The sequence below is a fragment of the Pseudarthrobacter sp. C4D7 genome, assembly GCF_013359725.1.
Lineage (GTDB): Bacteria > Actinomycetota > Actinomycetes > Actinomycetales > Micrococcaceae > Arthrobacter.
Genome location: NZ_JABFMW010000006.1, coordinates 1 through 115,343 on the forward strand (window position 1 = coordinate 1; position 115,343 = coordinate 115,343).

Below are 115,343 nucleotides of genomic sequence, written 5' to 3' on the forward strand. Positions count from 1 at the left end.
CCAAATACGTGCCCCGCCGGCATCGCAACACCCCTTCATGGTTTCGTTGCAATGACCGTATGAATCCGCCGAGGTCATAACGACATTTACGCAGCAATCGATGAGCCAACGACGACGGGCGGTTACCTTCCCCGTGGAAGGTAACCGCCCGTCGTCGTACTTACAGCAGTGGGAACTTAGATGTTGAAGCCGAGGGCCCGCATCTGGTCCTTGCCGTCATCGGTGATCCGCTCGGGACCCCATGGCGGCATCCATACCCAGTTCAGGCGCCAGTCGTCCACGACGCCGTCCAGGGCCTGGCCCACCTGCTCCTCGAGTACATCCGTGAGCGGGCAGGCCGCGGTGGTCAGCGTCATGTCGATCAGGAGCGCACCGTCGTCGTCGGAGTACTTCAGGCCGTACAGCAGGCCCAGGTCCACGACGTTGACGCCAAGCTCGGGGTCGATGACGTCCTTGAGCGCCTCTTCGACGTCCTCCAGGGCCGTGCGGCCCGGCGTGATTTCGGTCATGACTGTGAGTCCTTACTAGGCCTGTGCTGCGGCAGGAGCCGCGACGGTGGCTGCGCCGGCGCCCTTGGCGTAACGGTCGTAGCCTTCTTCTTCGAGGCGGTCGGCCAGCTCGGGGCCGCCTTCCTCGACAACCTGGCCGTCAACGAAGACGTGGACGAAATCAGGCTTGATGTACCGCAGGATGCGGGTGTAGTGGGTGATGAGCAGCGTGCCCATGTTGCCCTCGGAGTGTGCGCGGTTGACACCCTCGGAGACGATCTTCAGCGCGTCGACGTCCAGGCCGGAGTCGGTCTCGTCCAAGACGGCGAACTTGGGCTTGAAGAGTTCCAGCTGAAGGATCTCCACGCGCTTCTTCTCGCCGCCGGAGAAGCCTTCGTTGACGTTGCGCTGGGCGAAGTCGGCGTCGATGCGCAGCTTCTCCATGGCATCCTTGACGTCCTTGGTCCAGGTGCGCAGCTTGGGTGCTTCGCCGTCAATTGCGGTCTTGGCGGTGCGCAGGAAGTTGGTCATGGTGACACCCGGCACCTCTACCGGGTACTGCATGGCCAGGAAGACGCCTGCCCGGGCGCGCTCGTCAACGCTCATGGCCAGCACGTCCTCGCCGTCCAGCGTGATGGTGCCGCTGGTGACGGTGTAGCGGGGGTGTCCGGCGATGGTGGAGGCCAGCGTGGACTTGCCGGAGCCGTTGGGGCCCATGATGGCGTGCGTTTCGCCGGTCCTGATGATCAGGCTGACGCCCTTCAGGATCTCCTTGGTGCCCTGCTCGGTCTCAATGCTGACGTGCAGGTCCTTGATCTCAAGAGTTGACATGCTCTTCTTTCTTTTCGCTCGTAATTCTGATGCTGCGGGCGCTCAGTAGTTGTTTACTGCTGCGCCGTTCAAAACATTGGTGACGTCTACGTAGACGTCGTCCCCGTCGAGTTCGACGGCGAACACCGGGACAGGATCGTAGGCGGGGAGCTGCAGTGGCTGGCCGCTGCGCAGGTCGAACTGGGAGCCATGGCCCCAGCACTCGATCGCGCAGCCTTCCACGTCGCCCTCGGACAGGGAAATGTCCGCGTGCGAGCAGGTGTCTCCGATTGCGTGGATCTCCCCCATGGAATCCCGCACCACGGCTACCGGGTAGCCGTCGATCAGGATCCGCAGCGCCTGCTTGACCTGGATGTCATTGGCGCTGCAAACCAGCTCGCCCTTGGGTGTGCCGCTCATACGTTCCTGCCCGCCCTTTAGTTCTCGGATGCCGCGAGTTCGCGTTCCACAGCCTCGGTCAGGCGCTCTTCGAGGGCCGGGACCTTGATCTGCTGGATGATTTCATTCAGGAAGCCGCGGACCACCAGGCGGCGGGCAACATCCTCGGGGATGCCGCGGGCCATCAGGTAGAACAGGTGCTCGTCATCAAAGCGGCCGGTGGCGCTGGCGTGGCCGGCACCCTCGATCAGGCCGGTCTCGATTTCGAGGTTGGGCACGGAGTCAGCGCGGCAACCGTCGGTGAGGACCAGGTTCTGGTTCTTTTCGTAGGAGTCGGTGCCCTCGGCCTGCTTCTGGATCAGGACGTCGCCGACCCAGACCGTGTGCGCGCCCTTGCCCTGCAGGGCGCCCTTGTACAGGACGTTGGACTTGCAGTTGCCCACGTTGTGGTCCACGAAGGAACGGTGCTCCAGGTGCTGGCCGGCATCCGCGTAGTACAGGCCCAGGAGTTCGGCCTCGGCGCCTTCACCGGCGAACCGGACGTTGGAGTTCAGCCGGACGATCCTGCCGCCGAGCGTTACGGCGATGTGCTTGTACACGGCGTCTTTGCCCACCTCGGCGTCGTGCTGGGCCAGGTGCTTGGCCTCGCCTTCCCACATCTGCACGGAAACCACCGTGAGGTGGGCGCCGTCACGGACCAGGACTTCAACGTTGCCGTTGTGGTCTGCGGTGCCGTCGTGCTCAATGATGACCACGCCGCGGCTGTTGGCGCCGGCCTCGATGACGAGGTGTGAATTGCTGCGGCGGCCTGCTCCGTTGCCGGTGAGGACCAGGCGCACGGGGGCGTCCAGTTCCGCATTGGCGGGGATGGAAATCAGCTGGGCGTCGGCGGTATTGGCGGACGCCACGACGGCGGCGCGATCGGCCGGGACCAGCGTGGCCCCGCGGGGGGCCTCGCCGGAGCGGAGGGTCCGCTGGATCACGGCTGCGGGGGCTTCGATGCTGACGCCCAGGGCACCCTCCTCGGACGGTGAGTCGGCGAGGAGGTTCGCCAGTTCGCGGACCGGGGTGAAGCGCCACTCCTCTTCCCGGCCGTTGGGCAAGGCGAAGTCGGCCACGTCGTGGCTGGTGAGCCGTTCGGCGCGGGATGCCATGACCTGGGTGCCGTGGCTGTGGTGGCGGTCAACCTTGGCGGCGACCAGGTGTTCGCCTTCCTCGGTGAAACCGGCGATCGACGGTGCGCCGATGCGCGCCTTTTCGGTAGTTGCTTCGGCAGTCATTAACCGACGGATCCTTCCATCTGGAGTTCGATGAGGCGGTTCAGCTCGAGGGCGTATTCCATGGGCAGTTCGCGGGCGATCGGCTCAATGAAGCCGCGCACGATCATGGCCATGGCCTCGTCCTCGGGCATGCCGCGGGACATGAGGTAGAAGAGCTGCTCCTCGCTGACGCGGGAAACGGTGGCCTCGTGTCCCAGCTGTACATCGTCCTCACGGATGTCGATGTACGGGTAGGTGTCCGAGCGGGAAATGGTGTCCACCAGGAGCGCGTCGCAACGCACGGTGTTGGCGGAGTGCTTGGCGCCTTCGCGGACCTGGACCAGGCCGCGGTAGGCAGCACGGCCGCCGCCGCGGGCCACCGACTTGGAGATGATGGAGCTCTTGGTGTTGGGCGCGATGTGGACCATCTTGGAGCCCGTGTCCTGGTGCTGGCCTTCGCCGGCGAAGGCAATGGACAGGGTTTCACCCTTGGCGTGCTCGCCCACCAGGTAGACGGCCGGGTACTTCATGGTGACCTTGGAACCGATGTTGCCGTCAACCCATTCCATGGTGGCGCCGGCTTCGCAGATTGCGCGCTTGGTCACCAGGTTGTAGACGTTGTTGGACCAGTTCTGGATGGTGGTGTAGCGGACGCGGGCGCCCTTCTTGACGATGATTTCCACCACGGCGGAGTGCAGGGAGTCCGAGGTGTAGATCGGTGCCGTGCAACCTTCGATGTAGTGGACGTAGGAGTCCTCGTCGGCGATGATCAGGGTCCGCTCGAACTGGCCCATGTTCTCGGTATTAATGCGGAAGTACGCCTGCAGCGGGATGTCCACGTGGACGCCCTTGGGCACGTACACGAAGGAGCCGCCGGACCACACTGAGGTGTTCAGCGACGCGAACTTGTTGTCGCCCACCGGGATCACGGTGCCGAAGTACTCCTGGAAGATCTCCGGGTGTTCCTTCAGCGCGGTGTCGGTGTCCAGGAAGATGACGCCCTGGGCCTCGAGGTCCTCACGGATCTGGTGGTAGACAACCTCGGACTCATACTGGGCGGCCACGCCGGAAACCAGGCGGCTGCGCTCGGCTTCCGGAATTCCCAGCTTCTCGTAGGTGTTGCGGATGTCCTCGGGGAGGTCTTCCCAGGTGGCAGCCTGCTTCTCGGTGGAGCGGACAAAGTACTTGATGTTGTCGAAGTCGATGCCGGAGAGGTCTGCACCCCAGGTGGGCATGGGCTTGCGGTCGAAGTACTTCAGGCCCTTGAGGCGGAGGTCGAGCATCCATTCGGGCTCGCTCTTCTTGGCCGAGATGTCCCGGACTACCTCTTCATCGAGACCACGCCGTGCATTGGCGCCGACGTCGTTCTTGTCGGCCCAGCCGTACTCGTAGTTGCCGATGCCGTGGAGCTCGGGATTCTTCTCCAGAATCTCCGAGATCACAGTGTTTTCGGCTACTGCTTTCTCTGATAGTTGGTCCGTCATCACGGCCTTTCTTGCTGATGGTTGGTTACTTCGTCCAGGCCGGCGGGGGCTGCCGCCGGCACCGTGGCCGGCTTGGCAGACAGCCTGCCTGTGGGAATGTGGGTGGTGCAGACGTGGCCACCACGGGCCAGGGTGGAGAGGCGGCGTACGTCCACTCCCACCAGCCTTGAGAAGACTTCGGTTTCAACGTCGCAGAACACCGGGAAGCGGGCGGCGAGCTGCTGGATGGGGCAGTGGCCCTGGCAGAGCTGCACGCTGGAAAGCGCCGCGGGCAGGGGCGCCTTGGCCTCGATGGAGGCGGCTGAGGCTACGAAATTATCGCGACTCAAGGCTGCCGACAGTGCGGTGGCACGGTCCTGGATGTCCGGTCCGGCTTTCTCCATTTCGGGTGCGTAGCGCCGTTCCATGTCCGCGAACCGCTCTTCGGCGAAAGCCCGCACAGCGTCAGGTCCGGCCACCTTCTGCAGCTGCTGCAACGCCAGGGCTGCAATGTCCAGGTAGTCGTTGCCCAGGCTGGACTGGCCCTGGGAGCTGAGGACGTAGCGCCTGGCCGGACGGCCGGCGCCTGCGCCAGGCTTGGCTACCCGCTTGACCTCGATGACACCGGCCCGGGACAGGTTGTCCAGGTGGCGCCTGACGGCGGCCGGCGTGAACCCCAGCATGTCTCCCAGTTCGGCCGCACTGACGGGCCCATGTTCCAGGACGGCGGCAAGGACGCGGTCCCGGGTGCGCTCGTCTGCGTCTGCCACAGGACCGGACGCGGCGGGGCCCGGCCCGGCCACAGGCACAGCGGTAGCGTTGGTCATGGAATACACAACACAATCATGTCGTAATTTAGTCCCGCGCTCCAGTAAGGGCAGGCTGACCTTGGCTCCGCACGGTTTGTGACCGCTGCGGCGGCCCTGCCGCCCCCGGACTGCAACCCGGCCGGGACGGCACTTAATACTACATCCCGTAGAATACTGTGGTGCGATCCCCCCAGTCCCCCGCCCTGTCCATCCATGGACTCATCAAGGACGTAGGCCCCCTTTCCAGCCTTGACGGAAAGATGCTCAGGGTTGTCAGCGGCGTATCCCTCACTGCGGAGCGCGGGCAGGTCACTGCTTTGCTGGGCGCAAACGGCGCCGGCAAGACAACCACCCTGGAATGCGCGCAGGGCCTTCAGAAACGCACCGGCGGCAGCATCTCCCTGCTGGGCCAGGACCCCGACACAGCCGGTGCCGGCCTTCGCTCCCGCGTCGGTGTGATGCTTCAGGACGGCGGGCTCCCGCCGTCGGCACGGCCCATCCCGTTGCTGCGGCACATCGCCGGACTCTACGCCCGCCCCTGGCCCCTGGAGGACCTGGTGGGCAGGCTGGGCATCGATACCTTCAGCCGGACCAGCGTCCGCCGGCTGTCCGGCGGCCAGAAGCAGCGCCTGGCACTCGCCGCGGCCTTGATCGGCAGGCCCGAAGTGCTCTTCCTGGACGAACCCAGCGCCGGCCTGGACCCCCAGTCCCGCCAGCTGGTGTTCGACCTCATCGCGGAGCTGCGCGACGGCGGCATGGGAATCATCCTGACCACGCACCTGATGGATGACGCCCAGCGGCTGGCGGACTATGTCTACATCATCGACGGCGGCCGCAACGTCGCCGAAGGGACCGTCCAGGAACTGCTGCAGCGCAGCCCGGTGACGGGCCAGGCCGGTGGGCACGTCCGGACCCTGCTGTTCGAGGCGCCTGCCGGACTGGACCTTGCCGCCGTGCTGCCGGACGGCGTCGACGTTTCCGAAGCCCGCGCCGGCAGCTACGCCGTGACCGGCGCGCTGACGCCCCGCCATCTCTCCGCGCTTGCCCAGTGGTGGGAAGCCAACGGCATCATGCCGGCGTCGATGAGCCTCGAGGCGCGTAGCCTTGAAGACGTCTTTCTGGACATCTCGGGAAAGGACATCCGATGAGTACCGCAGCGATCCCGGAGACGCAGCAGCCGGCGTCCCTGCTGCGCCGCGTCCTCCTGCAGGGCAAATACGAAGCCCTGACCATGCTGCGGAACGGCGAACAGCTGATCCTGGCCGTGGTGCTGCCCCTGCTGGCTCTGGTTGGCCTGACGGTGACGCCCTTCCTGGACGGCATGGGCTCCAGCCGCATCAATGTGGCCGTCCCGGGGATCCTCGCTTTGTGCGCCATGTCCACGGCGTTCACCGGCCAAGGCATCGCCACTGGATTCGACCGCCGCTACGGCGTGCTCCGGTTCCTGTCCACCACGCCCCTGGGGCGCGGCGGCCTGATCGCCGGCAAGGTCCTCTCCGTCCTGGTTGTCCTGTGCCTCCAGGTGGTGGTGGTGGGCCTTGTTGCCTTGGCATTGGGCTGGCAGCCGACGGCGGCCGGCTGGCTTCCGGGGCTGGCGCTGCTGGCGTTGGGCGCAGCGGCTTTCACTTCACTGGGCCTGCTGGTGGCCGGAACCGTCCGGCCCGAAGCCACGCTGGCGATCACCAACCTGCTGTGGATCCTCCTCGGCGCCATGGGCGGGATCGTCATCCCGGCCGAACGGCTGCCCGCCGCGGCACAGGCCGTGGTCCATTTCCTGCCGTCCGGCGCCCTCGGTGAATCGATGCGTGCCGCATTCCTGGGCGGGGCCGTCAACGGCGGCGCCGCCCTGATCCTGCTGCTCTGGACAGTCATTGCCGGTGCCGCAGCCATCCGTTGGTTCAAGTGGAATTGAGATAATCGTGACCACCGCTTCACGCCTTCCCCAGCTTGCCGGCCGCCTGGCGTCGCGGCTTCCCCGCACGGTGGACGTCCGCATCCGCCGGCTCGCCGTCGCCTCCCTGATTGGCCAGACGCTTCTCGTGGTTACGGGCGGCGCTGTCCGCCTCACCGCCTCAGGCCTTGGCTGCCCCACCTGGCCCCGCTGCACGTCGGATTCCCTGGTGAACACCCCGGAGATGGGCATCCACGGCTTCATCGAGTTCGGCAACCGGCTCCTGACCTTCGCCCTTGCCGCCGTGGCCGCGCTCATGCTGGTCTACCTGTGGAACCTGCGGAAGGAACGCAAGGATCTCTTCCTGCTGGCCCTCGGCCTGCTGGCAAGTATCCCCGCCCAGGCCGTCATCGGCGGCATCACGGTACTCACCAACCTCAATCCGTGGGTGGTGGGACTGCACTTCCTGGTGTCAATGGCCCTGGTGGTGTTCTCCACCCTGCTGGTGAACCGTGCCTTCGGCCGCACCGGCCGCTTCCTAACCGGACGGCCCGCGGAACTGCCGGCCGTGCTGCGCCCGGTGACTGCCGCCGTCGCCCTGTTCTCAGCAGTGGCCGTCATGCTGGGGGTCGTCGTTACGGGTGCCGGTCCGCACGCAGGTGACGCTGACGCCCCCCGCAACGACCTCGACTGGGACCTGTTCTCCCACATCCATGCGGTACCGGCCTACCTGGTGACGGCGGGCACCGTGGTGGCGCTGGTGCTGGTCCTCCGGCGGCGCATCACCGGCCCGTTCCGGACGGCCGTCCTGATGCTCCTGGGCGTGACCGTCCTGCAGGCCATCATCGGCTTCACCCAGTATTACAACGGCATTCCCGCGTTGCTGGTGGCGGCGCACATGCTCGGCGCGGCCCTGCTCATGGCAGCGTCCACGAACGCCTGGGACATCGCCCGTTACAGCAGGGCGAAATAACCGCCTGTTCCGCAGGTCCATGTCAGGACCGGGGCGCCTCCTGTTAAGCCCGCTGGCTAGCGGCCGGCTGCGGCGACGCTGCCCTGGCGGCCGGCGTCGAAGCCTGGATCCAGGTTCTCGATACCGTCGGCGGAGACCTGGAAGACCCGGGCCGTGGCAATGTCGTAGAAAAGTCCCGTGGCCTGGACCGTCCCGTCGGCCAGCGCGGGGCCTGCCACCGGGTGCTCCTGTAGTTTTGCCAGTTGCACGGCCACGTTGACCATCGAGAGCTGGTCAACGGTCCCGTAGCCCGCTGCGGCGGCTTGCCTGCCCACGGGGTGCCCTGCCAGCAGTGCCGCATAGCTGGGCCGGGCATGGTCCAGCCACTGGTTGAACGCCGGGCCTAGGGAACTCTTGTCTCCGCCGCCGGCTTCCGCAAGGAGCGCGTTCATGGCACCGCAGTTGGTGTGCCCGCAAATGACCACGGACTGCACCCGCAGGCCGTTGAGGGCAAAGGACAGGGCCGACTCAATCGAGGCGTCCCGCCCGTCGCTGCACACCACGTTGCCGATGTTCCGCAGCGTGAGCAGATCGCCGGGACCGCTGCTGGTGATCAGGTTCGGGTTGACTCGGGAATCGACGCAGGCCACGAACAGGCTGTCAGGGTTCTGGCCTTGCGTCAGGTCATGGACCAGCGGACGAAGGTGGTGGGCAAACCGGCGGTGGTACTTGTTGACCCCCACCAGCAGGGGTTCCTTCCGCGGCGGGAGCGGCAGTTCGGTGGCTTCCTCGCGCCTGGGTGCCTGGTGACCGGCATTTTGGAAAACGGTGTTGCCATGCTCCTCTATGCTCACGGTGCCGCCGGTGGCGTGGTGTTGCAGCTGCCAGGCGAGCAGGGCTTCACGGAATGCGTGGTCGACGTAGTCCGCGTTCAGCTCCACCACCACGTTCCTGCCGGCCGGTACAACCTGGAGGACGGGGTTGAGTTTTGGCAGCGCGAAACGCGAGGATCCAAACCCCATGCAGCACCGCGGACGTGCGCGTGGCCGCGCCCGCTTCCACGTTGGTGGCGCTGCGCACGATCACACCCGTCACCGGCAGGCCGCCCAGCGACCCGGAGAGGATGTTTGCCGTGCCCTGCCCAATGAGCTCCCGGTTGAGGTTTGTCCGCGGACCCGTTTGCATCTTGTCCACGGACACCGCGGACAGAAGGGACTCGATACTGGCGATCAGCGCCATGGTCATGACGGCAAACGCGAAGGCGCGCCAGTTTCCGTCAGGGAGCTGCGGCAAGGCGATGGCGTCGACGATGGACCCGTCCAGGGAGATGCGCTCAACACCGGGGGCAAAGGCCACGGCCAGTGCGGTTCCTGCCGCGACGGCGGCCAAGGGCCCGGGAATCCGCCGGATGGCGGCGGGCAGGAACTTCCAGCACAGCAGGATCGCCACGACGGCCAGCCCCAGCAGGGCCGCGTGCAGTTCGAGGTTGGTAATGGCCGCCGGGAGTCCGGCGAGGTTCTCCAGGGCGGATCCGGCAGGCCGGGACCCTAGAATCACGTGCAGTTGCTGCAGGATGATGGTGACGCCGATTCCGGCGAGCATGGCCTTGACCACTACGGGCGACACCGCCAGGGCGACCCTTCCCACCCGGCTGAAACCCAACAAAAGCTGGACGACGCCGGCGGCCGCGGTAATGGCGCAGGTCACCTGCCAGCCGAATTCCTGGACGAGGCCGGCCACGACGACGGTCAGTCCGGCCGCCGGTCCGCTCACCTGGAGGGGTGAGCCACCGAGGCTTCCGGCCACGATCCCCCCGATGGTGGCGGCGATAAGTCCCGCCATGATGGGCGCCCCGGAGGCCGCTGCAATCCCCAGCGAGAGCGGGAGTGCCACCAGGAACACCACCAGCGATGCCGGCACGTCGGCGCCAAGGTGGGCGATGAACGGAGGGCGGGACAGGAACCGCCGGCGGCCTCCGCCGCCTCCTCCGGGCGGGCTGTGGCTGGGGGCGGAGACGGCAGGGGGACGGGCTTCCATGGGGATTCCTTTGGTCGCGGGAAGGGTCCGCTCCACCGTAAGCATCCAGTCACCGGCATTGACAGTTAAAGTGATGGATATGACAGACATGTCATATCCGTCCTGTCGGCGGTTAAAACACAACGGCGGCTCCTGCCTGACGCAGGAGCCGCCGTCGCGGCAGGACCGGGGTGGCTACCCAGGCATCACAGCGCTTCCCACGAAGGGGTCCACCGCAAGGGCGATAAAGAGAAGCGTCAAGTAGCTGATGGAGCCGTGGAACACCTTCATGGCGCGCTTATCGGAAATATCCTCGCGGTGGGCACGGGAGTAGAGCGCATGGGATTCATAGAGGAACCAGGCGCCCGCGGCGACGGCCGTCACCGTGTATACCCAGCCCGCGCCGCCGGCCGGGATCATGAGCAGCGAGGAGGCCACCATGGCCCATGCGTACAGCACCACCTGGACAGAAACCACCTTGGCCCCGGCAATGGCCCCAAGCATGGGGACATTGGCATTGCGGTAGTCCTCGCCGTAACGCATGGACAGCGGCCAGTAGTGCGGGGGCGTCCACAGGAAGATCACCAGGAACAGGATGACGGCAGGCCATTCCACGGAGTTGGTGACGGCAGCCCATGCGATCAGCACGGGGAAGCAGCCGGCTGCACCGCCCCACACGATGTTCTGCGCCGTGCGGCGCTTGAGGATCATGGTGTAGATGACCACGTAGAAGAAAATGGCACCCAGTCCCAGCCACGCGGAGAGCGGATTGGCGCCGAACCAGAGAATGACGATGGCGGCGGCACCCAGCAGCCACGAGAAGACCAGTGCTTCACGGGGCGTGACTTCACCGGTGACGAGCGGCCTGTTCTCTGTCCGGTGCATCAGCTTGTCGATGTCCCGGTCGATGTAGCAGTTGAACGCGCCCGCGCTGCCGGCAGCGAAAGCGCCGCCCACCAGGGTGGCAAGGATCAGCCCGATGGACGGGAAGCCCCGCTCGGCGTAGATCATGGTGGGCAGCGTGCTCACCAGCAGCAGTTCAATCACGCGCGGCTTAGTGAGGGCGAGATACGCCTTGGCCTTACGGGCAAACCCGATGCCGGAGGCCCGGGATGCGTTCAGCGGCGTATCTGTTGTGCTCACGGTGGCAGTCACCCGTTCTGTGTGGCAGTTGAGGCTGGCAGGCAGCTCCGGTCGTGCGGCCCAGGACCCGGGCACGGCACTTAAGGAAGGAAACGCTTCACGTGCGTGCAACAGCCGGGACACCCCGGGCGGCAATAGCGCGCACACCCGGTGTTGGCCTCCAGATATCATACCGCGCCACAGGCCCTGCCCCCGCCCCGCCATATGCGCAATTGATTGGTCGCGGGCCCATTCGAGCAGATTAACTCACCAGTCCGGAATGGTTATTCACAAAAGGGGAAATTGCGTCCAAAACGTGAGATTTGGGCCGCCCGCACAATGGATAAGAGCTAAGCTGTCACCAGATCAGCACGCAGCAACAGAGCGGTGGAAAACGCATTCCCGCAGCTGTCCGTGACTGAATGCAAGGATCAACGTTTCGATGGTGAACGGCTGGTACACACCGCAGCGGGCGCCACACAGCGCGCCCTTGGCCGGACCGGTGTACAGCCGCAACCAGCACAGAGAGGGGCCCGGTTTTCGTGCCACATTTGGAAGAGCAAGAACTGTCATGGACCAGCTTGGACCAGCGCGCCGTGGACACCATCCGTGTCCTCGCCGCGGATGCAGTGGAGAAGGTGGGCAACGGCCACCCCGGAACTGCAATGAGCCTGGCTCCCGCCGCTTACCTTCTCTTCCAGAAGCTGATGCGCCATGACCCACGCGACCCGCAGTGGCTTGGCCGCGACCGGTTCGTCCTGTCCCCCGGCCACACATCCCTGACGCTTTACATCCAGCTTTTCCTCTCCGGCTACGGACTGGAACTGAAGGATCTTGAGGCGCTGCGCACGTGGGGCTCGCTCACCCCGGGCCACCCCGAATACAAGCACACCGCCGGTGTGGAGATCACCACCGGCCCGCTGGGCCAGGGCCTGGCATCCTCGGTGGGCTTCGCCTACTCCCAGCGCCGCCAGCGCGGCCTGTTTGACGCCGACGCCCCCGCCGGCGAGTCGCCGTTCGACCACACCATCTGGGTCATCGCTTCCGACGGCGACCTCCAGGAAGGCGTCACGGCCGAGGCTTCCTCGCTGGCCGGCCACCAGGAACTGGGCAACCTCGTTGTGATCTACGACGAGAACCACATCTCCATCGAGGACGACACGGACATCGCCTTCACCGAGGACGTCCTGAAGCGTTACGAGGCCTACGGCTGGCACACCCAGCGCGTGGACTGGACCCGGACCGGCGAATACAAGGAAGACGTCCAGGAGCTCTACAGCGCCCTGCTCGCCGCCAAGGCCGAAACGTCCAAGCCGTCCATCATCTCGTTGCGCACCATCATCGGCTACCCCGCCCCGAAGAAGCAGAACACCGGCAAGATCCACGGATCCGCGCTGGGCGCCGAAGAGGTGGCAGCACTCAAGGAGGTCCTGGGCTTCGACCCCGCCAAGTCCTTCGAGGTGGACCAGGAAGTCCTGGACCACGCCCGCGCAGTGGTTGAGCGCGGCGCCGCCGAACACAAGGCCTGGGAAGAGTCCTTCAACGCCTGGCGCGAAGCCAACCCCGAAGGCGCTGCACTCCTCCAGCGCATCGAGGCTCAGGAACTTCCCGACGACGTTGACGCAGCCCTTCCCGTTTTCCCGGCGGGCAAGGATGTCTCCACCCGCGCGGCCTCCGGCAAGGTCCTCAACGCCCTGGGCCCGGTCATGCCCGAACTGTGGGGCGGCTCCGCCGACCTGGCAGAGTCCAACAACACCACCATCGAAGGCTCCCCGTCCTTCGTGCCCGCGGGCAAGCAGACCGAGGCCTGGTCCGGCAACCCCTACGGCCGCGTCCTGCACTTCGGTATCCGCGAGCACGCGGCTGCGTCGATCGTGAACGGCATCAGCCTGGCAGGCAACACCCGCGCGTTCTCCGGAACGTTCCTGATCTTCAGCGACTACCAGCGTCCCGCCATCCGCCTTGGCGCCCTGATGGGTGTCCCTTCGCTGTACGTCTGGACGCATGACTCCATCGGCCTGGGCGAAGACGGCCCCACCCACCAGCCCGTGGAACAGCTCGCATCACTGCGGGCCATCGTGGGCCTGGACGTGGTCCGTCCCGGTGACGCGAACGAAGTGGCAGCAGCCTGGAAGACCATGCTGGAAAACCACGCCAACCCGGCAGGCATTGTCCTGACCCGCCAGAACATCCCCACCTGGGAGCGCGGCGAAGGCGACGCCGACGGCGACACCTTCGCTTCCACCGCAGGCGTGGCAAAGGGCGGCTACGTCCTGGCCGAGGCGTCGAAGGACGGCGCCACGGTTCCGGCTGACGTGATCCTGATCGCCACCGGCTCAGAGGTCCAGCTGGCCGTCCAGGCCCGCGAAGCCCTCCAGGCGGACGGCATCGCCGCCCGTGTGGTGTCCATGCCCTGCGTTGAGTGGTTCAAGAAGCAGGACGCCGCCTACCGCGAGTCCGTCCTGCCCGCAGCCGTCAAGGCCCGCGTCTCGGTCGAGGCCGGCCTGGCCCTGGGCTGGCGCGAGTTCGTCGGTGACGCCGGCCGCTCCATCAGCCTGGAGCACTACGGTGCCTCCGCGGACTACAAGCGCCTCTTCCAGGAGTTCGGCATCACGGCGGAAGCAGTAGCCGCCGCCGCCAAGGACTCCCTCTCCAGCCTCCAGGCCTGAAACTTCATCTTTTAGGAGATACAACAATGACTACTCCCACCCAGCAGCTCTCCGAAGCCGGCGTCTCCATCTGGCTCGACGACCTTTCCCGCGGACGCCTCGAAACCGGCACCCTCCGCAAGCTCATCGAGGAGAAGAACGTGGTTGGCGTGACCACCAACCCGTCCATCTTCCACGCCGCGATCACCTCCGGCACGGACTACGACCACGTCATCGCCGCAAAAGCAGCCGAAGGCGCCAGCGTCGAGGACACGATCTTTGAGATCACCACCACCGACGTCGCCGACGCCTGCGACCTGTTCGCCCCCGTTGCCGCAGCTACCCGGGGTATCGATGGACGCGTCTCCATCGAGGTCGACCCGCGCCTGGCCTGGGACACCGCAGGCACCATTGCCGAGGCCAAGCACCTCTACCAGCGCGTCAACAAGGACAACGTCCTCATCAAGATCCCGGCAACGCTCGAAGGCCTTGAAGCCATCACGGCCACCCTGGCCGAAGGCATCAGCGTCAACGTCACCCTCATCTTCTCCCTGGAGCGGTACCGCGCGGTCATCAACGCCTTCCAGTCCGGCCTGGAGAAGGCCAAGGAAAACGGCCACGACCTCTCCAAGATCCACTCCGTGGCGTCCTTCTTCGTCTCCCGCGTGGACACCGAGATCGACAAGCGGCTGGACAAGATTGGCACCGACGAGGCCAAGGCCCTCAAGGGCAAGGCCGGCCTGGCCAACGCCCGGCTTGCCTACCAGGTCTATGAGGAACTCTTCGCCACCGAACGCTGGGCCCTGCTGGCCGACGCCGGCGCACTCCCCCAGCGCCCCCTGTGGGCTTCCACGGGCGTGAAGGACCCGGCATACCCGGACACCCTGTACGTCACCGAACTCGTAGCTCCCGGCGTGGTCAACACGATGCCGGAAAAGACGCTGGACGCCACCTTCGACCACGGCGTGGTCACCGGCGACACCGTCTCCGGCACCTATGATGAGGCGAACGCAACCCTGGACGCCCTGGAGAAGCTCGGCGTCGCGTACAACGACGTCGTCGCACTCCTCGAAACCGAAGGCCTGGACAAGTTCGTGGCCAGCTGGAAGGAACTGCTGGCCGACGTCGACGGCGCCCTCGCCTCTGCACGAAAGGCTTCCTAACCCATATGAGCACTCTCAGCTACGACGCCACCGGCGCTGCCCAGCAGGCGCTTGAACAGCACCTGCCCGCCCTCGTCGAGGACCGGATCGCCACCCGGATCTTCGCGAAAGACCACACACTGTGGGGTCCGGACGCCGAGTCCGAGTCCGCGGTCCGCCTGGGATGGGTGGAAGCCGCAACGGTCTCCCAGCCCTTGGTCAAGGACATCCTGGAACTCCGCGACGCCCTTCGCTCCGAAGGCGTCACAAGGATCGTGCTCTGCGGCATGGGCGGATCCTCGCTGGCTCCCGAAGTCATCGCGGGCACGGCCGGCGTCGAGCTGACAGTGCTGGACAGCACGGACCCGGACCAGGTCCGTGCTGCCCTGGCGGACCGCCTCGCTGCCACCGCCATCGTGGTCTCGTCCAAGTCCGGTTCCACCCTGGAAACGGATTCCCAGCGGAGGATTTTCGAGCAGGCCTTTACCGAGGCCGGCCTGGACGCCAAGAGCCGCATCATCATCGTGACCGATCCCGGCTCGCCGCTGGACAAGGCTTCACGCGAAGCAGGCTACCGGGCCGTCTTCAACGCCGATCCCAACGTAGGCGGCCGTTACTCGGCCCTGACCGCGTTTGGCCTGGTCCCCTCGGGCCTGGCCGGAGTGGACATCCAGGCATTCCTGGATGAAGCCGAGGAAGCCGCCGAAATCCTCAACGAGGACGCGCCCGAAAACATCGGGCTCGCCCTGGGCGCCGCGCTCGGTGGGACCAACCCGCTGCGGAACAAGATTGTGATTGCCGAGGACGGATCCGGCATCGTTGGGTTCGCTGACTGGGCAGAACAGCTCATCGCCGAATCCACCGGCAAGCTGGGAACAGGCGTCCTGCCCGTTGTTGCCGGCCCGCAGTCTCCGGAGGTTACCTCCGGCGCCCCCGACGTCCTCGTGGTGCGGCTCGTCGCCGCGGACGCCGACGTCGAACTTGGCGGGAACCAGGTGGCCATCGCCGGCGGCCTTGCCACCCAGATGATGGTGTGGGAGTTTGCCACCGCTGTTGCCGGGCGCCTGCTGGGGATCAATCCGTTCGACCAGCCCGACGTCGAGGCCGCCAAGGTGGCTGCGCGTGGGCTGCTGGACGCACAGCCGGAACCCACCCCGGCAGCTTTCGTTGACGGTGCCATTGAGGTGCGCGGCGGCGAATGGCTCGGTGATGCTGACACCGCAGAAGGAGCCGTCAAGGCCCTGCTGGGCACTCTGGCCGCCGACAGCTACCTGAGCGTCCAGGCGTACTTCGACCGGTTGGCCTTCGCCGGACTTGAGGGCATCCGGGACGAACTCGCCTCCGCCACCGGACGCCCGGTGACGTTTGGCTGGGGCCCGCGCTTCCTGCACTCCACCGGGCAGTTCCATAAGGGCGGACCGGCCATCGGTGTGTTCCTCCAGGTCACCGCGGCTCCCGCGGAGGACCTGGGCATCCCGGACCGGCCGTTCACCTTCGGTGAGCTCATCACCGCGCAGGCTGCAGGCGACGCCCAGGTCCTCGGTGAGCATGGCCGTCCCGTGCTGCGCCTCCACCTCACCGACCGTGCCGCCGGCGTGGCCCAGCTGCAGGACGTCGTCGCTGCACTGTCCACCCGGGCATCCGCAACCGAAAGCTAAGGCGCAAAAGCAACCATGCCAGAAACTGAATACGGCAGGAAGGGCGCGGGCCGCGGGCGTAATCCGCTGCGTGACCCGCGCGACCGCCGTTTGAACCGGATCGCCGGACCCTCCTCGTTGGTCCTCTTCGGGGTGACGGGTGACCTTGCCCGCAAGAAGCTGATGCCTGCGGTGTACGACCTCGCCAACCGCGGGTTGTTGCCGCCGAGTTTCGCGTTGGTGGGTTTCGCCCGCCGGGAGTGGGACAAGGAGGATTTCGCCGCGGAGGTGAAGGCCTCCGTCCAGGCCCACGCCCGCACGCCGTTTGATGAGGCTGTGTGGAACCAGCTCTCCGAGGGCATCAGGTTTGTCCAGGGTGAGTTCGACGACGACGCAGCCTTCGAGCGACTCGGCGAAACCATCAAGGAACTCGACGACGTCCGCGGCACCCGGGGAAACCACGCGTTCTACCTTTCAATCCCACCGAAGGCCTTCGAGCAGGTCTGCCGCCAGCTCTCCAAACACGGCCTGGCACAGGCGGACGGCGACAAATGGCGGCGCGTGGTGATCGAGAAGCCGTTCGGACACGACCTCGAATCCGCCCGGCAGCTGAACGACATCGTGGAGTCGGTGTTCCCCCCGGACGCTGTCTTCAGGATTGACCACTACCTGGGCAAGGAAACGGTCCAGAACATCCTGGCGCTGCGCTTCGCGAACCAGTTGTTCGAGCCGCTGTGGAATGCCAACTACGTGGACCACGTCCAGATCACCATGGCGGAGGACATCGGTACCGGTGGCCGCGCCGGATACTACGACGGCGTGGGTGCGGCCCGCGACGTCATCCAGAACCACCTCCTGCAGCTGCTCGCCCTCACGGCGATGGAGGAGCCCATCTCCTTCAACGCCGACGACCTGCGGGCGGAAAAGGAGAAGGTGCTGGCCGCGGTCAAGCTGCCGGAAGACCTCTCAAGCCATTCGGCGCGGGGACAGTTCACGGGTGGCTGGCAGGGCGGCGAGCAGGTCCTGGGCTATCTGGAGGAAGAAGGCATTCCTGCCGATTCCACCACGGAAACCTACGCTGCGGTCCGGGTGGACATCCACACCCGCCGCTGGTCCGGCGTTCCGTTCTACCTCCGCGCCGGCAAGCGGCTGGGCCGCCGGGTGACGGAAATCGCGGTGGTGTTCAAGCGCGCACCGAACCTGTTGTTCCGCGACCATGGCGAGGACGACTTCGGCCAGAATGCCGTGGTGATCCGTGTCCAGCCCGACGAGGGCGTGACCATCCGGTTCGGATCCAAGGTCCCCGGCACCCAGATGGAAGTCCGGGACGTGACCATGGACTTCGGGTACGGGCACTCGTTCACCGAGTCCTCCCCGGAAGCCTACGAACGCCTCATCCTGGATGTGCTGCTGGGCGAGCCGCCACTGTTCCCCCGCCATGAGGAAGTGGAGCTGTCCTGGAAGATCCTTGACCCGTTCGAGGAATACTGGGCATCACTGTCCGAACAGCCCGAACCGTATGCCCCCGGTTCCTGGGGCCCGGCCAGCGCCGATGAACTGCTGGCCCGCGACGGACGAACCTGGAGAAGGCCATGATCGTAAACCTGCCCGACACCACCACCTCGAAGGTCTCCAAGAAGCTCATGTCCCTGCGCGAGCAGGGCGGGGTGATCGCGCTGGGCCGGGTGCTGACCCTTGTGGTGGTCACCAAGTCCGGGCTCGAGGAAGAAGCGATCGAGGCCGCAAACGACGCATCCCGTGAACACCCGTGCCGGATCATCGTGCTCGCCGATGCCGGGAAGGACCACGCGGACCGGCTCGACGCGCAGATCCGGGTTGGCGGGGACGCCGGCGCGTCTGAGGTCATCGTGCTGCGCGGCTACGGCGAACTGGCACGTGAATCGGAGTCCCTGGTGGCCGCGCTGCTGCTCCCGGACGCTCCGATCGTGGCCTGGTGGCCCCACGGCGCACCCGAGAACGCCTGCGAAACCTCCATCGGGGCGATCGCGCACCGGCGCATCACCGATTCCGCGAATGAACCCGACCCCCAGGCCGCCCTGGAGCGGATCCACCGGACCTACAAGGCTGGGGACACCGACCTCGCATGGACCCGTCTGACAAACTGGCGCATCCAGCTTGCAGCTGCCCTGGATGAGGTGGACTCGTCGCCCGTGACCGCCGTAGCGGTCGAGGGCGCCTCGGACTCGCCGTCGACCATCCTGCTGGCCGCCTGGCTGACCTTGACCCTGGACGCACCGGTGACCATCGTGGCGGACCCCGCCGGAACCGGCATCCGCCGGGTCCGGCTCAGCCGTCCCGGCGGGGACGTCCAGCTGTTCCGCCCAGGCCTGTCCATCGCCGAACTCACCCAGCCCGGCCAGCCGGCGCAGCGGATCTCCCTGCCGCGCCGGAGCCTGCGTGACTGCCTCGCCGAAGAACTCCGCCGCCTGGACCCCGACGAAGTGTTTGGTGAAGTGATTACTATTGGACTGCCACGAACCAACCTAAGGAGCGTCCGACCCAGTGAGCGGTGACCCACGCGTAAGCATCCATCCTGATTCGTCCGTCCTGATGGCAGCCATCGCGGCGCGCCTGATCACCAAGCTTGTTGATATCCAGGACAAGTACGGCGAAGCCACGGTGGTGCTCACCGGGGGGACCGTGGGAATCGGCACGTTGAAAGCTGTAGCGGACTCCCCTGCGGCGCCCGCCGTCGACTGGTCCAAGGTCAATTTCTGGTGGGGTGACGAACGCTTCGTTGGTTCTGCGGATCCGGAGCGGAACACCAAGCAGGCTTTTGACGCGTTGCTCTCGCACATCCCGGTGGACCCGCAGCGGATTCATTCGCCGGGCTCCGCCGATGATTTCGAGACGCCTGAGGAAGCTGCGGAAGACTACGCGCGCCAGTTGCGGGACGCAGCAGCAGCTGAACACGCTGCCGACATGTCCGATGACAGGCCCGAAGAGCCTTCCTCGCTGCCCCGCCTCGACGTGGTGCTGCTGGGTGTGGGTCCTGACGCGCACATCGCTTCGCTGTTCCCGGAGCAGGGTGGTGTCCGCGAAAAGGAACGGACCGTGGTTGGGGTGCGGAACTCCCCCAAGCCGCCGCCGCTGCGGGTCTCCTTGACCCTGCCTGCCATCAACACGGCTGCTGAGGTCTGGATGGTGGTGGCCGGTGAAGACAAGGCCGGCGCCGTGGGGCTTGCCCTGGCCGGGGCGAATCCGGTTCAGGTCCCTGCGTCGGGTCCCCGGGGAACGTCCCGCACCCTGTGGCTCATTGACGAAAACGCAGCCTCACGTGTCCCGGAGCAGCTGGTCCGGAAGGACGCCGCGGGCGCGTAGCTTTTCCAGCGCTCCGGCCAGGACGTCTTCGGCGTCCTGGCCGGAGCGCCGTTCTTTAACGTATTCCAGATGACTCTTGTAGCCGTCGTCAAAGGGGTCGTCAGGGGCTGCTGCCTGGCCGTCCCGGGAAGCAGTGGCGCCGCACCGGCGGCAGTCCCAGGTCCGCGGGATCTGGTCTTCGGGCATTTTCAGGAACACGGGCTGGGTCTCGTGGCCTTTGGCGCACCAGTAGGACACCCGGATGCGCGGAAGGGGCCGCGACGATGATTCGTTGGACTGGAGGGTTGATCCGGAGCCCGCGACAACTCCGGCACGGGTTCCGCGAAAGCCTGACGCTGGATGGATCATGAAAACTCCTGCCTCGAAGCGGACGCCGGAGCCCTGCAGCTTTAAAAACTGTGGCTGCCGGGTGAACCGACAGCCACAGTTTAAGTGCCCGGGACGGGCAGCGGGAGGGCCACAGGGCCCTATCCGGCGGATTCCTTAGGAGTCGCCGGCCCCGCTGAACCGCATGATCAGGCCGAGGGCAATAATCACGATGCCCCAGGTGACACCCAGGATGATGGTGAAGCGGTTGAGGTTGCGCTCTGCCACGCCTGAGGAGCTGAGGCCTGAGCTCATGCCGCCGCCGAACATATCGGACAGCCCGCCGCCGCGTCCTTTGTGCAGCAGGATCAGGAGCGTCAGCAGGAGGCTGGTGATGCCCAGGAGGATCTGCAGAATGACATGAAGAACGTCCACGACGGCCTTTCGAAAGTTGGGATTGCGGGAGCGTGTGCCGGTGCCGGACTAATCCGTAACCAGGTGGCTCTCGAACCTGACAATATTAGCAAACTCGGCCGGGTCCAGGCTGGCGCCACCCACCAGGACACCGTCGACGTCCCGTTCCTGCAGGATGGCGGCGGCGTTGTTGGCCTTGACCGAGCCACCGTACAGCAGGCGCGTCTTGCCGGCCACGTCGGCGCCGAACAGGTCCTGGAGCTCGGCCCTGATGGCGGCGCACATTTCCTGCGCATCCTCCGGTCCGGCCACTTCGCCGGTGCCGATGGCCCAGACGGGTTCGTAGGCAACCACCAGTTCGGCTGCCTGCTCGTTGGTGAGGCCTGCCACCCCGGCGCGGAGCTGCTGGAGCGTGTGCTCCACGTGGGTGCCGGCCTGGCGGATTTCCAGTCCTTCGCCCACGCAAAGGACAGGGGTAACGCCGTGCTTGAAGGCGGCCTTGACCTTGGCATTGAGGACGTCATCGGATTCGTTGTGGATGGTGCGGCGTTCACTGTGGCCCACCAGGACGTAGGCGCATCCGAGCTTGTTCAGGAACTGCCCGGAGATGTCACCGGTGTAGGCACCCGAATCGAACTGCGACAGGTCCTGGCCGCCGTAGGCGATCTGCAGGTCGTCACCCTGGACGAGGGTCTGCACCCCGCGGAGGTCGGTGAACGGCGGGAAGACAGCCACCTCGACGCGGCTGTAGTCGTGCTTTGCGTCGGACAGCGTCCACGCCAGCTTCTGCAGGAGCGTGATGCCTTGCACATGGTCCATGTTCATTTTCCAGTTGCCCGCGATGAAGGGCTTGCGGTCGAAAGCGCCGTTCGTTGACGTAGTCACGTAATCTCCAAAAAGTTCTTGATATGTGTTCGGCCGGCAGGCTGCGATGGCAACCTGCCGGCCGGAGGACTGCGAAGTCCGTTACTGCCGGACCGCAGCGGTGGGCATGCCCGCCCGCTTTACCGTCCTGGTCCTAGCGGTCCAGAACGCTGAGGCCGGGGAGCTCCTTGCCTTCGAGGTACTCCAGGCTGGCGCCGCCGCCGGTGGAAATGTGGCCGAACTGGTCGTCACTGAATCCCAGGGTGCGTACTGCCGCGGCGGAGTCGCCGCCGCCTACCACGGTGAACCCGCCGGTCTCCGTCAGCGCCTGCGCGATGGCACGGGTGCCTGCGGAGAATGCCTCAAACTCGAAGACACCCATGGGGCCGTTCCAGAAGACGGTCCGTGCGCCCTTGATGCGCTCGGAGAACGCGGCAGCGGTATCGGGCCCGATGTCCAGTCCGATGCCCTGGGCACCAAAGCTGCTGCCCTCGATGGCGTCGGCCGGCACTGTCTGGTGCGCGGCGTCGGCGGCAAACTTCTCCGCCACCACAACGTCCGTGGGGACCACGAATTCGGTTCCGGCATCCGCGGCACGCTTCAGGTAGTCCTGGACCACCGGGATCTGGTCCTGTTCAAGGAGGCTGGAGGCGACCTTGTGGCCCTGCGCTGCCAGGAACGTGAAAAGCATGCCGCCGCCCACCAGGATGGTGTCAGCCTTGCCGATCAGGTTGTTGATGACGGCGAGCTTGTCCGAAACCTTGGAACCGCCCAGAACAACCACGTAGGGCCGCTGGGTGTCCGTGGTCAGCTTCCGAAGGACCTCGACCTCGGTGTGCACCAGGTCGCCCAGGTACGACGGCAGCCGGGTGGCGACGTCGTAAACGCTGGCGTGTTTGCGGTGGACGGCGCCGAAGGCATCATCCACGTAGGCGCCGTTGCTGCCGGTGAGTGCCACCAGTTCGTCGGCGAACGCACCGCGCTCGGCGTCGTCCTTGCTGGTCTCCCGGCCGTCGAAGCGGACGTTCTCGAGGACGAGGGCTTCACCGTCCTGCAGGGATGCAGCGGCTGCCTTCGCGGCGCTGCCGACGGTGTCGGCGGCCAGGGTGACCTTGAAGTCCGCCAGTTCGGCGAGGCGGTCCACTGCAGGGCGCAGGGAGTACTTGTCCTCAGGAGCGCCCTTGGGGCGTCCGAGGTGGGCTGTTACCAGCACGCGGGCACCGGCGTCCGTGAGCTTTGCCAGCACTGGGAGCGAGGCCTTGATGCGGCCGTCGTCAGTGACTGTAGAGCCGTCGAGCGGCACATTCAGGTCACTTCGAACCAGAATGTACCGCCCGCGGACACCTTCAGCGATCAGTTCGTTGAGGGTGTGTGATGTCATGTGTCTAACCCTAGCCCAGCTTGGCTGCCACGAGCTCCGTGAGGTCGACGAGGCGGTTGGAGTAGCCCCATTCGTTGTCATACCAGGAAACGACCTTGACCTGGTTGCCGATGACCTTGGTCAGGCCGGCGTCGAAGATTGAGGATGCGGGATCGCCGACGATGTCCGAGGAAACGATGGGCTCTTCGGTGTAGGTCAGGAAGCCCTGCAGTTCATCGGACTCGGAAGCGCGCTTGAGTGCTGCGTTGACTTCCTCGACGGTGGTTTCGCGGGAGACGGTGACGGTCAGGTCCGTGGCGGAGCCGGTGGGGACGGGAACGCGGATGGCGTAGCCGTCCAGCTTGCCCTTGAGCTCCGGCAGGACCAGGCCGATGGCCTTGGCAGCACCGGTGGAGGTGGGAACCATGTTGATGGCGGCGGCGCGGGCACGGCGCAGGTCCTTGTGCGGGCCGTCCTGGAGGTTCTGGTCAGCCGTGTAGGCGTGCACGGTGGTCATGAGGCCGCGTTCGATGCCGAACTCGTCATTGACCACCTTGGCCAGCGGGCCCAGGCAGTTGGTGGTGCAGGAAGCGTTGGAAATGATGTTGTGCTTCGCGTTGTCGTAGAGGTTGTGGTTCACACCCATCACGATGGTGATGTCCTCATCGGACGCGGGAGCGGAGATCAGGACCTTCTTGGCGCCGGCATGGATGTGCTTCTGCGCGTCGGCTGCCTTGGTGAAGAAACCGGTGGACTCGATAACGATGTCAACACCCAGTTCGCCCCAGGGGAGGTTGGCGGGATCGCGCTCTGCCAGGACCTTCACCACGTTGCCGTTGACGACGATGTTGCCGTCCTTGACCTCGATGGTTTCCTTCAACCGGCCGCCGACGGAGTCGTACTTGAAGAGGTGGGCCAGCGCTTCGGGGCTGGTGAGGTCGTTGACGGCAACGATCTCCAGGTCTGCGCCCTGCGCAAGCGCTGCGCGGAAGTAGTTGCGGCCAATGCGGCCAAAGCCGTTGATACCAATACGGGTCGTCACTTTTACAGTCTCCTTGGTGCTTAGAAAAGCACTACTAGTTGAGCGGGCGTTCAAGCCAACTAACAGATCCCGCACGCCATTGGGCAGAGATGATTAACACGGAGGGCGACCAGCCTCATTGCTGAAGGCTAACCGCCTTCCGTGACCTATCTTACGTTTAACTTGGTCCGCCCCCGCAAGTGCGGGGACGGACCGTCCACATCGCGGCCGGTTTAAGTCCGAATGTGAAGTTTGTTACAGCCATGCATGGCGCAGCTCACTACGGCAGGGTGATGAGACCCGTGGCGTTGGTGCGTGCTGCCTCGAAGCGCTGGGCGACGTCGGCCCAGTTGACGATGTTCCAGAACGCCTTGACGTAGTCGGCCTTGACGTTGACGTAGTCCAGGTAGAAGGCGTGCTCCCACATGTCCAGCATCAGCAGCGGGGTGGTGCCCAGCGCGACGTTGCCCTGCTGGTCGTAAAGCTGCTCGATGACCAGGTTCCCGCCAATGGGTTCGTAGGCCAGGAAACCCCAGCCCGAGCCCTGCAGGCCGAGGGCCGCGGCGGAGAACTGGGCCCGGAATGCGTCGAAGGAGCCGAAGGCGTCATCGATCGCGGCGGCCAGTTCGCCCTCGGGCTTGTCGCCGCCGTCCGGGGAGAGGTTCTTCCAGAACACCGAGTGGTTGATGTGGCCGCCGGTGTGGAACGCAAGGTCCTTCGAGAGACGGTTGATGTTGGCGAAGTCGCCCTTTTCCCGTGCTTCGGCCAGCTGGGCCAGGGCATTGTTGGCCCCTGCCACGTAGGTGGCGTGGTGCTTGCTGTGGTGCAGCTCCATGATCCGCGCAGAAATGTGCGGTTCGAGGGCGGCGTAATCGTAGCTGAGTTCCGGCAATACGTACTCGGTCACAAAATCCTCCAATATCGTGGACCTGGAAGGCCCGGTTGGTAACTCTTGGATTGTGCATCCGGGCATCTGGTGCCCGGAATTATTTCTGATTCTATGGGGCGCCTATTCGTCCAGCATTTCAGGCGTCACATTGGCGTCCGTTCCAGGAATGCCCAGGTCAAGTGCGCGTTTGTCCGCCATGGCCAGCAGGCGGCGGATCCGGCCGGCAATCGCATCCTTGGTCATCACGGGGTCCGCAAGGCGGCCCAGCTCGTCAAGGCTGGCCTGTTTGTGCGCCACCCGCAGTTCGCCTGCGTATTTCAGGTGGTCCGGGACGTCGTCGCCCAGGATTTCCAGGGCGCGTTCCACGCGGGCGCCGGCCGCCACGGCTGCCTGGGCGGAGCGGCGCAGGTTGGCGTCGTCGAAGTTGGCGAGGCGGTTTGCGGTGGCCCTGACTTCCTTCCGCATCCGGCGCTCCTCCCACACCATCAGCGCGTCATGGGCGCCCATGCGCGTCAGGAGCGCGGCGATGGTGTCGCCGTCACGGATGACCACGCGGTCCACTCCCCTGACCTCGCGTGCCTTGGCCTGGATGTCCAGCCGGCGGGCAGCGCCCACCAGGGCCAGGGCCGATTCCGGTCCCGGGCAGGTGACTTCCAGGGAGGACGAGCGGCCGGGTTCGGTCAGCGAACCGTGCGCCAGGAACGCCCCGCGCCATACGGCTTCGGCGTCGGCGGCCGAACCATTGACGACGGCGGACGGCAGGCCGCGCACGGGGCGGCCACGTCCGTCCAGCAGGCCGGTTTGGCGGGCCAGGGCCTCGCCGTCGCGGACCACGCGGACCACATAGCGGCTGGCGCGCCGCAGCCCGCCGGCGGAAACCACGATGATTTCGCTCTGGTGTCCGTAGACCTCGGCGATGGCGGCGCGGAGCCGGCGCGCAGTGGACGCCAGGTCCACTTCCGCCTCGATGACGATCCTGCCGGAAATAATGTGCAGTCCCCCGGCGAACCGGAGCATTGCGGAGACTTCAGCCTTGCGCACTGATGACTTCTTGATGTCCAGACGGGACAGTTCTTCCTTGACCGATGCTGTCAGTGCCATGGCACCTTCCTAACTGTTCCCAAAAATGTCCTGGTACGCCGTGGCCAGCCGGAGCGGCTCATGGACGGGGCGGCGTCCCGACGCCCCTACTTTACCCAAGACCACCTCTGCCCCGATCATGCCGGCGGCCTTCTCGAACTCCTCGCGGTCCGGTACGGATGCGGGGTCCGCCAGGACCACGTCCACGCTGAAGTCCGGAGCGTAGCGCCGGAGGACGTGGAGATGGTCGGCCGCCGTCATGCCGCTGGTCTCCTTGGTGTCAGTGGCGAGGTTCATGGTCAGGCACCGTTTGGCGGGCGTGCTGCACAGCGCCTGCCGCATCTCGGGCAGCAGCAGGTGCGGCAGGACGGACGTGTACCAGGAGCCGGGGCCCAGGATGACCCAGTCGGCGAGTTCGATGGCGGTCAACGCTTCCGTGCAGGCGGGTGCCGACTCCGGGAGCAGGCGGACGTTCTCCAGAGATCCCGCCACGGCGCAGCGGGCCTGCCCGTGGACCGTCTGCAGCACCGATGTCCCATCCGGCGCCGTCACCCGGACGTCGCCTTCAATGGTCAGCGGGACCGTGGACATGGGCAGGACCTGGCCGCGGGCACCCAGCAGTGCACCGGCCCACTTGAGCCCTGCGACGGCGTCGCCCAGCAGCTCCCACAGCGTGACGATCAACAGATTGCCCATGGCATGTTCGTCCAGGGACCCGCCGGGGCCCTTTCCGGCCCGGAACCGGTGCTGCATGACGTCGCGCCACGTGCGTCCCCAGTCGGTGTCGTCGCAGAGCGCAGACAGCGCCATGCGGAGGTCCCCCGGCGGGAGGACGCCGTACTCCTCGCGCAGGCGCCCGGACGATCCGCCGTCGTCCGCCACCGTGACGACGGCGGTGAGTTCGGAGGTGAGCAGGCGCAGTGCGGACAGCGAGGCCGACAGGCCGTGGCCGCCGCCCAGGGCAACGACGTTGGGGCCCTTGTCCTGCTGGACCGAGCCCTTGCCAGCGGCCGGCGGCACCAGGGGCAGGGCTCCGGTGAAGAGCGCCATTACTCGCGGCCCAGGTCCCGGTGCGCGGTGGTCACCGTGACCCGCGGATACTGGGCCAGTTTCTTGGACAGTTCCACGGCCACGGCAACAGAGCGGTGCTTCCCGCCCGTGCAGCCCACGGCGATGGTGGCATAGTGCTTGTTCTCCCTGCGGTACCCCTCTAGGACCGGCTCCAAGGCAAGGACGTAGCGGTCCACGAAGGTCTTGACGCCCTCGGCCTCCAGCACGTAGTCGCTGACGTCCTTGTCCAGGCCGGTCTGCGGGCGCAACTGCGGCACCCAGTGCGGGTTGGGAATGAACCTGACATCGGCCACGTAGTTGGCATCGACGGGCAGCCCGTATTTGAAGCCGAAGCTCATGACGTTCAGCCGCAGTGCCACGGGACCGGTTTCGCTGAAGAGTTCAGTGATGGCGGTCGCCAGGCCATGGACGTTGTAGTTGGACGTGTCGAGGACGACGTCGGAGCTGTCGCGCAGCTCCTGCAGCAGCTCGCGTTCGGCGGCAATCCCGTTGAGGATGCGGCCACCGCCCTGCAGGGGGTGCGGGCGGCGGCCCTGCTCGAACCGCCGGACCAGAACGTTGTCGCTGGCGTCGAGGAACAGGACGCGGAAGGTCACGCCGCTGGCGGCGAGTGCCCCCAGGGCTGCGCGGATATCCGCGAAGAGGCCCTTGCTGCGGACGTCGATCACCACGGCCAGCCGGGGAATCGATTGCGGGGCGTGTGACACGAGTTCCGCGAGCGTGCCCAGCATCTGCGGCGGAAGGTTCTCCACGACATACCAGCCGTGGTCCTCCAGCGCGTCCGCGGCGGTGCTTCGTCCGGCGCCGGACATTCCGGTGACCACCAGCAGCTCCGCTTCGAGCGGCTTAACGGGTTCCAGCCCGTCGTGGCCTGCTCCGGATCCCGCCGTCGTGTCTGCCATGAAGCCTGCCCCGTTTCCTCGTCGTCCCACGGGCCGCCGCGCTGGCATTGCCCGTCCTTTACCCTAGCTAAGATTCAATAATTTCGCCGGTGGCCATGTTGATCGCCGGCACCGTGGCAGGCTCGGCTCCGTCCGCTGCGAAGTGGTTCACGATGGCGCCGGCCAGGGCCGGTCCGATGCCTTTTGCCTCCGCGAGCTCTTCCACCGTGGCGGCCTTGACCCCCTTGACGGAGCCAAAGTGCGCCAGCAGGGCTTTGCGCTTGGACGCACCCAGGCCGGGCACGGCGTCAAGTGCCGATACGGTCATGGCCTTGCCGCGCTTCTGGCGGTGGAAGGTGATGGCGAAGCGGTGGGCCTCGTCGCGGATCCGCTGAAGAAGGTACAGCCCCTGCGAGGTGCGGGGAAGGACCACCGGGAAGTCGCTGTCGGGAAGCCAGACTTCCTCCAGCCGTTTGGCCAGTCCCACCACGTAGACGTCGTCAATGCCCAGATCCTGGAGTGCGCGCGCGGCTGCATTCACCTGCGGCTGGCCACCGTCCACCACCACCAGGTTGGGCGGGTAGGCGAACTTGGCCTTCGGCGCCGGCGTGGTGGTATCCAGCGCGGCGTCTCCCGGGGCCGTGTCCGGTCCGCCGGGTTCCAGCACGGATTCGTCCACCTGCGCCGACTTGTCCTGGAGGTAGTGGCGGAACCGGCGCGTCAGGACGTCGTGCATGGCGGCGGTGTCATCTGCGGCTGCGGCGCCGGTGATGGAGAACTTGCGGTAGTCGGACTTCTTCGGCAGCCCGTCTTCCACCACCACCATGGAGGCCACCACGTTGGTGCCCTGGACGTGCGAGACGTCGAAGCACTCGATCCGCAGCAGCGGCACGGGGAGGTCCAGGGCTTCCTGCAGCTCCTGCAGGGCCTGGGACCTGACGGTGATATCCCCGGCCCGGCGCGTCTTGTGGAGCCTCAGTGCGTGTTCGGCGTTTTCACGCACGGTGGACATCAGTGCCGCTTTGTCCCCGCGCTGGGGTACGCGGATGTCCACCTTGGCGCCGCGGATCCCGCCCAGCCACTTGGCCAGGTCTTCGGTGTTGCTGGGCTCCACAGGTACCAGGACTTCCCTCGGCAGGCGGCCGTGCGTGTCGCCGTCCTCGCCGTAGACCTGCTGGAGCAGGTGCTCCACCAGGTCCGGGGTGGTGAAGTCCTCCACCTTTTCCACCACCCAGCCCCGCTGGCCGCGGATCCTGCCGCCCCGGACGTGGAACACCTGGACGGCCGCCTCCAGTTCATCCTCGTGCAGGGCGAAGACGTCAGCATCGGTGTCCTCGGCCAGCACCACGGCATTGCGTTCGAACACCTTCCGCAGCGCGGTGATGTCATCCCGCAGCCGGGCGGCGTGCTCGTAGTCGAGCTTTGCCACGGCATCGCCCATCTGCTTCTCCAGCTTGGTGATGAACCGTTTGGCTTCCCCGCCCATGAAGGCGCAGAAATCGTCAGCGAGGGCCTGGTGGTCTTCCGGCGAGATCCGTCCCACACAGGGCGCGGAACACTTGTCGATATATCCCAGCAGGCAGGGCCGGCCGCTGGCTTGGGCCCGTTTGAAGACGCCGGCGCTGCAGCTCCGTACGGGGAAGACCCGCAGCAGGGTGTCCATGGTTTCCCGGATGGCACCGGCCGTGTACGGTCCGAAGTAGCGGGTGCCTTTCCGCTTGTCCCCGCGCATGACCTGCACCCGGGGGTACTTCTCGCTCATGGTCACGGCAAGGTAGGGATACGTCTTGTCATCCCGGAACACCACGTTGAAGCGCGGCTTGAATTCCTTGATCCACGTGTATTCCAGCTGCAGCGACTCCAGTTCGCTGCCCACCACGGTCCACTCGACGCTGCTGGCGGCGTGGACCATCGCATAGGTTTTGGGCAGCAGCCCCGCAGGGTTGGCGAAGTAGGAGTTCAGCCGGGACCGGAGGCTTTTCGCTTTGCCTACGTAGATGACCCGGCCGTGCGGATCACGGAACCGGTAGACGCCAGGGTTGGTGGGGATTTCACCGGTTTTTGGCCGGTAACTTGCTGGATTTGCCACCTATCAAGTCTACTGAGTCGGGCCGGGCCTCCTTGCCATCCCGCGGTACCGGCCCGGCCGGACCCCCAAGGGGCCGCGGTGTGCGGCCTACTCGGCGGACTTGCTCTGGTTGTAGCTGGCGGAGCGTTCCTGGCCGCTGAGTCCGGCGATCGCGTCCATGATCCGGTCCGTCACCTCGCGGCGCGCCGGCAGCGAGTGGTCCGGCCCCGTCTTGTCGAAGTACAGCGGCTCCCCCACCTTCATGGTGAAGTGCTGCGGCCTGACCCCTTTTTCGCCGGCACGCTGAAGCTTTTCGGTCCCGATCAGGCCAACAGGAATCACGGGCGCACCCGTGGTGAGCGCCAGCCAGCCGACGCCGGTGCGGCCGCGGTAGAGAATGCCATCCCTGGAGCGGGTGCCCTCGGGGTAGATCCCGATGCCACGCCCGGCTTCGAGGATGTCCAGCAGGGTCTTCAGCGCCTGCACACTTGCGGCCTGCTCGCCCCGCTCCACCGGAATGGAGCCCACGGATTCGAAGAACGCCTTCATGACCTTGCCCTTGACGCCACCGGTGGTGAAGTACTCGGCCTTGGCGAAGAAGGCCACCGGCCGCGGCATCAGGGCCTGGACGATGACGCTGTCGAAGAAGGACAGGTGGTTGGGCGCCACGATGAAGGGGCCATCAGAGGGGACGTTTTCAAGTCCGACGACGGTAGGCCGGCAGGTGCCGGCGACCAGGTTGCGGGTGGTCCAGCGGACGGCATCAAACATTTCCATCGTTGCTCACCCCGCTCATGGCCGCGGCATGGACTGCCTGCAGCCGTTCGATGACTGCCACCAGTTCCTGGCCCGTGCTGACGACGGCCACGGATCCGGCCTCTTCCAGCTCCCCGTCCGGGGCAAATCCCCAGACGACGCCGATGCAGTCCAGTCCGTTGGCGATGGCCCCGGTCACGTCCTGGGCGCGGTCGCCCACCATGATGGCGTGCTGCGTATCGAGGTCCCGCAATGCGGCGGCGATGATCTCGGTTTTGCCCAGCGCAGCACCGTCCGTTTGGGTTTCGTCGTCCGCAGAGCCGTGGATGCCGTGGAAGAAGCCGTCGATGCCGTGGTGCGCCAGGACTTTGTGCGCCAGGCGCTGGGGCTTCTGGGTTGCCACCGCTACGGGCCTGCCGGCAGCTGCAAAGGATTCCAGGATGTCGCGGATCCCCGGGTACAGCCTGCTTTGGGCTATTCCCGTGGAGACGTAATGCTCACGGTAACGGTGGACCACCTCTTCGAGGCGCCCGGCCGGCACATTGGCCACGTTGAGCAGGGAATCGCTGAGCTTGGGCCCAATCATGGAATCGAGCAGGTCCTGGCCGGGAACCGGGAGCCCCAGCCCGCGGAGGGCTGAGGCGATCCCTTCAGTAATTCCACCTGCCGGATCGACAAGAGTGCCGTCCAGGTCAAAGATCACGGGCACTGTTGTTGAAGTCACCGGGTTAGTTTCTCACGACAGCAGTAATGCCTGAAACTCGCATTCCCGCGGGGGAATACTTCGGTGCGGTCCGGAGCGGTCAGCCGAGTATTTCGGCCAGGAACTTCCCGGTGTGGCTGGTGGCGGACTTGGCCACCTGCTCCGGCGTTCCGGCCGCGACGATCTGGCCGCCGCCGGAACCTCCGTCCGGCCCGAGGTCCACCAGCCAGTCTGCGCTCTTGATGACATCGAGGTTGTGTTCGATGGTGATGACCGTGTTGCCCTTGTCCACCAGCCCCTGCAGGACCATGAGCAGCTTCCGGATGTCTTCGAAGTGCAGACCCGTGGTGGGCTCGTCGAGGACGTAAATGCTGCGGCCGTTGGATCGCTTCTGCAGTTCCGCCGCGAGCTTGACGCGCTGTGCCTCGCCGCCCGAGAGGGTAGTGGCCGGCTGGCCCAGGCGGACATAGCCCAGTCCCACGTCCACCAGCGTGTTCAGGTGCCGTGCGATGGGTGAAAACGCTGCGAAGAACTCAGCGCCCTCCTCAATGGGCATGTTGAGGACGTCGGCAATGGTCTTGCCCTTGTAGTGGACTTCCAGGGTTTCCCGGTTGTAGCGGGCTCCGTGGCAGACCTCGCACGGAACGTAGACGTCCGGCAGGAAATTCATCTCGATCTTCAGCGTGCCGTCTCCGGAGCATGCTTCGCAGCGGCCGCCCTTGACGTTGAAGGAGAAACGGCCGGGAAGGTAGCCGCGTACCTTGGCCTCTGTGGTCTCGGCGAAGAGCTTGCGGATGTTGTCGAAGACGCCCGTGTAGGTGGCCGGGTTGGAGCGCGGGGTACGGCCGATGGGGCTTTGGTCCACGTGGACCACCTTGTCCAGGTGCTCCAGGCCCTGGACCGTCTTGTGCCGGCCCGCCACCTGCTTGGCACCATTGAGCTTGTTCGCCAGGACTTTGTAAAGAATCTCGTTGACCAGGGTGGACTTGCCCGAGCCGCTCACGCCCGTCACGGCGGTGAAGAGGCCCAGCGGGAAGGCGGCATCGACGTTAACCAGGTTGTTCTCCCGGGCGCCCACCACCTTGATTTCACGTTTTTTGTCGTACTTGCGGCGTTTCTTGGGCACCTCGATGGCCTTGCGGCCGGACAGGTAGTCACCGGTCAGCGACTCCGTGTTGTCCAGCAGGTCCTTGTAGGTGCCCGAATGCACCACCTGGCCGCCGTGCTCGCCGGCGCCGGGGCCAATGTCCACGATCCAGTCGGCCACGTGGATGGTGTCCTCGTCGTGCTCGACGACGATCAGGGTGTTTCCCATGTCGCGCAGCCGGGTGAGGGTCTCGATCAGTCGGCGGTTGTCCCGCTGGTGCAGGCCGATGGAGGGTTCGTCCAGGACGTAGAGCACGCCCACCAGGCCGGAACCGATCTGGGTGGCGAGCCGGATGCGCTGCGCTTCGCCGCCGGAAAGGGTGGCAGAGGGACGCTCGAGGTTGAGGTATTCCAGGCCGACGTCCAGGAGAAAGGTCAGGCGTGCCTGGATCTCTTTGAGGACCTGGTGGGCGATCTGTGCTTCGCGTCCGGTCAGCACCAGGTTGTTCAGGAAGTCCGCGCAGTTCCGCATGGGCAGCGCTGCGACTTCGGCGATGGACTTGCCGTTGATCAGCACAGACAGGGATGCCGGATTGAGGCGGGCACCGTTGCAGGCGGGGCAGGGAACCTGCCGCATGTACTCCTCATAGCGGTCGCGGGCCCAGTCGGAATCGGTTTCGCCGTGCTTGCGGTGGACGTACTGGATGGCACCTTCGAAGCCGGTGCTGTACTTGCGTTCCCGGCCAAAGCGGTTGCGGTACTGCACCACCACCTTGTGGTCCTTGCCGTGCAGGATGGTCTGGCGCACATCCTTGCCCAGCTTCTCCCACGGAGTGGCCATGGAGAAGCCGACTTCCTTGGCCAGGCCCTCAAGGAGGCGGTTCCAGTACTCCGTGGTGGCGGTTCCCAGCGACCACGGCGCAATGGCTCCCTCCGAGAGGGACAGTTCAGGGTTGGGGACGATGAGTTCCTCGTCCACTTCCAGCCGGGTGCCGATTCCACTGCAGGCAGCGCAGGCGCCAAACGGGTTGTTGAACGAGAAGGAGCGGGGCTCGATCTCATCGATGGCGAGGGGGTGCTCGTTGGGGCAGGCAAGGTTCTCGGAGAAGGCCCGGATCCGCCCGGGCGCGTCCTCCTCAAGGTCCACGAACTCAGCCAGGACCCGGCCCTCGGACAGTCCGAGGGCAGTCTCGATGGAGTCCGTGAGGCGCTGGCTGATGCCTTCCTTGACCACCAGGCGGTCAACCACCACCTCGATGGTGTGCTTGAACTGCTTGCCCAGCTTGGGAGGATCGCTCAGCTGGACCAGGTTGCCGTCCACCCGTGCCCGCGAGTATCCCTTTGCGGTCAGTTCCTTGAAGAGGTCAACGAACTCGCCCTTGCGTCCGCGGACCACCGGCGCCAGGACCTGGAAGCGGGTGCCTTCGTCAAGTTCCAGGAGCTGGTCCACGATCTGCTGCGGGGTCTGCTTGGACACCGGCTCACCGCAGACGGGGCAGTGCGGCCTGCCCACGCGAGCCCACAGCAGGCGCATGTAGTCGTAGATTTCGGTGATGGTGCCCACCGTGGAGCGCGGGTTCTTGCTGGTGGACTTCTGGTCAATGGAAACCGCCGGGGAGAGGCCCTCGATGAAATCGACGTCGGGCTTGTCCACCTGGCCCAGGAACTGGCGCGCATAGGCGGAGAGCGATTCCACGTACCGCCGCTGGCCTTCCGCGAAGATGGTGTCGAATGCCAGGGATGACTTGCCGGAACCGGAGAGCCCGGTGAAGACGATCATGGCATCGCGCGGCAGGTCCAGGTCCACGTTGCGCAGGTTGTGCTCCCGCGCGCCCTTCACCACGAGGCGGGAGAGGTCCGGCCGCTGCGGAGAAGCCGCGGAGGGGACGGCGGCGGACGTGGAGGGGGCAGGGGTTTCTTCAGCTAAGGCTTTAGGCACCCCATAATGCTAATCGAAAACTTTTTCGAACACTGACGGTTCCGCCCTCAGGGAACATCGTAGGCGGCGGCCAGGAGCTTTACGGCCTCAGCAAAGCTGGCGCCTTGGGATTTGGCGACGGCGGCGTATGCGGCGGCGGCTTCGGACAGGCCCCCCAGCCGTTCATCCCGGGGCGAGACGACTGTTCCATTGCGTCCACGGGTGGCAACAATGCCGGCCGCTTCGAGCTCCTTGTAAGCCCGGGCCACGGTGTGCGGTGCCACGTCAATTTTCTCCGCGAGTGCCCGCACAGCCGGGAGCCTGGTGCCGGGCGCCAGCGAGCCGTTGTCCGCCAAATGGATGACCTGGAGCCGCAATTGTTCGAAGAGCGCAACACTGCTGGCCGGGTTGGGCCGCCATGAGCCGGGGAATTCCCCCGCGGTGCTCACAGGCCGCCCTCCAGTACCTCGGCCCGGCCGTCCCGTTCGGCGAACTGGGCGTTGTACAGCTTGGCGTAGTAACTGTTGGCGGCAAGCAGGGTTTCGTGTGTTCCCTGCTCGACGATGCGTCCGTGGTCCATGACGAGAATTAGATCAGCGTTCCGGATAGTGGACAAACGGTGGGCGATCATGAAGCTGGTCCGGCCGTGGCGGAGCCGCTGCATGGCCTGGCGGATCAGCAGTTCCGTCCGGGAATCCACGGAGCTGGTGGCTTCGTCCAGGACCAGGATGGCCCGCCCGGCAAGCTGGGCCCTGGCAATGGTGAGCAGTTGGCGCTGGCCCTGGCTGAGTGGCTCGCCTCCGTTTTCCAGCAGGGTGGCGTACCCATGGGGCAGGGACCTGATGAAGCGGTCCGCGCAGGTGGCCTCCGCAGCAGCAACGATTGCCGCATCCGGCGCCCCCGGCAGGCCGTAGGCAATGTTTTCTCTGATGCTCCCGTCGAAAAGCCACGAATCCTGCAGGACGACACCGAACTGGGCCCGGAGCTTGTCGCGGGGAATTGCGGCGATGTCCTGGCCGCCCAGGGTGATATGGCCCGACGAGGGTTCCAGGAAGCGCATGAGGAGGTTCACCACCGTGCTCTTGCCCGCACCGGTATGGCCGACGATGGCCACCGCCTGCCCCGGCTCCACGGCAAAGGTCAGGTTGCGGACGGCGGGGACGGCACCCGGGTAGCCGAACGTGACGTCGTGAAAGCCGATCCGGCCGGCGGCCGGGGCGGGGATGTCCTGCCCGCCCGGCTCCGGCGGGTCCTCACCGGCGTCCAGGAGCGCGAAGACCCTTGCTGCGGACGCGGCGCAGGACTGCATGACATTTAACAGTCCGCCGATTTGCCCCACCGGCTGGGTGAACAGCCGGCTGAACTGGATGAAGGCCTGGACTCCGCCGATGGTCATGGCCCCGGCGATGACCTGCAGGGCTCCCACCACCGCAACGGCGATGTAGTTCAGGTTGGACATCAGCACCATGAGCGGCTGGACTACCCCGGCTGAATACTGCGCCCTGGCGGCCGCCCGGGCCAGGCGGACGTTGCTGCGGGTGAAGATTTCCGCCGCCTGTTCCTGCCGGCCAAAGGCCTTGATGACTTCGTGGCCACTGATGAATTCCTCCACGTGGCTGTTCAGTTCGCCGGTTTCCTTCCACTGCCGGTCGAAATGCTCCTGGGACCGCTTGGCAACCAGGACGGTGATCAGCGTGGAGACAGGGACGGTGGCAATGGCGATCGCTGCGAGCAGGGGAGAAATCCACAGCATCATGGCCAGCGAGCCGCACAGCATCAGGACGGACACGATGAGCTGGGTCAGGACCTGGTTCAGGGCCTGGGCGATGTTGTCGATGTCGTTGGTGGCCCGGCTCAGCACGTCGCCGCGGGAACGCTCGCGAAAATACGTGGATGGCAGGCGGTGCAGCTTGTCCTCCACCGATCCGCGCAGGCCAAACATGAGCCCCTGCACGGCGCGGGACGTCAACGCGCCCTGGATCCAGTTGAACAGGGAAGCGAACACGTACATCGTGGCCACCGCCGCCAGGAGCACTCCGAGGCGCTGGTCCAAGGTGCCGCGGAGCACGCCCTCCACCACCTCATCGGTGGCATCACCCAGGTACTTTGGGGCTGCCACGTTCAGGACGGCGAAGGCACAGGTGGATCCCACGGCGCCCAGCATCTGCAGGCGGAAGGGCCGCAGCAGGCCAAGGAGCCTGCCGGCCGTGGGCCAGAACCGGTAGGCCGGTTCCCCGCCGTCCTGCCCTGCCGTCACAGGGTGCCACCCAGCGCCAGCTGGGAGTCGGCAATTTCGCGGTACGTGGCGGACGTTTCCAGCAACTCCCGGTGCGTGCCCTGGGCGACGAGGCGGCCGCCGTCGAGCACCAAAATGAGGTCCGCGTCCTCCACGGCCGAGATGCGCTCAGCCACCATGACAACCGTCGAGTCCGCGAGCGCCTGCCCCAGGGCCTGCCGCAGCCTGGTGTCAGTGTCGTAGTCCAGGGCGGAGAAACTGTCGTCGAACAAGTAGAGCGGCGCTCTCCGTAAGAGGGCCCTGGCGATGCACAGCCGCTGCCGCTGTCCGCCAGACAGGCTGGCCCCGCCCTGCCCCACGGGCGTGTCAAGCCCCAACGGGAGGTCTGCCATGAACCGCATGGTCTGCGCTGTCTCAAGGGCAGACCACAGTGCGGAGTCTGCAGCCCCGGGCGCAGCCATGCGCAGGTTGTCCGCGATAGTGCCGGTGAACAGGTGTGACTGCTGGGGCACGAGCGCCATGGCGGCCCGCAGCTGGTCCAGGGGCAGGTTCCGGATGTCGTGGGCGGCCAGGGTGATGCGGCCTTCCGTGGGGTCAATGAACCGCGGGATCAGGTTCAGCAACGTGGTCTTACCGCTGCCGGTGGCTCCCACGATGGCCGTGGTGGTACCGGGCAAAGCGGTAAAACTGATGTCCTGCAGCACGGGGGCTTCAGCCCCCGGATAGGAGAAGCCCACGCTGTGGAAGGTGAGGGCTGCCGGACCAGACAGGTCCGCCTGGGTCTGTGTTTGCCGGACGTCGGTGCTGACGGACGGTTCGGTGTCCAGGACCGCCTGGATGCGTTCGGCGCAGACGGCGGCCCGCGGTGCCGTCATCAGGACGTACATGGACATCATGATGGCCAGCAGGATCTGCATGATGTAGGCAATAAAGGCCGTTAGCGCCCCGAGGTTCATGAGTCCGGCCTGGATGCGGTGGCCGCCGAACCACACCACGGCCACGGAGCTTGCGTTGACCACCAGCATGATCACGGGCAGCATGGCGGCCACTACCAGCGCCGACCGGAGATTGTTGGCAGTGAGCCGGGCGTTGACGGCCGCGAAACGCTGCGTTTCATGGCCCTGCCGGACAAAGGCGCGGATCACGTCCACCCCGATGATCTGTTCCCGCAGGATGCCGCCGGAGCGGTCCAGCAGTTCCTGGCCGTCCCGGTAGAGCGGAATGAGCCGGCGGACGATCACGTACATGATCAGCAGCAGCAGGGGCACGATGACAATCACCACGACGGACAGCGCCACATCCTGCTGCACGGCGAGCACTATTCCACCAACCCCCATGGCGGGGCCCGCGAAGAGCATGGTGAAAACCAGCAGCGCAAACGCCTGGATCTGCTGGACATCGTTGGTGGCGCGGGTGGTGAGGCTTTGGGTTCCGAAGAGGGCAACATCCTGGGAGGACAGCGTCTGGATCCGGCCGAAGACCTCCGCCCGCAGCCGGCGCCCGATACCCATGGCGACGACGGCGCCAAGGTATCCGGCCGCGATGGCGGACGCTGCCTGCACCACCGCGATGGCGGCCATGAGCAGGCCGAGCCGCGTAATCACCTGGGGCTCCCCCGCCACGATCCCGTCATCGATGATGGCCGCGTTCACGGTGGGCAGCAACAGGTTTGTCCCCGCCTGCACCAGCTGCAGGACAATGATCGCCCACAGTTGCGCCCGCTTGCCGGCGAGCTGCCGCTTGAGAAGTCCGACCAGCAAAATACCCCCTGCAGTTGCCTACGGCCGAAGAGGGGCCAGCGGCTTGACCCCCGAAGCACAGAGGCAATTGTAAGCCAGATCACTTTCAGGTGTTGTCACGTCCCGTGACTGGGCGGTTTACACGCGTGCTGCACCCGGTGAGTGCTCTTTCCGGCCGACAGCGAAGATCCGCCGGAACGGGAAGACGGTGCCGTGCGCCCCCTGTGGGTAGGCCTCGCGCAGCGCAGCTGCGTATTCCGCTTCGAACTCTTGCGCATCGTCCCCGCCAAGGACGGCCACGACCGGCCGCAGGGCCGTGCCGCGGACCCACTCCAGCACGGCGTCGGGCCCCTGCAGGACCTGCTGGTAGGTGGTCTCCCAGGCGTCCGCCAGATAACCGGCGTCGAGCAGGATGCCCAGGTAGTCCGCCGGCTCCCCCACCGATTCGCCGCCCCGCAGGACGCCGTCCAGCTTGCCGGCCCACCGGCTGGACGCCGCGAGTTCCCGCATGAGGGAATGCGAGGGGGCGTTGAAGTTTCCCGGCACCTGCATGGCATACCAGGATCCCGGGCGGAGGGCGTCCAGCCACCGGCGCATCAGGTCCTGGTGTCCGGGCACCCATTGCAGGGCGGCGTTGGTCACCACGACGTCCGTCTCCGGGGCGGGCATCCAGGCGGCAATATCGGCCTGTTCGAAGGACAGGCCCGGAAAATCCTTTGCCAGCGGGGCGGCGCGCGCCAACATGTCGGTGGACGAGTCCAGCCCGACCACCCGGGCTTCCGTCCACCGGCCGGCGAGCGACGCCGTCAGGTTCCCGGGCCCGCAGCCCAGGTCCACAACCAGCGCCGGGCGCTCGGCCTGGATCCGGCCGGTGAGGTCGAAGAACGGCCTGTTCCGGTGGTCATCGAATTTGATGTACTTTGCGGGGTCCCATTTCATGATTTTCTCCAGGTTGTGCAACGTGGGGCGGCAAGGCGAAGCCTAGCCCGGCCGGACCGCCCGACCGGTCCGCAACGTGGCACTAAGGTTTAAGTCAATGAAACTCGTTGACCAGCTGAGCGATCTGTCCGCCCCCACTGCCGCCGCCGTCGACCCCGACGCCCTGTACACCCGGTTCGTGGAGTGGACCGAAAGCCGGGGCCTGTCCCTGTACCCGGCCCAGGACGAGGCCATCATGGAGCTGGCCACGGGAGCGAACGTCATCCTGGCCACACCCACGGGGTCCGGGAAGTCGCTGGTGGCCATCGCAGCGCATTTCCAGGCCATGGCGCAGGGCCGCCGCAGTTACTACACTGCTCCGATCAAAGCCTTGGTGTCCGAAAAGTTCTTCGCGCTCTGCGACATTTTCGGCGCGGAGAACGTCGGCATGATCACCGGGGATTCCGGGGTCAACCAGGATGCGCCCATCATCTGCTGCACCGCGGAAATCCTGGCCAACATCGCCCTGCGGGAGGGCGCCGCCGCTGACCTCGGCGCAGTGATCATGGACGAGTTCCATTTCTACTCCGACCCGCAGCGGGGCTGGGCCTGGCAGGTCCCGCTCCTGGAGCTCCCGCAGACGCAGTTCCTGCTGATGTCCGCCACCCTGGGTGACGTCACCCGGTTCGAGGAGGGCCTCACGACCCTGACGGGCCGGGCCACCACCACGGTCAGTTCTGCGGAGCGGCCCATTCCGCTGCATTACTACTACCACCAGACCCCGGTCCACGAGACGCTGGAGGAACTGCTCTCCACGAAGCAGGTGCCGGTCTACGTGGTGCATTTCAGCCAGCTGGAGGCGATAGACCGCGCCCAGAACCTCATGAGCATTAACGTGTGCACCCGGGAGGAAAAGGACAAGATCGCGGAGTTGATCGCCAACTTCCGGTTTGCCGCAGGGTTCGGCAAGACGCTGAACCGGCTGGTGCGGCACGGGATCGGTGTCCACCACGCCGGAATGCTGCCCAAGTACCGGAGACTCGTGGAACAGCTCGCCCAGGCCGGACTCCTCAAGGTGATCTGCGGGACGGACACGCTGGGGGTGGGAATCAACGTCCCCATCCGCACCGTGCTGCTCACCGCGCTGAGCAAGTACGACGGCGTCCGCACCCGGCTGCTGAACTCACGCGAGTTCCACCAGATCGCGGGCCGGGCCGGCCGGGCGGGCTACGACACCGCAGGGACGGTGGTGGTGCAGGCACCCGAGCACGTGATCGAAAACGTCAAGGCGATGGCGAAGGCCACGGCCAAGTTTGGCGACGACCAGAAGAAGCTGCGCCAGGTGGTGAAGAAGAAGCCGCCCGAAGGTTTCGTTTCCTGGGGTGAGCCCACGTTCAAGCGGCTGGTGGAGTCCGTCCCGGACCCGCTCACCTCCAGTTTCACGGTGACCCACGCCATGCTGATGAACCTGATGGAACGGCCCGGCGATCCCTTCGCAGCGGCCCGGCGGCTGCTCACGGAAAACCACGAGCCGCGTGCCAGCCAACTGCGGCTCATGAAGAGGGCCCTGGGCATTTACCGGGAGCTCCTCGCCGCGGAAGTCATCGAGCGGATCCCGCCGGAAGAGCAGGGGCCCGATGGCCGCACCGTCCGGCTGACGGTGCACCTGCAGCCCAACTTCGCCCTGAACCAGCCGCTCTCCCCCTTCGCGCTCGCCGCCCTGGAACTCCTCGACCCGGAGTCGCCGTCGTACGCCCTGGACGTGGTGTCCGTGATCGAGGCGACGCTGGAGAAACCCCGGCAGATCCTGTCCGCGCAGCAGAAGAAGGCCCGCGGCGAAGCGGTGGCGGCCATGAAGGCCGACGGCATCGACTATGACCAGCGCATGGCCATGCTGGACGAGGTCACCTACCCCCAGCCGCTGGCGGAGATCCTGGGCGAAGCGTTTGAGGTGTACCGGAAGGCTGCCCCATGGGTGGGCGACTTCGAACTGGCACCCAAGTCCGTGGTCCGCGACATGTACGAGCGGGCCATGAACTTTGGCGAGTTTGTCCAGTTCTACGGCCTGGCACGGTCCGAAGGCATCGTGCTGCGGTACCTGGCCGACGCCTTCAAGGCGCTCCGGCAAACTGTGCCCCAGGACATGCTCCGGGAGGACCTCGAAGACCTCGTGGCGTGGCTGGGTGAACTGGTGCGGCAGGTGGACTCCAGCCTGCTGGACGAGTGGGAGGAGCTGACGTCCGGTGCGGCGCCCACGCCCCACGACGCGCCGCCGCCTCCCCCGCCGTCGCTCACCGCCAACATCCGCGCGTTCCGGGTGATGGTCCGCAACGAGATGTTCCGCCGCGTGGAATTGTTCGCCGACGAAGACGCCACCGCGCTGGGAGAGCTCGACGCCGGGTCCGGCTGGAGTGCCGAGCGTTGGGAAGACGCCCTGGATGACTTCTTCGACGAACACGACGACATCGGGACGGGCCCTGACGCCCGCGGTCCGGGCCTGCTGATCATTACCGAGGAACGCGGGACCTGGAAGGTCCGCCAGATCTTTGACGATCCGGCCGGCAACCACGACTGGGGCATTTCGGCGGAAGTGGACCTGGCCGGTTCGGATGCCACCGGGACCGCCGTGGTCAAGGTCACGGACGTCAACCGCCTCTAGCGACGGCCGGCCCTGTGCGTGGCCACCTGCTGCCCCGTGCCTCGCCTCCCGATGCTCCGGCGGGCCGGCGGTAAGCTCGAACAATGAGTGTAATCCGCCCCGCAACCCGGCACGATGTCCCCGCCATTCTCCGCATGATTCATGAACTGGCCCATTACGAGAAGGAACCCGACGCCGTCCGGAACACCCCGGACATGCTGGAGCAGGTCCTCTTCGGAGACAACCCGCGGGTGTTCGCCATCATGGCGGAAAATGCCTCAGGCGACGTGCAGGGGTTCGCGCTGTGGTTCCTGAACTACTCCACGTGGGAAGGCGTGCACGGGATCTACCTCGAGGACCTGTACGTCAGCCCGGAGGCACGCGGTGAGGGGCACGGCAAGGCGCTGCTGCAGCACCTTGCCGGGATCGCCGTGGAGAACGGCTACGCCCGCGTGGAATGGAGCGTGCTGGACTGGAACGAGCCCTCCATCAATTTCTACCGCCGCCTGGGCGCCCGCCCCATGGACGGGTGGTCCACCTTCCGGCTCACCGGCGAGGAGCTGGACCGGTTTGGCAGCTCCGGCGCCCTCGACTCCGTAACCACCCCGGCCCGTGGCTGAGGTGCACCGGAGAGTGCCCCGCGCTGCGGGACATGAGGTCAGGGCCACGCACGACTTCCGCGGCATGCGGACGGTGGAGCACTACTTCACCGTTCCGCTGGACCATTCGGCGCCGACTGGCGGGTCAGCGGAAACGATCACGGTTTTCGCCCGCGAGTACGTCTCTGCGGCGCACAGCGAAGAGGCTGCCGCCCACCTTCCGTGGCTCCTCTTCCTGCAGGGCGGCCCGGGCGGCCGCGGCAACCGGTGGGGCTCCCTGGGCGGCTGGAGCAAGGCTGCTGCGCAGGAGTTCCGCATCCTGATGCTGGATCAGCGCGGCACCGGCCTCTCGACGCCGGTGGACCGCAGGACATTGCCCCTCCGCGGATCGGCTGCGGACCAGGCAGCTTACCTGGAGCACTTCCGGGCCGATTCGATCGTGGCCGATGCCGAGCTGATCCGCCGGGCCCTGGGTTCTCCTCCCTGGACCATCTACGGCCAAAGCTATGGCGGTTTCTGCGCCCTGACGTACCTGTCCTTCGCCCCGGAAGGGCTGCGCGAAGCCCTGATCACGGGCGGCCTGGCCCCCCTCACCGGCAGCGCGGACGACGTCTACAGGGCCACCTACCAACGCGTGGCGGCACGGAACGAAGAATACTTTGGCTGGTATCCGGAAGACCGGGAGATGGTGGAACGGATCGCCGGCCACCTGCGCCGCACCCCGGAGTTCCTGCCCGATGGCAGCCCGCTCACCGTGGGCCGGTTCCAGATGGCAGGCGCCTTCCTGGGCGGCAACACCCGGGTGGACAGCCTGCACCACCTGCTGGAAGACGCCTTCACGGACACCGCCGGGGGCGCCGGGCTCTCGGACCCCTTCCTCGAACAGCTTCACAGTGTGGTCTCCCGCCGGTCCAACCCGCTGTACGCCCTGATGCATGAATCCATCTACGGCCAGGAGCAGGCCACCAACTGGTCAGCCTGGCGGATGCTCGGCGAAAACCCGTGGTTCAGGCCCGACGCCGAACCCCTGCTGCTCACCGGCGAAATGGTGTACCCGTGGTACTTCGAGCAGGACCCGGCCCTCCAGCCGCTGCAGGAAGTGGCCGGCCTGCTGGCTGCCAAGCAGGACTGGACGCCGCTCTACGATCCCGAGATGCTGGCCGCAAACACAGTTCCCGTGGCAGCGGCGGTCTATTCGGACGACATCTACGTTGACCGGGAGCTGTCACTGAAGACGGCGGCAGCCGTCCAGGGGCTGCAGGTCTGGGAGACAGCGGACTTCCATCACGACGGAATCGCCGACGACGGCGAGAGGATCTTCGCCCGGCTGCTGGGCATGGCCCGCTCAGGCGGCCGCTGAGCGCCGGCGTGAGGCGCGGGTAACGACGGCTGCAGCCAGGACGGCCGCCCCCACCGTGCCGCCCGCCAGGTTCAGGCCAAGGTAGCCGGTAAAGCCCAGGACCAGCCCGGAAACGGCACCGCCTGCAGCGCCCGCGGCTCCCATCAGCATGTCCGAAACGCCCTGGACGGCCACCCGGGCGTCCTGGTCCACGCTCTCGGCCAGCAGGGTGGACCCGGAAATAGTGGCAGCGGACCACCCGAGGCCAAGGAAGACGAGTCCCGCCGCCACGGCGCCGGTGGAGGACTGGCCGAAGCCGGCCACGGCTGCCGCGGCAATCAGCAGCACGAACCCGAGAATGACGGTCTCGATCCTGCCTGCCCTGTCGGTCAGCCAGCCCATCACCGGGGACAGCGCGAACATGCCCGCGATGTGCAGCGAAATGGTGAACCCGATGATCACCAGGACATCACCCTGCGCGATATGGCCCCCATGCTGGCCCGGGCCTTCCACCAGGTGTTGCAGGTGCAGCGGGGTCATGGACATGATCCCCACCATGACCGCGTGCGCTGCGACGACGGCGGTGACCGCCAGCAGCGCCGTCCGGGAGCCCCGGATGGCCCGCAGCCCGCGGCCCAGCGACCCCCGGGTGGCGGGCGCCGCCGGCGCTGTCCGGGGACCTGGTTCCGGTGCGGCGCTGGTGGCCGCAGCCAGGCGCCGCGCCAGCAGCAGCGGGTCCGGGCGAAGACCGGCAAAGAGAAGCACGGCGGCGATAAAGAGGCCTGCCCCGGAGATGACGAACGGGCCGGCGATGGGCGGAAGGCCCAGCGCCGTTCCCACTGCCGTTCCGGGCTGGATCAGGTTGGGCCCGGCCACGGCACCGACCGTGACGGCCCAGACCACGGTGGACAGTGCCCTTCCGCGGTGTTCGGGCGAGGCAAGGTCCACCGCGGCAAACCGTGCCTGCAGGCTCGCTGCCGTACCAACGCCGATGCCGGCGGAGCCCAGGATTAGCAGGATGAAAAGGCCGGTGGCAACTGCGCCCACCATGAGGACCGCGCCTGCCAGGGCTGCCGACAGGCCGGCAACCTGGCCGGCCCTCCGGCCCCGCCGTTCGGCCAGCGATGCCAGCGGAAGTGCAGCAGCCGCGGCGCCAAGGGTCATCATCGTGGACACGGAGCCTGCCCAGGCACTGGAACCGGAAAGCTCCACGGCCAGGATGGAACCGATGGACACCGTTGATCCTGTTCCGAGTCCACCAAATACCTGGGCCACGCTCAGGAGCAATACGGTACGCCGCTGCACCTGGCGGGCACCCTGATCCATGACAAGTGGGCGGGCCATGCTCCGAGCATAGTCCTGCACCGGCACAGCCTGCAGGGGGCGGAAACCCGTCCGTGCAGCGGCGGCTTAAAGCATCAATCCCGGCCGCTCAGGCGGCCGGGATTGATGCTGGCGATTGCCCGGCGGAAGTGCGCCGGCGTCCGCTTACTCTGCGTCGCTGTGGCTCTTCCTGGCGTCCTCTTCGAGGCGCGGATCCACCGTGGCAGCCTGCGCCTTGGAGCTGAGCAGGCTGGCGACGACGGCGACAATGATGGTGCCGACAATGACGGCAAGCGACACGAAGGTGGGGATCTCGGGCGCCCATTCGATGTGCCGGCCACCGTTGATGAACGGCAGCTCGTTGACGTGCATGGCGTGAAGGACAAGCTTGACGCCGATGAACGCCAGGATGAAGGACAGGGCGTGCTTGAGGTAGATGAGCCGGTTCATCAGGCCACCCAGCAGGAAGTACAGCTGCCGCAGGCCCATCAGGGCAAACAGGTTGGCGGTAAAGACGATGAAGGGGCTCTGGGTCAGGCCGAAGATCGCGGGGATGGAGTCCACCGCGAACAGCAGGTCCGTGAGGCCGATGGTGATGAAGACGATCACCATGGGGGTGAAGACCTTCTTGCCGTTGACCACAGTGCGCAGCTTGCCGCCGTCGAACTTCTCCGACATCGGGACCACCTTGCGGATCCTCGCAATCAGCGGGTTCTCCCGGTCCTCTTCCTCCTCGCCCTCATCCTGCGCCTGCTTCCAGGCAGTCCACAGCAGGAACGCGCCGAAGATGTAGAACACCCAGCTGAACTGCTCAATGACGATCGCGCCCAGCAGGATGAAGATGCCGCGAAGGATAAGCGCGATGATGATGCCCACCATCAACACTTCCTGCTGGTATTTCCGCGGTACCGAGAACCGGGCCATGATGATGATGAAGACGAAGAGGTTGTCGATGCTGAGGCTGTACTCGGTCACCCAGCCCGCCACGAACTGGCTGCCGAATTCGGGCCCGGTGAAGGCGAACATGGCGCCGGCGAAGGCCAGGGCCAGGGTGACATAGAAGGCCACCCACAGACCGGCTTCCTTCATGGACGGCTCGTGCGGACGCCGCACCACCAGGAGGAGATCGATCAGGAGAATCAGGCCGAGGACGGCGAACGAGCCGACCTCAAACCACACGGGCAAATCGAGCACAGTGAAGCCTTTCGCAGGGTACACAAAAATGGTGTAAGTCTCTCCGGCCTGCCTGTGCACTTTGTGCTGATGCGGCGGCCCGCTACGCCCGGCGGGGCAGCTGTGCCCTGCGTGTTGACGATCGTAGCGCTTTGGGATACTCCCCTACGTGCCTATAACTGTACCCCACAGGTATCCGCAGCGACGGCGGCCCGTCCGGTCCAAGGCCGCCGGATAACGGTTTCCAAATACCCATTGACCTCCGGACTGCGCGGTTGAAATAATCTCCTGCAGTGAGAAAACGATTTCTCGCTTCAATCTGAAGGCCCATTCAGAAAGTCAAGGTTGGTCAATGAAGACTCCTCTTCGCACCGGCAGGGTGGCCAAGGCCCTCGCCGCGGCTTCCGCAGTGGCCATGCTCGCCTCCGGCTGCTCGTCCCCCTCGTCCGGCGACAGCGGCGGCAACGTCACTGTCCGCTTCACCTGGTGGGGCAACGACCTGCGCAACAAGCAGACGCAGCAGGTCATCGATGCCTTCCAGGCGTCGCACCCCAATATCAGGATCCAGGCCGAACCCGGCGTGTGGAGCAGCTACTGGGACAAACTGGCCACCACGACGGCCGCCAACGACTCCCCCGACGTCATCCAGATGGATCAGGCCTACATCGCCGAGTACGGCGGGCGCGGGGCCCTGCTGGACCTTTCGAAGCAGCAGAATATCGATACCGCCAAGATCGACCAGGATGCGCTCAAGTCCGGCCAGGTGGACGGCAAGCAGTACGGGCTGAGCACCGGCCAGAATGCCAAGGCCGTCATGATCAACACCAAAATGTTCCAGGACTATGGGGTGCCCATCCCGGACGACAAGACCTGGACCTGGGAGGATTTCACCAAGACAGCAGCCCAGATCGCCGCAGCCGCAACCAAGGCCGGCCAGACCAACTACGGCAGTTCCTACTCACTGACTGACTCCGACCTCAACACGTGGGCCATGCAGCACGGCGAGTCGCTGTACTCGGCTGATGGTGGCCTCGGCTTCAAGGAGGACACAGCCACCTCCTTCTTCCAGAACATCCTGAACCTGCGCAACCAGGGAGCGGCCCCTCCGGCCAACATCGCCACCGAGGACATCAGCGCCCCGGTGGAGCAGACCCTGTTCGCCACCGGTAAGACCGCCATGTCCTGGTGGTGGACCAACCAGGTCAACGCCCTCCAGTCAGCCCTGAAGACCGAGGTGAAAATCCTGCGGGCCCCCAGTTCCACCGGCAGCGCCAAGGACAACGGCATGTCGTACAAGCCGTCCATGTTCTGGTCCGTCTCCTCCCGCAGCAAGCACCCGAAGGAAGCCGCGGAGGTAGTCAATTACATGCTCAACAACCTGGATTCAGCCAAGACGATCCTGACCGAGCGTGGCTTCCCGACCAACTCGGACGTCCAGACGGCCATCGACCCGCTGCTGACGCCGGCGGACAAAGCCGCCGCGGCATTCCTGAAGGACATCAGGCCGGACCTGAAGGGCGTCCCGCCCGTTCCTCCCACCGGTTCGTCCGGGGTCCAGGCGCTGATCCAGCGCTACAGCACTGATGTGCTGTTCGACCGCAAGTCACCTGCTGATGCTGCCAAGGGCCTGATGCAGGAAGCCAAGAGCATGATCGACTCAGCCAGGAAGTAGCACCACAGAACCGTATCAGGACCAGGCGGCGGACACCTCCCGGCAGGGGGATGTCCGCCGCTTTCCTGTTCCTGCCCCGGTCGGGGCCGTCACATCGGGAAGGGAGCGCCCTTAGGCGTGACCTGCCGCCTGCATCTGGCGCAGCTCCTTCTTCAGTTCGCTGACTTCGTCACGGATCCGTGCCGCCACCTCGAACTGGAGGTCGGCCGCCGCGCCATGCATCTGTTCGGTAAGCTGTGCGATCAGGCCCACCAGGTCCTCGGCCGGAGCTGCCGCCAGGCCGTCCGATCGGACCTGCGCCGCGCCCTTCTTGGCGCCGGCCTTGTTGGACCCGGTGATGCCGCGCTTGCCCTTGCCGTAATCGAAGCTGCCCAGCAGCGCATCGGTATCGGCATCTTCCTTGGCCAGCTGGTCCGTGATGTCGGCGATCTTCTTCCGCAGCGGCTGCGGATCGACGCCGTGTTCCTTGTTGTAGGCCACCTGGATGGCGCGGCGGCGGTTGGTTTCGTCAATGGCGTTGGCCATGGAGTCGGTGATCCGGTCCGCGTACATGTGCACCTGGCCGGAGACGTTGCGGGCGGCACGTCCAATGGTCTGGATGAGCGAGGTGGACGAGCGCAGGAATCCTTCCTTGTCCGCATCCAGGATGCTGACCAGGGACACCTCAGGGAGGTCCAGGCCCTCACGGAGAAGGTTGATGCCCACCAGGACATCGAACGATCCCAACCGCAGTTCACGCAGGAGCTCCACCCGGCGCAGCGTGTCCACGTCCGAGTGCAGGTATTCCACTTTGACGCCGTGGCCCAGCAGATAGTCGGTGAGGTCCTCCGCCATCCGCTTGGTCAGCGTAGTCACCAGGACGCGCTCGTTCTTTTCCACGCGCGTCTTGATCTCGCCGAGGAGGTCATCGATCTGTCCCTTGGTGGGCTTGACCACCACCTCGGGATCCACCAGGCCGGTGGGACGGATGATCTGCTGGACGTACCCGTCTGCCTTGCCCAGCTCATACTTGCCGGGGGTGGCCGAGAGGTAGACGGTCTGGCCCACGCGTTCAAGGAACTCGTCCCATTTCAGCGGCCGGTTGTCCATGGCGGACGGCAGCCGGAAGCCGAAGTCCACCAGGTTCCTCTTGCGGGACATGTCACCTTCGTACATGGCGCCGATCTGGGGAATGGTCACGTGGGACTCGTCCACCACCAGCAGGAAGTCGTCCGGGAAGTAGTCCAGGAGGCAGTGGGGTGCAGTACCCGGCTCACGCCCGTCAATGTGCGCCGAGTAGTTCTCGATGCCGTTGCAGAAACCCATCTGCTGCATCATCTCGAGGTCGTAGGTGGTGCGCATCCGCAGCCGTTGGGCCTCGACGAGCTTGTTCTGGCCCTCCAGTACCTTCAGCCGGTCCGCCAGCTCATCCTCGATCCGCTTGATGGCCCGCGCCATCCGTTCCGGACCGGCTACATAGTGCGAGGCCGGGAAGACGTACATCTCTTCCTCGTCGCGGATAACTTCGCCGGTGAGCGGGTGGAGGGTTTGGATGCTCTCGATCTCATCACCGAAGAACTCGATCCTGATGGCCAGTTCCTCGTACATCGGAATGATTTCCACGGTGTCCCCGCGCACCCGGAAGGTGCCGCGGTGAAAGTCCATGTCGTTGCGCGCGTACTGCATGAAGACGAACTTGCGGAGGAGGTCGTCCCGGTTCATCTCGGCGCCGCGGCGGAGGGTCACCATGCCGGAAATGTATTCCTCGGGGGTTCCCAGGCCGTAGATGCAGGACACCGTGGCCACCACGATCACATCGCGGCGGGTCAGCAGCGCGTTGGTGGCGGAGTGGCGGAGCCGTTCCACTTCCTCGTTAATGGAGGAATCCTTCTCGATGAAGGTGTCCGTCTGGGCCACGTACGCTTCGGGCTGGTAGTAGTCGTAGTAGGAAACGAAATATTCCACCGCGTTGTTGGGCAGCAGTTCGCGGAACTCGTTGGCCAGCTGGGCGGCAAGGGTCTTGTTCTGCACCATCACCAGGGTGGGGCGCTGCACCTGTTCAATAAGCCAGGCGGTGGTGGCACTCTTACCGGTACCGGTGGCGCCAAGCAGCACCACATCCTTCTCGCCGTTGTTGATCCGCTCCGTCAGCTCCGCGATGGCGGCCGGCTGGTCTCCGGCAGGTTTGAACTCGCTGATGACTTCGAAGGGCGCTACAACACGGTTGATCTCCTGCGCAAGGCTCATGAATCTAATTTACAGCCGGGCACCGACACTGGACGGCCCCGTCCGTTACCGGCGAACATCCACCACGGCCCGGAACGGATTCAGGACGCGTACGACGGCGGCTCCCACCCGTGTGCGTCCGCCCATGCGGCCATGAGGGGCCACGCGACGTCCGTGAACCACGGCTCCTTCGCCTCCGCGTAGGAGCCGGTGGTCCCTGAGCCAGCGTGCCGGGCAGCGAGGCCGGCCTTGTGTGCCGCGTACAGCCGGAGCGCGGAAGGGTCGTCCCGAAGCCAGTCCCGGAACATCAGGGCGTACCGCCAGCCGGCCGAACCGGCCACCCGGACATGGATGTTGACGGCCCTGCACGGGTCCGCATTGGCGTGGAACCGCTTCAGCCAGGCCGCCGGATCCGGGGCGTTGGGCTTTGGGGTATCGGCCTCCATATCCCGTATCGCGGGGAATCCGGCGGCGGCCAGGAGGGGCGCCGCCTCCGCGGCAGTTTCGAGGTCCGGCACCGTCACCTGCAGGTCGATGACGTCCTTGGCCGGCAGGCCGGGAACTGCCGTGGACCCGACGTGGTCCACGGCCAGGATGAGGCCGGGGGCGGCGGCAGCCAGCCTTGCCGCTATCCTGGCCGCCTGCTGCGCCCAATCCGCCCGGTGCTGTACCAGGACCGGTCCGCCAGGGCGTGGTGCGCGTTTCCCCGCTGCCAGGTTGCGGGCGAACGGCACCAGGCGGTCATCCCAGAGCCGGTCCACCTGGTCCAGGAGATCCGCCACCGTACCTGCGTTGTCGAGGACGGCGTCCGCAGCGGCCAGGCGTTCCGCACGCGTGGCCTGTGCATCCATCCGGGCCTGCGCTGCTTCCACAGTCATGCCACGGTGTTCAACCATGCGCTGCAAGCGGATATCGTCGGGCGCATCCACCACCACGACCAGGTGGAACGCGGCGCCCTGGCCGGTCTCCACCAGCAGGGGGATGTCCTGGACCACCACGTCGTCATCGGATGCTGCCGCCGTGATGGCGGCGGCACGGGCGCGCACCAGGGGGTGGACGATGGCGTTCAGCGCAGCGAGCCGCTCCGGGTGCCCGAACACCGCAGCGGCGAGGCGCACACGGTCAAGCCGGCCGCCGTCGTCGAGCATTCCGTCGCCAAACTCCGCCACGATGTGTTCCAGGCCGTCGGTGCCGGGCTCCACCACCTCCCTGGCCAGCGCATCCGCATCCACCAGCACGGCGCCGCGTTCCTTCAGCCGCGCGGCCACCACCGATTTCCCTGAGGCGATCCCGCCCGTCAACCCGATCTTCAGCACACCCCCACCCTACTGAACCGGCCTGGCCTGCTGAACCAGCCGGAGCGGCACCACCTGGCGGCACTAGACTGGGCCGGATGCAAGAGCAAGAAAGCCGGGCCACCTCCTACACCACGCTGGCAGCGGGCGGGGACTTCCGGCATGAACTTGAGATCAAGCGCTCCAGGTTCATCACGGTACTCAGGAGGGCGGGCACCGAGGACGCGGCCCGCGACCTGGTGGCCGGCCTTCGCCGCGAGTTCCACGATGCCCGCCACCACTGCTCAGCGTTTGTCATCGGGCCGGACCGGACCGTCCAGCGTTCCAGCGACGACGGCGAACCCGCCGGGACCGCCGGCATCCCCATGCTCGAAGCCCTGCTGAAAAGGGAAACCGCGCCGGGGGTGACCGACCTCAGCGACGTCAGCGCCGTCGTCGTCCGCTATTTCGGCGGCATCCTGCTCGGCGCGGGAGGCCTGGTCCGCGCATATTCGGAATCAGTCTCGGCGGCCCTTGACCTGGCACCCCTGTCCCGGCGCGCCAGGCGGCGGATCTGTTCCACGGCAGTACCGCACGCCGCGGCGGGACGGCTGGAGAATGACCTGCGGTCCGCGGGTCTGGTGATGGCAGGCACCGAGTACCAGGACCGGCACACGGTGCTGCGGATTGCGGTGGCGGACAATGCGGAAACCATCGCCGCAGCGTCCGAACGCCTGTTGCAGCTGACAGCAGGATCCGCCGGGCTCACCCCTGATGGAACGGAATGGATCGATGAGCCGCTCGCCTGAGGTGACCCTGGCAGACGTGGATCAGGCCATGGCTGACCGGCTGCTCCAGCTGGCCAAGCGTGACGCCTCCCCCGATGAAGTGGCCCCACCGCTGGGCGGTCCCGGCTGGAACCTTGAGCGCACGGCATGGTTCTACGGCTACCACAGCGCTGCAGCCGCGGGGCTGGACGGGCCCGCGGCCGAAAAATCCTGGGCCGTGTTCAGGGGCCCCGAGATCGCCGGATCGGTCCGGCTCAAACGCACCCCCGGGACCGGGATCCCTTCTGCGGAGACGGGCATCTGGCTTGGCCGGAGCTTCCGCTCCCAAGGGATCGGCGGCGCCGCCCTGGACCTGGTCCTGGCGGAGGCACGGCGGGCAGGCCTGTTGCGCATCACGGCACGTACGCTGGCCGGAAACCTGGGCGCCCAGCGGCTGCTCACCTCCGCCGGTGCGGCACTGACGCACGACGACGACGGGACGGTCCTCGCCGTCGTCGAGCTCTAGCCCCGTCAACAGGGAGGTCCGGCCACCAGGCGGGTCCCGTACGGCCTGGAGCCTGCCGGTTAAAGCACAACGGGCCCCCGCTTGCGCGGAGGCCCGTTGCGTCAGCCCGGGAAACCCGGGGCCGGGGGCAATTAGTTGCCGGTCAGCTTCTCACGGAGGGCAGCAAGTGCCTCATCCGAAGCCAGGGTGCCGGCACCGGAATCGGTGGCAGCAGGCTCGGAGGAGTAGCTGGTGGTGCCGGAATCGCTGTCACCGGACGTTGCAGCTGCAGCGTCGTCGGCAGCGTGCTGGGCAACCTGCTTCTTGTGTGCTTCCCAACGGGTCTGGGCGTCAGCGTACTGCTGCTCCCAGGCTGCACGCTGGTTCTCGTAGCCCTCGAGCCATTCGTTGGACTCGGGGTCGAAGCCCTCGGGGTACTTGTAGTTGCCCTCTTCGTCGTACTCTGCGGCCATGCCGTACAGAGCCGGATCGAATTCGGTGCTGTCGGCGTCGACGCCCTCGTTGGCCTGCTTGAGGGACAGCGAGATGCGGCGGCGTTCCAGGTCAATGTCGATGACCTTGACGAACAGTTCGTCGCCAACGGAGACAACCTGCTCAGCCAGCTCAACGTGGCGCACGGCGAGCTCGGAGATGTGGACCAGGCCTTCGATGCCGTCTTCGACGCGAACGAACGCACCGAACGGAACCAGCTTGGTGACCTTGCCCGGAACAACCTGGCCCAGGGCGTGGGTGCGGGCGAAGGTCTGCCACGGATCTTCCTGCGTAGCCTTGAGCGACAGGGAGACGCGCTCGCGGTCCAGGTCGACCTCGAGAACCTCGACGGTGACTTCCTGGCCAACTTCGACAACCTCGGACGGGTGGTCGATGTGCTTCCAGGACAGCTCGGAAACGTGAACCAGGCCGTCTACGCCGCCCAGGTCCACGAAGGCACCGAAGTTGACGATGGAGGAAACGACGCCGGGGCGGACCTGGCCCTTTTCCAGCTTGTTGAGGAACGTGGAGCGGACCTCGGACTGGGTCTGCTCGAGCCATGCACGGCGGGACAGGACCACGTTGTTGCGGTTCTTGTCGAGCTCGATGATCTTGGCTTCGATCTGCTGGCCGATGTACGGAGCAAGGTCGCGCACACGGCGCATCTCGACGAGGGATGCGGGCAGGAAGCCGCGCAGGCCGATGTCGAGGATAAGACCACCCTTGACAACCTCGATGACGGTACCGGTGACGACACCGTCTTCTTCCTTGACCTTCTCGATGTCGCCCCAGGCACGCTCGTACTGAGCACGCTTCTTGGAGAGGATCAGACGGCCTTCTTTGTCTTCCTTGGTGAGCACCAGGGCTTCGACCTGATCGCCAACGGAGACAACGTCCCCGGGATCAACGTCGTGCTTGATGGACAGCTCGCGGGAGGGGATGACACCTTCGGTCTTGTAACCGATGTCGAGCAGGACTTCATCGCGGTCGACCTTGACGACGGTACCTTCGACGAGGTCTCCGTCGTTGAAGTACTTGATGGTGGCGTCGACAGCTGCGAGGAAGTCCTCAGCGGTACCGATGTCGTTAATGGCGACTACGGGGGTACCGGGCTTCTCGGTGGAGGTGATGGTCATGTAGTAGGGGCTCCGTTGTGGATAGTTAGTCGGTCAGGCAAACCGGCGCGCCCGCGTTATGGAACGCAGGCGCGATTTTCGGGAAATCCGCTGGATTCCCCGGGTCATCCTGATTTGTGGATTGCTTTTCAATGCAGCCCTTTGCAGGTCTGCGGGCGCGTGCACGTAATACACGCCCGTTTAGTCTAGTCGCTGCCGGCAATGGGGGTCAAAGCGGCGGGGCACGGGGACGTGCAGCACCGGCCTGCAGGCGGCCGGGCCTAGAAGTGGGTGAGGCAGTGGGTGGCCCGTTCCACCGCGAACATCTGCCCGGCACGGAACGCGGCGCCCTTGCTCTGTTCGGAGATCCTGCCCGCGGCGGCCAGGGTTACGGGAGAGACACCGCCGAGGTAGATCGAGGACAACGCGGAGATGTCCATGGCCAGGTCCGGTTCCTCCCCCGCGTCAACGCGTTCGACGGCGGCCTGGCCGCCGCTGGCTTCCAGGGCGAAGGTTCCTGCCGTGAGGCCGAGCGGGTCCCCCACTTCCAGGACAAGGCGTCCGTCCGACGGGTAGTGCCGGGCCGCCAGGGCACCGGCGACGTCCAGGATCCGGAGCCAAAGCATGTCCCGGCTGTCCGACGCGTCGATGCAGCGCGGATCGGCGAGGGCCCACGCAAGGGGATCATCCACCGGCGCCTCATTCCAGGAAACGCGTTCCACGAGGTCGATGGCTGCCAGGTACTGCCAGAGTTCCAGGTAGGCGTGGTCGGTGGCGGCGACCAGGTCCACCACCTCAACGGTGACCGGTTCCGTTTCCCAGCCGAGGAACTTGTAGGAGACGTAGCCGTCGATGGCACCGTCCGGCCCGTAATGCAGTGCAGTCTTCATGGCCGGGTCTTCCTTGCCCTCCCGGCTCAGCGAGCCCGAGGCGAGTTCCCAATACCATTGCTGGCGGCCCAGGGATCCCGGGGTGTGGCGGTGCACGCGGTCAAAGACCCGGGGTGCCACCTCGAGGAGGACTTTGGGATCGGCCACCTCAACGGTCCCCGTGGGCTGGTGGTGCAGGGCGAAGCGGGCGGTGGTGTCCACTTTGACGGAGCGTTCCATGCTGGCAACGCCGTAGCCGAAGCGGCCGTAAATGCTTCCCTCGGAGGCGGTCAGGGCCGCAACGGCGATGCCGTCCTCCTTGGCTGCCTGCAGGTCCTCGCCCATCATGCGGCGCAGCAGGCCGCGGCGCCGGTGGGAGGTCCGCACGGTGACGGCCGTGACCATTTGGGTTTCGAGCATCCGTCCGAAGCCAATGTTCAGTGTCTTCCGGAACGTCCCGAAAGTGGCCACTGGCACCTCTGCCGGCAGCGACGACTGCGCTACGGAACCGGACTGGTAGGCGCCCGTGAAGATCCTGCCGTCCGCCTGGTACATGGCCATGGAGAGGGCCACATGCTCCGGGGTGCGCCTGGTGTCATGGAACCCGAAGGCCACCGCCCGGGCCCAGGCCTCAGCTTCCGCGTAGCCGCTGCTGCCCTTGGAGACAGCGGGGAAGCGCCGGATTTCATAGTTGCTGCTCAGATCACCCATTTACCCGAGCCTAGTTATGAATCCGGCGCCTGACCAGCATCAACAGCACAACAGTCCTGCGTTTGGGCGTGGACCCCGCCGGCGTCAGTGTCCGGCGTCGTACCAGCTGGGCCCCACGCCGATCTGGACTTCCAGCGGCACGCTGAGGTCCGCGGCGGCTGCCATCTGCTCGGTGACCAGCTTTTCGACGGCGGCGCGTTCACCCGCGGCGACCTCAAGGACCAGTTCGTCATGGACCTGGAGCAGCATCCGCGACTTCAGGCCCTGCGCCTGCAGTTCGGCGTGGACGCCGAGCATGGCCCGCTTGATGATGTCCGCGGCTGAACCCTGGATGGGGCTGTTGAGCGCGATGCGCTCGGCGTTCTCCCGGAGCTGGCGGTCGGTACTGGTGAGGTCGGGCAGGTACCGGCGGCGGCCCTCGATGGTGGCGGTGTAGCCGTCCACCCTGGCCTGGTCCACCACGCCCCGGAGGTAGTCGCGGACGGCACCGAAGCGGTCGAAATAGTCCTTCATCAGGGTCCGTGCTTCGTCGACGGAGATCTCCAGTTGCTTGGACAGGCCAAAGGACGTCAGCCCGTAGGCGAGGCCGTAGGACATGGCCTTCACCTTTGAGCGCATGGCGCTGGTGACCTGGTCGGTGGGCACGTGGAAGATGTTCGAGCCGACGAACCGGTGCAGGTCCTCGCCGTCCTTGTAGGCCTGGATCAGGCCGGCGTCACCGGAAAGGTGCGCCATGATGCGCATCTCGATCTGCGAGTAGTCGGCCGAGAGCAGGCACTCGTACCCGTCGCTGACCACGAAGATGCCGCGGACCCGGCGGCCTTCCTCACTGCGGATGGGGATGTTCTGCAGGTTGGGGTTGTTGGAGGAGATCCGGCCCGTGGCCGCCACGTTCTGGGCGTAGGTGGTGTGGATCCGTCCGTCGTCCGCCACGGACTTCTTCAGCGACTCGATCATCTGCCGCAGCTTTGAGGCCTCCCGGTGGGCCATGAGCTGCACCAGGAACTCGTGCCCGGTCTTCTCCAGCAGGTTTTTCAGGGACGCGGCATCGGTGGTGTAGCCGGACTTGATCTTCTTGGTCTTGGGGAGCTGGAGTTCGTCGAACAGGACGGTCTGCAGCTGCTTGGGCGAGCCCAGGTTGACCTCGTGGCCGATGGCCGCAAACGCCTGTTCCTGGGCCTGGTCGATCACGCGCGCGAGGTCGGCCAACTGGTCATCCATCTTGTCCATGTCGATGGCGATACCGGCCAGTTCCATGTCCGCCAGCACCCGGCTGACGGGTAGTTCAAGGGTGGAGAGCAGTTCTTCGGCCCGCCGTTCCCTGAGTTCGTCCTCGAAGTAGCGGCTCAGGGCGAGCACCACGGCGCCGGCCTGGACCAGCGCGTCAGCAGCGGCGGTGTCCTCGCCATCGAAGGCCAGCTCCAGCTGCCCCGCTTTCGCCGTGGCGGCGGGTATTCCCACGTTGAGGTGGTGCTGGGCGAGTTCGGCGAGTTCGTAAGTGCGGCGGTCCGGCTGGATGAGGTAGCCGGAAATGGAGGTGTCATCCACCACGCCCTCCAGCTCCAGGCCGCGGGCCGCCAGGGCCTTGAGGGCGGCCTTGAAACCGTGGATGACCTTGGGCGCTTCAGGATTCCGCAGCCAGGCGGCCAGCACGTTTTCGGTTTCCTCGTCCTGGCCGGCGAGGTCGACATAGGCTGCGGCGTCGCCGCGGACGATGGCCAGGGCGGCGGCGTCTTCACCGATCCGGCCCGGGACGAGGTCTACGGCGAGGGCGGACCGCTGCCCGGCGCCGGCAGCCAGGAAGGCGGCCAGTTCAGCGGCGTTGGCAGGGGTGCCGTAGGCAGGGGTTTCGATGCTTTCCCGTTCGGCGGCCGGGGTGTCGGCATCGCCGTACAGGGCGAACAGCCGCCCGCGGATGGCCTTGAACTCCAGTTCGTCGAAAAGGTCTTCGATGGCGGCCTGGTCCGGCCGCGGCTGGTAGAGGTCGTCAAGGGTGACGGGAAGCTCAAGGTCGGTGTGGAGCTGGTTCAGGCGGCGGTTTCGCTTGACGGCGTCAACGTTTTCCCGCAGGGCGTCCCCCACCTTGCCGCCAATGGAGTCCAGGTGTTCCAGGACGCCTTCGAGGCCGCCGTAGAGATTAATCCACTTGGCCGCCGTCTTGGGTCCGACACCGGGAACGCCGGGAAGGTTGTCCGCCGTCTCGCCCACCAGGGCGGCGAGGTCGGAGTAGCGGCCGGGACTGACGAAGTACTTCGCTTCGATGGCGGCAGCATCCATCCGGGGGATGTCGCTGACGCCTTTACGCGGGTACAGCACGAAGACGTTGTCCGTGATGAGCTGGAACGCATCCCGGTCGCCGGAAACGAGCAGGACCTCGAACCCGGCCTTGTCGCCCATGGCGGCGAGCGTGGCCAGGATGTCGTCGGCCTCGTAGCCGGGCATCTTGATGGTCTTGATGCCCCAGGCCTCCATGACCTTGCCGATGAGGTCGATCTGGCCGCTCATCTCGCGGGGGGTCTCGTTGCGCCCGCCTTTGTATTCGCTGTACTCGGTCTTCCGGTGGGTGGATTCGTCAGAGACGTCGAATGCCACAGCAATGTGGGTGGGCTGCTGCTCCTTGATGAGGTTGATCAGCATGGAGGTGAAGCCGTGGATTGCGTTGGTGTGCTGGCCGTTGGCGGTGGAGAATTTGTCCGCCGGAAGGGCGAAGAACGCCCGGAACGCCATCGAGTGGCCGTCCAGGACCAGCAGGCGGGGCTGGTCGGTGATGGGAACCACCGGCGCTTCTGTAGCTGAAACAGCTCCACCGGCGGCAGGGGCGACAGCCTTTGCGGCGGCAGGCCTGCGGGCGGATGACGAGGACTGCGCGGAAGCCTCTTCGTCGATGGCCGGGGACGGGAAAGGGGCCGGTTTGGTTGTTTCACTCACAGGTGCCAGCCTAGTTGCCATGACAGACAATTTCACGCCGGGCGCTTTCGCCGAAGAGCTGGCAGCCGCCGGGATTCCCGAGCATATGCATGACTGGCTGGGCGCGTTCGGAGTGGGTGCCCTGGTGGTCAAGATGGGGATCCATTTCCTGGAAATGAGCCCGGAACGCACCGTTGCCACCATGCCGGTGGAGGGTAATACGCAGGTGGCCGGGATCCTGCACGGCGGTGCGCACGTGGTGTTGGCCGAAACCCTGGGCTCGTTTGCCGCCGGCATGCACGCGGGACCGGGACGCCACGCGGTGGGCATTGAGGTGAACGCCACACATCACCGCTCCATCGCCACAGGCCTGGTGACGGGCACCTGCACCGCCCTGCACCTGGGCAGGACACTGGCCACCCACGAGGTCGTCATGACCGACGTCCAGGGGCGCCGGCTCTCGACCGCCCGGATCACCAACATGCTCCGGGACTACGCCGGCTAAGGCGGACGCGTCAGGGCCGCTGGCCCGTTCCGGGGTGCAGCAGGTACCGCAACTCCATGATCCCCCGGCCGAGGGTGCGCGAGGCAGCCAACTCCAGTGGCGGCGTCGGGCCCTTCATGGGCAGGAGACGCTTGCCCTCCCCCAGCACGACGGGAATGACGGAGAGGATCATCTCGTCCAGCAGGCCGGCGTCGGCGAACTGGGCCGCCAGGTCGCCGCCACCCACCACCCAGATGTTCCGGTCCCCGGCAGCCTGCTGGAAGTCCCCGGTGAACTCGCGCACATCGCCACGCACAAAGGTGATGTCGGCGCCGGCCGGGGCACGGTGTTCGTGGTGCGTGAAGACATAGCAGGGCGTCCCCGCATAGGGCCATGCGCCGGGTTCGTGTTCCATCAGCCAGGCGTAGGTCCCCCCACCCATGACGATGCAGCCCACGCCGGCCATGAAGTCGTTGTAACTTTCGGCTCCGCCCTCGAACCCGTCGAACTGCAGCAGCCAGCCAAGATCGTCCGTGGGCGTGGCGATGAAGCCGTCAAGGGACGCGGCCACAAAGTATTGGATGCGCGGCATGGCCCCAGCCTAGACCTTGGACGCGGCTACTTGGAGAAGTAGGGGATGATCAGGTAGAGCCCGAAGCACACGGCCAGGCCACACAGCCCGAAGCACACGTAGGCGACGGAGCGCTTGACCCCCGGGGAAGCCTGCTGGGCGTCGGCGGCGATGGCTGTGAACCGGACCCCCAGCGAATAGAGGGTCACCACGATTGCCGCGGATACGAGGGTGGCGCCTGCAACGGTCAGGAGTTCCAACCACTTCATCGCTGATTCTCCTTGGGGTTATTGGCCTTCGCCGCGGCCTGCGCTTTGGCTTTTGCTTCGGCCCGGGCACGTGCCATGGCCTTCTTCTTGGCGAACCTGACGGCCTGGCCGGCTTCCTCGACCTCGACGGCGTTCTGGTGGCTGACGGAGGACTTGCGGGAGTAGAAGAACATGAACAGTACCGCGCCGGTGCCGGCGATGGCGGCAATGAGGACACCCACCACTCCGGTCTTCACCAGCAGGGCGGTCAGGGCGCCAACGATGCCGGCGGCCGGAAGGGTGAAGAGCCAGCCGAGCGCGATCTTCCCCACCATGTTCCAGCGGACGGTGGTGCCGCGGCGTCCCATGCCGGAGCCAATGACGGAACCGGAGGCTACCTGGGTGGTGGAGAGCGCGAAGCCCAGATGGGAGGAGGCGAGGATGGCGGACGCGGTGCTGGTCTCGGCGGCGAAGCCCTGTGCGGGCTTGACCTCGGTCAGCCCCGACCCCATGGTGCGGATGATGCGCCAGCCGCCGGCGTAGGTGCCGATGGCAATGGCCAGTGCACAGGCGGTGATGACCCAGAGCTGGGGACCTGAGCCGGGCGCCTGGCTGCCGGCGGCAATCAGGACCAGCGTGATAATGCCCATGGTCTTCTGGGCGTCATTGGTTCCGTGGGCCAGTGCCACCAGGCTGGACGTGAAGATCTGGCCGGTGCGGAAGCCCCCGCGCTTCTGGGTGAGCTTCGAGCCGGTCTCGGGATCGTGCCGTGCCGTGAGGGCGTAGGCCAGGCGGGTGCAGACGTAGGCCGCAAGGCCGGCAATCACGGGGGCGAAGACCGCCGGAAGGATGACCTTCTGCAGCAGGCTCTCGAAATTGACGGAGCTGAATCCCGCTCCAACAACTGCCGCGCCGATCAGGCCGCCGAAAAGGGCGTGGGAGGAACTGGACGGAAGTCCCTTCAGCCACGTGACCATGTTCCACAGGACAGCGCCCATCAGGCCGGCAAAGATGATCTCCGGCGTGATCTGGACTCCGTCGGAACCTTCGCGGATGATGCCGCCGGATACTGTCTTGGCTACCTCCGTGGACAGGAAGGCGCCCACCAGGTTGAGGACCGCCGCCAGGGCCACCGCGGTGCGGGGCTTGATGGCGCCCGTTGCGATGGGGGTGGCCATGGCATTCGCTGTGTCGTGGAAGCCGTTCGTGAAGTCGAAAAAAAGTGCCAGTGCGATGACCAGCGCCACCATGAAGGTGATATCCACCTGTTGCCCAATCTGCAGAGTCGACGTTCAGCAGTTTCTCGTACCAGGCTGCCTTGGACAGCATAGTTCACCAGCTGTTTGCGTGGAATGACTTGAAGCGCTGGCACAACCGGCGGGAAACCTTATCGATCGTACGCGTCCCCGGCATGAGGACAAAACACGGAGTGGGCACGGAAAGAGTGCATCCGGTCCGGTCCGGCGGGCGTGATTCCACCCCGGCGCCGGGGCGGAACGGGACAATAACGGGGCGGGACAGTACTTGTCTTCCCGCCCGGAACCCGTGGCCGGCGCCGTCCGTCCCGGTGGAGCTATGCCGGGCTGCGCCCCGCATCCAGTTCCTGGGCGATCTTCCCCTCAAGTGCCGCCAGGGCAACGTCAGGGAGGACAATGAGGCCGTCCAGCTCACGCCGGGCCCGTTTGTAGGCTGCCTGCCGTTCGGCCGGAGTGGCGGCGTGGTTCTCCGCAAGCATCAGCAGCTGCCGGGCGGTGGCCAGACGTTCACGCTCCGGTCCGCTGAACTTGCTGTCCCTGATGCGGCGGGCTTCACGCTCGGCCACGTCGAGGGCCACGGCATAGGCGTTGACCGCCTGCCGGTAGGCCTCCATCCCAGCCGCAGACTGGAGGTCTCCGGGGGTGACGGGGCGCTGGCCGTCGGCGTCCCGCTTGGCACGAAGGAAGGCGACAGTGAGCGGTTCACGGACGTCGGTCATCAGTGGAAAATCGATGAGCTTGGCCACGTCGAGCTCATACTCCAGCCACCGGCGGTTGGTGGCGTCATGCGTGGCCATCAGCGCCTGCACGTCGGCTGCGGAAGCTTTCCCTGATTCCATGGCCTGGTTCTTGAGCTTAAGCAGTTCAACACGGCGCCGGTGCCGGCGTTCTGCCGCACGCCGCCAACCGCCCGCCCACCGGCCGGCAAACGCCATCAATGGAAACACCATCCACCATTTGTCGGAGAGGAACTCCATGAACGACGACATCACCAGTTCATCCTCGCAGCCCCGGGCCCCTGCCTCAAGGGCCGGGGACCGGCCCAGGTCAGGGTGCCGGAGTGGGTTGGCCTGCGTTGACGTTGAATAGCCAGGCCACACCAAACCGGTCCGTGCACATGCCAAAAACATCCCCCCAGGGCGCCTTTTCCATGGGAACCGTCACCGCTCCCCCATCAGCGCTCAACTTTTCGAAGTAACCCCGGAGTTCCACCTCGTCGTCGCCGCTGAGCGAGATGGAGATGGCGGACCCGGGGTGGTATTCCATGCTGTTGGGGGTGTCGGCACCCATCAGCACCAGGCCCTGGGTGGTGGTCAGCATGGCGTGCATGATCTTTTCCGCTTCCGCAGGGCCCTCGCTGGCCTGGAAATCGGCAAAAGTACTGAGTGCCAGCTGTCCGCCGAAGACGGACTGGTAGAAGTTCATGGCGTCGCGGGCATTGTCGCGGAAGCTGATGTAGGGATTGAGGACTGTCGGCATGGCGGGATCTCCTTCACGGGGCCGGGAAGCGCTCCGGCCGGGACTTGGCACTCAACATCCTGCCCCATCCGGTGCCGGCCGGAAAGGGCGGGAGAACCCGTGTCCACCTCCCGCTCAGGGCACGAACCGGTACCCGGCCCCGGCTTCGGTCAGCAGGTGCCGCGGCTTGCCCGGATCATCTTCGAGCTTCCTTCTTAGCTGGGCCATGTAGACGCGCAGGTAGTTGACCTCTTTCCGGTACGACGGCCCCCAGACGTCGGACAGCAACTGCTGCTGTGAGACCAGGCGCGACGGATTGCGGACCAGGATTTCGAGGATGTTCCACTCGGTGGGGGTGAGCCGCACCGGCTGTCCGGCCCGCAGTACCTGCCGCGCCACCAGGTCAACGGTGAACCCGGCAGTGCTGACGACGGGCCGGGACTCGGGCCCGGGCACCCTGCGCAGCAGCGCCCGCAGCCGTGCCAGCAGTTCGTCAAGCCCGAAAGGCTTGGTGATGTAGTCGTCGGCCCCGGCATCAAGGGCGCCCACCTTGTCCGGGGACCCGTGGCGGGCCGAGAGGACCAGTACCGGCGCAGCGCTCCAGCGGCGCAGGTTCCGCAGGACTTCTGTCCCGTCCATGTCCGGCAGTCCCAGGTCCAGGACCAGGAGGTCCGGCGCATGGTGCGAGGCCGCGGCAAGGGCGGAGCCGCCGTCGACCGCAGAGTCCACCACGTAGCCGTGCGCCGCAAGCGTAATCCGGAGGGCCTTCAGGAGGTGGGGGTCGTCGTCGACCACCAGGACGCGCGCCTTGGCGTGCGGGCTCCCGGCCCCGGCATGGTTGGCCGTCATGGCTGCCCCACGGCAATGGTGCTGCCTGTGTTGCCCGTAGCGTTGCCCGGGGTGTTGGCCGGGACGCCGGTGGACAGGGGCAGCCGGATCACCATCGTCAGCCCGCCGCCCGGGGTTTCCGTGGCTGTGAGCGTACCCCGCATGGACTGGATGAAGCCTTGGGCCACGGACAGGCCAAGTCCGATCCCCGTGGCCTGCGACCGGTCGTCGAGCCGCTGGAAGGGCCGGAACATGTCCACCACCTTGCGGGCAGGGACTCCTGGACCGTGGTCGATGATCCGCAGCTCACCGCAGGGATGTCCGTCCAAAACGCTGCCCGCCGGACCGCCGGCCACCACCACGCGGGTTCCGGCAGCGTACTTGAGCGCGTTCTCCAGGATGTTGGCGACCACTCGCTCCAGCAGGCCGGAGTCCGCTTCAACGGGGGGCATATTCGCAGGCAGCGTGACCGTGACGGCCCCGTCCGGGAGCCCGCGCAGGGCCGCGTCCACCACTTCCGCCCAGCGGACTGGCCCCAGCAGGGGCTCCACCGACTGGGCGGTAATGCGGGACATGTCCAGGAGGTTGCCAACCAGCAGGTCCAGCCGGTCCGTGCAGGCGTCGATGGTTTCCAGCAGGTCGTGCTGCTCCGCCGGGGTGTAGGAGACACCGTTCTGCAGGAGTCCACCGGCAGCCAGTTTGATGCCGGCCAGGGGCGTCCGCAGATCGTGGGAGACAGCCCGGAGGATCGCGGTCCGCATGATGTTTCCTTCGGCGAGGCGGAGCATTTCATTCCTGGTCTCGGCCAGTTGGCGGCGCTCTAGCTGTGCTTTCACATGCACCGCGAAGGCAGCCAGCAGCCGGCGCCCGGACGGCGGAACCGCACGTCCAACCAACACCAGGGACGTATCCCCGTCCACCTGTTCAACGGTTGTTTGCGGTGCACCGGGCATGGCGGACCAGCCGGTGGCATCCCCGGCCGCGGCGATCACCTGCCACATGCCGCGCGCCGGTCCCGGGCCGTCGTCGTCCGCTGGGGTTTCCCCATCCGCCGGCCCGCCGCCGGCAGCGGTCCGCCGGCTGACGACGGCGGCCCCGGCGGCGCCAAAGACGCTCACCGCCTCGGCCAGCAAGCCTTTAAGGTTGTCCTCTTCGCGGGATGCGGCCAGGGCAAGGTCGGCCAGCGTGGCCGCCTCGGCCCGGGCCGTCGAGGCGTCCTTGGACCGCCGGGCGGAGCGGTCCACCACCCCTGCCACCGCCACGGCCACGCCGGCGAAAACGGCGAGTGACAGGATGTCCTGCGGGTCACGGATGGCAAGGTCGTACAACGGCGGGGTGGAGAAATAGTTCACCAGCACGCTGCTCCACAGCGCACCGGCAACCGCCGGCCACAAGCCGCCCACCAGGGCTACGGCAACCGCGCCGGCCAGCTGGAGGAGTGCTGCCGTGGCGACGCTGTGGTCAAAGGCTCCGAGCAGCAATTGCAGCGCGGCCGGAAGCACGGCGGCGAGCGCAAAGCCGGTGGCAAGCCTGCGCCGTCCCAACCCGGTCCGGCGGGTGCGGGTCCTGGCAGCCCCGGGCCGCGGCACTACCTGGACGTCGATCTTCCCCGCTCCCCGCACAACTTTGGCCTCCACGCTCCCTCCGGACAGGATGGCGAACCTGCGCCGGCTCTGGCCCACAAGGATGTGCGTGGCGCGGGATGCCCGGGCATAGTCCAGGAGGGCTTCGGACACATCGCCTGCCGACAGCGCGTGGTAGCTCCCGCCCAGCCCGGCCACGTGGCGTCGCTGGGACTCGAGCGCGTGCGGTGACTCGCTCCCGGCACCGGCGGGCGTCCGGACGTGGATGGCCAGCAGGTCGCCCCCGCCCGCCCGTTCGAGGAGTTTGGCCGCCCGGTGCACCAGGAGGTCTCCGTCGTCGCTGCCGTTCAGGCCGATGACGATGCGTTCCCTAGCCATGACGCATATTCTTCCACCAACGCACACCCCTGAACGGCCGCCCCTGAACATGGTGCGGTCCGGCCGCCGGGAACGTAGGCTCGGGGCATGGCCAGATTCTTTGACGTTCATCCCCACGACCCCCAGCCCCGCGCCATTGCGCAGGCAGTGAAGATCATCCGCGACGGCGGACTCGTCGCCTACCCCACGGACTCCTGCTATGCGTTGGGGGCACAAATGGGAAACAGGGAGGCCCTGGACCGGATCAGGAACATCCGGCACCTCGACGACAAGCACCACTTCACCCTGGTCTGCCGGGATTTCGCGCAGCTGGGACAGTTCGTGAACATCAGCAATGACGTCTTCCGAAGCATCAAGGCCGTCACTCCTGGCAGTTACACCTTCATCCTGCCCGCCACCAAGGAGGTCCCCAAGCGGCTGCTCCATCCCAAGAAGAAGACGGTGGGGGTGCGTATCCCGGACAACCGCGTGGTCCAGGCGCTGCTTGCCGAACTGGGCGAGCCGCTTCTGTCCAGCACGCTGCTGCTGCCGGACGAGGAGGAACCGCTGACCGTGGGCTGGGAGATCAAGGAACGCCTGGACCACCAGGTGGATGCCGTGATTGACGCCGGCGACTGCGGCGCCGAACCCACCACCGTTGTTGACTTCTCCAGCGGCGTGGCCGAGGTGGTGCGCCGCGGCATGGGCGATCCCTCCCGCTTCGAGTGAGCGGCCGGCGGGCGGGTCAGTCCTGCTTGCGGGCCCGGCTGGGCTGCACCCTCGGGGGCTCGCCCGGCATCTTGGGATAGTCGGGCGGGAAGGGCAGCTCCCCCAGCCCCGCCCGGCTGTCCCGGTCCCACCATTCCAGAAGCGTGTCGATGGTGCCCGGGTGGGCGGCGAAGTCCGCCCATGGGTCGCCCACCGTCTTCAGCCGTTCGGGGACGGTAAGGATGGTGAAGTTCTTCGGATCCGCCTTTTCCAGTTCATCCCAGCCGAGGGGGCAGGACACCGGGGCGTGCGGGAGGGCCCGCGGGCTGTAGGCACCGGCGATGGTGCGGTCGCGGTTGGCCTGGTTGAAATCCAGGAAGACCCGCTGGCCCCGTTCTTCCTTCCACCAGGCCGTTGTCACCTTCTCCGGGATGCGCCGCTCCACTTCGCGGGCGGCGGCAATGACAGCGTGGCGGACGTCCAGGAACTCGCGGGTGGCTTCGATCGGGGCGTAAACGTGCAGGCCCCTGTTCCCGGAGGTCTTGACAAAGCTGGTGAGGCCGGCCTCGGCCAGGACGTCCTTGAGCACCAGGGCTGCGGGGATGGCGTCGTCGAAATCGGTGCCGGGCTGCGGGTCGAGGTCGATCCGCAACTGGTCCGGGTTATCCGTGTTCTCCGCCCTTGACGGCCACGGGTGGAACACCACCGTGTTCATCTGGACGGCCCAGACGGCTGCGGCGGGCTCGTCGAACACCAGTTGGGGGTGGGACCGGGCGCTGGGGTATACCACCTTGACGGAGCGGACGAAATCCGGGGTTCCTTTGGGCGGATTCTTAGAAAAAAACTGTTCGCCCTCGATGTTGCCGGAGAACCGCTGCAGCGCCACGGGCCGGTCCCCGTTGGCGGCGATGAACGCCTCCCCCACGTCGCGGATGTAGTTCGCCAAATCCAGTTTGGTGAGTCCCAGGTCCGGCCAGAGCACGCGGCCGGGACTGGAAATGCGCATCTCGCGCGGCCCGTTGGGCCCCTGGACTGTGATGGTGGTCTGTTCACTCGCCATGGTGACAACGTACACCCGGCTGCCGGCGGGGATGGGGACGCAGGCCACCCTCAGGGCATGATGGACCCATGCCAGCATCCGATGAGAAGCTCACCATCGCCGTGGGTGATGCCACGTCCTCCGCCGTGTACGCCCGGCCCCAGCACCCCACGGCCACCGTGGTGGTGGCTCACGGGGCAGGTGCCGGGATGGAGCACCCTTTCCTTTGTGGCTTCACCGACGCCCTCAATGGCCTGGGCCTGGCCACCCTGCGCTTCAACTTTCCCTACCGGGAGGCCGGGCGGAAGTTCCCCGACCGTCCGCCCGTGGCCATCGCCGCCTGGCGGGCTGCCATGACCGCCGCACGCGGGCAGGCCGAAGCCCACGGCGACCGCGGTCCGCTGTGGGCGGCGGGCAAGTCATTCGGCGGGAGGATGGCGTCCATGGCTGTGGCCGACGGCATGGAGGCGGCGGGACTGGTCTACCTGGGTTATCCCCTGCATGCTCCCGGGAAGCCTGGGAAGCTCCGCGATGAGCACCTGTACGGGCTGGCCGCCCCCATGCTTTTCCTGCAGGGAACCCGGGACACGTTTGCCACGCCGGCTCTCCTGGAGGACGTCGTTGCCCGGATCGGCCCCACCGCTGTTCTCCAGTGGGTGGAAGGCGGTGACCACTCGTTCGCGGTGGTGGGGAAGAAGCGGCCTGCCGATGAGGTGGGCGCTTCCCTGGCCGCTCCGGTGGCCGGCTTCATTGCCGCCCACTCCTGAGCCGCCTGCTCCCGGCCTGCCGTCATCTGCGCTGCTTGGTGCGTGCGGTGGCGGGGGCTGACCAGGGGTCCTCCGGCCACGGGTGCCTGGGGTAGCGGCCCCGCATTTCGGCACGGACCTGGGTGTACGGTCCGGACCAAAAAGACGTCAGGTCGTCCGTCACGGCGAGGGGCCGCCGGGCCGGGGAGAGCAAATGGAACAGGACCGGCACCCGGCCGTCCACCAGCCGTGGAGATTCGGCCAGCCCAAAGCACTCCTGCAGTTTGACCGCGACGACGGGCGCCGCCCCGGCGTCGCCGGGTTCCGGATAATCGATCCGGACACGGGATCCGCTGGGAACCTCCAGGTTTTCGGGGGCGAGCTCACCCAGCCGGGAAGCTTCCGGCCAGGGCAGCAGTCGGCGGAGCGGATCAGCCAGGTCAACCGAATCCAGGGGTTTTCCGCCGGCCAGGTCCGCCAGCTCGGGCCCGAGCCATTCTTCAAACCGGTCCAGCAGCGCCCCATCCGACACATCCGGCCACGGCTGCCCCAGCTCGCGGTGCAGGAACGCGAGCCTGCGCCGGAAGGAGGCTGCCGCCGTCGACCATTGCAGGACAGCCAGGCCCTGGGACTGCAACGCGGCCGCCACAGCTTTCCGTCCCTGTTCGGCGGTAGGGCGCACAGGTGTTTCGGACAGCACGATGGCACCCAGCCGCCGTGTCCTGCGGGCGCTGAGCCGCCCCTCGCCGAACCGTGCCTCCACCATCTCCACCACCAGGTGCGACGCTGCTTCCTCTGCCCTGGCGGCGGCCAGCGGCGCAGCGGCACGGATCACGGCGCCGGTGCCCGCCGCGTCCCGGCCTCCGGCCCGCGAGACTTCTGCCACAGCCAGCCATTCGTGGCCTGCCAACGTGCTGCCGGCGGGCAGGCCCGCCCGGGTACCGGAGGCCAGGAGGTATTGCGCGGTGCCCCCGCCACCCGTCACGCGGCGGGCCACCCGGTCGGGAAAAGCAAGGGCGACCACGGCGCCGACCGCCTCGGAGCCATCCGCGGCCGTGGCTGGAGGCGCAGCGCTGTGCGCCTCCCGGCGTCCGGCCACCGCGGCAAGCCGCCTGGATTCCTCCGCCCAGCGCCTTCCCACAGGGCCGGTATCCGAGCGCAGCTGGGCCAGCAGCCTGGGCAGGTCACCGCCGGGCGCGCGGTGGTCACCGGAGATGGCGGCCACCACCTCCGCGGCGAACTGCCGGCCGGTGGGGGTGCCCTCAAGCAGGGCCCGGGCAAGCCGGGGATCGGCCGGAACGGCGGCCAGGGCCCGGCCCGCCGCCGTCACGTGGCCATCGTCCGCTACAGCACCTAATTCGCGGAGCACCTCGATGGCGTCGTCCATGGCCAGCAGCGGCGGCGCGTCGGGCAGCGCGAGCCCTTTGCCGCCCGGCGCTCCCCAGCAGGCCAGGGTGAGGGCGGCACCGGTCAGGTCCGCCACGTTGATTTCAGGGGTGACGTGGGCCGGGGCCGCGCCATAGGCCTGCTGGGAGTAGCAGCGGACCACATGCCCCGGTCCCTGCCGTGCGGCGCGGCCGGCCCGCTGGTCTGCCGATGCCCGGGAGCAGGAGACCGTGACCAGTCCGCTCATTCCGCGGCCTGAGTCACGGCGCGGCTCGCGGGTCAGCCCGGAATCGACCACCAGCCGGACGCCGGGAACCGTCAGGGAGGATTCGGCAAGATCGGTGGAAACGATGATCCGCGGCGGATCCCCGGGACGCCGGCCGGACACGGCCCGGTCCTGGTCCTGCGCTGCCACCTGGCCATGGAGTTCCAGCACCTCCACACGGCGGCCGAGCCGGCTGCGGAGGGCTGCCGCCACGTAGGAGACTTCCCGGGCGCCGGGCAGGAACACAAGTGCGTCCACCGCGTCGTCCTCAGCAAGGCCCTGGGCGTGGGCGTCCGCCGCGGTCACTGCAACGTAGTCCAGGAAGGCGCGCGCCACTCCCCGGGTGTCCAGCCGCGCCTCCGGGCCGGGGCGCCACTGCACTTTCAGCGGATAGTTCACTGAGGGGCAGCCGACGACGGGGGCCGGGGCGCCGCCGTCGGAATCACCCAGCAGCGAAGCGAACCGGGTTGCGTCCAGTGTCGCGGACATGGCGACGACGGCGAGGTCGCCCCGGAGTGCACGGACCTCCGCGACCATGCCGACCAGAAGGTCCGTTTCCAGGCCGCGCTCATGCACTTCGTCGAGGACGACGGCGGCCGTCCCGTCTAGCCCGGGATCTGCCAGCAGCCGGCGCAGCAGGATCCCCGGGGTGACAAACTCCACCTGGGTTTCGGGCCCCGCCTGGCGTTCGCCCCGGACCGTATATCCGACCCGGCCGGCCGGGCTGCCATCGAGGGCGGCGAGCCGGCGCGCGGCGGCACGTGCGGCGACCCGGCGGGGCTGGGTGACCACGATGCGCCCGGAGCGGCCAAGCATGTTGGCGAGCAGCGGCGGAACGAGTGTGGTTTTTCCGGTTCCCGGCGGAGCCTCCACTACGGCGGCGCCGCTGTCCAGTGCCTGCCGCAGCGCTGGCAGCGACTGTTCGAAGGCCAGCCCGGCACCGATGGCGGCAAGGTCGAAGCCGGCCGCGCCGGAGGTGCCGTCAGGAAGAATCATCCGTCCATTCTGCCCTGACGGGGAAGCACTGCCTGGCCGGGGTCAGTGTTTGCCCTTGTCCTTGCCCTTGCCTTTGGCTTCCTTCGCAGTGGTGGACCGCTGCTGGCCGTGCGCATCAGGGCCGGGCGCAGGTGCGGGGACAACCACGGGAACAATGGGGTCCACGGATGCGGGCACGTCCTGCACCGCCGCCTCAGGGGCAGCCACCGTGGCCGCATCCGTGGCTTCCGCAGAGTCAGGCACCGCGGCAGGTTCGGAGGCAGCCGCCGCGGCCATCCGGCTGGTGATGTCTTCCCGGACAGCTGCCAGCGCGTCCGTAATGCCGACGTAGCGGGCAGCCGAAACCTGGCCGCCGGCTGCCGCCGCATTAAGGTCCTGTTCAAGGGCCTGCAGCGCAGCCAGCGCCCCGTCCATCCTGTTCTCCGAGGCAGCCTGGCTGATGCTGAGGACGCGGATCTGGAAACCGTGCAAGACGTCGTCGTCCATGCTTCCGGGACGGACGGCCGCCGCCCCCGCAACGAGGGCGGCAATGAGTGCACAGCTCAGGATGATCAGGGCACGGACCCGGCGCCGGCGTGGAGCGGGAGTGGACGCTCCCTCCGGCGCGGGTCCGGCCGCTTTCTGCGCGTCAGGCGGCATGCCTGCCCCGCAGGGGGACGGTGGACGCGGAACGGACGGGCAGGACTGAAACGGCGGCGGCGTCGACTGCCGGTGGCAGCATGGGCGCGCCGGGTGCCTGCGCAACGGTCCGCATGATGATGAAGCGGGCGCCTGCCCGGAGAGCCATAGACAACATCAGGCCGATACCTACGCCGAGCAGGACGTGGCCCACGAGGTAGTTCCGGGAAGCGCCGGGTCCGCCCAGCGCGGCCACGGCCGCGCCGCCAACGGTCAGCATCAGTGACAGGGCCGTACCGAATATTGCGCCCATGGCTCCTGCTCCCACCTTGTTAATCAGCAAGCTTACTAGTTATGCTCAGCAAGCTTACTACCAGGCGGGCCGGAAGCAAGACTCCGGGCGTTCCCCGCCGGGGGCGGCGCCGTTATCCCGGGCGTGTGGCGGCTAGCCCCGCCGGTCCAGTGCGGCGAGCAGCCGGCGGACGGAGCCGCCCAGGTTCCATTCCGCGGCCAGCTGTTCAAGTTCCGCTCGCCGGTCGCCGGTCACCGGCTGCAGCAGAGCGCCTGCCTCCTCAAGGGAGGGCAGCTTGAGGTCCCGCGCCAGGCGGACGACGGCGGGGGCTGCTTCAAGGTAGGCCGCGGCGGCGGCAAGCTTCGCCCGGACAGGGCCCGCGACTCCGCCGTCGTCGGCCGCCGCCGCCTCCAGCAGCCGTTCCAGGGTGCCATGCTTGAGCAGCAGCGACGCGGCTGTCTTCTCGCCGATCCCGGTCACGCCGGGCAGCCCGTCCGAGGCGTCGCCGCGCAGTGTGGCGTAGTCCGCATACTGTTGCGGCAGGACCTTGTACTTGGCCACCACGGTCTCTTCGGTCATGACCTCAAGGTTCTTCATGCCGCGCGCCGTGTAGATCACCCGCACCCCGCGGCCGTCGTCGCACACCTGGAAAAGGTCACGGTCGCCGGTAACAACATCCACCGGCAGGCTGGCCTGGCTGGCGTAGGTGCCCACCACGTCATCGGCCTCGTATCCGGCGGCACCCACAATGGCGATGCCGGCCAGCTCGAGCATGCGGCGGATCATGGGCAGCTGCGCTTCCAGGCCCTCAGGCACCACTTCGATGTCCGTGCCGCCGGGGACTGCCCGGGCCACCCGGTGGGCTTTGTAGGTGGGGACCAGGTCCACCCGCCACTGCGGCCGCCAGTCGTCGTCCCAACAGGCCACCAGGTGGGTGGCATGGTAATCCACAGTGAGGCGGGCGATCATGTCCAGCAACCCGCGGACAGCGTTGACCGGCGTCCCGTCGGGGCGGCGGATGGTGTCCGGCAGGCCGTAGAAGGCGCGGAAGTACAGGGAGGCAGTGTCGAGCAGCATGAGGCGCTGGGGCATACCTCGATCCTCACATGGAAAGGGCCGAACCGGCAGCAGCCCGGATGCCGTCCGTGGCGCCTAGAAGGACGGCGCCGCGATTCCCAGGCCCAGGAGTCCCCGCCCTGCCTGCTCCAGGATGGGATCGATGCCCAGTGTGGGATGGTTCAGGATCACGCCGACATCCCGCTGGATGCGCTGGAGCGGGTGCGCGAGCCGGTGCATGCTGCCGCCCGAACCACCCACCGCCAACCGGACCGCCTCCTGCGAAGCATCGGCGCTGAGGGCCAGCGAGAGTCGGAATGACGCGCGCGGCGACTCAGACATTCCCGCGTCGGCATGGCCCTCCGGAGGCAGCAGGGACAGTGCAGCCTCCCAGTGCTGCTGCGCAGCAGCCAACGCCCCTGACACCCTGGCAAAGCGGGCCTGGGCCAGGGCAGAATCAGCCTGGCGCACATTGATGCCGTTTTTTGTCTTTGGCACCAGCAGCTGCTCCCGGAAGAGTTCCACAGCGTACTCGGCGGAGCCCAAGGCCGCAGCGGGCGCCACGAGATTGAGCAGCGTTGCCATGGGCGCATGGATGAGCGGGTCATGGTGGACCAGGCTGCCGGGGTTTTCCGGGCTGCTGAGCAACGCCCACTCCGCCACCCGGTGGCCGGGAACAAAAAGTCCGTCCGCGCGGAGGTCGTTGCTGCCGGTTCCCCGCAGCCCGTCGGTGTGCCAGGCGTCCAGCAGGTCGAGTTCGGCCACCGGAACGAGCGCCTGCATCCGGGTGCCGTCGAGGTTCACGGCCAGCAGGGCCCACTGCGAGTGCATGACGCCGGAGGCGAAACTCCAGTGTCCTGAGATGGCGTATCCGCCGGGGACTTTCCATGCCCGGCCCGGCGGGGCACTGGTGGCGGCCGCAAGGGGAACCTGACCACCGGCGAAGACCTCATCCTGCACCGCACGGGGCCACCTGGCCAGCATCCAGGCATGTTCGGCGAGGTGCCCGGCAGTCCAGGCCGTGGAGGCGCATCCCCTCGCAAGGACCCTGACAACTTCACCGTAAGTCCGGGCTCCGAGCCCGTAGCCACCTGCACCCACGGGCGCCAGGATGCGGAAGACGCCGGCGTCCTGGAGTTCCTGCACCGTCGAGGCGGGCAGCCGGCGCAGCCGCTCCGTTTCCTCCGCCCGGGCCCGCAGTCCCGGGACCAGCGCGGCAGCCCGGGCCGGCATGTCCGGCCGGGCCGCCTCGGGCCCGGCCGTAGGCTGCGGTGCATGGTCGACGGCGGCCTGGCCAAGTTCCAGCGTATGGCCGGTGCGGTCGCGCTTGGCGGCGAGGTACCGGGAGTTGGCAGCCGACAGGTGGACGCCGGTGGGAACCTGCTGCTGGATGCCAATACCCAGTGCAGCCAACTGGTGGGCCTTGTCCGGGTTGTTGCTCAGCAGCCGTACCGTGGTGGCGCCAAGGGTGCTGAGCATCTGGGCTGCTGCCGTGTAGTCGCGCTCGTCTTCTCCGTGCCCCAGCGCGAGGTTGGCGTCGTAGGTGTCAAGGCCCTGGTCCTGCAGCGCATAGGCGTCAAGCTTGGAGTACAGACCGATGCCCCGGCCTTCCTGCCGGAGGTAGAGGAGGAAACCGCCGGCGGCGGCAATCTTCTCGACGGCTTCCCTGAGCTGGGGGCCGCAGTCGCAGCGCTCACTGCCAAAGACATCACCGGTCATGCACTCGCTGTGCAGCCGGACCAGCGGTGCCTTGCCGCCATCGAGCAGCGCCTGTTCCCAGCCGCCCAGGGCCAGCAGGAGATGTTCCCTGCCGTCGGCCAGCCCGTGGAACGTCATGACGTCCGCGGAGGCGGCGTAGCCATCGGGAAAGCGCAGGGGGACGCTCACACGGGTACGGATGACAGCACGAGGCAGGTGGCTGTTCAGGGGCAGTTCATGGGTTGCTGTCGTCATGAGGAACTTCCGTCGACTGGAGAGCATTGATTGAAGGTTAAAGTGAAGATACGCCCTTTTAGTTCAAGCTTCAAGTAATCAGACCGCGGGGGCCTGGGCCGCGCCGCACTGCCACCCCGCACGGTGGCCGCCAGATACGGCGCGGCGCTGGCCCATTGACCCTACGGATTGCATCGGCAAGGATGTTGGAATGCCCTTTCCCAATGATGCTGCAAGCGCCCTGCCTGCGGGCACGGCCATAATCAACGACAACGGAGCGTGGTGCTGGTTCCAGGACGAGCGGTGCCTGGTCGATCCGGCCTCCCGCACCCTGCTGGTGGGTTCAGTCGCAGCGCCGGAGGGTCCACACGGTGAAAGCCGGGGCGGGAACATCGAAGTGGCCGCCCTCGATCTCGCCACGGGCCAAAGCACCGTCCACGTCCTGCACCGGCAGCTCGAATCCGATGACCACAACGCCCCGGCACTGCTGATCAGGCCGGACGGCCGCTACCTGGCCATGTATGCCAAGCACAAGACTGACAACTACTCCCGCTGGCGGGTCTCCACGCGTCCCCACGACGCCTCCGAGTGGGGGCCCGAACAGCAATTCGATTGGACTGAACTGGCGGCCGGCCGCGGCGCCACCTATTCCAACCTGCACCGCCTGGACGCGGAGTCCCGGGTATACAACTTTGTCCGCGCCATCAATGACGACCCCACCCTCATGGTGTCGGGCGATGACGGCACCACGTGGCGCTACGGCGGAAAACTCTTCACCCGGCCCAAGGTGGGCTACGTCAACGGCTACACCCGCTACGCCGGCAACGGGGAAGACCGCATCGACCTGATCACCACGGACCACCACCCGCGGGATTACAACAACAGCATCTATCACGGCTATATCCGGGACGACGCCGTGCATGACGCCCAGGGGCGGGTGGTATCCAAGCCACTGATCGGCTCGGCCGGCATCGACCAGGCGGCTCTCACCACCGTCTTCGAGGCTGGAACCATCCTTGGCGGGGACGTCCTCACCCACGCCTGGACGGTGGACCTTCGCGGCCGTGGCACCCACTTGGCCGCCATCATCAGTTGCCGGGCCAACGACGTCAACGGAGTCCTCACGCGGGACCAGGTGCTCGACGTCGATGACCACCGCCTGCTGTACGCCCGCTTTGACGGCACGGTCTGGAGGGTCAACCCGCTCGCCGCAGCCGGTTCCGCGCTGCTCCCCCACGAGCAGGACTACACCGGCCTGGGCGCCGTGGACCCTTACAACCTGGACCTGGTCTACGTGTCCACGCCCGTTGATCCCCGGACCGGCAGCACAACCCCCCGGTATGAGATCTACCGGGGCCGCACCCGCGACGCCGGCGCCACCTGGGAGTGGGAAGCCGTCACCTCCGGCTCGACGGTGGACAACCTTCGCCCCATGGTGGCACCCGGGGACCCCGGGGTGCACGCCGTCTGCTGGTTCCGCGGAACCATGGGCTCCTCCCAGGCGTACGGGACTGAAGTGGTGGTGCTTACCTGATCCAGGCGCGCTGGGCGTATTGCCGGAGCATGGTGGCAGGCCAGGTATCCGCCATCGCCACGCTCCCGGCGGTCAGAACCAGTCACCGTCTGCATAGGCGCTGCGGACGTGGACGCGGAGGTACTCTCCCACCACGGCCGCTCCAAGATCCCCCACGTCCGGCGCCACGACACGGCCCTCCACACGCTGGGCCATCCGTTGGATGAACCGCTCCAGGCCGGGGTCGTTGCCGAGGCGGAAGAAAGTGGCCTGGACGCCGGCCCGCCCAAGGCGGTCCAGTTCGGCAACCGTGGCGCGGATAGTCTCCGCGTCCGGCGGCCAATTGAACCAGGAGTCCCCGTCAGGCAGGAGGTGCGCCGTGGGTTCGCCGTCCGTGACCACCAGCAGGACGGGCTGCATGGACGGGTGCCGGCGGAAGAAGCGGCCGGCCAGCAGCAGGCCGTGATGCAGGTTGGTCCCCTGTTCGCGGAGGGCGGGCAACGCCGTAAGTTCGCCGATATCCATGGTCTGCGCATAGCGGCCGAAGGTGATCAGCTCCAGCCGGTCACCGCGGAAGCGGGTGGACACCAAGTGGTGCAGTGCCAGCGCGGTCCGCTTCATGGGAACCCAGCGCCCTTCTGCCGCCATGGAGAAGGACACGTCCACCAGCAGGGCCACGGCGGCCTGCGTGCGGGCCTCCGTTTCCGAGACTTCGATGTCGCCCACCGCGAGGCGCAGCCCGCCGGCCGGGTCACCGCCGCCGGCCATGGTGCGCCGGATGGCGTTGGTCATGGTGCGCGTGACATCCCACGGCTCAGCGTCCCCGAACTCCCACTGCCGGCTGGAGCCCGTCTGCTCGCCTGCGGCACCGGCCATCCTGGTGTCACGGCTCCCCTGCCTGCCTGACAGTTGCCTGGCGGCGTCGCGCAGCAGCGACTTTCCCAGCCGCCGCATGGCTTGCGGGGACAGCCGGAGGTCGCCGTCGGCGCCCCTGCGAAGGTAACCGCCGTCCTGAATGGCCCGTTCGATCTCCGCGAGGGTACGGGCACTCACGGCGGCGTCTTCGCCCAGCTGGCGGGCCAGCGCGTCCAGGTCCAAGTCATCGAGCCGGGAACCGTTGTAGGACTGCGAGAGCTGTTCGGACAGCTCGTCGAGTTCGGCGATGTCCTGCAGAACGCCGGTGCCGTCGCCCAGCCCCAGGCCCTCCTGCCCTTCAAAACGTTCCGAGCCGGTCCAGTCCTCCCCAGGACGCAGGGCCTGGAGGGTGGCGTCGAGTTCGCTGAGCTGGGCCATCAATTCGGGCGAACCAAAGGCCCGGGCGGACAGCCGCATGAGTTCATCGCGCTGCTCCGGGGACATGGACTGCAGGAGCCGCTGGGCGGCGGCGGCGCGCTGGGCGAGGGCATCCACCATTTCCTCCACCGATTGCGGATTCTCCGGAAAGAACTGGCCGTGCTTGGCCATGAAGTCCTGGAAATCTGCGTCGGTGTCCTCCCCGCGCCGGTGTTTGCCCAGCAGGTCGTTGAGGTCCCGCAGCATACCGTTGACTGCCTGCCGGTCCTCGTCAGTGGCGCTCTCCAGCGCCTGCTTCATGCCCGCGAAGCGCTGCTCGAGGACCTCGCGGCCCAGCAGGTCCTTGATGTGTTCGTAGGCCTCCCGTGCTGCGCTGGATTGCCAGTCGTAGGATGCCAGCTCGTTGACCGCAGCGGCAGTGGAGGCCGGGAGGTTCTGCAGCTGCATCTCCCTGAAGGCCCGTTCGGAGTTGTCCATCATGGCGTCCCGGGCCAGCTGCTTGCGCTCCTCCAGCACTGCAGTGTCCAGGAGCTTCTTCACCTCGTCCAGGGTGCCATCCAGCCGGTGCCGGCTGAGCAGGTCGCGGCGCCGCTCCTGGACGCGCCGGGCAAGGTCATCCAGGCCGTCCCGGTTCCGGCTTCCGCGCCGCAGGAATTCCCGCAGGGCGTGTCGTGGCGAATACCCGGCCATGACGTCCTCGGCGACGGCGTCAAGGGCTTCGGCAAGGTCGACGGGCGGGGCGAGCGGATCCGGTCCGCCGGTATACCGGCCGTACTTGGCGGACCGCTTGTGGATGGCCATGGTGCCTCCTGTGCCTAACCGTAGATGGTTTCCTCGTCGTCGGATTCCTTGGAGATCCGGCGGCCCAGGTAGAGGCCTTCCAAGGCGAGTTCGACGGCGGCGGCCAGCTGCCCGTCGTTGGCTGCACCCAGGCGCCGGCCGATTTCGTCGTACAGCCCCGAGCCGTCCAGGGACGGCAGGTTGCCCAGGAACTCCTGAGCCGTGACCTGTTCACCCGTGGTGACGGTCCGGTGCCCGTCCAGCGCCGCCACCAGCGGCCCCATGTCCAGCCCCTGGAAATGCGCCCTGACCGCTTCCGCAGTGGCGGTGCGCAAGAGGTGGTCAAGGACGCCCTGCTCCCGCCCCTCCTCGCCGGATTCGAACTCGATCTTGCCCGTCAGCACCTCCACAGCCGGCTCCAGGTCAATAATCCTGGCCACCGCCTGGTCCTCGCCCCGCAGGCTGGCCCGGCGCAGTGCGGCCGCGGCCACCGTCTCCGCTCCGGCGATGGCGAACCGTGCGGACACGCCGGAGGTCTGGTTGATGGCCGGTGACTGCCTGAGCGCCCGGGTGTAGCGGGCGAGGATCTCCAGGATGAACGGCGGGACGTCCGCAACCAGCCGCCCCTCCTGCCGGATGACGGCCACTTCGTCCTCCAGCTCAAGGGGGTAATGAGTGCGGATCTCCGCGCCGAACCGGTCTTTCAGCGGTGTGATGATCCGGCCACGGTTGGTGTAGTCCTCGGGGTTTGCCGACGCGACCACCAGTACATCCAGCGGCAGCCGCAGGACATAGCCGCGGATCTGGATGTCCCGTTCCTCCATGACGTTGAGCATGGCCACCTGGATGCGTTCAGCCAGGTCCGGCAGTTCGTTGATGGCGATGATCCCGCGGTTGGAACGCGGAATAAGCCCATAGTGGATGGTCTCCGGGTCCCCCAGGCGGCGGCCCTCGGCCACCCGCATCGGGTCCACGTCACCGATCAGGTCAGCGACAGACGTGTCCGGCGTGGCGAGCTTCTCCACGTAGCGCTCCGAACGGTGCCGCCACGCCACCCGCAGCCGGTCCCCCTCCGTCAGGACCCGGGAACGGGACTGTTCGGTGATCGGATCAAAGGGATGCTCGTTCAGCTCCGAATCCTCGATCACGGGCGACCACTCGTCCAGCAACCCGGCAAGCGTCCGCAGCAGGCGGGTCTTGCCTTGGCCGCGTTCCCCGAGGAGGACGACGTCGTGCCCGGCCAGCAGGGCTCGCTCCAGCTGCGGAACCACCGTACGGCTGAAGCCGTACAGGCCCGGCCACGGGTCACGTCCAGCAGCCAGGGCAGCGAGGAGGTTGTCACGGATTTCGTGCCGCAGGTCCTTGTGGACATGCCCTGCCGCACGCAGTTCACCAACGGTGTAGATATCGGGGCGATCAGTCACTCCTCTACGGTAAGCCCGCCCCTGCGGCTAATCGATAGATTCCTCCAGATTCCTGCGCGGCGTCCCAAACCGGCCCCCACGCTGCTACCGCTTCCCGCTCCCCACGCGGCTACCGCTTGCCGCTCCCCACGCCTCGCAGGCTCGGCATGGGGTCCCCTCGCGGCTACGCTTAGACCCAAATGACACAGAGCACATTAATCCTCCTGGTACGCCACGGCCAGACGCCCACCACCGGAACCGTCCTTCCCGGCCGCGCCCCGGGCCTCCACCTGTCCGGACGCGGCCGCGAACAGGCCGACGCAGTTGCCGAACGCCTTGCGGGCCTGCCCGTCGACGCGGTCTATTCATCACCCCTGGAACGGGCACGGGAGACCGCGGAACCCACGGCCGCCCGCACCGGCCGGACCGTCACAGATGAACCCGGCCTCCTCGAATGCGACTTCGGCGACTGGACAGGCGCCGCGCTCGCCGGACTTGCCGCGCTGCCGGAATGGCAGACCGTCCAGCACAACCCGTCCGCGTTCCGTTTCCCCAACGGTGAAGGATTCTCCGGGATGCAGTCGCGGATGGTGGCCACCCTGGAGGATCTTCGGGCCGCCCACCGCGGTGGCGTCGTGGTCTGCTTCTCCCATGCCGACCCCATCAAGGCGGCCGTGGCACACGCCCTGGGCACCCATCTTGACCTCTTCCAGCGGATCATGATCAGCCCGGCGTCGGTCTCGGCCATCTCCTATGCGGACGGCCAGTCGCCGGCGGTGCTCACGGTGAATTCGATGTCGGAACCCCTGAGCGGGCTGAGGTCGCCATGATGGCGCCGGCACCGTCGTCGAACAAACGGCCGCGTGGTGCGGCGGGCTGGGGCCTGCGGTGTCCGGGCGGGAGTTGACACTCCTCACCGGGGGCCGGGTGGAGCTGCTGGGACGCATCATGAGCGGCAGCAACGCCACGTTCCTTGCTGAGCTTTCCTGCGACGGAGATTCTGCGTGGGCAGTATACAAACCGGAGGCGGGAGAACGGCCGCTGGCAGATTTCGACGCCGGCCTGTACCGGCGTGAATGCGCCGCGTTCCAGCTGAGCGAAGCACTGGGCTGGGACATGGTGCCGCCCACGGTGGTCCGTATGGACGCGCCGCTTGGAGTGGGATCGCTGCAGTGGTTCATCGAAGGCGACCAGCAGGAGCACTATTTCACCCTGTACGCGGACGCCCCCGAAACCCACGGTGAACTGGCCCGGATGGCATTGTTCGACTATGTGGCAAACAATACTGACAGGAAAAGCGGGCACGTCATCCGCGGAACGGACGGGCGCATCTGGGGCATCGACCACGGCCTGTGCTTTTCCGCAGCGTTCAAGCTGCGCACCGTCATCTGGGACTTCGCCGGCGACCCCATTCCAGACCACCTTCTTGACGACATCAGCCCGCTGGCCGACACTGTTCCAGCCGAGGTGGCGGAATTGCTGCATCCCGCGGAAGTGGCGGCCCTCCAGCGCCGGGTGCAGCACATGCTGCAGGAAAAGGCACTTCCCGTTGACCGCACGGGAATGCGCTACCCGTGGCCTCTGGTCTAGTTTCCTGACACCCCGGCCTGCGGGACACTTTGGGGTGCCTGGTCGGGCCCGCGCGCGTCCTGGCGCCCTTCGAGTGCGGCCGCAGCCGCCGGCGCCGCCTGCTCCAGGTACGCGCCGATGTGCTCCAGCAGGTATTGCTGCCCCAACACCGTGGGGTGGTCTCCGTCGGGGCCGATCAGGTCGTCAAAGTCGTCACTGATCCAGCCCTCGGCGATGGGATCCACGAACTCACCGCCCGCCCTTGCGGTGGCATTCCTGAGTTGGTCGCTGATGTCCACCAGCCCGGGGTCGGGCTGCGTGGTGTACGACGGCGGGCCCACCACGATCATCCGCGCCTCCGGGGCCAGGGTTTCTGCCCGGTCCAACGCTGCCAGGGCGGCGTCGCCGACGTCGGACGAGGCGTACCCAAGGTCGTTTTCCGAACCGAAGAAGACCACGATTCCAGTATCCGGGGTGACGAAGTCATCAACCTGGGTGCCAAACGTTCCGTTGTAGTCGCCCACGCTGAGGTATCCGCTTCCGTCCTCGGCTGCGTTGACGATCTCCAGGCCGGCCACGTCCGGGTCAGCGCGCATCAGCGCCGGCCAGGCCTGCTGCGGCGACGTGCCGTGGCCGGTGCTCAGCGAGTCCCCCACCACCACCACGCGCACCGGAGGCGCCGCCGCGGACGGGCGTGGCTGGGCTGCACTTCCCGATGTCGCAGCCAGGAGGAGGACGGCCACACCGGCGACCGCCAGGCGGCCGGGATGCACGTGCAGCAGCACTTTACTGTCCTGCATAGTCCCCCTCCCGCGGCCGGTTGTTCTCTTCCCCGTGTCCCATGGTAGGCAATGGTGGGAATACTGTAGGGCTTAGGTGACCAGGACAACAGGATGCACAGCGGTTGCACAGGAACCTTTAGGGCATTAGGTACCCAGAGGTCGGCGGCACTAGAACTTCCCGTACCGTGCGCGCGCCATGGAGTACACGCCAAAGCAGATGAACCCGGCGGCGATGGCGGCGAGGAGGAACACGCCGTACGGTTGAGCGCCCAAGGTCTTCAGGCCACCGTCGAGGCCGGAGGACTTGGACGGATCGGCGGTTACGGCCGCCACGATGACAAGGACACCCACGACGGCGAGCACCACACCTTTGGCTGCGTATCCTATGGTGCCCAGCCACTCCACCACGGTCCGCGCGGTGCCGGGGTCCTGCAGGTCCGCCATGAACTTCCGCGAGATCCCCTTGTAGGCGTAATAGGCTCCGGCCCCGATGACCGCCAGCCCCAGGACCACCACGATCACTACCCCGGCGGGTGCCCCCAGCAGCTTCGCGGTGAAGTCGCTGGCCGACTGGCTGGAGTTCTTGCTGCCTCCGGCGGCGAAGACGGCGAAGGTGAACGCGAGGAAGCCGAACACCACGGCTTTCCCGCCTGCCTCGGCCGCGTTCTTCAGCTTCTTACCGGACTCCTGCTCAGTGCGCGCCCCAACCACCGCCTCGCTGACCATCCAGAGGGCGAGCGCCGCACAGGCAACCGCGCCGGCCCACAGCAGGATTCCGCCGCCCGGCTTGGACGCCAGCGTGGCAATGGCCCCGCTCTGGTCCGCTTCTCCGCCCTGGCCGCCGCTTAGCTGCAGGGCGATGGCGCCGATCAGGATGTGGACCAGGCCGATGAAGACATACCCGGCACGGGCCAAAACGCGCACCGCCGGGCTGCGCCCGGCCGACGCCGCCCCGGATACTGCCCGGTTTGCTCCTTGCGACGCGTTGCCCATGGCCGGCCTCCACCTATGTAGTTGATCTCCTGTTCCCCGGGCGGCTGTGCATGCCCAGCCGGGGAATGCTTCAGTGTAGATCCGTCAGCGCCGTCCCAACAGCTCCGGGAAAGTTCCGGCCCTTCGCCGATGCCGACTACAGTCGAACCGGTGCAAGCCAAACAGAACGAAGAGGAATTGACCACGCTGGATGCAGCCGGATCCGCCGCTGACCACGCCCAGGACGGCTTCGTCCGCGTGCGGGGCGCCCGCGAAAACAACCTGCGGAACATCAGCGTGGACGTGCCGCGGGATGCGATCGTGGCCTTCACCGGGGTCTCCGGCTCGGGTAAATCGTCCCTTGCGTTCGGCACCATTTACGCGGAAGCGCAGCGCCGGTTCTTCGAATCGGTGGCGCCCTACGCCCGCCGCCTCATCCAGCAGGGCCACAACCCCAAGGTGGACCTGATCACCGGGCTGCCGCCCGCCGTCGCGCTCCAGCAGCGCCGGGGAACTGCCAGCTCCAGGTCCACCGTGGGCACCGTCACCACGCTGTCCAACTCCCTGCGCATGCTGTTTTCCCGCGCCGGCAGCTACCCGGAGGGCGCAGCGCCGCTGGACTCGGACGCTTTCTCCCCCAACACCGCAGCAGGCGCCTGCCCGGAATGCCATGGCCTGGGCACGGCCCACACCGTCAGTGAAGCATCCCTCGTTCCGGACCCGTCCCTCAGCATCCGTGACGGGGCGATCGCTGCCTGGCCCGGCGCCTGGCAGGGCAAGAACCTGCGCGACATCCTGACCCACCTGGGCTACGACGTGGACATCCCCTGGCGGCAGTTGCCCCGGAAACAGCGGGACTGGATCCTGTTCACCGAAGAACAGCCGGTGGTGGAAGTGACACCCCAGCGGGACCGCGTGGCCAAGCCCTACAAGGGAAGGTTCTGGAGCGCCAAGAGCTACGTCATGCACACCCTGCTCGATTCCAAAAGCCCCGCCATGCGGGACAAGGTGCTGCGCTTCATGGAAACAGGGCCCTGCCCGCGTTGCGGCGGAACCGGGCTCAGGCCCGAGGCCCTTGCGGTGACCTTCGCCGGGCACACCATCGCCGGGCTCAATGCAGTGCCCATGACCGATCTCGCGAACATCATCCGTCCCACCACCACACTGGCCAGTGCAGGGACAGCGTCCCGGAAGCAGTCATCGGAATCCAACGAAGTTGCTGTGGCGATCACCCGCGACCTGCTCCACCGCATTACCGTCCTGCTGGACCTGGGCCTGGGCTACCTGGCGCTGGGACGGGCGACCCCTACGCTGTCGCCCGGGGAGATGCAGCGGCTGCGGATCGCCACCCAGTTGCGCTCAGGGCTCTTCGGGGTGATCTATGTCCTGGATGAGCCATCGGCAGGGCTGCACCCGGCGGATGCCGAGCCCCTCCTCGCCGTCCTGGACCAGCTCAAGTCGTCCGGCAACTCGGTCTTCGTCGTGGAACACAACATGGACCTGGTCCGCCGGGCGGACTGGCTTGTGGACGTGGGGCCACGCGCCGGTGAGGACGGCGGAGAGGTGCTGTACAGCGGGCCGGTGCAGGGCCTCGATGCCGTGCCGGAATCCGTGACGCGGCCCTTCCTGTTTCCCGGTGGAGGAAGCCGGTCCGAAGCAGCGGCGGCGGACGGCCGCGGCGATGATACCCGGCGTACGGCGTCCGGGTGGCTGGAGTTGCGTGGCGTCAGCCGCCACAACCTCCAGGATCTGGACGCTTCCTTTCCGCTCGGCGTCCTGACGGCGGTCACGGGCGTCTCGGGCTCGGGAAAGTCGACGCTCGTCAGCCGCGTCCTGGCCGATGTTGCCGGCGCCGCCCTGCACAAGGGCGCCGAATCCGGGGCAGGCACACCTGACGGGCAGGAGGAGGACGTCGAGGACCAGGGCGGACCGCTGACAGTGGGCAACGTGTCCGGGCTGGAGCGGATCGACCGCCTGGTGAAAGTGGACCAGAAACCGATCGGGCGCACGCCCCGCTCCAACCTGGCCACCTACACGGGACTGTTCGATGCCGTCCGCAAGGAATTCGCCGCCACGGACGCCGCCAAAAGCAGGGGGTTCGGCGCCGGGCGTTTCTCCTTCAACGTGGCCGGTGGCCGCTGCGAGACCTGCCAGGGCGAAGGCTTCGTTGCCGTGGAACTGTTGTTCCTGCCCGGCAGTTACGGTCCGTGCCCGGAATGCAACGGCACGCGGTACAACCCCGCCACCCTGGAAGTTACGTATCAGGGGATGAACATCGCCGACGTCCTGGGCATGACGGTCACCGCAGCCGCCGGTTTCCTGGCAGACGTACCCGCTGCGGCCCGGGCCCTGCAGACCCTCCAGGAAGTGGGCCTGGGCTACCTCCGGCTGGGCCAGCCCGCCACGGAACTTTCGGGCGGCGAGGCGCAGCGGATCAAGCTGGCCACTGAACTGCAGCGGGCCCGGCGCGGGCACACCCTGTACCTGCTGGATGAGCCCACCACGGGCCTGCACCCTGCCGATGTCCAGCTCCTGATGGCGCAGTTGAACCGGTTGGTGGACGCCGGGAACACCGTGGTCGTGGTGGAACATGCCATGGACGTGGTGGCCGCCGCCGACTGGGTGATCGACCTTGGACCCGCCGGTGGCGACGCCGGCGGCAGGATTGTCGCCGCCGGCGGCCCGGACGCCGTCGCACGTTCCCAAAGCAGCCGCACAGCTCCGTACCTCGCGGAAGCGCTGCGCGCAGCGGGACGCGGCAACGGGAAGTAGGGCAGGCGCTCTTGCCGTAGCGCGTGCAGCGGCGTAGGACAATGGAATGCGTACCCGACCGATGGCGCCCGACCAGGACATCCTTCACGGCCGCGTGGCCGTGGTGACCGGCTCATCGCGTGGGCTCGGGTTTGCCCTGGCCGGCGCGCTGGGCCGCCACGGCGCCACGGTGGTGCTGGCCGCCAGGTCGGACGACGGCGTTGCGGCCGCCGTCCGCCGCCTGCGCGCCGAGGGCATCGCGGCATCGGGCCGGCGCTGCGATACGGCCAACCTGGCAGAGGTAGAGGCTCTCCGGGACGAGGCCCTGGGCCTGGGACCTCTGGACATCTGGATCAACAACGCCGGAACATCGGGGGTTTACGGTCCCACGGCGTGGACGCCGGTCGAGGACTTCACGAACGTGGTGCGCACCAACATCCTTGGCACGTTCCACGGCTCCCGGGTGGCGTTGCCGGTGTTCCTGGAGCAGGGCCACGGTGACCTGGTGAACCTTTACGGCCAGGGCGACCTCGGTCCGGTGGCCCTGCAGAACGCCTACGCATCAAGCAAACGGTGGGTCCGCCAGTTCACGGAAACCCTGCGGCTGGAGGCCAAAGGCACCGGCGTGCGGGTGCACGGCATGAACCCGGGCCTGGTGGAGACCGCCCTCCTGGGGCGGGTGACGTCGCAGGAGGGCTACCAGAAGCGCCTTTCCGGGCTCCAGGTGGTGGTGGGACTGTGGGGGCAGAAACCGGATGAAGCGGCACGGCCCATCGTGGACCTGGTGACCTCCAATGCCGCCGAGTTCCGGTTCCTGACCCGGCGGCGGATGGTCACCCACGGCTTGCGCAACGTCCTGGCCGGCCGCCTGCGCAAGGCAAACAGGATGCCGCTGGAGGTCACCGTACTGGAGGCTCCCGGCCCGTCCCTGCCCTGACGCTGCCCGGTCGAGTCCCGGGCCGCCGTCGGACGCCCACAAGGTTGCCGCAGGCAAATACCGGCCCGGCTATGGACTCTTGGGCGGGGCCCAACCAGACTGTCTACAACAGCCGGCCAGGTGCGCCGGAATAGACGTCACTTTCGATGGGGTCGTTGGGCGGCTGCATCTATTGGGGTTGTACCGTGACGCCGCGCGGCGGCGCCGAAAGGACCTGGTCATGCCGGACTTTGCACCGTTCTTTCCACTGATCGCCATCATCCTGGGAGTCCTCGTTGCCATTGGCTTTGCGTGGGTGGCCACGAAGCTGATGTGGAAGGTGGCGGAGCCAAACGAGGCTCTGATCATTTCCGGACTGACCCGGGGAACCCTGGAAACGCGGGAAGGAATGGACTTCAAGATTGTCACCGGCAAGGGCGCCCTGGTCCTTCCCGGGCTCCAGACGGTGCGGCCACTGTCACTGACGCTGAACGAGACGGAGCTCAAGGTTTCCTGCGTGACCTCGCAAGGTATCCAGGTGATCGTGGAGGGCGTTGTCATTTACAAGATCGGTGATGCGCCGCCCTTCATTGCCAATGCCGCCCGCCGTTTCCTGGGCCAGCAGCCAAAGATGGAAAGCCAGGTTTACAACGTCTTCGAGGGCCACCTGCGGTCCATTATCGGCAGCATGACCGTGGAGGAAATCATCCGCGAACGGGACAAACTCGCTTCCCAGGTGCGCAGCGCCAGCGGCGTGGAGATGGAGAAGCTGGGCCTCGTGGTGGACTCACTGCAGATCAAGGACCTGCAGGACCCCACCGGTTACATCCAGAACATCGCAAAGCCGCATATCGCCCAGGTGAAGATGGAAGCCAGGATCGCCGAGGCCACCCGGAACCGGGAGGCGGCGGAAAAGGAGGCGGAAGCGGCGGCACTGATCGCCGACGCGCAAAGCGTCTCGGCCATCCGGCAATCGGTGGCCCAGGCCAACGCCGAGCGGGCCCGGGCCAATGCCGCCCAGGCCGGCCCGCTGGCAGAAGCCACCGCGCGGCAGCAGGTGGTGGTCCAGGAAACCGAAGTTGCCAAGCTTGAAGCGGACCGGGAAGAGCAGAAGCTGCAGACCAGTATCCGCAAGCCTGCCGATGCCAAGGCCTACGCCAAACGCACGGATGCCGAGGGCCAGAAGGCGGCAGACATCAGCGCCGCCGAGGCCCTGGCCCGCCGCACCGAGCTTGAGGCCCAGGCCAACGCCCGCCGGACCGAAGTAACGGCGCAGGCCAACGCCACGGCGGCGGCAGCCGCGGCCGGAGCCACCAAAGTCACCGGTGAGGCCGAGGCGGCCGCCACCAGGGCAAAGGGCGACGCTGCTGCCTCAGCGATCAAAGCCAAGGCCCTGGCCGAGGCGGACGGCATCAAGGCCCGGGCCGAGGCACTCGCCACCAACCAGGACGCGGTCATCTCCCAACAGCTCGCCGAGAACATGCCGGCCATCATTGCCGCAGCGGCCGAGCCGTTCTCCCATGTGGGCCACATGACCGTCCTGAACGGCGGCGAGGGCGTCAACAAGATGCTCGGCGGAATCCTGGCCCAGGCGGGTGATTACCTGCCGGCCCTCCGGTCCGCGCTGAAGAACGGCAAGGACGCCAAGCACCCACCCACCGCCTCCGGGTCGTAGCAACCCCATGAGAAGGGATGTAGACCGGCGCCTGACCGGGAAGATAGGCCGGGTGACCGGACGCATCGGCCCGGGCACCATCGGAGAAGTCATGCTGCCCTACCTCGGCGGCACCATGGCGTTCCACGCCCATCCATACGACAAGCACAGTGACTATCCGGTGGGCACGGAGGTGTTGGTGATCTACTTCGAGCCGCCGCAGACCGTGTTCGTGGAGGAACTGCCGGACGTCTTGAAGCACATCTAGTGACGCCCGGCAGCGTCCTGCACGCCGGGAACTAGCGTCCGCCCTCCATTTTGCGGCTGCGCTGTTCCTGCGCCATCGGCCCATAGGGGTAGACACCTGCCGCGGGCTGGCTCGCCTCGGTGAGCCGGTTGACCTCGTCCGCGCTGAGGACCAGGTCAGCGGCCGCCATGTTGTCGGCAAGCTGCTCCGTGGAGCGGGCCCCCAGGATGACCGAGGTCACGGCGGGGCGGTCCACCAGCCAGGCAAGGGCCACCTGGGACGGGCTCACGCCGTGGTCGGCCGCGATGCCTTGCACAGCATCAATCACAGTCCACGTGCGGGGATTGTCATTGCGCGCCTTCCAGGCCTCCATGCCGCGGCTGGGATTCTCCCCCAGCCGGGTGGCCCCGGAGGGGCTCTGATCGCGCCGGTACTTCCCGGACAGCCATCCGCCGCCCAGGGGCGACCACGGCAGCAGGCCGATTCCGGCGTCCAGCGCGGCCGGAACGATCTCGAACTCGATGTCCCTGACCAGGAGGCTGTACTGCGGCTGCAGGCTGACGGGCAGGTTCCAGCCCTGGCCGCGGGCCACGTGGACGGCCTTCGTCAGCTGCCAGCCCAGGAAGTTGGAGAACCCGTAATAGGCAATTTTGCCGCGGGTCACCGCATCGTCCAGGAACCGGAGGGTTTCCTCCAACGGCGTGATGGGGTCCCACGCGTGCATCTGGTACAGATCAATCTGTTCCACGCCCAGGCGGCGTAGGGAATCATCCAGGGCGCGGGTCAGGTGCCGGCGGGAGGTTCCGACGTCGTTCGGTGCCGTTCCCATGGGAAAGCGCCCCTTGGTGGCGATCACCGCAGTATCCCGGAGGCCGGGCCGCGCGGCCAGCCAGCGCCCGATGATTCCTTCGGAGACGCCGGAGCTGTAGACGTCGGCGGTATCGATGAAGTTGCCGCCCGCAGCAAAGTAGCTGTCCAGGATGGCGTGGGAAGTCTCCTCGGTCGCTTCCGCGCCGAAGGTCATGGTGCCCAGCGCGAAGCTGGTGACGACGGCGCCGCTGTGGCCCAGGGTTCTGTGCTGCATGGTGTGTCCTCGTGTTCAGTTGCGGGTGGGGGAAACGGTGCGTGCCGCCGCGTCCGTGGTGGTGGTGCGGATCCGGTAGAGGCTGGTGGTGGCGGTCAGGTAAAGGTCCTGCCCGTCGGGGCCGCCGAAACACAGGTTGGAGACGGTCTCGGGCACCTGGATGGTGTGCAGGAGTTCAAAGGACGGCGAGTAGATCCGGACGGACGGGCCGGCCGAGGTCCAGATCCGTCCCTCGACGTCCACCCGCAGCCCGTCTGCCACCGCGCCGTCCTCCAGCTCAAGGGTGCCGGTCCTGGGGCCGCAGTGGCCGTTGCTCACGGCGTAGGTGGCGATCCGCAGGGGAACGCCGTAGCCGCTGCCTGCCGTATCCGCGACGTAGAGGACTGATTCGTCCGGCGAGAAAGCCAGCCCGTTGGGGTGCACCAGGTCCGTCACCACCGGCGTCAGTGCTCCGGAGGCTGGCTCGAAGCGGAACACGTTGCAGCCCCCGTATTCCTGTTCGCCCTCATGCCCTTCCGTTGTTCCCGGAAGGATGCCATAAGGCGGGTCGGTGAACCAGATGCTGGCGTCGCGGGCAACCACCACATCGTTGGGCGAATTCAGCCGGCGGCCCTGGAAGGAGTCAACCAGGCCGGTGACCGTCCCGCCGCTGTCGCGCTCCACCCGGCGCCGGCCGTGGCTGCACTGCACCACGCTGCCGTCCGCGTCGAGGGTGCGCCCGTTGGTGAACTCCACACCGGTTGCATAGTCCTGCGTCACCCCTGTGTCCGGGTGGAACTCCAGGATGCGGTCGTTGGGGATATCGCTCCAACGCACCGTCTGCGACGACGGGACCCACAGTGGTCCCTCCGCCCAGACCGTGCCGGTAAACAAGCACTCCAGCGCGCCCGTCGTTAGTCCGTCACCCATGAAATAGCCCCTTCGCGGTCCAGGTTGCTGCCGTGTCCAGGGAAGCTGGGAAACGGCTTTCCCTTCACCCTAGCCCCAGGACTGGCCGAAGGTCCGCGGGACGCGCAAGCCGCCGCAACCGGTCTTCGCGGCGAAAGACCATGGATGCCTGGTGTGGTGACGCGGGGACAGGCAGTGGCTAGGATCGAGGTTCCACGGTCAGTCAATTGACGGTTTGGCGCCCTTCATCCCCGCGAGGCCGCCATGTGAGCAGGGAGGCCATCATGGATCTCACCCAGTACCCGCTTGATCCCTTTCCGCAGTATGAACACATGCGGACCTCGGCTCCTGTCTTCCGGGATGACGTGACCGGAAGCTGGCACGTGTTCCGGTACAGCGACGTGCAGCGGGTGTTGTCCGAGCACGCCACTTTCTCCTCCCGCATGGGTGGTGATAATCCGTCCGGTACCGGCCAGCTGTTCGCGTCCAGCCTGATCACCACCGATCCCCCACGGCACCGCCAGCTGCGTTCCCTGGTCACGCAGGCTTTCACGCCAAAAGCCGTTGACGCCCTGGCTCCCCGCATTACCGGACTCACCGAGGACCTCCTGGGCGGAATCGCCGCCGGCGGAAACGCAGACCTGATCAGGGACCTGGCCTACCCGTTGCCGGTGATCGTGATCTCCGAGCTGATGGGCATCCCCGCGGAGGACCGTGAACGCTTCAAGCACTGGTCCGACGTGATCGTGAGCCAGACCCGTACCGGGCCGGCCGGGGCCAACCAGGACGCCACCACGTCAGAGATGGTGGAGTACTTCCTCGCCCTGATCGAGCGGCGCAGGAGCCGGCCGGGCACGGACCTCATCAGCACCCTGCTGGCCGCTGAAATCGACGGCCACAAGCTGACAGTTCCGGAACTGCTCGGCTTCTGCAGCCTGCTCCTGGTAGCCGGCAATGAGACCACCACCAACCTGATCGGCAATGCCGTCCTGTCCCTGGCCGAGGTGCCCGGCGCCCTCGGCCGCCTCCGCGACGATCCGGCCCTGGTTCCGCAGGCACTTGAAGAAGTGCTCCGCTTCCGGTCGCCGGTCCAGTCCATGTACCGGGTGACGGTGGCGGAGACGGCCCTGGGTGACCGGCTGCTGCCCGCCGGCTCACCGGTGGTGGCCTGGATCGGTTCCGCCAACCGCGACGAACAGCAGTTCCCGCGGGCCGCTGAGTTCGACGTCGACCGAAACCCGAACAGGCACCTCGCGTTCGGCCACGGCATCCACTTCTGCCTGGGCGCGCCGCTCGCCCGGCTGGAGGCCAGGATTGCGCTCGAAGCCCTGCTCAACCGCCTGCCGGGACTGTCCGTGGCTCCCGGCGCCGAACTGGAGCGGATGGACAGCAGCATCGTTTACGGGCTGAAGGAACTCCCCGTCACCTGGCAGCCGGCCTGACGTGGCCTGGCGCCGGATCCAGGCCGTCCTGTGTGTTTGGGCTAACGGGACGTGCCGGTTTTCGCGGCGTACTCGGTGGCCTGGGAACTGACCTGGCGGATGTAGGCGCTGGACTGGTTGTAGGCGTAAATAGCCGCTGTCCATCCCTGGGCCGTGCTGAGGTCCCGGCCCCGGCCGCACAGGTAGGTTGCCGCGCCCAGCGCGGCATCATCGATGTTGAACGGGTCCGCCGTCCCGTCCCCGTTGCCGTCCCTGCCGGCGATCCGCCAGGTCGAAGGAATGAACTGCATGGGTCCCACCGCGTGGTCCCAGCTGGCGTCGCCGTCCAGTGCGCCGCCGTCGGTGTCCGCGATGGCGGCGAATCCCGCCCCGTTGAGGCTGGGCCCCACGATGGGGCCGCTGGCCTGGCCGGTGGCGCTCAGGCTGCCGCCGCCGTAAGTGCCGTGGGCGGACTCGACGAAGCCGACGGCGGCCAGCGTGTTCCAGCCGATTCCACAGGTGGGCGCGGATTCATTGGCAGCGGCGGCCGCGCCGACGTAGGCCCGCAATGCCCGTGCCGGGATTCCGGTTTGGGCGGCAGCCGTGCCAAGCCATTGGGCGTCCGGGCTCGGCGTGACGTCCACAGCGGTGGCGATACCTCCGGGCCCGGCCTGGAGCTTCACGCCCGCGCGCGGCGGCAGATAGGCGGATACCTGCGTTCCGGCGCCGGGCTGTCCCAACAGCCAGAAAGAGAAGGCTGCGCTGGCACACGCCACGAACAGGCTGAAGACCACAAAGCGTTTTACACGGAGCACTGACCCATCAAACCACCCCCTCCTCCCGCTCCCCGGTACCATCAGGCATGGGCAGGAGGAATTACCTGATCGAAGGTGGCTCCGGTACGGGCAAGACCGCGGTCTGTCATGAGTTGCGGCGCCGCGGCTACCACGCCATCAACGGCGACCGTGAACTCGCCTACCAAGGTGATCCGGGCACTGGCGAACCGGTCCTGGGCGTCACCGGCGTGGCGGCGCACAGGCACCACCTCTGGCGGGTTGCCGACGTGCGCGCCTTGGCCGCGGACCGGCAGCACGCGGTGACGTTCTTCTGCGGCGGGTCCAGGAACCTTGCCGAATTTGTCGACGTTTTCGACGCCGTCTTCGTCCTTGAGGTGGACCTGCACACGTTGGACCGGCGCCTCAACCGACGCCCGAAGGATGAGTGGGGTGGACGGCAGGAGGAACGGCAGCTCATCGAACACCTGCACGAAACACGAGAAGAGATCCCGCCGGGCGGCATCGCGATTGACGCCACTGTGCCGCTCCCCCACGTCGTGGACACCATCCTCCAGCACGTCCGGGCGGCCGGGTCGGCCTAGGCGTCCCGGTGCGGAGTACTGCTTGTCACGGCCGACGGCGGGTCAGCGCACCACCGTGCGGTGACCGGCGTCCAGCCTGCTGGTCCAGCCCCGCGAATCGAGGTGTTCCAGCAGTGGAACCGCAACCCGGCGGGTGGTGCCGAGGGCCTGGCGAGCCTGGCTTGTCGTGAACGGCTGGTCCAGCCCGGCGAGGGTGCGCATGGCCAGTGCCGGGGCCGAAGGGAGCAAAACCACCCCGTCGCGCAGCCGCAGGATGCGGGCGGCGCGTTCAGCAGCAGCAAGCTCGCGGGCCCCCAGGCCAAGGGCAGCCAGCTCGTCCGCTTCCGGGGCGCGGAAGGCGTCTGCGCCGAGCCGGCCCTCCAGAACCGCAATGGCCGGCTCGATGGGCCCGAGGTTGCCCCCGCTGCCGGGCATCCGGACGTGCCCGCCGTCCTGTTCGAGCCCGGCTCCGGAGATCACATGGGACAGCAGCCTCGCGTCGGGCAGTTTCAGCAGGTCGCGCGCCGCGCCCATGGAAACTCCGGGGGCCAGGGCGTCCCGCTCCTGCAGCACCTGCACTGCACTGCGCAGTTGATGCTGCCAGGCTTCAAGGACGGGAGCGTGCACCCACCAGTCGTCGATGACCTTGACGCCGTCGGGGGCCGCCGTGCCGTTGCCGGAGAGCAGGCCGAGCCGGCGCAGGTGATCCGCCTGGACAGCCTTGCGGGCCGCCACCTCTCCCAGGACGTCGCCGGCGGGATCCATTCCCGCGAGGCGCTCCGCCCAATGGGCGCCGTCGCCGCGCCGCCGCAGCGCGGGCGGGTCCGCGTCGAGGACACGGGCACCGCCGAGCACCGAGCGGCTCCCTGGATCGCGCAGCACCAGCCGGTCCCCCAGGACGAGAGGCAGGTGCCTGTCGAGGACCAGACGGGCATGGTCGGGTCCGAAAGGGCGCAACCGGGCCGACACGGACGCCGTTCCGACGTGCACCATGAGCTGCTCGGGTACCTCCGTATAGGCCACCCCGGTGGTGCGCTGAATGCCTGCCACTGCGGTGGTGGGCCATGCGTCCGGTGTGACCAGCGCGTCGCCGCGCCGGATGTCCGCTGCGGCGACGTCGCGCAGGTTCAATGCCACGCGGCTGACCGGTTCCACTGAAGGGTAGGACGTGTCACGGCTCTGCAGGCCGCGGACCACCACGGCCCGGCTGCCGGCGTGCCCGAGCAGTTCCAGCCGGTCGCCCTGGGCCAGCGTTCCTGCCGCCAGGGTTCCGGTCACCACGGTTCCGGAACCGGTGATGGTAAACGAGCGGTCCACCCACAACCTGACCCGCCCGGTGGTGACCGGGGCAGGCACCCGGGCTAGGACGTCGTCGAGCGTTGCCCGTAACTCCGGAAGCCCGGTCCCGTCGATGGCGGACACCACCACCGCGGGAGCATCCCGCAGCCCTGTCCCGGCAAGCTCTGCGCGGGTCCGCGAGAGCACGTCTGCAACCTGCTGCCCTGTGGCCCGGTCTGCCCGGCTCAGCACCACGACGCCGTGGTCGATGCCCAACGCAGCGACGGCGTCCCGGTGGTCGCTGGACTGGGCCTGCCAGCCCTCGTCCGCGGCCACCACGAAGCAGACCACCGGCGCCGGCCCAATGCCGGCCAGCATGTTTCCGAGGAACCGTTCGTGGCCGGGTACGTCGACGAACGCAACATCCTGCCCGGAGGGCAACGTGGTCCAGGCGTAGCCAAGGTCGATGGTCAAGCCGCGGCGGCGTTCTTCCTCCCAGCGGTCCGGTTCCATGCCGGTGAGGGCACGGACCAGGGTGCTTTTACCGGAATCGACGTGTCCGGCTGTGGCAACGACGTGCACCGCTCAGCCCGCCCTGCCGGCATCCGCGGCTTCGAGGCTTGCCAACGCCTCCCGTACGGCCGCGGCGATCCGGGCGTCGTCCCGTTCGGGGACGCACCGCAGGTCAACCAAACAGAAGCCGTCGTGGACGCGCGGCAGCACGGCCGGATCCCCGGTCCGCAGGAGCCGGGCGACGCCTTCCGGGAGCCGGAGTGCCCACCCGGCCAGGGGAACCCCCGGGGCACCTCCGCCGCCTACCCTGCCGTCATGCGGGACCACGGCTGCACCAAGTTCCCGGGCCAGCCGGTCAGTTCGGCGGCGCAGCTGCCCGGCGTCGGCGTGCAGCGCCTGGACGACCGGCGGCGGGCCGCCGGCAACGGTCGCCTCCAGGGCGGCAAGGGCAAGTTTGTCGGCCCTGACCGCGCGGGCCAGCGGGTGGCGCGCCAGCCGCGCGATGACTTCCCTGCGGCCCAGCAGCAGGCCGGCCTGGGGGCCGCCCAGCAGTTTGTCGCCGCTGGCAATCACGACGTCGGCCCCACTCGCCAAAGCGGTGGCGGCATCCGGTTCATCCGGCAGGAACGGGTCCGGTGCCAGCAGTCCGCTGCCGAGGTCAGCCACGAGGGGTACCCCGTTGCCGGCAGCCAGCCGGCTCAGCTCAGCCATGGGAACAGCCGAGGTAAAGCCGTCAACACGGAAATTGCTGGGGTGGACCTTGAGGATGCACCCGGTATCCGGTCCGAGCGCCCCGGCGTAGTCATGGAGGTGGGTCCGGTTGGTGGTGCCCACCTCGCGAAGCCTGGCGCCTGTGGATTCCATCAGGTCGGTGAGCCTGAACCCGGCACCGATTTCCACCAGTTCGCCCCGGCTCAGCACCACCTCGCGGCCGGCCGCCAGGGCCGTCGTGGCGAGCACCAGTGCTGCCGCTCCGTTGTTCACCACCAGCGCGTCCTCGGCCGCAGGACATGCAGCGAGGAGGGCGGCGCGGGCTCCGGCGCCGCGGCGTGAACGGCTGCCGTCCGACAGGTCTAGCTCCACGTCCACGTAGCCGCTGGCCGCGACGAGGGCGGCAACAGCGCCTTCGGAAAGCGGCGCACGCCCCAGGTTGGTGTGCACGATGACACCGGTGGCGTTCAAGACCGGGCGCAGGGTTGTTGCCGTCCGGGCAGCGACGGCAGCCAGCAGGACAGGTTCCACCTGGCCGGCCGGGAGCCCGCCGCTCCGGGCCTGCTCCTGGACATCCCGGACGAGTTCGCGGATGATGCGCCCGTTCAGCCGGGTGCGGGCCTCGCGGACCGCCGGCAGTGCCAGCAGGTCATTCGTGCGGGGAATCAGGCGCCGGGGATCGACCTGGTCCACAGCCCTCCTCGTATCGCGGCATTCGTTGCCGAAAGTTGGCGGTGGCGGACGGGAATCGAACCCGCCAGGCCGAGATGCTCAGCCGCACCGGTTTTGAAGACCGGGGGGCCCACCAGGACCCGGACGCCACCGCGCCTCAATATAGCAGGGTTGCCTTGAAGGTACGCTGGGCAGGTGAATGAGGCCCAGACGTCAATCCAGCAACTCGATGCAGGTGCCGCCGGCGCAGTCCGGCTCACCGACTATGCCCACGGGGGTGGCTGCGCCTGCAAAATTCCTCCGGGCGAGCTCGAAGACGCGGTCCGTGGCCTGATCGGCCAGCCCGGAGCCGAGGTACTGGTGGGCCTCGACACTGGCGACGACGCGGCGGCGGTCCTGGTGCGTGAGGACCTTGCCGTCCTGACCACGGCGGACTTTTTCACTCCCGTGGTCAACGACGCCTTCGACTGGGGCCGGATCGCCGCAGCCAATGCGCTCTCGGACATTTACGCCATGGGCGGCCGGCCAATCACGGCGATCAACCTCATCGGCTGGCCCCGGGGCGTCCTCCCCATGGAGCTGATGACCGAAGTCCTGCGCGGCGGGCTGAGCGTAGCCTCGCAGGCGGGTTGTCCGGTTCTTGGGGGCCACTCAATTGATGACCCTGAACCAAAGTACGGCATGGCAGTGACGGGCGTGGCCCATCCGGACCGTTTGCTGCGCAACGATGCCGCCCGGCCCGGACTGCCCATCACGCTCACCAAGCCAATCGGCGTCGGACTTCTCAACAACCGGCACAAGCAGACCGGCGAGGTGTTCCCTGAAGCCGTGGAAACCATGGCTGCCCTGAACCGCGACGCGGCCGACGCCGCGGTGGCTGCCGGTGTCAGGGCGGCAACCGACGTGACAGGTTTCGGCCTCCTGGGCCACCTCCACAAAATGGTGCGCGCGTCGGACGTGGGGGCCGTGATCGACCTGAAGGCCGTGCCGCTGATCGACGGCGCCCGCCAGGCGCTCCGTGATGGCTTCATTTCCGGCGGGAGCCGGCGCAACCTGGAGTGGGTGCGTCCGCACGTCAGCACCGCGGCAGGCATCACCGACGACGACCTGCTGCTCCTGGCTGATGCGCAAACCTCCGGCGGCCTGCTGGTGGTTGGTGAGCTGCCGGGGCATCCCGTGATCGGCCATACCACCGCGGGGCGGGGCATCGAGATCCGCTGATTCCGAACGCCTGCGGAGGCGCCCTTGTCAGCTCCCGGTGGTAATCGCGTCGCCGGTGACGCCGGCTGCGCGGCGGGCCGCCAGCCGGTTCTTCTGCGGTTCAATCGTGTACCGCGGATCCCTGGCCGACTCAAGGCCGGCCTCGAACACGCCAAACCGGGTCAGCGCTGATGCGGAAAGCAGGGCCAGCCCCGAAACGGCCGCCACGATGCGGTGCCTTCCGCCCAGGAGTGTCCCCAGGCCGCCGGCAACAGCCAGCCGTTCGCTCCACTTCAGCATTGCTCCGGCCTTGCCCTGGTGAAGTGGCTCAGCAGCCACCGGATCCATCCGGCGTTCCATCACCTTCATGGCCACCACGTCACCCAGGACACCGAGCACGGCGAGGTTACGTGCAGGACCCGTCTCGCGGACCGGCGTGGTGACCATGGCCAGCCCGGCGGACGCCAGGCACGCGGAACTCACGAAGACGAAGGGCAGCTCTTCATGGGCAGCGTTCCACGTTGGCGTGGCGGTGTCGCCCAGCAGGACGGCAGTGTAGGCCGCCAGTGGTCCAGCGAAGACCGCAGCTTCGATGCCGGCGGGTCCTTCGACGGCCTGCAGCACGTTGCGCAGGGGGCCGAGCGGCAGCCGGTTTCCACTCATGCGGTCGATCTCCGCGACGGCCGCCACACCCGCTCCGGCGCTGAACGCACTCAGGATCCACGAACCCACGCTCATGGGGGACGTAACCTTGAAGGTCCGCAGCATGTGCAGGAAGCGCTCCGGCCGGCCCAGGTCCTTCACCAAGGCAACCGCCCCGGCGCTTACCGCGGTGAGGGCGCCCAGCCGGGCATTCCGGCGAAGCACGGGCCGCCCGGTCAATTGTCCGCCGGCGGCCAGGAGGGCCGAGCCTGCCGCCACACCACCGAGGAAGAGGTAGATGGCGACGTCATCGCCCCATGGTGCGGGTTTCACCACGGGACGGCCGTAGTAGGAGCTGAATTCCGGCTCCGGGACCATGGGCATCTCGCGGCTGCCGTCGCCGTTGTCCCGGCGCCGTCCAGTGCCGCGTTTGCCGCCCTCCCGCCGTCGCCGGGCGGGTTCCGATGGCCGGAAACTGTCGAATTCGGAAAGTGTCACGCGCGTCCTCCCAGGAAGGCAAGTGCAGCTGCAGCGGCCATGCCCGCTACCGCCATACCGGCCCGCCGGTACATCTTCGGCAGATCAGCGGTGGGGACCCGCGGGTCCGGCGGTAGCCCGTAGACTTCCGGTTCGTCCAGCAGCAGGAAGACAGATCCGGTGCCGCCGACGCCGTCGTTCTCGTTCGCACCGTAGAGCCGCGCCTCGGTGAGGCCCTTCGCGTGCAGGTCTGCCACCCGCTCACGGGCCGCCTCCACCATGTCGTCGTGGTCGCCGAACTTGATGGACGTCGTCGGGCATGCTTTGGCGCAGGCCGGCGTCTCGTCCGCCACCAGTCGGTCGTAACAGAGGGTGCACTTCTGGGCGATGCCCGCGTTCGGGACCTCGGGGTGCGCGGCGTGCTGGTCTTCCCTGCTGGTAGAGACCTTGACCGTGCCGTTGCTGCGGCGTTCGATGACGCCGAAGGGGCACCCGGCCACGCAGGTTCCGCAACCGTTGCAGACGTCGTCCTGGACCACCACGGTGCCGAACTCGGTCCGGAACAGCGCCCCGGTGGGACACACATCAAGGCACCCCGCGTGCGTGCAGTGCTTGCAGACGTCGGAGGACATCAGCCACCGGAAGTCTGCCGTGTCCGGCGGCGTGGTGTCCGCTTCCGCAAGGTCCGCCGGGACGGATGCTGCCGGAGCCGGAGGACCGATGCGGGGCATTCCCAGGCTGACCAGGGCCCGCCCCGATTCCCGGGCCTCCACAATGCGGTCCTGGCCCTGCTCAATGAACGCGACATGCCGCCAGGTGCTGGCGCCCAGGGATCCGGTGTTGTCATAGGAAGACCCGAGGAGTTCCAGGTTCCCGTCCTGCGGATTGTGGTTCCACTCCTTGCAGGCAACTTCGCAGGCCTTGCAGCCGATACAAATCGAGGTGTCAGTGAAGAACCCCTTGCGCGGATGGTTGTGTTCCCAGTGGGCATCGGCGGTGGGGTCGGTCGGTCCGGACAGCTGGCCCATCTAGTTCTCCAAGGTGGGATCGATGCCCGGAACGCTGCCGCTGGGCAGTGTCCCGGGCCGGGCAAAGTAGGTGCGGCCCTGGCCGGATATGGCGACGGTCATTTCCCGCCACCCTCGGCGTGGCCGTCGGGCCCCGCGGGATCCTTGCCTTCCGCCGCGGGGGCGGTGACGGTGCGGTTACCGGTCTCGATGGTCAGCCCGGCCCTCGCCTGGTATTCGGCAACGAGGGCAAGGAGGTCCTTCCCGCGCGGCCGGCGGCCTGGACGGATGTCGCAGGAGGCCACCTTGGATTCCTGGATCTGGACGTTGGGATCAAGGGTCACCCCCAGCAGGTCGTTGGCCGCGTCACCGCTGACCACAGCATTGCTGCCGACGCCCCAGTGGTAGGGCAGGCCGATCTGGTGCACGGTGTGCCCGCCAACGGCAAGCGGCCTCATCCGGTCGGTCACCAGCACCTTCGCCTCAATGGCAGAGCGCGGCGAGATGATGGTGGCCCACCCATAGGGTTCCAGTCCGCGCTCAGCGGCCAGTTCGGGCGACACTTCGCAGAACATCTCCGGCTGCAGTTCGGAGAGGTACGGCAGCCAGCGGCTCATCCCGCCCGCGGTGTGGTGCTCCGTGAGCCGGTACGTGGTGAAGACGAAGGGATAGACCTCCGCCCCGGGTGTACCGGCACTGGGTGCGCTGAGGTTGTCCTTGCGGGCGTACTTCAGCCGTGCCGGACTCTGCTGCTGCGGGTACAGCCCGTTGGCCACGGGTGATTCCTGGGCCTCGTAGTGGGTTGGGAGCGGACCGTCCACGAGTCCCTTGGGCGCGAACAGCCAGCCCTTGCCGTCAGACTGCATGATGAACGGATCGTCCCCGCTGAGCGCGGCCGGTCCGCCCACCGAGGGGTCGGGTTTGGTGCCGGGGGCGAGGGTCGGCGGGAAGTCGGGGACGTCGTCGCCCACCCACTTCCCCTGCTCCGCGTCCCACCACACGTATTTCTTGCGTTCGCTCCACGGCTTGCCGGCCGGATCGGCGGAGGCGCGGTTGTACAGGATCCGCCGGTTGGCCGGCCAGGCCCAGCCCCACTCAGGAGCTGCCGGGCCTTGTTCCTGGCCTGGTTTCCGGCTGGCGGCGTGGTTGATCCCCTCGGCGTAGACGCCGGTGTAGATCCAGCAGCCTGCCGTCGTAGAGCCGTCCGCGCGGAGTTCGGTGTAGGCGGAGAGCGGCTTACCGGCATCCGGGCCGGTCAGGTGACGCCCGTTGATCTCGGCAAGCACCGACTCGGGGTCCGGATCACCGTGCTCGTCCGTGGGGTAATCCCACGTCAGATCCAGCAGCGGCCGGTCCCGTTCGTCCTGGGAATCGGCGAGCTTCTCCCGGATCCGGTGCCCCAGTTCGTAAAAGAACTGCAGTTCGCTCTGGCACTCGCCCGGCGGTGCCACCGCCTGGTGGCGCCACTGCAACAGCCGCTGGGTCTGGGTGAAGGACCCGGCCTTCTCCACGTGGGTGGCTGCCGGCAGGAAGAAGACCTCGGTCTCGATATCCTCGGTCCGGAGTTCCCCGGACTCGATTTCCGGGCCGTCTTTCCACCACGTCGCGGACTCGATCATGTTCAGGTCGCGGACCACGAGCCACTTCAGGTGGGACATTCCGAGCCGCTGCATGCGCCCGTGCGCCGAGCCGACCGCCGGGTTCTGGCCGAGCAGGAAGTAGCCTTCCACCTCGTCGCGGAGCATGCTCATCACGGTCTCATAGGTCCCGTGGGCACCGGTCAGCCGGGGCAGGTAGTCGTAGGCCCAGTCGTTGTCCGCCGTCGCCGCGTCCCCCCACCAAGCCTTCAGCAGGCTGATGGTGTACGCATCGGCATCGGCCCAGAATCCCTTTTGGCTCTTCGAGGCGTTGGCCGCGAGGTACTCCTCCAGGGTGTCGTGGCGGCCGGCGCTGGGCATGGGGAGGTAGCCGGGCAGCAGGTTGAACAGCGTCGGAATGTCGGTGGAGCCCTGGATGCTGGCGTGGCCGCGGAGGGCCATGATCCCGCCGCCGGGACGCCCCACGTTTCCCAGCAGCAACTGGAGGATGGCGGCTGCCCGGATGAACTGGGCACCCAGCGAGTGCTGGGTCCAACCCACGGCGTACGCGAAGCAGGTGGTCCGGTCGCGGCCGGAGTTCTCCGTGATGGTCTTCGCCAGGTAGGCAAAGTCGGCTTCGCTGATGCCGCACATGTCGCGGACCATTTCCGGGGTGTAACGGGCGTAGTGCCGCTTCAGGATCTGGAAGACGGTCCTGGGGTTTTGGAGCGTGTCATCCCGCAGCACTTCCGCGTGCTCGAGGGGCGGGCCACCGCTGCCGAGGGCGTCGCCGGCTGCCCGGGCGCCCGCCTCGGCCCCGTGCTCCGGACCGGCCGGTTCGTCGATGGAGCCATCTTCGGCTTCATCGTAGGCCCACGACGAGTTGTCGTATGCACCCTTTTCCGGGTCGAAACCGGAGAACAGCCCGCCAAGGTCCTCAGCGTCGCGGTAGTCCTCATGGACCAGCGTGGCCGCGTTGGTGTACGCGGTCACATACTCCTTGAACCACAGGTCGTTGGCGATGACGTAGTTGATGAGCGCGCCAAGGAGCACAACATCGGAGCCGGCCCTGATGGGCAGATGCTTGTCCGACACGGCCGAGGTCCGAGTGAACCGCGGGTCGATATGGATGACCTTCGCCCCACGGGCTTTAGCCTCCGCTACCCACTGGAATCCCACCGGATGGCATTCGGCCATGTTGGAACCCTGGATGATGATGCAGTCGGCGTTGGCCATGTCCTGCAGTGACTGCGTAGCGCCACCGCGCCCAAACGAGGCTCCCAAACTGGGAACCGTGGCGGAGTGTCATATACGGGCTTGGTTCTCCGTCTGTACCGCGCCGGCAGCGGTGAAAAGCTTCTTGATCAGGTAGTTCTCTTCGTTGTCCAATGTGGCGCCGCCCAGCGAGGCGATGCCCATGGTGCGCCGCAGCAGGCGGCCGTGGTCATCGGTCTGCTGCCAGGTCCTGCGCCGGCTCTCGATGAACCGGTCGGCGATCATTTCGACGGCGGTGGAGAGTTCCAGCCGCTGCCATTCCCTGGCACGCGGCGCACGGTACAAAACCTTGGTCTGGCGGCCCGGAGAATTGACCAGCTGTTCGCTGGCGGAACCCTTGGGGCAGAGGCGCCCGCGTGAAATAGGTGAGTCCGGATCGCCTTCGATCTGAACGACCTTCTCGTCTTTGACGTAAACGCGCTGCCCGCACCCGACCGCGCAGTAGGGGCACACACTCTGCACCACCCGGTCTGCGGTGGCTGTGCGGGGGGTCATGGCCTGCGTCTTGGGCGAGGTCACCGACGGCCCACGGCCAAGGAGGTCGCCCGTGGTCAGTTGACGGACGACCGGCCATTGAAGAAAACTTCGCGGTGCCATTTCTGGAGCATATCCCAGACCACGGCAGGAGCAACAGGACAAGGTTGGGCGTGTCCCGCTGCATCAAGCAGCCGGAACCTTGCGGCGCAAGGAATGCCTGCCCCCAGGGAAATCGCGTGGCGGAAGTGCGCCGAACCGGCTTCGCCCATAACGTGGGACGCAGGGACTGTGCGGCCACACTGCGGACTGTGCACCGATCAGCAGGCAAAGCGAGGAAAACAGTGGAACAGAGCACCGGCTGCGACGGGGATGCAGCGGCCAGTCAACCAGGTTCGGGTTCCGGCGTTTCGGCTGAGACCTCCGCCATCGATCAGATGCTGCGTGAAAGCCGGGCAGGACTGGAGCGGGTTCAGCCCTGTGACCTTGAGAAGGAGATTGCCGCGGGAGCCATGGTTGTTGACACCCGGCCCGCGGACCAACGGGACCGCGACGGCGCGCTTCCCGGAGCCGTGGTCATCGACCGGAACGTCCTGGAGTGGCGGCTGGATCCATCCAGCCCGCACCGGATCCCCGATGCAGACGATCCCGGCCGGCGCATCGTGATCGTCTGCAATGAGGGCTACAGCTCCAGCCTCGCCGCCCATACCCTGCAGCGTCTGGGGCTGACCCGTGCAACTGACCTGATTGGCGGGTTCCAGGCTTGGGCGGCCTGGCGTGCAGGTCACTGACCCACCCACGGGATCGGGCAATGGGAGACGAAGTGAGCGTGGCGAAGAAGCGCAGGCCGGATAACCGTGGCACCGCGGCAGCGGAACCCGAATGAGCACGCCACCAAACCAGAAGCCACCGCAAAAGAAGGGCAGGCTTGGCTGGGTCCTCGGGGCGACTGCGGTGGCAGTGGCCCTGCTGTGCCTTCTTGGGTTCGCAGGTTGCTCTGCCCTCGCCGGAGCAATCAACGGCGGAGGATCCCCGCAGGAAAAGGCCTCAGAGATGAAGGCGCGGGCAGACAACGTCCCGGAGGACGACTGGAAGGTGGTCTTCCGCCAGGACCCCACGGTCGACCCGTGGTGCCTGTCCATTGACACCTCCTGCCTGCGGTTGAGCGCCCGCTGGTCCGTGGGCCACACGGTAATCCTGGACGAGGCTGCTGCCAGGTTCGGCATGACGCCGGATCCAGCCGGTCCGGCAACGGAGCCCTCCACAGGCTGCATCACCAGCAAGCCCGACGGCGTCCGGAAGGAGTCACTGTGCATCCAGGATTCTCCTGCAGGACAGGGCGCTGTTGAGGTCACCATTCAGATGGAACGCGATTAGGGCCATCCCCCTGCGCACAGAGGCACCGCACCCGGGACGCCCGCCCCCGTCGTCGCAAAACAACCACCATCCCAGCCACCTCAGCATGCCTACCGCGCTGTCGGGGCGATGGCGCCTTTGACAAAATAAATTGAGTGCGCTCATAATTGAGTACACTTACTAAGAAGGGCGCTCCCCCATGAAGGCGTTTGTTGTTGACAAGTACAAGGCCGGACTTCGGCTGGCCGACATTCCCGAACCGGCCGTTGGGGATCACGATGTCCTGGTCCGTGTGGAAGCGGCCGGACTCAACCAGCTGGATGAGAAGATCCGGCTGGGCGAGTTCAAGCAGATACTCCCCTACAGGCTGCCACTGGTCCTGGGAAACGACCTGGCGGGAACCGTCCTCGAGGTGGGGTCCAAGGTCACCGGTTTCCGGCCGGGCGACGAGGTCTTTGCCCGGCCCGGCAAGGACCGCATCGGCACGTTTGCCGAACGGATTGCCGTCACCGAGGCAGACCTGGCGGTTAAACCGGCGTCCATCAGCATGGCCGAGGCAGGCGCGTTGCCCCTGGTTGCGTTGACGGCTTGGCAGGCGCTGGTGGAACGCGGCGGACTGCAGCCGGGACAGAAGGTCCTCATCCATGCCGGCGCCGGCGGTGTTGGTTCCATCGCCATCCAGCTCGCCAAGCACCTCGGCGCCACCGTGGCCACAACGGCCAGCGCCGCGAACGCGGAGTTCGTCCGCTCCCTCGGCGCCGATGTCGTCATCGATTACCGGGACCAGGACTTCGAGGAAATACTGAGTGGCTACGACCTGGTCCTCGACAGCGTCGGCGGGCAGAACCTGGAGAAATCCCTTCGCATCCTCAAACCCGGTGGCCTCGCCGTCGGAATTGCAGGGCCGCCGGACCCGGCTTTCGCGCGGGAAGTGGGTCTTAACCCCCTGGTCCGGTTCGCCGTCGCCGGCCTGAGCCGGCGCATCCGGGGCCAGGCGCGCCGCCTCGGTGTGCGCTACGAATTCCTTTTCATGTATGCCAGCGGTGGGCAGTTGGGCAGCATCGCGAGGCTTGTCGACGACGGCGTGCTGCGTCCCGTCGTCGGACGCACCACCCCGTTCGCCCAGCTCCCCGATGCCTTGGAGGCGCTGGGGCGTGGAGGCCTGCGCGGCAAGTCCGTCGTCGTCAATCCCCCAACCGACGGCGCCCCGTCCCGCGCAGCCCGCCAGCACGAACGCGGGGACCGGGCATGAGCGCCGCTGAAGGCAGCGCAGCCGCGTCCTATGCCGATGCACCAACGCACAGCATCACGGCCGGCGGCGTCACCTATGCCTACCGGGAATTGGGTCCCAGGGGCGGAGTTCCCGTGGTCTTCTTCCTGCACCTTGCCGGCAACCTGGACAACTGGGACCCGCGGGTGATCGACCCCATCGCCAAAGAACACCACGTCATCACCTTCAATAACCGAGGCGTCGGTGCCACCAACGGGAAGGTGCCGGACAGCATCGAGGCCATGGCCGACGACGCCGCCACCTTCATCCGTGCCCTGGGCCTGTCCACGGTGGACATTTTCGCCTTTTCCCTTGGCGGGATGGTGGCGCAGGCCCTCATCGGCAAGCACCCGGACCTGGTCCGGAAACTCATCCTTGCCGGAACGGGTCCTCGGGGCGGGAAAGGCATGGACAAGGTTGCGCGGGTCACGTACTTCGACATTCTGCGGGCCACCGTGGTCGGGGCCGATCCCAAGGAATTCCTGTTCTTCAACCGGAACACTGCGGGCAAGCTGGCGGCAAAAGCGTTCATCGCCCGCCTGCAGGAGAGCACGGACGGGCGTGACCGGCCGGTCCGGATCCAGGCGTTCCAGGCGCAGTTGAAGGCAATCAGGAACTGGGGCCGCGGCGCTCCGGCCGACCTGTCCGCGATCAGCCAGCCCACGCTGATCGCCAACGGCGACAATGACCGCATGGTTCCCTCCGTCCTGTCAGGGGACCTGCACCGGCGCATTGCCGGCTCGGAACTGGTGATCTATCCCGATTCCGGCCACGGCGGCATCTTCCAGTTCCATCGACAGTTTGTTCCCCTCGCCATTGAGTTCCTCCAACGCTGACCGCCTGTTGGCTAGACTCGAAGCCTGTCCCTTACCATGACCATTCCGGAGGCCAGCCCCCCATGCATCCTGCGTCCCAGCCCGTGTCCCGGCGGGAACGGAACAAGCAGGCCAAGCTTGACCGGATCACTGAAGCGGCCCGGGAACTCTTTGCCGAACATGGCATTGACGACGTCACCACCCAGCAGATTGCCGAAAAGGCCGACATCGGCACGGGCACCCTCTTCCTCTACGCCAAGAACAAAGGTGAACTGCTGCTGCTGGTGCAGAACTCGGCCTACGCCGATGCCCTCGCCACGGGCACGGCGGGTGCAGCGAAAGCCACTTCACCGCTCGAGGCCGTCATGGCCATTGTCCAGCCCGTGGTGGAATGCAACCGTACCCGGGTGGACAACGGCCGCACTTACCTGCGGGAAATGGTGTTCGGCGATCCCAGTGAGCCCCACCACCACGCAGCGCTCACCCTCGCCGCCGGGACAGAGTCCGCCATTGCGGAGGCGCTGCAGCGCGGCGGCCGCACGTCCGCGGCGACAGCGGCCAGCCTTGCCCGCACCATTTCCGCCATCATGTTCCTCACCATGGCAGCGTCCATCAACGCTTCCCGGTCCACGGGGGACCTGCTGGCCGATATCCGGGACCAGGTGGCAGCCATCCTCCCGGCCTGAACCAAAGCGCCCTCGCCGGCGGTACGGCCGCTGTGGAGCGTCGCCAAGGCCCGTGTTCTTCTTTGAGTTGCTTACTGATCTCAGCGGAGCGTCCCATAACAAGGGCTCGGGCTACGGCGTCAGCGGTGCCAATTGCAAAGAAGTGCCACCCGTGGATTGTGCGGCGGGCGGGCGAACGCCCCTCCGGAGATACGAAAGTTCCGTGGGAGCGTAGCAGCCAAGGCCCCGTCAACTCACGCCTGCGGTGGCGATCCGTCCTCCGCCGGCGTGGCGCCCGATGCCGGCGTGTGGTCTGCTGCCAGCGCCTGGCGGCGGCGGTAGATCTGGATGCCGATGGCAACCGGTATTACGGAAACAGCGACTACCCGCATCCACGGCCTGTCCAGAACGTGGCCGGTGAGGGCATCAAGGGAAACCCGCCCCGGTCCGCCGATGGCGAAGGATGTGGCCGCGAGTCCCAGCACCGCCGGATATTCCAGGCCGCCGTCCGTCGCGAAGAAACCGTTCGGCGCATGCACGCTCGCCGCCACCCCCATCGTGGTGGCAGCGGCCGCTCCAGCGGCCGGCGTGGCGAAGCCCAGAGCAAGGGCAAGTCCGGCGCCCGCCTCTCCGAGGCCAGCCAACATGGCGCTGGTCTTTGCAGGGCGGAACCCCATGGCATCCATGCCCTTGCTGGTTTCCTCAATGCCACCCCCGCCAAACCAACCGAAGAGTTTCTGCGACCCGTGCGCCACGAGCACACCGCCAAGTGCGGCACGGAACAGGGTGCGGGCTGCGGTGGTGGCTGCCGGCGTTACATTTTCATGACTCACGCTCATAAACCCTTCGGTCGGTGATGCGGGCTAAACCCGCCACGCCATTCTAGGACGCAGGAGACGGAAAAGGCCGGGCCTGGACAGAAACGGGCCTGACGGTGGCCTGGGCCTCGCACCTACAGTTCCCGGACTTCCAGGCCATGGCGCCGCTGACCAACAACGGCCTTGAAAACGGTATCCTCCGAGGCGGCGGAGAAGAGGCCGAAGCGCCCCTCCACGGCCCAGCGGGTTTCTTCCTCAATGAGGTCCGCGTTGATGCGTGCCCCACTCATGACACCGTCGGCTGCCGCGGTGACTACCTGCGCCATCAGGTTCGTGACGTTGCCGGCCGCATATACGCCGTGGACAGCTGTTGCACCACCCGTGGGATCAGCCTCCACGAACCGGCCGGCCCCCGACGGGTGCGGCTGGAGCGCCAGGCCAAGTGATTCCAGAAGGTGGGAGCGGGCTTCCAGCCGGGACGCGACCGCCAACGCCTCCACGTCAAAGGAACGCCCTGAGCGAAGGGTGATGCCCCGCAGGAGGCCATCGACGGCGTCGACCGTGGCAACCGGACCATCAACCACCGTGATGGAGCGGGCAGCCAGTTTCTCCCATTCCTCGTCGGTGGGTTCCACGGTGTCGTTGAGGAACAGGGTGAGCTCCGACGACCACTGGCGGAACAGCAGGGCCTGATGGATGGACAGCGGCCCCGTGCCCAGCACACCGATCCGCCGTCCCCGGATCTCCCAGCCGTGACAGTAGGGACAATGCACCACGCCCTTGCCCCACTGGTCCCGTAGCCCCTCAATCGGGGGCAGCTCATCGGTCAGGCCGGTGGTGACCAGAAGCCGTCGTCCCGAAATCCGGCGGCCGTCGTCGGTCATCACGTCGAAACCATCGGGAGTGCGCCGGGCCGACACCGCCTCGCCGTCTATCAGCGTGCCTCCGTAGGAAAGCACTTCCCGTCGGCCGGCAGCCAGCAGCTCTTCGGGTTTCATCCCGTCCCTGGAGAGGAAACCGTGCACGCCTGCCGCGGGTGCATTGCGGGGGGCCCCGGAATCAATGACCACCACCGAGCGCAAAGCCGGGCCAAAGTAGTGGCCGCGCTGAGACCGGCCGCCCCGCCGCCCACAATCACAACGTCACATCGCGTGTTTTCCATTTTGCTGAGCCTCTCGATCTGTCGCTAAAGCTGCCCGCCTCCGTGTGCGGGGCATAGCAACAGCATGGTGCTCATTCGCACTCACTGGCAAAGACTTTTGCCGGTATGGCAAAGTGATCGTATGACCAGCGATCTCGACGCCGTTCTCGGGACGGTCGGCCCACGACTCAAAGCTTTCCGGGTGGAACGAAACCTCACCCTCACCGAGGTTGCCGCCGCGTCCGGGGTATCTGCCAGCACTCTGTCCCGCCTTGAAGCAGGACAACGGCGGCCCAACCTGGAGCTTCTGCTCCCCCTGGCGAGGCTCTATGGGGTACCCCTCGATGACATGGTTGACGCTCCGCCCACCGGGGACCCGAGAATCCATCTGAAGCCCATCACGCACGCCGGGATGACAGCCGTTCCCCTTACCCGGCGCCCGGGCGGTTTGCAGGCTTTCAAAATGGTCCTCGAAGGCGACGCCCGCGGGGAAGAACCGGATCCGCGCGTTCACGAAGGCTACGAGTGGCTCTACGTCCTCAACGGCAGGCTGCGCCTCGTCCTGGGCGGCAAAGACTTCGAACTGCGCCCGGGCGAAGCCGCTGAATTCGATACCCACACGCCACATTGGTTTGCCAGCGCCGACGGCCGGCCCGTGGAGTTGATCAGCCTGTTCGGCCAACAGGGCGAGCGGATGCACATCCGCGCCCGCCCGAAATCCGCGTCAACCGGGCACGGGCTGAACAAGCCGTGACCAGGCGCCCGGCGTCGAAGCACCTGCGCAGGCTGGGCCTGGCCGGTGTCATGCGACGCCGTCCAAGTCCCTGATGCGCGGTTCCCCTCCTTGGTGGTAGTTGCCCCTGAAAAAGAGCAGCGGTTCCGCATCCTGCCGCGCTTCAAGGGCGCGCACAGCCCCGACCACGATCGTGTGGTCACCGCCGTCGTATTCCTCATGCAGTTCGCAGTCCACCCAGGCCAGCGCATCATCCAAAAGGGGATTGCCCAGCGGGGATGCGGAGTAGCTGACTCCAGCGAACTTGTCGGTGCCGGATCGGGCGAACTGGGCTGCGAGGTGCTGGTGCCCGGCGGGAAGGATGTTGACGGTAAAACGGCCGGCCGCACGCAGTTGCGGCCAGGTGCTGGAACTCCGCGCCGGGCTGAACGTCACCAGTGCCGGGTCCAGGGAGAGGGAAGAGAAGGACTGGCAGGTGAAACCGGCGGGACCGTTCTCCGTAGCGGCAGTGATGATCGTCAGGCCGGATGCGAAGTGGCCAAGGACGTGGCGCAGACGCTGCGCGCTGATGTCAAAGTGTTCCGTCATGTTCGTTCCTTTCGAGACCGGTGGCTCCACCCAACCACCCATAAATTCACCGTTCAATCGGCGATGAAACGCTCCGACGCTATGGGCAACATGGGGTCACAGCCGGAAGTACGGAGTAACAAAAAGGGGCGCCCAACTGAGGGGGCGCAGGATCAACGCCCGCAGAGGCCTCGGTGCCTCGCGGCATGTCACGTCTGCTGCGGAGTGGGACTACCCGGCGTCGGGTTCCGGACCGGCCTCATCCGCTGGCGCGAGCAGCCATGCCATGGCCTCGTCCGGAGAGCTGAAGTACTGGATCGGAAATCCTGCGGGCTGCCGGGGCGGTCGGAACATGGCGATCACACGGTCAACAGGCGAGGACCCTACGAAGGCCATCCTGGAGACACTTGAAGAGTCGGGAAACAGTGTCCTGGCGGCGGCGGAGTGGGTCGCTCCCCCCAGATCAACCAACAGCGGCAACCTGGATCCGTGGGCCATGACGGTGATGGCGTCGAGCGCAGCCCGGCAGACGACACTGCCGATGTACGTCCCTGGCTTCCATTTCAGGTGCAGCACTCCGCCCGACAGCTCCAAAGCGCCTTTGCCCTTGATGTCCACAGCACCCACGTTGGTCCCCTATCGTGAATGAATCCAACCCGACCTTAACCGATATACACGGTGCCCCGTGCGGGGGACACCCCCCTTTCCATCACCTGGTCTTGTCGGCTTCAATCCCATTCCCGGGTGGGACGTGCCTTCCGCCCCAACGGGATGCCCCTCCGGTTTTACCTGGGTTGGGGCTTTGCGTCATGATGCGGCCTCCAGTCCGCGGCCTGGTCACGCACTGGCCCTCACCGGTCCGACGTCAACGATTCCCAGACGGACGCCACGTCCACCTCGATTCCGTCGGCAAACACAAACGTGTCTGCACCGATGAAGCGCGCCCCATCCATGTCCGTCCGAAGTCCTTCCCCGCCAAGTCCGACGACGGCGGCGTAGTCGCCGTCGGCCACCGGCCCGGACGTGCCAATCCACGGGATGACCAGCTGCTCACCCATGGGGTGCGGCCCGTCGTCGCGCCAGGTTCCGGCGTCGTCACATGCGCCGGCCCATGGGACGGGACGGAGCTCAGACTGCACTTCCGAGCCCGGAACCACGGGCCAGCCGCCCATGCGCAGGCGAACGCCGGCACCGGACGCGCCACGCACCCGCACGAGCCGCAACTCGACCGCGCCGCGGGTCAGGGACACCACTGTGGCTTCGGGTCCGGGCGTGGCTGCGCCGGCGGCACCGCTGCCGTGGTCCGGGCCGCCGTCAGGGTCCACCTCAATCCAGCGGGTCGCCGCGCGCGAGGCTCCCGCGTGCACGCCGTTCCGTTCAGAGTGCCCCAGGAACTTGAATCCGGTGCGGTGTGTCAGCCGCCCCTCGCTGTCCACAAAAGCCACGGCGTTGTCCAGGGACTCGGCTTCGAGGTGGGGGAAGGTGGCGGTCGAGTAGCCCAGCCGTGCGTAGAGCGGGGAGTCTGCCACCTGGGCGCCGGGGTTGGCGTGGTCGGTGCCGTGGTTCCGGATCCGGACGACTCCGTCGGCCACCGTCCCGTCAATTTGCCAGCCGGGGGCCGCTATCAGGCGCCGGGTGTCGGCGAGTTCCACGGGGAGGGGTTCCTCGACGGCTGTCCATGCCGCGTGTTGCGCGGGCAGGGCGAGGCCCATCATGCCCTTCGCGGCCCAGTACGGAGAGCCAAAGCCTGAGTATGACTGCTTCATGCCCGGGAACTCGCCGTGGAAGCCGATGGTCAGCAGGCCGTCACCGTTCAGGGCGCCGCGTTCCAGGAAGTACTTCAGGATGCCGGAGGCGGCGCGCCGGGAAACCCCGGGGCTGAGCCGGCTGTGCCCGGACAACTGTCCTGTCCAGAACGGCGCAGCCGCCGCAAAACGGTAGATGAGGCTGCGTCCTTGGATCAGCGGGGATCCGTTGGCGCCGACCAGGTGGATGGCGTCGTCGAGGAAGTCCGCCAAGCGTTCTCCGTCCACTGCGGTGCGCGCCCGGACCCGGGGATCGTTCGGCGCCATCAGCTGCAGCAGCTGCGGGTAGACCTGGAAGGCCCAGCCGACGTAGTGGTCGTAGGCGCGCTCCGGGCCGTCGGCGAACCAGCCGTGCCCCCGGTAGAGGGTGTCGTGGATCGCCAGCCCCGCGTCGATGTCGTCATCCGAAAACCGGCCACCGACGCTGGCGAGGAACATCTCAACGACGATCTGGAACCACACCCAGTTGATCGGCGGGTATTTTTCGCCGATCACCGTCTCAAACCAGGCCACCAACTGCTCCTTAACCCGCTGCGGAAGCTTGTCCCAGAGCACGTCCCTTGTCAGGGCCAGGCCCACGGCCAGGGACGCCGCTTCCACTTTGGCCTGGTCCAGTTCACCCGGTGTGGGCCACCGGTCCGGGTTCTGCGGGTTGGTTCCAGCGTCGAGTCCCTGCGCGTACCAATCGGCGATCCAACCCGTGTGTTCCGGGTCGCCGGCGATTCGAAATGAGGCAAGCAGGAAGGTCCGGGCAAACGCCTCGAGTGAATCGCTGCGGCGCCCGTAGGCGCTGGTCGCGCCAGGGAGGTACAGGTTGGCGTGGTCATCGCTGGCGTGGCGGTGGGCCGACCGAAGCAGGTGGTCTGCGTACGCGCACCAGTGCTCCCGGGTCAGTCCGGTATACGGCGACAGTTCCCGGTTCAGAGGGGGCAGGGAGAACGTGTGTGGCGGGGCTATGGAAGGCATGGGTTCCTGAGTGCTGGTCAGTGGGTATGCGGCAAAGGTTCTGTGAGGTGTGGCGGCTTCAGGGGCACGTCAGCCAGGCGATGGCCTGCGACAGGATTCTGCAGTGCTCACGTGACTGGTAGGAGGCTGCGTCATGGCCCAGGGCGTCGTAGAACGTCCTTCCGCCGCTGCCGGTCCCGGTGCTGCGGCGTTCCAGCGACCACAGCACCGGGTGCTCCATCCCTTCATGGGTGTGCGTGGCGTGAACTGTGATGTCAGGCGACGTGCGAAGGAAGCTGTAGCGCTCATCGAGCAGGTCGAAGTTGGGGACGCCGGACACGACCGGGCCGGAGCAGGGAAGGACGTCAATGGACGCCGGGCCGTACTCCGGGTGCATTGAAGTGCCCCGGATCCAGCGGCCGCCCAGTCCCTCCTCCCAGGCGGGCAGGTCCGTAAAGCTGGTGGAGCTGGAGTGGGAGACCAGCAACGGCAGTTCCGAAGCCAGCCAGCGGCTTAGCCCGGCCGCGGCCCCGGGCGTGCCGGGCGACGGGTCACCATCGCGCGGGAGTCCGACGTTGATTGCGAGCAGCGAAGGCAGTGCCGTGTCGTCCGTGTCCACCAGGTCCGCCAGGGCGGTATCGACGTCATCGGGGATGATGACCTGTAAACCCGCCGCCTCAAGCAGGCCCGCCAGGGCGGCGGAGGTGTCGGCAAAGGGATGCCAGGGGTCTGCGTACCGTCCCGTGCCGCTGAGCAACAGGGCCGTGGGGCGGGCCGCGCCAGCCGCCGTCACAAGGTTTCCTGCACGACGGCGGAAGCCAGGTGCCGCGGCGCCCCCACCGACGATTCCCGCAGGATCAGTTCCGGGTTCAGGTCGATGCGGTGCACGGGCCGCAGGCGTCCTTCTGCGAGCCGGGCCGCCATGAGCTGCACTGCTACCTTGCCGACGTATTGTTTGGGTGGGCGCACGGCGGAGATGGCCGGCTCCGCAAGGTAGGCCACCTCGTCGTCGTATCCCACAATCGCCATGTCGCCGGGGACGGTGACGCCCCGGTCCCCGCAGTGCTGGACGAAGGCCACCGCCTGGGTGTCCGAGTGGACCAGCATGGCGGTGGTTCCCGTCTTGCTGCACAAGTCCAGGACGTGGTCGAAATGTTTACTGCGATCGCCGTTCTCCTGTTTGGCCGAGTCCTCGTGGACCGAACCTTCCAAGGGGATCTTCAGCGCGGCCAGTGCCTGCTGCCATCCCCGGACCACGTGCGGGCTTGTGGGGCTGGATGAATCGGTCAGGCAACCGATCCGGCGGTGTCCCTCCTGCCACAGATGGCGCACTGCCATGCCTGCGCCGAACGCGTGGTCCGTGGCCACCCACTCCAGTTTGTGCGCGGGCGTCTCGGCAGGAGCGCGGCGTTCGGCGAGCACCACGGGAATGGGAAGCGCGTTCAGCCAGCGGAGCAGTTCCTGGCCATGGTCTCCGGTCATGTCCGGAGCCACAATGAGGCCGTCGATGTTCTGGGTGTCCAGAAGCGCCTGCACCTGCCTGCGGTTATCCGCTGCGTCGTAGGCGGAGCCGCGGACCAGGATCCGCAGGTTCTGTTCCTCGGCTTCAGCGCGGGCCCCGCTGATGACCTGCGGCCAGTAGTAATCCAGCGATGGCACCACCATGCCAATGGAGTAGTTGTTTGAAAGCTGCCGCGCTGCGGTTGCGCTCTTGTCCAGACGACTGGGCAGCGTGGCCCCGCCGTGCACCCGGGACACCAACCCTTCATCGGCCAGGATGTTCACATCGCGGCGGATGGTCAGCTCGCTGACCCCCAGCTTTGCGGCTATCTCACGGACGGTAATGGCGCCGTGGGCGCGCAGCTCCTCCATGAGCCGCTCGCGCCGCTGCAGGGAGAACAAGGACTTACCTGTCGCTTCGGGGCTTGGGTCAGGACTCATGATGTTGCCTCCACGGTGAGGATAAACGAGCCGGCGGCGCGGCTTTGGCTGGGCATTCGGAAACGAAGCCGGGTGAGCTTGGCGCCCCACACCTCTGCCAGGAGCGGATCATCCAGGTGCCATTCATCCAC

The 115,343-nt window shown here is 66.9% G+C and carries 99 protein-coding genes, 1 tRNA gene and 1 pseudogene (1 of these 101 running past the window's edge); 34 read left to right on the plus strand and 67 right to left on the minus strand.

The annotated features are described in order from the left end of the window. Positions 1–176 precede the first annotated feature (176 nt). Genes HNO81_RS06405 through HNO81_RS06430 form a run of 6 tightly spaced genes read right to left on the minus strand, consistent with a single transcriptional unit; the run spans position 177 to position 5,246 of the window. Positions 177–509, minus strand: coding sequence for a metal-sulfur cluster assembly factor (locus tag HNO81_RS06405; RefSeq protein ID WP_058267279.1), 333 nt, complete (start codon positions 507–509; stop codon positions 177–179). A gap of 15 nt (positions 510–524) precedes the next feature. Then, positions 525–1,319 (minus strand): Fe-S cluster assembly ATPase SufC, encoded by a 795-nt coding sequence (gene sufC, locus HNO81_RS06410; protein ID WP_175317312.1) that lies wholly within the window; start codon positions 1,317–1,319, stop codon positions 525–527. Positions 1,320–1,361: 42 nt separating this feature from the next. Then, on the minus strand, positions 1,362–1,718 hold the full coding sequence (locus HNO81_RS06415) for a non-heme iron oxygenase ferredoxin subunit (RefSeq protein ID WP_142133896.1): 357 nt from the start codon (positions 1,716–1,718) through the stop codon (positions 1,362–1,364). 17 nt (positions 1,719–1,735) lie between these two features. Further along, a complete protein-coding gene (sufD, locus tag HNO81_RS06420) occupies positions 1,736–2,977 on the minus strand; it encodes a Fe-S cluster assembly protein SufD (protein WP_175317313.1) in 1,242 nt (413 codons plus the stop codon). Then, positions 2,977–4,440 (minus strand): Fe-S cluster assembly protein SufB, encoded by a 1,464-nt coding sequence (gene sufB, locus HNO81_RS06425; RefSeq protein ID WP_175317314.1) that lies wholly within the window; start codon positions 4,438–4,440, stop codon positions 2,977–2,979. The genes sufD and sufB overlap by 1 nt, the downstream gene beginning before the upstream one ends. Next, the gene (locus tag HNO81_RS06430; RefSeq protein ID WP_217509172.1) at positions 4,440–5,246 is read right to left on the minus strand and encodes a metalloregulator ArsR/SmtB family transcription factor; all 807 of its coding nucleotides are present in this window, start codon (positions 5,244–5,246) and stop codon (positions 4,440–4,442) included. Before HNO81_RS06430 ends, sufB begins: the two co-directional genes overlap by 1 nt. Positions 5,247–5,407: 161 nt before the next feature. On the opposite strand from HNO81_RS06430, the gene HNO81_RS06435 reads away from it, so the two are divergent. Genes HNO81_RS06435 through HNO81_RS06445 form a run of 3 tightly spaced genes read left to right on the plus strand, consistent with a single transcriptional unit; the run spans position 5,408 to position 8,092 of the window. Beyond that, the gene (locus HNO81_RS06435; protein WP_175317316.1) at positions 5,408–6,376 is read left to right on the plus strand and encodes an ABC transporter ATP-binding protein; all 969 of its coding nucleotides are present in this window, start codon (positions 5,408–5,410) and stop codon (positions 6,374–6,376) included. Further along, positions 6,373–7,140: an ABC transporter permease gene (locus HNO81_RS06440; protein ID WP_175317317.1), complete on the plus strand. Its 768-nt coding sequence runs from the start codon at positions 6,373–6,375 to the stop codon at positions 7,138–7,140. The genes HNO81_RS06435 and HNO81_RS06440 overlap by 4 nt, the downstream gene beginning before the upstream one ends. 7 nt (positions 7,141–7,147) lie before the next feature. Beyond that, complete coding sequence (locus tag HNO81_RS06445; RefSeq protein ID WP_175317318.1) at positions 7,148–8,092, plus strand: COX15/CtaA family protein; 945 nt, start codon at positions 7,148–7,150, stop codon at positions 8,090–8,092. Between the two features lie 56 nt (positions 8,093–8,148). Here the strand turns inward: HNO81_RS06445 and HNO81_RS06450 are convergent. Together HNO81_RS06450 and HNO81_RS06455 are read right to left on the minus strand one after the other, a co-directional pair. Then, positions 8,149–10,153, minus strand: a pseudogene (locus HNO81_RS06450) (solute carrier family 23 protein). Positions 10,154–10,282: 129 nt separating this feature from the next. Next, positions 10,283–11,242 carry a heme o synthase gene (locus HNO81_RS06455; RefSeq protein ID WP_175317319.1) on the minus strand — a complete coding sequence of 320 codons (960 nt, stop codon included), beginning with the start codon at positions 11,240–11,242 and terminating at the stop codon, positions 10,283–10,285. 518 nt (positions 11,243–11,760) lie between these two features. Here HNO81_RS06455 and tkt point away from each other — a divergent pair. The 6 genes from tkt to pgl are packed head-to-tail and all read left to right on the plus strand — an operon-like array spanning position 11,761 to position 19,978. After that, complete coding sequence (gene tkt / locus HNO81_RS06460; protein WP_175317320.1) at positions 11,761–13,878, plus strand: transketolase; 2,118 nt, start codon at positions 11,761–11,763, stop codon at positions 13,876–13,878. A 26-nt stretch (positions 13,879–13,904) separates the two neighbouring features. Beyond that, on the plus strand, positions 13,905–15,020 hold the full coding sequence (gene tal, locus HNO81_RS06465) for a transaldolase (protein WP_175317321.1): 1,116 nt from the start codon (positions 13,905–13,907) through the stop codon (positions 15,018–15,020). Between the two features lie 5 nt (positions 15,021–15,025). After that, positions 15,026–16,657 carry a glucose-6-phosphate isomerase gene (locus HNO81_RS06470; RefSeq protein WP_175317322.1) on the plus strand — a complete coding sequence of 544 codons (1,632 nt, stop codon included), beginning with the start codon at positions 15,026–15,028 and terminating at the stop codon, positions 16,655–16,657. 15 nt (positions 16,658–16,672) lie between these two features. Further along, a complete protein-coding gene (gene zwf, locus HNO81_RS06475; RefSeq protein WP_175317323.1) occupies positions 16,673–18,232 on the plus strand; it encodes a glucose-6-phosphate dehydrogenase in 1,560 nt (519 codons plus the stop codon). Continuing rightward, positions 18,229–19,170, plus strand: a complete 942-nt coding sequence (locus HNO81_RS06480; RefSeq protein ID WP_175317324.1) for a glucose-6-phosphate dehydrogenase assembly protein OpcA — start codon at positions 18,229–18,231, stop codon at positions 19,168–19,170. Before zwf ends, HNO81_RS06480 begins: the two co-directional genes overlap by 4 nt. Then, on the plus strand, positions 19,160–19,978 hold the full coding sequence (pgl, locus tag HNO81_RS06485; protein WP_175317325.1) for a 6-phosphogluconolactonase: 819 nt from the start codon (positions 19,160–19,162) through the stop codon (positions 19,976–19,978). Before HNO81_RS06480 ends, pgl begins: the two co-directional genes overlap by 11 nt. On the opposite strand, the gene HNO81_RS06490 is transcribed toward pgl, so the two are convergent. The 17 genes from HNO81_RS06490 to HNO81_RS06570 form a co-directional block, all read right to left on the minus strand. After that, positions 19,931–20,326: an RNA polymerase-binding protein RbpA gene (locus tag HNO81_RS06490; RefSeq protein ID WP_175317326.1), complete on the minus strand. Its 396-nt coding sequence runs from the start codon at positions 20,324–20,326 to the stop codon at positions 19,931–19,933. The two genes, pgl and HNO81_RS06490, sit on opposite strands and share 48 nt — an antisense overlap. Before the next feature lie 135 nt (positions 20,327–20,461). Further along, complete coding sequence (secG, locus tag HNO81_RS06495; protein WP_015937027.1) at positions 20,462–20,719, minus strand: preprotein translocase subunit SecG; 258 nt, start codon at positions 20,717–20,719, stop codon at positions 20,462–20,464. 48 nt (positions 20,720–20,767) lie between these two features. Next, the gene (tpiA, locus tag HNO81_RS06500; protein WP_175317327.1) at positions 20,768–21,583 is read right to left on the minus strand and encodes a triose-phosphate isomerase; all 816 of its coding nucleotides are present in this window, start codon (positions 21,581–21,583) and stop codon (positions 20,768–20,770) included. 133 nt (positions 21,584–21,716) lie between these two features. Next, on the minus strand, positions 21,717–22,943 hold the full coding sequence (gene pgk, locus HNO81_RS06505; protein WP_175317328.1) for a phosphoglycerate kinase: 1,227 nt from the start codon (positions 22,941–22,943) through the stop codon (positions 21,717–21,719). Positions 22,944–22,953: 10 nt separating this feature from the next. Then, a complete protein-coding gene (gap, locus tag HNO81_RS06510; protein ID WP_175317329.1) occupies positions 22,954–23,964 on the minus strand; it encodes a type I glyceraldehyde-3-phosphate dehydrogenase in 1,011 nt (336 codons plus the stop codon). Between the two features lie 259 nt (positions 23,965–24,223). Next, positions 24,224–24,850: a superoxide dismutase gene (locus HNO81_RS06515; protein ID WP_159632062.1), complete on the minus strand. Its 627-nt coding sequence runs from the start codon at positions 24,848–24,850 to the stop codon at positions 24,224–24,226. A 102-nt stretch (positions 24,851–24,952) separates the two neighbouring features. Continuing rightward, a complete protein-coding gene (gene whiA / locus HNO81_RS06520) occupies positions 24,953–25,933 on the minus strand; it encodes a DNA-binding protein WhiA (protein WP_043454785.1) in 981 nt (326 codons plus the stop codon). 9 nt (positions 25,934–25,942) lie between these two features. Further along, positions 25,943–26,962, minus strand: a complete 1,020-nt coding sequence (yvcK, locus tag HNO81_RS06525) for a uridine diphosphate-N-acetylglucosamine-binding protein YvcK (protein WP_175317330.1) — start codon at positions 26,960–26,962, stop codon at positions 25,943–25,945. Next, the gene (rapZ, locus tag HNO81_RS06530) at positions 26,962–27,885 is read right to left on the minus strand and encodes an RNase adapter RapZ (RefSeq protein ID WP_175317331.1); all 924 of its coding nucleotides are present in this window, start codon (positions 27,883–27,885) and stop codon (positions 26,962–26,964) included. The genes yvcK and rapZ overlap by 1 nt, the downstream gene beginning before the upstream one ends. Positions 27,886–27,952: 67 nt before the next feature. Next, positions 27,953–29,953, minus strand: coding sequence for an excinuclease ABC subunit UvrC (uvrC, locus tag HNO81_RS06535; RefSeq protein WP_175317332.1), 2,001 nt, complete (start codon positions 29,951–29,953; stop codon positions 27,953–27,955). A gap of 87 nt (positions 29,954–30,040) precedes the next feature. Beyond that, on the minus strand, positions 30,041–30,709 hold the full coding sequence (locus tag HNO81_RS06540) for a 1-acyl-sn-glycerol-3-phosphate acyltransferase (protein WP_175317333.1): 669 nt from the start codon (positions 30,707–30,709) through the stop codon (positions 30,041–30,043). Beyond that, on the minus strand, positions 30,696–31,412 hold the full coding sequence (locus HNO81_RS06545) for an HAD hydrolase-like protein (RefSeq protein ID WP_175317334.1): 717 nt from the start codon (positions 31,410–31,412) through the stop codon (positions 30,696–30,698). The genes HNO81_RS06540 and HNO81_RS06545 overlap by 14 nt, the downstream gene beginning before the upstream one ends. Positions 31,413–31,491: 79 nt before the next feature. Continuing rightward, positions 31,492–34,416 (minus strand): excinuclease ABC subunit UvrA, encoded by a 2,925-nt coding sequence (gene uvrA, locus HNO81_RS06550; protein WP_175317335.1) that lies wholly within the window; start codon positions 34,414–34,416, stop codon positions 31,492–31,494. A gap of 47 nt (positions 34,417–34,463) precedes the next feature. Next, positions 34,464–34,844, minus strand: a complete 381-nt coding sequence (locus HNO81_RS06555; protein WP_175317336.1) for a GntR family transcriptional regulator — start codon at positions 34,842–34,844, stop codon at positions 34,464–34,466. Beyond that, the gene (locus HNO81_RS06560) at positions 34,841–36,559 is read right to left on the minus strand and encodes an ABC transporter ATP-binding protein (RefSeq protein ID WP_217509187.1); all 1,719 of its coding nucleotides are present in this window, start codon (positions 36,557–36,559) and stop codon (positions 34,841–34,843) included. The genes HNO81_RS06555 and HNO81_RS06560 overlap by 4 nt, the downstream gene beginning before the upstream one ends. Positions 36,560–36,648: 89 nt before the next feature. After that, the gene (locus tag HNO81_RS06565; protein ID WP_175317338.1) at positions 36,649–38,391 is read right to left on the minus strand and encodes an ABC transporter ATP-binding protein; all 1,743 of its coding nucleotides are present in this window, start codon (positions 38,389–38,391) and stop codon (positions 36,649–36,651) included. Positions 38,392–38,508: 117 nt separating this feature from the next. Then, positions 38,509–39,309: a trans-aconitate 2-methyltransferase gene (locus HNO81_RS06570; RefSeq protein ID WP_175317339.1), complete on the minus strand. Its 801-nt coding sequence runs from the start codon at positions 39,307–39,309 to the stop codon at positions 38,509–38,511. Positions 39,310–39,406: 97 nt separating this feature from the next. Between HNO81_RS06570 and HNO81_RS06575 the strand changes: the two genes are divergently transcribed. The 3 genes from HNO81_RS06575 to HNO81_RS06585 all read left to right on the plus strand — a co-directional run bounded on the left by HNO81_RS06575 (position 39,407) and on the right by HNO81_RS06585 (position 43,885). After that, the gene (locus tag HNO81_RS06575; RefSeq protein ID WP_175317340.1) at positions 39,407–41,947 is read left to right on the plus strand and encodes an RNA helicase; all 2,541 of its coding nucleotides are present in this window, start codon (positions 39,407–39,409) and stop codon (positions 41,945–41,947) included. Positions 41,948–42,030: 83 nt separating this feature from the next. Then, positions 42,031–42,546 (plus strand): GNAT family N-acetyltransferase, encoded by a 516-nt coding sequence (locus HNO81_RS06580; protein WP_175317341.1) that lies wholly within the window; start codon positions 42,031–42,033, stop codon positions 42,544–42,546. A gap of 64 nt (positions 42,547–42,610) precedes the next feature. After that, positions 42,611–43,885 carry an alpha/beta fold hydrolase gene (locus tag HNO81_RS06585; RefSeq protein WP_175317430.1) on the plus strand — a complete coding sequence of 425 codons (1,275 nt, stop codon included), beginning with the start codon at positions 42,611–42,613 and terminating at the stop codon, positions 43,883–43,885. On the opposite strand, the gene HNO81_RS06590 is transcribed toward HNO81_RS06585, so the two are convergent. Together HNO81_RS06590 and HNO81_RS06595 are read right to left on the minus strand one after the other, a co-directional pair. Beyond that, positions 43,871–45,208 (minus strand): MFS transporter, encoded by a 1,338-nt coding sequence (locus tag HNO81_RS06590; RefSeq protein WP_175317342.1) that lies wholly within the window; start codon positions 45,206–45,208, stop codon positions 43,871–43,873. The genes HNO81_RS06585 and HNO81_RS06590 overlap by 15 nt on opposite strands. Before the next feature lie 144 nt (positions 45,209–45,352). Further along, positions 45,353–46,381, minus strand: a complete 1,029-nt coding sequence (locus HNO81_RS06595; RefSeq protein WP_175317343.1) for a TerC family protein — start codon at positions 46,379–46,381, stop codon at positions 45,353–45,355. 331 nt (positions 46,382–46,712) lie between these two features. On the opposite strand from HNO81_RS06595, the gene HNO81_RS06600 reads away from it, so the two are divergent. Continuing rightward, positions 46,713–48,032 (plus strand): ABC transporter substrate-binding protein, encoded by a 1,320-nt coding sequence (locus HNO81_RS06600; protein ID WP_175317344.1) that lies wholly within the window; start codon positions 46,713–46,715, stop codon positions 48,030–48,032. A 111-nt stretch (positions 48,033–48,143) separates the two neighbouring features. Here HNO81_RS06600 and uvrB read toward each other — a convergent pair whose 3' ends face one another. Both uvrB and coaE read right to left on the minus strand, forming a co-directional pair. Continuing rightward, on the minus strand, positions 48,144–50,258 hold the full coding sequence (gene uvrB / locus HNO81_RS06605; RefSeq protein ID WP_159632076.1) for an excinuclease ABC subunit UvrB: 2,115 nt from the start codon (positions 50,256–50,258) through the stop codon (positions 48,144–48,146). Between the two features lie 80 nt (positions 50,259–50,338). Continuing rightward, complete coding sequence (coaE, locus tag HNO81_RS06610; RefSeq protein ID WP_175317345.1) at positions 50,339–51,553, minus strand: dephospho-CoA kinase; 1,215 nt, start codon at positions 51,551–51,553, stop codon at positions 50,339–50,341. Between the two features lie 77 nt (positions 51,554–51,630). Between coaE and HNO81_RS06615 the strand changes: the two genes are divergently transcribed. Next, positions 51,631–52,320 carry a YigZ family protein gene (locus HNO81_RS06615; protein WP_175317346.1) on the plus strand — a complete coding sequence of 230 codons (690 nt, stop codon included), beginning with the start codon at positions 51,631–51,633 and terminating at the stop codon, positions 52,318–52,320. Next, on the plus strand, positions 52,304–52,804 hold the full coding sequence (locus tag HNO81_RS06620; protein ID WP_175317347.1) for a GNAT family N-acetyltransferase: 501 nt from the start codon (positions 52,304–52,306) through the stop codon (positions 52,802–52,804). The genes HNO81_RS06615 and HNO81_RS06620 overlap by 17 nt, the downstream gene beginning before the upstream one ends. Before the next feature lie 131 nt (positions 52,805–52,935). Here HNO81_RS06620 and rpsA read toward each other — a convergent pair whose 3' ends face one another. The 3 genes from rpsA to polA all read right to left on the minus strand — a co-directional run bounded on the left by rpsA (position 52,936) and on the right by polA (position 58,697). Beyond that, positions 52,936–54,411: a 30S ribosomal protein S1 gene (gene rpsA, locus HNO81_RS06625; RefSeq protein WP_159632080.1), complete on the minus strand. Its 1,476-nt coding sequence runs from the start codon at positions 54,409–54,411 to the stop codon at positions 52,936–52,938. Between the two features lie 260 nt (positions 54,412–54,671). Beyond that, positions 54,672–55,970: a GNAT family N-acetyltransferase gene (locus HNO81_RS06630; RefSeq protein WP_175317348.1), complete on the minus strand. Its 1,299-nt coding sequence runs from the start codon at positions 55,968–55,970 to the stop codon at positions 54,672–54,674. A gap of 84 nt (positions 55,971–56,054) precedes the next feature. After that, positions 56,055–58,697 (minus strand): DNA polymerase I, encoded by a 2,643-nt coding sequence (gene polA, locus HNO81_RS06635; protein WP_254703348.1) that lies wholly within the window; start codon positions 58,695–58,697, stop codon positions 56,055–56,057. Between the two features lie 220 nt (positions 58,698–58,917). Here polA and HNO81_RS06640 point away from each other — a divergent pair, with 220 nt between their 5' ends. After that, the gene (locus tag HNO81_RS06640; protein ID WP_175317350.1) at positions 58,918–59,382 is read left to right on the plus strand and encodes a hotdog fold thioesterase; all 465 of its coding nucleotides are present in this window, start codon (positions 58,918–58,920) and stop codon (positions 59,380–59,382) included. Positions 59,383–59,392: 10 nt separating this feature from the next. Here the strand turns inward: HNO81_RS06640 and HNO81_RS06645 are convergent, their stop codons facing one another. From HNO81_RS06645 to HNO81_RS06675, 7 genes are all read right to left on the minus strand, one after another. After that, positions 59,393–59,953, minus strand: a complete 561-nt coding sequence (locus HNO81_RS06645) for a dihydrofolate reductase family protein (protein WP_175317351.1) — start codon at positions 59,951–59,953, stop codon at positions 59,393–59,395. A 26-nt stretch (positions 59,954–59,979) separates the two neighbouring features. Further along, positions 59,980–60,201, minus strand: coding sequence for a hypothetical protein (locus tag HNO81_RS06650; protein ID WP_175317352.1), 222 nt, complete (start codon positions 60,199–60,201; stop codon positions 59,980–59,982). Next, the gene (locus HNO81_RS06655) at positions 60,198–61,445 is read right to left on the minus strand and encodes an inorganic phosphate transporter (protein WP_175317353.1); all 1,248 of its coding nucleotides are present in this window, start codon (positions 61,443–61,445) and stop codon (positions 60,198–60,200) included. The genes HNO81_RS06650 and HNO81_RS06655 overlap by 4 nt, the downstream gene beginning before the upstream one ends. A 308-nt stretch (positions 61,446–61,753) precedes the next feature. Further along, positions 61,754–62,425: a hypothetical protein gene (locus HNO81_RS06660; protein WP_254703338.1), complete on the minus strand. Its 672-nt coding sequence runs from the start codon at positions 62,423–62,425 to the stop codon at positions 61,754–61,756. Positions 62,426–62,483: 58 nt separating this feature from the next. Then, positions 62,484–62,915 (minus strand): VOC family protein, encoded by a 432-nt coding sequence (locus HNO81_RS06665; protein ID WP_175317354.1) that lies wholly within the window; start codon positions 62,913–62,915, stop codon positions 62,484–62,486. Between the two features lie 114 nt (positions 62,916–63,029). Continuing rightward, the gene (locus HNO81_RS06670) at positions 63,030–63,743 is read right to left on the minus strand and encodes a response regulator (protein ID WP_175317355.1); all 714 of its coding nucleotides are present in this window, start codon (positions 63,741–63,743) and stop codon (positions 63,030–63,032) included. Then, positions 63,740–65,683: a DUF4118 domain-containing protein gene (locus HNO81_RS06675; protein ID WP_254703339.1), complete on the minus strand. Its 1,944-nt coding sequence runs from the start codon at positions 65,681–65,683 to the stop codon at positions 63,740–63,742. Before HNO81_RS06675 ends, HNO81_RS06670 begins: the two co-directional genes overlap by 4 nt. A gap of 87 nt (positions 65,684–65,770) precedes the next feature. On the opposite strand from HNO81_RS06675, the gene HNO81_RS06680 reads away from it, so the two are divergent. Next, on the plus strand, positions 65,771–66,391 hold the full coding sequence (locus tag HNO81_RS06680; protein ID WP_175317357.1) for an L-threonylcarbamoyladenylate synthase: 621 nt from the start codon (positions 65,771–65,773) through the stop codon (positions 66,389–66,391). 16 nt (positions 66,392–66,407) lie between these two features. Here the strand turns inward: HNO81_RS06680 and ligD are convergent, their stop codons facing one another. Then, positions 66,408–67,430: a non-homologous end-joining DNA ligase gene (ligD, locus tag HNO81_RS06685; protein ID WP_175317358.1), complete on the minus strand. Its 1,023-nt coding sequence runs from the start codon at positions 67,428–67,430 to the stop codon at positions 66,408–66,410. A 68-nt stretch (positions 67,431–67,498) separates the two neighbouring features. Between ligD and HNO81_RS06690 the strand changes: the two genes are divergently transcribed. Then, positions 67,499–68,176, plus strand: a complete 678-nt coding sequence (locus HNO81_RS06690) for an alpha/beta family hydrolase (RefSeq protein WP_175317359.1) — start codon at positions 67,499–67,501, stop codon at positions 68,174–68,176. 22 nt (positions 68,177–68,198) lie between these two features. Here HNO81_RS06690 and hrpB read toward each other — a convergent pair whose 3' ends face one another. The 5 genes from hrpB to ribA form a co-directional block, all read right to left on the minus strand. Then, on the minus strand, positions 68,199–70,802 hold the full coding sequence (hrpB, locus tag HNO81_RS06695; protein WP_175317360.1) for an ATP-dependent helicase HrpB: 2,604 nt from the start codon (positions 70,800–70,802) through the stop codon (positions 68,199–68,201). Between the two features lie 42 nt (positions 70,803–70,844). Continuing rightward, complete coding sequence (locus HNO81_RS06700) at positions 70,845–71,441, minus strand: hypothetical protein (protein ID WP_175317361.1); 597 nt, start codon at positions 71,439–71,441, stop codon at positions 70,845–70,847. Further along, positions 71,431–71,733, minus strand: a complete 303-nt coding sequence (locus tag HNO81_RS06705) for a hypothetical protein (RefSeq protein ID WP_175317362.1) — start codon at positions 71,731–71,733, stop codon at positions 71,431–71,433. Before HNO81_RS06705 ends, HNO81_RS06700 begins: the two co-directional genes overlap by 11 nt. 132 nt (positions 71,734–71,865) lie before the next feature. Then, positions 71,866–72,804: a 5'-3' exonuclease gene (locus tag HNO81_RS06710; RefSeq protein WP_175317363.1), complete on the minus strand. Its 939-nt coding sequence runs from the start codon at positions 72,802–72,804 to the stop codon at positions 71,866–71,868. A gap of 60 nt (positions 72,805–72,864) precedes the next feature. Continuing rightward, the gene (gene ribA / locus HNO81_RS06715; protein WP_175317364.1) at positions 72,865–74,721 is read right to left on the minus strand and encodes a GTP cyclohydrolase II RibA; all 1,857 of its coding nucleotides are present in this window, start codon (positions 74,719–74,721) and stop codon (positions 72,865–72,867) included. A gap of 190 nt (positions 74,722–74,911) precedes the next feature. Between ribA and HNO81_RS06720 the strand changes: the two genes are divergently transcribed. Further along, positions 74,912–76,234, plus strand: coding sequence for a BNR-4 repeat-containing protein (locus tag HNO81_RS06720; protein ID WP_175317365.1), 1,323 nt, complete (start codon positions 74,912–74,914; stop codon positions 76,232–76,234). Positions 76,235–76,306: 72 nt separating this feature from the next. Here the strand turns inward: HNO81_RS06720 and HNO81_RS06725 are convergent, their stop codons facing one another. Both HNO81_RS06725 and HNO81_RS06730 read right to left on the minus strand, forming a co-directional pair. Beyond that, the gene (locus HNO81_RS06725; protein ID WP_175317366.1) at positions 76,307–78,307 is read right to left on the minus strand and encodes a VWA domain-containing protein; all 2,001 of its coding nucleotides are present in this window, start codon (positions 78,305–78,307) and stop codon (positions 76,307–76,309) included. Between the two features lie 14 nt (positions 78,308–78,321). Continuing rightward, the gene (locus HNO81_RS06730; RefSeq protein WP_175317367.1) at positions 78,322–79,710 is read right to left on the minus strand and encodes a sigma 54-interacting transcriptional regulator; all 1,389 of its coding nucleotides are present in this window, start codon (positions 79,708–79,710) and stop codon (positions 78,322–78,324) included. 179 nt (positions 79,711–79,889) lie between these two features. On the opposite strand from HNO81_RS06730, the gene HNO81_RS06735 reads away from it, so the two are divergent. Further along, positions 79,890–80,519 carry an MSMEG_4193 family putative phosphomutase gene (locus HNO81_RS06735; protein WP_175317368.1) on the plus strand — a complete coding sequence of 210 codons (630 nt, stop codon included), beginning with the start codon at positions 79,890–79,892 and terminating at the stop codon, positions 80,517–80,519. A gap of 58 nt (positions 80,520–80,577) precedes the next feature. Further along, positions 80,578–81,279 carry an SCO1664 family protein gene (locus tag HNO81_RS06740; protein ID WP_175317369.1) on the plus strand — a complete coding sequence of 234 codons (702 nt, stop codon included), beginning with the start codon at positions 80,578–80,580 and terminating at the stop codon, positions 81,277–81,279. Here HNO81_RS06740 and HNO81_RS06745 read toward each other — a convergent pair. Together HNO81_RS06745 and HNO81_RS06750 are read right to left on the minus strand one after the other, a co-directional pair. Further along, positions 81,276–82,058 carry an SGNH/GDSL hydrolase family protein gene (locus HNO81_RS06745; protein ID WP_175317370.1) on the minus strand — a complete coding sequence of 261 codons (783 nt, stop codon included), beginning with the start codon at positions 82,056–82,058 and terminating at the stop codon, positions 81,276–81,278. The two genes, HNO81_RS06740 and HNO81_RS06745, sit on opposite strands and share 4 nt — an antisense overlap. A gap of 150 nt (positions 82,059–82,208) precedes the next feature. After that, complete coding sequence (locus tag HNO81_RS06750) at positions 82,209–83,033, minus strand: DUF1206 domain-containing protein (protein WP_175317371.1); 825 nt, start codon at positions 83,031–83,033, stop codon at positions 82,209–82,211. A gap of 177 nt (positions 83,034–83,210) precedes the next feature. Here HNO81_RS06750 and HNO81_RS06755 point away from each other — a divergent pair, with 177 nt between their 5' ends. The 4 genes from HNO81_RS06755 (at position 83,211) to HNO81_RS06770 (ending at position 88,601) form a co-directional block, all read left to right on the plus strand. After that, complete coding sequence (locus HNO81_RS06755) at positions 83,211–85,784, plus strand: excinuclease ABC subunit UvrA (protein WP_254703349.1); 2,574 nt, start codon at positions 83,211–83,213, stop codon at positions 85,782–85,784. Positions 85,785–85,830: 46 nt separating this feature from the next. Continuing rightward, entirely contained in the window at positions 85,831–86,700 is an 870-nt protein-coding gene (locus tag HNO81_RS06760; protein ID WP_175317373.1) for an SDR family oxidoreductase, read from the plus strand. 220 nt (positions 86,701–86,920) lie between these two features. Then, positions 86,921–88,354, plus strand: coding sequence for a flotillin family protein (locus HNO81_RS06765; protein WP_175317374.1), 1,434 nt, complete (start codon positions 86,921–86,923; stop codon positions 88,352–88,354). A 7-nt stretch (positions 88,355–88,361) separates the two neighbouring features. After that, entirely contained in the window at positions 88,362–88,601 is a 240-nt protein-coding gene (locus HNO81_RS06770; protein ID WP_175317375.1) for a hypothetical protein, read from the plus strand. Between the two features lie 31 nt (positions 88,602–88,632). Here HNO81_RS06770 and HNO81_RS06775 read toward each other — a convergent pair whose 3' ends face one another. Continuing rightward, positions 88,633–89,664, minus strand: coding sequence for an aldo/keto reductase (locus HNO81_RS06775; protein WP_175317376.1), 1,032 nt, complete (start codon positions 89,662–89,664; stop codon positions 88,633–88,635). A 15-nt stretch (positions 89,665–89,679) separates the two neighbouring features. After that, positions 89,680–90,573, minus strand: coding sequence for an SMP-30/gluconolactonase/LRE family protein (locus HNO81_RS06780; RefSeq protein WP_175317377.1), 894 nt, complete (start codon positions 90,571–90,573; stop codon positions 89,680–89,682). Between the two features lie 263 nt (positions 90,574–90,836). Here HNO81_RS06780 and HNO81_RS06785 point away from each other — a divergent pair, with 263 nt between their 5' ends. Next, positions 90,837–91,994: a cytochrome P450 gene (locus HNO81_RS06785; protein ID WP_175317378.1), complete on the plus strand. Its 1,158-nt coding sequence runs from the start codon at positions 90,837–90,839 to the stop codon at positions 91,992–91,994. A 41-nt stretch (positions 91,995–92,035) separates the two neighbouring features. Here the strand turns inward: HNO81_RS06785 and HNO81_RS06790 are convergent, their stop codons facing one another. Then, positions 92,036–92,788 carry a lytic transglycosylase domain-containing protein gene (locus tag HNO81_RS06790; protein ID WP_175317379.1) on the minus strand — a complete coding sequence of 251 codons (753 nt, stop codon included), beginning with the start codon at positions 92,786–92,788 and terminating at the stop codon, positions 92,036–92,038. Positions 92,789–92,835: 47 nt separating this feature from the next. Between HNO81_RS06790 and HNO81_RS06795 the strand changes: the two genes are divergently transcribed. Continuing rightward, a complete protein-coding gene (locus tag HNO81_RS06795) occupies positions 92,836–93,351 on the plus strand; it encodes a nucleoside kinase (protein ID WP_175317380.1) in 516 nt (171 codons plus the stop codon). Between the two features lie 42 nt (positions 93,352–93,393). Here the strand turns inward: HNO81_RS06795 and selB are convergent, their stop codons facing one another. The 3 genes from selB to HNO81_RS06810 form a co-directional block, all read right to left on the minus strand. Further along, positions 93,394–95,190, minus strand: coding sequence for a selenocysteine-specific translation elongation factor (gene selB, locus HNO81_RS06800; protein WP_175317381.1), 1,797 nt, complete (start codon positions 95,188–95,190; stop codon positions 93,394–93,396). A 3-nt stretch (positions 95,191–95,193) separates the two neighbouring features. Further along, positions 95,194–96,525: an L-seryl-tRNA(Sec) selenium transferase gene (gene selA / locus HNO81_RS06805; protein WP_141160568.1), complete on the minus strand. Its 1,332-nt coding sequence runs from the start codon at positions 96,523–96,525 to the stop codon at positions 95,194–95,196. Between the two features lie 36 nt (positions 96,526–96,561). Beyond that, positions 96,562–96,656 (minus strand) — tRNA-Sec (locus HNO81_RS06810). Positions 96,657–96,720: 64 nt separating this feature from the next. Here HNO81_RS06810 and selD point away from each other — a divergent pair. Then, on the plus strand, positions 96,721–97,725 hold the full coding sequence (gene selD, locus HNO81_RS06815; protein WP_371818184.1) for a selenide, water dikinase SelD: 1,005 nt from the start codon (positions 96,721–96,723) through the stop codon (positions 97,723–97,725). 27 nt (positions 97,726–97,752) lie between these two features. Here selD and nrfD read toward each other — a convergent pair whose 3' ends face one another. The 3 genes from nrfD to fdh form a co-directional block, all read right to left on the minus strand. Further along, positions 97,753–98,844 carry an NrfD/PsrC family molybdoenzyme membrane anchor subunit gene (gene nrfD, locus HNO81_RS06820; protein ID WP_175317383.1) on the minus strand — a complete coding sequence of 364 codons (1,092 nt, stop codon included), beginning with the start codon at positions 98,842–98,844 and terminating at the stop codon, positions 97,753–97,755. After that, on the minus strand, positions 98,841–99,851 hold the full coding sequence (locus tag HNO81_RS06825) for a 4Fe-4S dicluster domain-containing protein (protein WP_175317384.1): 1,011 nt from the start codon (positions 99,849–99,851) through the stop codon (positions 98,841–98,843). The genes nrfD and HNO81_RS06825 overlap by 4 nt, the downstream gene beginning before the upstream one ends. Positions 99,852–99,949: 98 nt before the next feature. Beyond that, complete coding sequence (gene fdh, locus HNO81_RS06830; protein ID WP_175317385.1) at positions 99,950–103,279, minus strand: formate dehydrogenase; 3,330 nt, start codon at positions 103,277–103,279, stop codon at positions 99,950–99,952. Positions 103,280–103,500: 221 nt separating this feature from the next. Between fdh and HNO81_RS06835 the strand changes: the two genes are divergently transcribed. From HNO81_RS06835 to HNO81_RS06855, 5 genes are all read left to right on the plus strand, one after another. Beyond that, positions 103,501–103,947 carry a rhodanese-like domain-containing protein gene (locus tag HNO81_RS06835; RefSeq protein ID WP_371818180.1) on the plus strand — a complete coding sequence of 149 codons (447 nt, stop codon included), beginning with the start codon at positions 103,501–103,503 and terminating at the stop codon, positions 103,945–103,947. Between the two features lie 91 nt (positions 103,948–104,038). Continuing rightward, positions 104,039–104,533: a hypothetical protein gene (locus HNO81_RS06840; protein WP_175317386.1), complete on the plus strand. Its 495-nt coding sequence runs from the start codon at positions 104,039–104,041 to the stop codon at positions 104,531–104,533. A gap of 178 nt (positions 104,534–104,711) precedes the next feature. After that, positions 104,712–105,764 (plus strand): NADP-dependent oxidoreductase, encoded by a 1,053-nt coding sequence (locus HNO81_RS06845; RefSeq protein WP_175317387.1) that lies wholly within the window; start codon positions 104,712–104,714, stop codon positions 105,762–105,764. Next, positions 105,761–106,618, plus strand: coding sequence for an alpha/beta fold hydrolase (locus HNO81_RS06850; protein ID WP_175317388.1), 858 nt, complete (start codon positions 105,761–105,763; stop codon positions 106,616–106,618). Before HNO81_RS06845 ends, HNO81_RS06850 begins: the two co-directional genes overlap by 4 nt. A 62-nt stretch (positions 106,619–106,680) precedes the next feature. Beyond that, complete coding sequence (locus HNO81_RS06855; protein WP_175317389.1) at positions 106,681–107,283, plus strand: TetR/AcrR family transcriptional regulator; 603 nt, start codon at positions 106,681–106,683, stop codon at positions 107,281–107,283. 233 nt (positions 107,284–107,516) lie between these two features. Here HNO81_RS06855 and HNO81_RS06860 read toward each other — a convergent pair whose 3' ends face one another. From HNO81_RS06860 to HNO81_RS20385, 3 genes are all read right to left on the minus strand, one after another. Beyond that, positions 107,517–108,095, minus strand: a complete 579-nt coding sequence (locus tag HNO81_RS06860) for a DoxX family protein (RefSeq protein WP_371818181.1) — start codon at positions 108,093–108,095, stop codon at positions 107,517–107,519. A gap of 119 nt (positions 108,096–108,214) precedes the next feature. After that, on the minus strand, positions 108,215–109,078 hold the full coding sequence (locus HNO81_RS06865) for an NAD(P)/FAD-dependent oxidoreductase (RefSeq protein ID WP_371818182.1): 864 nt from the start codon (positions 109,076–109,078) through the stop codon (positions 108,215–108,217). Beyond that, complete coding sequence (locus tag HNO81_RS20385; RefSeq protein WP_371818183.1) at positions 109,075–109,242, minus strand: FAD-binding protein; 168 nt, start codon at positions 109,240–109,242, stop codon at positions 109,075–109,077. Before HNO81_RS20385 ends, HNO81_RS06865 begins: the two co-directional genes overlap by 4 nt. A gap of 121 nt (positions 109,243–109,363) precedes the next feature. On the opposite strand from HNO81_RS20385, the gene HNO81_RS06870 reads away from it, so the two are divergent. Then, on the plus strand, positions 109,364–109,975 hold the full coding sequence (locus tag HNO81_RS06870; protein WP_175317391.1) for a helix-turn-helix domain-containing protein: 612 nt from the start codon (positions 109,364–109,366) through the stop codon (positions 109,973–109,975). A 48-nt stretch (positions 109,976–110,023) separates the two neighbouring features. Here HNO81_RS06870 and HNO81_RS06875 read toward each other — a convergent pair whose 3' ends face one another. The 6 genes from HNO81_RS06875 to HNO81_RS06900 all read right to left on the minus strand — a co-directional run. Beyond that, entirely contained in the window at positions 110,024–110,542 is a 519-nt protein-coding gene (locus HNO81_RS06875; RefSeq protein ID WP_175317392.1) for a flavin reductase family protein, read from the minus strand. A 210-nt stretch (positions 110,543–110,752) separates the two neighbouring features. Next, on the minus strand, positions 110,753–111,148 hold the full coding sequence (locus tag HNO81_RS06880) for an STAS/SEC14 domain-containing protein (protein WP_175317393.1): 396 nt from the start codon (positions 111,146–111,148) through the stop codon (positions 110,753–110,755). A gap of 224 nt (positions 111,149–111,372) precedes the next feature. Next, complete coding sequence (locus HNO81_RS06885; RefSeq protein WP_175317394.1) at positions 111,373–113,292, minus strand: DUF2264 domain-containing protein; 1,920 nt, start codon at positions 113,290–113,292, stop codon at positions 111,373–111,375. A 58-nt stretch (positions 113,293–113,350) separates the two neighbouring features. Continuing rightward, complete coding sequence (locus HNO81_RS06890; protein ID WP_175317395.1) at positions 113,351–114,064, minus strand: ThuA domain-containing protein; 714 nt, start codon at positions 114,062–114,064, stop codon at positions 113,351–113,353. Next, the gene (locus tag HNO81_RS06895) at positions 114,061–115,212 is read right to left on the minus strand and encodes a LacI family DNA-binding transcriptional regulator (RefSeq protein WP_175317396.1); all 1,152 of its coding nucleotides are present in this window, start codon (positions 115,210–115,212) and stop codon (positions 114,061–114,063) included. Before HNO81_RS06895 ends, HNO81_RS06890 begins: the two co-directional genes overlap by 4 nt. Next, positions 115,209–115,343: the end of a heparinase II/III family protein gene (locus HNO81_RS06900; RefSeq protein ID WP_254703340.1), read on the minus strand. The gene runs 1,863 nt beyond the window's last position; 135 of the gene's 1,998 nt are visible here — the last part of the coding sequence; its start codon lies beyond the right edge, outside the window; the stop codon is at positions 115,209–115,211. Before HNO81_RS06900 ends, HNO81_RS06895 begins: the two co-directional genes overlap by 4 nt.

What these genes read in the sequence shown, in the direction of transcription:
- HNO81_RS06770 (WP_175317375.1), top strand. Translation starts at nt 88,362, where the DNA reads ATGAGAAGGGATGTAGACCGGCGCCTGACCGGGAAGATAGGCCGGGTG.
- HNO81_RS06780 (WP_175317377.1), bottom strand. Translation starts at nt 90,573, where the DNA reads ATGGGTGACGGACTAACGACGGGCGCGCTGGAGTGCTTGTTTACCGGC.
- HNO81_RS06845 (WP_175317387.1), top strand. Translation starts at nt 104,712, where the DNA reads ATGAAGGCGTTTGTTGTTGACAAGTACAAGGCCGGACTTCGGCTGGCC.
- HNO81_RS06875 (WP_175317392.1), bottom strand. Translation starts at nt 110,542, where the DNA reads ATGACGGAACACTTTGACATCAGCGCGCAGCGTCTGCGCCACGTCCTT.
- HNO81_RS06675 (WP_254703339.1), bottom strand. Translation starts at nt 65,683, where the DNA reads ATGGCTAGGGAACGCATCGTCATCGGCCTGAACGGCAGCGACGACGGA.
- HNO81_RS20385 (WP_371818183.1), bottom strand. Translation starts at nt 109,242, where the DNA reads ATGGAAAACACGCGATGTGACGTTGTGATTGTGGGCGGCGGGGCGGCC.
- HNO81_RS06660 (WP_254703338.1), bottom strand. Translation starts at nt 62,425, where the DNA reads ATGTCGTCGTTCATGGAGTTCCTCTCCGACAAATGGTGGATGGTGTTT.
- HNO81_RS06750 (WP_175317371.1), bottom strand. Translation starts at nt 83,033, where the DNA reads ATGGGCAACGCGTCGCAAGGAGCAAACCGGGCAGTATCCGGGGCGGCG.
- HNO81_RS06645 (WP_175317351.1), bottom strand. Translation starts at nt 59,953, where the DNA reads ATGCCGCGCATCCAATACTTTGTGGCCGCGTCCCTTGACGGCTTCATC.
- whiA (WP_043454785.1), bottom strand. Translation starts at nt 25,933, where the DNA reads ATGGCACTGACAGCATCGGTCAAGGAAGAACTGTCCCGTCTGGACATC.
- HNO81_RS06540 (WP_175317333.1), bottom strand. Translation starts at nt 30,709, where the DNA reads ATGGAAATGTTTGATGCCGTCCGCTGGACCACCCGCAACCTGGTCGCC.
- rpsA (WP_159632080.1), bottom strand. Translation starts at nt 54,411, where the DNA reads ATGACCATCACCTCCACCGAGAAGCCCGGTACCCCCGTAGTCGCCATT.
- HNO81_RS06480 (WP_175317324.1), top strand. Translation starts at nt 18,229, where the DNA reads ATGATCGTAAACCTGCCCGACACCACCACCTCGAAGGTCTCCAAGAAG.
- zwf (WP_175317323.1), top strand. Translation starts at nt 16,673, where the DNA reads ATGCCAGAAACTGAATACGGCAGGAAGGGCGCGGGCCGCGGGCGTAAT.
- HNO81_RS06590 (WP_175317342.1), bottom strand. Translation starts at nt 45,208, where the DNA reads ATGGCCCGCCCACTTGTCATGGATCAGGGTGCCCGCCAGGTGCAGCGG.
- HNO81_RS06825 (WP_175317384.1), bottom strand. Translation starts at nt 99,851, where the DNA reads ATGGGCCAGCTGTCCGGACCGACCGACCCCACCGCCGATGCCCACTGG.
- HNO81_RS06725 (WP_175317366.1), bottom strand. Translation starts at nt 78,307, where the DNA reads ATGGCCATCCACAAGCGGTCCGCCAAGTACGGCCGGTATACCGGCGGA.
- HNO81_RS06870 (WP_175317391.1), top strand. Translation starts at nt 109,364, where the DNA reads ATGACCAGCGATCTCGACGCCGTTCTCGGGACGGTCGGCCCACGACTC.
- HNO81_RS06615 (WP_175317346.1), top strand. Translation starts at nt 51,631, where the DNA reads ATGCAAGAGCAAGAAAGCCGGGCCACCTCCTACACCACGCTGGCAGCG.
- HNO81_RS06585 (WP_175317430.1), top strand. Translation starts at nt 42,611, where the DNA reads ATGCGGACGGTGGAGCACTACTTCACCGTTCCGCTGGACCATTCGGCG.
- HNO81_RS06670 (WP_175317355.1), bottom strand. Translation starts at nt 63,743, where the DNA reads ATGACGGCCAACCATGCCGGGGCCGGGAGCCCGCACGCCAAGGCGCGC.
- HNO81_RS06745 (WP_175317370.1), bottom strand. Translation starts at nt 82,058, where the DNA reads ATGCAGGACAGTAAAGTGCTGCTGCACGTGCATCCCGGCCGCCTGGCG.
- HNO81_RS06710 (WP_175317363.1), bottom strand. Translation starts at nt 72,804, where the DNA reads ATGCCCCAGCGCCTCATGCTGCTCGACACTGCCTCCCTGTACTTCCGC.
- HNO81_RS06765 (WP_175317374.1), top strand. Translation starts at nt 86,921, where the DNA reads ATGCCGGACTTTGCACCGTTCTTTCCACTGATCGCCATCATCCTGGGA.
- HNO81_RS06490 (WP_175317326.1), bottom strand. Translation starts at nt 20,326, where the DNA reads ATGATCCATCCAGCGTCAGGCTTTCGCGGAACCCGTGCCGGAGTTGTC.
- HNO81_RS06690 (WP_175317359.1), top strand. Translation starts at nt 67,499, where the DNA reads ATGCCAGCATCCGATGAGAAGCTCACCATCGCCGTGGGTGATGCCACG.
- HNO81_RS06720 (WP_175317365.1), top strand. Translation starts at nt 74,912, where the DNA reads ATGCCCTTTCCCAATGATGCTGCAAGCGCCCTGCCTGCGGGCACGGCC.
- HNO81_RS06600 (WP_175317344.1), top strand. Translation starts at nt 46,713, where the DNA reads ATGAAGACTCCTCTTCGCACCGGCAGGGTGGCCAAGGCCCTCGCCGCG.
- tal (WP_175317321.1), top strand. Translation starts at nt 13,905, where the DNA reads ATGACTACTCCCACCCAGCAGCTCTCCGAAGCCGGCGTCTCCATCTGG.
- HNO81_RS06775 (WP_175317376.1), bottom strand. Translation starts at nt 89,664, where the DNA reads ATGCAGCACAGAACCCTGGGCCACAGCGGCGCCGTCGTCACCAGCTTC.
- rapZ (WP_175317331.1), bottom strand. Translation starts at nt 27,885, where the DNA reads ATGGCAGACACGACGGCGGGATCCGGAGCAGGCCACGACGGGCTGGAA.
- HNO81_RS06575 (WP_175317340.1), top strand. Translation starts at nt 39,407, where the DNA reads ATGAAACTCGTTGACCAGCTGAGCGATCTGTCCGCCCCCACTGCCGCC.
- HNO81_RS06580 (WP_175317341.1), top strand. Translation starts at nt 42,031, where the DNA reads ATGAGTGTAATCCGCCCCGCAACCCGGCACGATGTCCCCGCCATTCTC.
- hrpB (WP_175317360.1), bottom strand. Translation starts at nt 70,802, where the DNA reads ATGATTCTTCCTGACGGCACCTCCGGCGCGGCCGGCTTCGACCTTGCC.
- HNO81_RS06665 (WP_175317354.1), bottom strand. Translation starts at nt 62,915, where the DNA reads ATGCCGACAGTCCTCAATCCCTACATCAGCTTCCGCGACAATGCCCGC.
- HNO81_RS06895 (WP_175317396.1), bottom strand. Translation starts at nt 115,212, where the DNA reads ATGAGTCCTGACCCAAGCCCCGAAGCGACAGGTAAGTCCTTGTTCTCC.
- HNO81_RS06650 (WP_175317352.1), bottom strand. Translation starts at nt 60,201, where the DNA reads ATGAAGTGGTTGGAACTCCTGACCGTTGCAGGCGCCACCCTCGTATCC.
- HNO81_RS06865 (WP_371818182.1), bottom strand. Translation starts at nt 109,078, where the DNA reads ATGAAACCCGAAGAGCTGCTGGCTGCCGGCCGACGGGAAGTGCTTTCC.
- HNO81_RS06430 (WP_217509172.1), bottom strand. Translation starts at nt 5,246, where the DNA reads ATGACCAACGCTACCGCTGTGCCTGTGGCCGGGCCGGGCCCCGCCGCG.
- HNO81_RS06855 (WP_175317389.1), top strand. Translation starts at nt 106,681, where the DNA reads ATGCATCCTGCGTCCCAGCCCGTGTCCCGGCGGGAACGGAACAAGCAG.
- HNO81_RS06405 (WP_058267279.1), bottom strand. Translation starts at nt 509, where the DNA reads ATGACCGAAATCACGCCGGGCCGCACGGCCCTGGAGGACGTCGAAGAG.
- HNO81_RS06570 (WP_175317339.1), bottom strand. Translation starts at nt 39,309, where the DNA reads ATGAAATGGGACCCCGCAAAGTACATCAAATTCGATGACCACCGGAAC.
- HNO81_RS06680 (WP_175317357.1), top strand. Translation starts at nt 65,771, where the DNA reads ATGGCCAGATTCTTTGACGTTCATCCCCACGACCCCCAGCCCCGCGCC.
- HNO81_RS06700 (WP_175317361.1), bottom strand. Translation starts at nt 71,441, where the DNA reads ATGCCGCCTGACGCGCAGAAAGCGGCCGGACCCGCGCCGGAGGGAGCG.
- HNO81_RS06850 (WP_175317388.1), top strand. Translation starts at nt 105,761, where the DNA reads ATGAGCGCCGCTGAAGGCAGCGCAGCCGCGTCCTATGCCGATGCACCA.
- HNO81_RS06760 (WP_175317373.1), top strand. Translation starts at nt 85,831, where the DNA reads ATGCGTACCCGACCGATGGCGCCCGACCAGGACATCCTTCACGGCCGC.
- polA (WP_254703348.1), bottom strand. Translation starts at nt 58,697, where the DNA reads ATGGCGTTCCGGGCGTTCTTCGCCCTTCCGGCGGACAAATTCTCCACC.
- yvcK (WP_175317330.1), bottom strand. Translation starts at nt 26,962, where the DNA reads ATGGCGCTCTTCACCGGAGCCCTGCCCCTGGTGCCGCCGGCCGCTGGC.
- HNO81_RS06785 (WP_175317378.1), top strand. Translation starts at nt 90,837, where the DNA reads ATGGATCTCACCCAGTACCCGCTTGATCCCTTTCCGCAGTATGAACAC.
- uvrB (WP_159632076.1), bottom strand. Translation starts at nt 50,258, where the DNA reads ATGAGCCTTGCGCAGGAGATCAACCGTGTTGTAGCGCCCTTCGAAGTC.
- HNO81_RS06620 (WP_175317347.1), top strand. Translation starts at nt 52,304, where the DNA reads ATGAGCCGCTCGCCTGAGGTGACCCTGGCAGACGTGGATCAGGCCATG.
- HNO81_RS06885 (WP_175317394.1), bottom strand. Translation starts at nt 113,292, where the DNA reads ATGCCTTCCATAGCCCCGCCACACACGTTCTCCCTGCCCCCTCTGAAC.
- HNO81_RS06630 (WP_175317348.1), bottom strand. Translation starts at nt 55,970, where the DNA reads ATGGGTGATCTGAGCAGCAACTATGAAATCCGGCGCTTCCCCGCTGTC.
- ribA (WP_175317364.1), bottom strand. Translation starts at nt 74,721, where the DNA reads ATGACGACAGCAACCCATGAACTGCCCCTGAACAGCCACCTGCCTCGT.
- HNO81_RS06440 (WP_175317317.1), top strand. Translation starts at nt 6,373, where the DNA reads ATGAGTACCGCAGCGATCCCGGAGACGCAGCAGCCGGCGTCCCTGCTG.
- HNO81_RS06735 (WP_175317368.1), top strand. Translation starts at nt 79,890, where the DNA reads ATGACACAGAGCACATTAATCCTCCTGGTACGCCACGGCCAGACGCCC.
- sufC (WP_175317312.1), bottom strand. Translation starts at nt 1,319, where the DNA reads ATGTCAACTCTTGAGATCAAGGACCTGCACGTCAGCATTGAGACCGAG.
- sufD (WP_175317313.1), bottom strand. Translation starts at nt 2,977, where the DNA reads ATGACTGCCGAAGCAACTACCGAAAAGGCGCGCATCGGCGCACCGTCG.
- HNO81_RS06470 (WP_175317322.1), top strand. Translation starts at nt 15,026, where the DNA reads ATGAGCACTCTCAGCTACGACGCCACCGGCGCTGCCCAGCAGGCGCTT.
- HNO81_RS06415 (WP_142133896.1), bottom strand. Translation starts at nt 1,718, where the DNA reads ATGAGCGGCACACCCAAGGGCGAGCTGGTTTGCAGCGCCAATGACATC.
- HNO81_RS06795 (WP_175317380.1), top strand. Translation starts at nt 92,836, where the DNA reads ATGGGCAGGAGGAATTACCTGATCGAAGGTGGCTCCGGTACGGGCAAG.
- HNO81_RS06840 (WP_175317386.1), top strand. Translation starts at nt 104,039, where the DNA reads ATGAGCACGCCACCAAACCAGAAGCCACCGCAAAAGAAGGGCAGGCTT.
- HNO81_RS06705 (WP_175317362.1), bottom strand. Translation starts at nt 71,733, where the DNA reads ATGGGCGCAATATTCGGTACGGCCCTGTCACTGATGCTGACCGTTGGC.
- ligD (WP_175317358.1), bottom strand. Translation starts at nt 67,430, where the DNA reads ATGGCGAGTGAACAGACCACCATCACAGTCCAGGGGCCCAACGGGCCG.
- HNO81_RS06640 (WP_175317350.1), top strand. Translation starts at nt 58,918, where the DNA reads ATGACAGACAATTTCACGCCGGGCGCTTTCGCCGAAGAGCTGGCAGCC.
- HNO81_RS06560 (WP_217509187.1), bottom strand. Translation starts at nt 36,559, where the DNA reads ATGCTGGGCGCCGTGGGATCCACCTGTGCCTTCGCCGTCCTGAACGTG.
- sufB (WP_175317314.1), bottom strand. Translation starts at nt 4,440, where the DNA reads ATGACGGACCAACTATCAGAGAAAGCAGTAGCCGAAAACACTGTGATC.
- pgk (WP_175317328.1), bottom strand. Translation starts at nt 22,943, where the DNA reads ATGACATCACACACCCTCAACGAACTGATCGCTGAAGGTGTCCGCGGG.